This is a genomic window from Aeromonas sp. 601027 (genome assembly GCF_049174455.1).
Lineage (GTDB): Bacteria > Pseudomonadota > Gammaproteobacteria > Enterobacterales > Aeromonadaceae > Aeromonas > Aeromonas veronii_A.
Window position 1 is genome coordinate 53,893 of the sequence record NZ_JAAKTN010000011.1, and the last position, 112,837, is coordinate 166,729.

Genomic DNA, 112,837 nt, shown 5'->3' on the forward strand with positions numbered 1-112,837 from the left:
GCCAACACCAGACAGGAACAGAGCAGCCCGAATACGGCCACCAGCAACTTTGCCATCGAATCCTTCCGAATCATCATAGTGGCGGCGATTATATGAGCGAATTACCCCAATAACAGCCATTACGATCAAATCATTGCCACTCTGGTGCAAAAACCTCACAAGGATGCCAGTCCGCTCACTAAACCCGATATTTTGCCACCGCCTTGTTGAGCAGCTGGGCCTGCTCGTTGAGGCCCTCGCTGGATCTCGCATTTTCCTCCGCCATGATGCTCGACTCCTGGGCGATGTCGCGGATGTTGTTGACGTTGCGGTTCACCTCGTTGGCCACCAGACTCTGCTGTTCGATGGCGGCGGCAATCTGGGTGCTCATATCCATGATGTGGGTAACATCCTGAGTGATCTGCCCCAGCAACTCCCCTGCGGTACTGGCCTGATCCGAGCTGCGGTTGCCCTGCTCGCGGCAGGTCGCCATCACCTCGACGATGCTGCCGGTCTGTTTCTGTAGGGAGCTGATGATGCCGGCGATCTCCTGGGTCGATTTCTGGGTACGGATGGCCAGATTGCGCACCTCATCGGCCACCACCGCAAAACCACGTCCCTGATCCCCTGCCCTGGCTGCTTCGATGGCTGCGTTGAGGGCCAGCAGGTTGGTCTGCTCGGCAATGCCGCGGATCACGTCGAGCACGGAGCCGATGGTCTCGCTCTCTTTTTGCAGCTGGCTCACCTCGCGAGATGAGCTCTCCAGATTGCCCGCCAGCGAGCGGATCTGCTCGACAGTATTCTCGACCGCAGCCCGCCCCTCCATCGCCTTGTTGTTGGTCGCCTGTGCATTGTTGGCCGCCTGCTCGGTGTTGCGGGCGATCTCTTCGATGGTGGAGCCCATCTCGGTGGACGCGGTCGCCACCATATCGGTCTCCTGCAGCTGGCGCGCCGCCCCTTCACTGGTGCGTTTGACGTTGGCCGAAAGGTGATCCGCCGCTTCGGTCAGGGTGTGCACGCTATGCTTCACATCGCCAATCAGGTTACGAAACCCGCCCAGCATCACGTCGAGATTGCCTGCCAGCTGGGCCATTTCATCTGCCCCGCGCAGATCTATCTTCAGGCGCAGGTCATTATCCTTACGAATGCGGTTGACGGTATCATTCACCTGAGTAATGGGACGGTCGATGCTGCGCCCCAGCAACACGCTCATGATGCCGATCAGCACCACAATCACCCCGCCACAGACCAGCATCAGGCTGTTGAGGCGAGCGCTCTGCCGCTCCAGTTCAGCGACAATGTGCTGATCTACAGCAGCAAATCCCTGTTCGGTCTGATGCACCAGATCCCGCATCTGGTTGCGCAGCCCCTCATCCTCTTTCAGCCCCAGTACCTGCATCCCCTGCACCAGCGCCACAAAGTCCTGCCGGTACTGCTTGCTGGCCTGCTCCAACTTGCCGCGATCCGCCTCCGGCAAAGTGGCAAGACTATCCTGAAAACTCTTGTGCAAGGTTTCGAAACGCTCCAGATACTGGATATCGGAGCGCAGCATGAAGTCTTTCTCCGCCCGTCTCAGCTGCAACATGGTGATGAGCAGCCCCTGCTGATCCAGCTGCTTGAGCCCATTCTCCACCTCATGCACCGCCGCCCGCAGCTTGCCATAGAGCCCCTCCTCCGGCCCCAGACCAATCTTCTGCTGCTGAGCCACCAGATCGTTGAAGGCTTTGCCATAACCGCTGATCTGCTGATCCAGTCTGGTCAGCTCCCCCTCGACGGCAGCCAGATTGTCATCGGTCACCAGCTCCCGATTGTGCTGGTGAAAGTCTGACAACCCCTGATTGAAGCGCTCGACGAAGGTCATATCCTTACGGATCAGAAAATCCTTCTCGGCCCGCCGCAGGTTGAGCATGGCGATCTCCAGCTGGTCGATATTGCGCTGGGCTTCGGTCAGGTGACGGTGCACCTGGCTGGAGTAGATAAACAGGCCGCTCAGTACCAGCATGGCAACGGCAACCAGCACGGTATTCAGGATCAACTTATGACGGATAAGCACGATGGACCTCTCGCAAACTGGCAGTGAACTGCATTGAGCTTATGCAGAAAAGCGGCGACAGGTGATCTGTGCAAGGAATATTCATTGAAATGCCACACCCACTCCTTATACTGGTTGCACCTGTTTCCAGCCGTGGATTTGACACTATGGAATACAATACTTCTGAACTGTGCGACATCTATCAGGACATGGTGGATGTGCTTGAACCCATGCTCTGCTCCTTCGGCGGCCGCGCCTCTTTCGGCGGCGTCATCACCACCGTCAAATGCTTCGAATCGAATGGTCTTATCCGTGAACTCGTAAAAGAGAACGGACTGGGACGTGTCTTGCTGATCGATGGCGGTGGCTCCATGCGCCGTGCCCTGATTGACAGCGACATCGCCACCACGGCGGCCGAGAATGATTGGGAAGGGATTGTCTGCTACGGCTGCGTCCGCGAAGTCGATATTCTGGAAGATCTGGATATCGGTATTCAGGCACTGGCTGCCATTCCGGTCGGTGCCGACAGCAAGGATGTAGGGGAGACCGATCTGCCGGTCAACTTCGGTGGGGTGACCTTCCTGCCCGACGACCACCTCTACGCCGATACCACAGGGGTGATCCTCTCCCCCGAGGCACTCGATATCGAGTAAGCCACAGGCAGAGTGACGACGGGAGCCTTGGCTCCCGTTTTTTATGCCTGCAACTTGCTGAAAAATGACAAAAAAAGAGGGCCAGATAAACTGGCCCTTAACTGGAAGCAATGTGAGCAATGTCGTGCCTTCACAAGAAGTCCATCACGTTGGAACGAATGAAGTCTTTCCCGGAAAACAAGTTAACAATAATCATTCTCATTTAACTAGGCAAGCGCTATTTGCAGAAAGTGCAAAAAAATTGACCACCGCGAAGGGTGGTCAATCTGGTCAGGCTTGCCGGGTGGCTGTTTGCAGGCTGGATAATCCGGCCTCGCCCACCAGCTTGCGGCTGAGGTAGCGCAACAAGACACCGTAGAGCGGCACGAACAAACCAAGGCTTATCAGCAACTTGAATACGTAATCGACGGTTGCGATCTCGACCCAGTGCTCTGCCATGAAAGGATCTGTGGTGCGCCAGAAGGCCACACTGAAGAAAGCGATGGTATCAACCAGATTACCGAACAGGGTGGAGGCCGCAGGTGCAATCCACCACTGCTTGAGCAGACGCAGGCGGTTGAACACCACCACATCCATGAACTGCCCCACCAGATAGGCCATAAAGCTGGCCAGCGCGATACGCGCCACGAACAGGTTGAACTCGGCCAGATGACCAACGCCCTGGAAGCTCCCTTCAAAGAAGAGTACGGAGAGCGCATAGGAGACCGCCAGTGCTGGCAACATCACGGTCTGGATAATCTTGCGCGCCAGACCGGCACCGAAGATCCGCACTGTCAGGTCGGTCGCCAGGAAGATAAACGGGAAGCTGAACGCCCCCCAGGTGGTATGGAAGCCAAACACGGTGATCGGCAGCTGCACCAGATAGTTGCTGCTGGCAATGATCAGAATGTGGAACAACGACAGGCGAACGAGCGCCGTTTGGTACTGCGCAGGGGTCAGATTCATCTTGTGACCTTTTTGGTTAATGGGGTTAGGGAACCCATATCGCCACCATTGGCGATAATCGAGGGGCGAGATTATACGCCCCCAAACCGATAGTTCAATCTTTATGCGATTACGCTTGTCCAGGTTGGCCAGCGGCAGAGCAAGCCTTGTGGGCGATAGTCACAGCTTGTGCTGTCTGGCGAGCCAGAGCAGCGCCTCCCGATCCGCCGGGCACACCGCCTCCAGCCAGCAGCCGCTGTAGTGTTCGTACTCCAGCCGAAACTGGCTCCCTTCAAACTCCAGCAACCAGCTATGGCGGTCAGCCCCCGCATCCTGCTCGAGCGGCTGCAGCTCCCACTCTCGCAGCAAGACCTGCGCCAACAGCGGAAACGTGTCCCAGTCGAGTGCTGGGCAATCCAGCGTCACCACGCCAGCTTCGCTATCTACCTGTTTGATTTGCCAACTCATTCCGTGTCTCTCAGCTACTGCAGGAGAGCTCACCACCGCAATACCATGCCGGAGTCGGGGTGGCGAGATCCTCATATTCGGGTTGTTCATCAAAGGGACGGTGCAAGGCGGCGAACAGCCGCTCGAACGGCCGCATATCCCCTGTGTCGGCGGCGTCGATCACCTGCTGGGCCAGCGTATTGCGCAGCACATACTTGGGGTTGATGGCATCCATCTGCACCTTGCGCACGGCATCCTCGCTGCCTTCGCGCATTAGCCGCGCCCGATAGCGCTCCAGCCACGCCTGCCAACCCAGTGGTTCAGGCAACAGGGCCAGCAGAGATGCAGGCCACGACCCCTCTTGCGTCACCTCACCGAGACGGCGAAGGAACAGGTGGTAATCCACCTCGTGGGCCGCCAGCAACCGGAACAGCTCGCGGAACAGCGCCGGGTCATCCTCCTCCCACACCGCCAGTCCGAGCTTGGCCCGCATCAACTCGGAGTAGTGCAACATCAGCTGCTGCTCGTACTGGGCCAACGCTGCAGCCAGCGCATCACCGTTTACATGGCCAGCCAGCGCCTGCGCCAGTTTTTGCAGATTCCAATAACCGACCGCGGGCTGCTGATCCAGTGCGTAACGACCCGCCGGATCCGAGTGATTGCAGACAAAATCGGGCACGTAGGCATCGATAAAGCCGTAGGGGCCATAATCCAGCGTCAGGCCGAGCAGCGACATGTTGTCGGTATTCATTACCCCGTGACAGAAGCCCGCAGCCTGCCATTTGGCAATCAACCGCGCGGTGCGGCGCACTACCTCGGCAAACAGTTCGGCACCACTCTCCAGTTCGGGGAAGTGGTGGCGCAGCAGATAGTTGATGAGTGGCGGGATCTTCTCCCCCTGCCCGCTCCAGGCGAAATACTCGATATGGCCGAAGCGCAGATGGCTGGGGGCGGTGCGCAGCACGGTCGCCCCGGTCTCAACCTGCTCGCGATAAACGGGCTCCTGACTCCCCACCAATACCAGCGCCCGGGTGGTCGGGATGCCGAGGGCATGGAGCGCCTCGGAGGCGAGATATTCTCGGATGCTGGAGCGCAGCACGGCGCGACCGTCACCAAAACGGGAAAACGGCGTCTTTCCTGCCCCCTTCAGGTGCAGATCCCAGCGCTGGCCATCCGGCGCCTGCTGCTCACCCAATAGCAGCGCGCGGCCATCCCCAAGCCGGGGGCTATAACCCCCGAACTGATGGCCGGCATAGACCTGCGCTACCGGCTGCATACCGGGCAGCACTTTTCCCTCGCCACAACAGGCGATCCAGTCAGCCTCACTGACGCCTCCCAGCCCCAACTCATCCAGTAAAGCCCGGTTGAGATGAAGCAACCGGGGTTGCTGCAGCGGCTGGGGGACCACGGGTTCACAGGCCCAAGGCAACTCGGTCGCAAAAGTGTTGATCAACTTCATGGTTGTGCCATTCGTCCCTGCGTATGCTCGTGTCACTCTTTATACTGCCGTCAGCCATGCTTGCGCTCACTGGCAACCATCATTTTTCAATTCAAGGAGAAGAAGATGCAAAAATGGGTATATGCCATGCCCTTGCTGGCACTGGCGTGGGGTCATCAGGCCAAGGCTGCCGATATTGAAGCCGGCAAAGCCAAAGCGGCGGTCTGTGCCGCCTGTCACGGCGTGGAAGGCAAGGCGATGATCCCCAACTATCCCCATCTGGCGGGTCAGAATGCCGCCTATCTGGTGAAACAGTTGAAAGCGTTCAAGGATGGCACTCGCAAAGAGCCCTTGATGGACCCCTTCATGGCGCCGCTGACCGATGCGGATATCGACAATCTGGCGGCCTTCTACGCCAGCCTGAAATAACCTCGCGTCTAACCCTTGGTTCTTCCGAGCCGCGCTTACCGTGGTCGATTAGGCTGCCTAATCGACCCTACCGCCGGCAGTAGTCGATGATCAGATCCATAAAGGCTTCGCCGAAGCGCTCCAACTTACGGTGACCGACGCCGTTGATGGCCAGCATCTCGTCTTCGGTCATCGGCATCAGCTGAGCCATCTCCACCAGGGTCGCATCGTTGAACACCACGTAGGGCGGCACCTCCTCATCCTCGGCAATCTGCTTGCGCAGGCCGCGCAGCTCCTTGAACAACCGCTTGTCATAGTTGGCATTGTCGAGCAGACCGTTGCGCTTCTCCTTGCGGCTGGAGATAGGCTGCAGGCGGGGTACCGCCAGTTCCAGCTTCACCTCGCCACGCAGCACGGGGCGAGCCGCTTCGGTCAGCTGCAGCACCAGATTGCGGGTGATGTTCTGGGTCAGCAGCCCCTTGTGGATCAGCTGGCGGATCACGCTCATCCAGTATTCGTGGCTCTGATCCTTGCCGATACCGTAGGTCGAGAGCTTGTCGTGGCCATGATCCTTTATGCGCTGGTTCAGCGACCCGCGCAGCACCTCCACCACATAACCCACCCCGAAATTCTGCCCCACCCGCCAGACGCAGGAGAGCGCCTTCTGGGCATCTTCGGTGCCGTCATAACTTTTGGGCGGATCGAGGCAGATATCGCAGTTGCCGCACGGCTTGTCGTTGTACTCGCCGAAGTAGTTGAGCAGCACCTGACGGCGGCAGGTCTGCGCCTCGGCAAAAGCGGCCATCACGTTGAGCTTGTACTGCTCCACCTGCAGCTGCTGCGGGTTCTCGATGTTGTCGAGCAGGCGGCGCACCCGACCGATGTCGGCAGGATCGTAGAGCAGCAGCGCCTCGGCGGGAGTGCCATCGCGCCCGGCGCGACCGGTCTCCTGATAGTAGGATTCGATGTTCTTCGGAATGTCGTAGTGCACCACGAAGCGTACGTTGGGCTTGTCGATACCCATACCGAACGCCACCGTCGCCACCACTATCTCGATGTCATCCTTGAGGAAGGCATCCTGGGTCTGCTGGCGCAGCTCGAGCGGCAGCCCCGCATGATAGGGCGCCGCCTTGCAGCCGTGGCGGGATAACCGCTCGGCCACCTCCTCCACCCGGTTGCGACTGGAGCAGTAGACGATGCCGCAGTTGCCCTTCTGGCTCTGCACGTAGCGCAGCAGCTGCTCAGCCGCCTTGAACTTCTCCACCAGGCTGTAGCGGATATTGGGACGATCGAAGCTGGCGGTGTGGATGAAGGGATCGTTCAGCTCTAGGCGGTGCAGCATGTCGCTGCGGGTCGCCTCGTCGGCGGTGGCGGTAAGCGCTACCACCGGCACCTGCGGGAACCACTGCTTGAGTCGCCCCAGTGCCGCATACTCAGGCCGGAAATCGTGGCCCCACTGGGAGACACAGTGCGCCTCGTCGATGGCGAACAGCCCGAGCGGCAGCTCGGCCAGCCGATCCATAAACTCGTGCTGCAGCAAGCGCTCGGGGGAGACATAGACCAACTTGATCTCGCCGCGGCGCATGGCGGCGAAGTTCTGGATCATCTCCTCCCGACTGAGGGCCGAGTTGATGTAGACCGCCGCTACGCCGTTGGCGCGCAGGCTGTCGACCTGATCCTTCATCAGCGAAATAAGGGGAGAGACCACCACACCGAGCCCGGGCCGCAGCAGTGCCGGGATCTGGTAGCAGAGCGACTTGCCGCCACCGGTGGGCTTGAGCACCAGCGCATCGCGCCCCGCGACGATCTGCTCGATGATCTCGAGCTGACCCGGCCGAAACTGCTGATAGCCGAAGACTGCCTGCAGCAGGGCAAGCGGACTCTCTGGCTGAGGATCTGGCAGGGTTTCGGCAATCGCGGTCATGGGCTCTCCTTTGGGGTCGCCATTCTAAAGCAGCCGCCGCCCACAATAAACCTGCCATTGCGACTGTTAATGAACTGTTGCAGACTGGCTGGAGTTTTTACTCGGCTTTGATGACAAGGATTGGGATCAGAGAATGAAACAGATGCTCAAGAAGATGGCGCTCAGTGGCATTGCCAACCTGTTTGCCGAGAAGATGCCCTTCAACAAGCTGATTGGCATGCAGGTGACCCACTACGACTTCGACAAGGTGGAGCTGCGCATCAAGATGGATGAGAAGCTGATCGGCAACCCTTTCCACAACATCCTGCATGGCGGCGTCACCGCCACGCTGCTGGATGTGGCAGGCGGTATGATAGTCGCCGCCTCCTGCATCGACGAGCTGGAGGAGTTCTCCCCCAGCTATCTCAAGGAGCGCTTCGCCCGCCTCGGCACCATAGATCTGCGGGTGGATTACCTGCGCCCAGGGCGCGGCAACGAGTTTATCGCCACCGCCCACATCATCCGGGCTGGCAGCAAGGTGGCCGTCGCCCGGATGGAGCTGCACAACGAAGAGGGCACCCACATCGCCTTCGGCACCGGTACCTATCTGGTGGGTTGAACCAAGTTAGTGCATAAAAACCACGCGGCTAATCCACTTTTAATCATTAGATTCCTTACCCCCTCTAGCCGAACAAGGTCCATACTGAGAGTCGGGATTGTGTGCAGAGGGAGGATTGCAGGCGATGAGTGCGAAACTGGCCATCAAACCATCCAGAGCCTTGTTGACACAGCTCGAGTCCATGCTCGACGAGGTGCAGACACCCGAGTGTCGCCACTGGTTGGAACAGGAGCTTGAGGGGTATTCTCTCTCCTCACCCCTGCCTTGGTATCGCATCGTTCCCTGTCGGCAACGCGGTCACTTTCTGGATCTGAAAACGGGAAAATATTTGACCTGTCATATCAACAGTCAAACGCTATGCCAACGCGATCTGGCCCAAATTCAGTTCATTTATGCCCGTGAACCCGCCGCCCACTATTTGCTGCAACGCAATTCCGGTATTGAACCCTGGCCAGAACAGCTGCTGGAAGATTATCAGGAGCAGTTGATCCCCGGCCATTTATGCCTGCAAGCCTGGCATGAGCCCGTGATGTCACTACGTGAACAACTGATGGAGGGAATCGAACATTTCATTTGTGAGTACCCCAAGCACGCGGCCTTGCAACCTCAACACAGCTTGAAGGCTTTGCGGCATCAGCACTGGCATATCTGAAAACGCCTAGCGCGCAAGGAGGGCACCATAGACAAGACCCATAGCGAGATTGCCACAATCTAGAGTGCCGGAGTCAGGATCAGACTCCACCGATGGGCCACCGAGCGGTGGCCCTTTTAATGCCCACGGCTACTGCTTTATTGCCAAGCAGATAGCCATAATGTGGCGCCCCACACCTCATGAATCCCGCAAACCTACTTGTCACGTTCTACAGCACATCACGCCAGACCCCATCGGACTCGATCAACCTAACAAGAGCTTGTGCACTGAATCCGTCGGCATACAGTGTCTCTTCCTCATTCCCAACCTCAGCATCGCCCATCTGTTCAAACGCGCGCAGATAATGCGGTTCATCGCGCAAAGCGATCTCCATGATCTCGCGGGAGACGACGTGAAAACCATCGATGACCTCACCATCAAATTCAATCGAAGTATCTACAACCCAAGCATGCAAAGCTGGCAGAGGATTGAAATCACTCAGCAATAGAGCTGAACGCAACCCTTGGTCATTTTGCAGGGCTTGAAGCACAACCGGTTGCTTGCGCTTTAACTGCCTTGCCGCCTTGCGCAGGGTATTGGTTCGATGCAGCCAGACTTCATGACGAGTTGAACGGATGAAGCCCGACTTGACCTCCAGCAGCAACACTACCCCATCCAAGTGACAGATCAGGTCCACTTCACCAGCATCACGCTCATCACTCAATGGTGGTTGGTAGCCCACGACAACGCGAAACCCCCTCTGCCTTAGTGCTTCGGCAAGGGTATGTTCAATACGTTCCGTTTCGCTGCGCAAAGCAGGCCTGCGTTGCTCAACACGTCGCAGGTTATTCACCGCAGCGGTCAGATTGTTCTGTTGACCGGCAACCCAGGGGAACTGAAAGCTGTAGCAGCCAATCTTGTAGAACGGCCGCTCGTACAGACGTGGAAATGGCATGTTAGGTGTCAGCCTCATCTGCACGGACAGTGCCTGCAGGTCACTGGTCCAGAACTTCAGGATGGCCTCGGCCGCTTCGGGGTCGCCCTTGGGATGTTCGGGGCTGACGGTCCAACCACAGATACGACGGATCTTATCTTTCGGTTCCGACCAAGTGATGGGAAAGCGATTCTCGCCTTGTACAAGCCCTTCCAAAGCTAATTGACCAAGTGCTTTTGCTGCTACACCGGAGTCGCCCATATAGCGAAGAAAAGGCTGAAGAAACGCCTGCTCAAAAAACACTGTCGTCAGCTCACTGGCTAATATCGCGTGGTGCAGGATTACCTCCGCTCCGTCGTTCAGTCTGACGCGCTCACCCAGGCCGAATATCGTCTGCAGGTAAAGCTGACTGCGGATGGTTTTTATGTAAGCTAGCTGATTCGATTCGTGGTTTTCCGGTCTCCCGATGATTTTGCCAGCCATATCCGAAGCTGCGAATTGGTCAATTGCACGGTACATCCAGTAGTGCCAAAGCAACTTGCTTTTGCGCCCGGTACGCTGCCAGCGCTGTGAGCCCGTATCTGTTTTGTTGAATATGACCGGTTGTCCCGGTTTGAGCTGGTAACCACAATCATGGTCAAAACAGAACCAATTGATGGAATTCTCGTAGTCGATTCGCTCACGCATGGCGACAGTAAGCAAGGCGACCGATCCGAGGTTGGCAACATTCTCTCGCCCCAAACCTGACTGTGGAAACAGGATTGGCGACAAATGACGCTTAATAGAGCGGCCAATAGCTTCCTCTGTCAGCTGAAAATCACACTCAGAGCAATTCGACAGCTTGCGCGCTATTAACCGATCATAGACATCCCAATCTTCCGCAGAACTGTCCTTACCCTGAGAGGCGCCAAGTTGCCCATATGCGATCACGCTCAAATAGGAAAGCAGCTCTAGTAACGAAAGCGACTTCAGGTGGGTCTCAGCCAGTGCAATTGCTTCGTCGAATGGTTCAAGTTGCTCAAGTAGACGATCACAGACGCCGAAAAATTCGTACCAATCTCCGCTACCGAGATTGTCTCGGAGATGCCGCCAGAGCGGTGAATCGCTGCGTGTAAACAGCTTCGAGTAACGAATCGCCCAACGCAATACATCTGGATGACGAGCGGCCAGATGATCCAGCAGCGCAGTGCTAATAGCATCCTCAGAATGCAAAATACGTCCCAGTGCCAAGCTTGCCAGTTGAGCACCGTCCAAGTTGGCGGGCTCCCACCAGAAGGTCGCGGCAGCCAGTCCAGCAGCACGATTGCGCGCGGTATATTTGCCGCTCGGGCGTTGATCTAGAAAGTCGTGAAGGCACTCATCAAGTGCGGCGAATGGGGCAAGCTGCTGAGCATATCCAGCAAAGAGAGTCTGGTAAAATTCCTGGCATTGCCGTTCCTGGCCTTGCATATCTGGTCATCCTTTTCCTGCAGTCGAACCTTGATATTCAAAGAGATTAAAATCAGCTGTTCATTTAAGGCCCACAACGAGTCTGGCAATCTGTATGGAAGGAAATAGTTAACACGTTTCCAAGAAGGGGGAAACAACTGATGAGGAGTCAATAGCTAGCAATTGCAGATATAGTAAACAGGGCAGGAAATCAAAATGCCCCACAGAACTGGAAGGCCAGAAATGCACAAGGGCCTAGCCGAAGCTAAGCCCTTTTTGAATTTGGTCGGTGTGAGAGGATTCGAACCTCCGACCCCTTCGTCCCGAACGAAGTGCGCTACCAAGCTGCGCTACACACCGATGTCTGCGGGACGGGAATTTACCGAAAGCCCAGACCCGACACAAGCCTTTTTTGCATTTGGCAGGAAAAAAAGTGCCGTTCGCTCAACTATTCAGCACTCTTTTCATCCGTTTACCGGGCTGCAGCCAGCTGGTGACATTCCGGCAACCGGCCGTCAGGCCAGGCGCAGGGATGCGGGCCCCAGCAGACGGCGCTGCCAGTCAGCCACAGTGCCATGCTCCAGCCAGTCGGCTGCATGCTGGCGCCAGTTGGGGGAAAGGGCCGGATTCTCCAGCAACATCAGCAGATCAGCTTCATTGCGCACCTGATTGAACAGGATATCCACCGTGCGCTTCACCGTCAGTTCGGGATAGGGTCTGTCTAGCAGCTCCATGGCCGACTCCGGCGACACAATCCCCTCCTCCAGCACCCGCAGCAGCCAGCCACAACGGCCATTCAGTTGCATCACCTGCGACATCTGGCCATAGCCAAAGCGCTGGTTGAGCTTGAAACAGGGGGATCTCGGCTGGCTGATCTGGATCAGCGCCTCACCGAGCCGATAGACATCGCCGATGCAGGCTTGCGCCTCGGTCAGCCCGAGACCGGAGAGGTTCTCGCCAAAGGCGGCAGGTTGCCAGGGTGTACGTGGCGCAGGCAAGCCCAGCGCGGTTTGCCAGGTCTGCCACCAGAGATAGTGATCGGCCGGATAGTAGTGGAGCGCCCGATCCGGACCACCGTGGTGGCGCGTGTCACACTGCTCATCCCCTTCCAGACCGGCAAAGGTACAGCGAACTGGTGCAGAGATCGGTTGCTTGTGAATGGCGCTGGTGAGGCCGGGCACCAGCTCGGTGCCACGACCACTGAAAAAGGAGATCCGCATACTCATCCTCCGGATTGACGAGAGTAGGCGGATCTTATCATCTGACGAGTCAGGCGACTGCCTGCATCTGGTTGCTCATGGCGATCTCGGCGCGACGGCGCTTCTCCGCCTTGGCCATCAGATACCAGCTGCCGAAGGTAAAGAGCGATACCGACAGCAGGATCAGGCTGGCTACCGCGTTGATCTCGGGTTTCACCCCGAGCCGTACCGCCGAGAAGACCTCCATCGGCAAGGTAGTGGAGCCCGGGCCGGAGACGAAGCTCGCCAGCACCAGATCATCCAGCGACAGGGCGAACGACATCATGCCGCCTGCTGCCAGCGAGGGGGCGATCATCGGGATGGTGATCAGGAAGAACACCTTCCACGGCTTGGCGCCAAGATCCATGGCCGCCTCCTCTATGGAGAGATCCAGCTCCCGCAACCGCGCCGACACAACGATGGCTACGTAGGCGGTACAGAAGGTAGTGTGGGCGATCCAGATGGTCAACATGCCCCGCTCGGCGGGCCATCCCACCAGCTGGGCCATCGCCACGAACAGCAGCAGCAGCGACAGACCGGTGATCACCTCGGGCATCACCAGCGGTGCCGTCACCATGCCACCGAACAGGGTGCGACCACGGAAGTGGGGAATTCGGGTCAGCACGAATGCCGCCACCGTCCCCAGCGCCACCGCGGCGATCGCGGTGTAAAAAGCGATCTCCAGCGAGCGGAACACGGATCCAATCAGCTGCGTGTTGTCGAGCAGGCCGAAGTACCACTTGAGCGACCAACCGCCCCACACCGTCACCAGCTTGGAGGCGTTGAAGGAGTAGATCACCATGATGATCATGGGCAGGTAGATAAACAGCAGCCCCAGCCAGAGCATCAGCTTGGCAAAACCGAAACGTCTCATCATGCCTTGCCCTCCAGCTCTTTGGCCTGGTTACGGTTGAAGAGGATGATCGGAATGATCAGCACCGCCAGCATCACCACCGCCAGTGCAGAGGCGACCGGCCAGTCGCGGTTGTTGAAGAACTCCTGCCACAGCACCTTGCCGATCATCAGGGTCTCCGGGCCGCCCAGCATTTCCGGGATAACGAACTCCCCCACCACCGGAATGAACACCAGCATGCAGCCGGCGATGATGCCGTTCTTGGAGAGCGGTACCGTGATCTGCCAGAACCGGGTCAGGTTGCGGGCCCCCAGGTCGGAAGCAGCCTCCAGCAGGCTCTGATCGTGTTTGACCAGATTGGCGTAAAGCGGCAGCACCATGAAAGGCAGGTAGGAGTAAACGATGCCGATATAGACCGCCAGGTTGGTGTTGAGGATCTGCAGCGGCTCGTCGATCACCCCGATCCCCAGCAAGACGCTGTTGAGCAGGCCGTTGTTGCTGAGGATCCCCATCCATGCATAGACCCGGATCAGAATGGCGGTCCAGGTCGGCATCATGATAAGCAGCAGCAGAACGGTCTGGGTCTCCTTGTTGGCCCGGGCGATGGAGTAGGCCATCGGATAGCCAATCAGCAGGCAGAGCAAAGTGCTGACGAAGGCCATCTTGAGGGAGCCCAGATAGGCTGCGATATAGAGCTCATCCTCCTGCAGCAGCAGGTAGTTCCCCATATTGAGCAGGATGGTGAGCTGATTGTCGGCCCAGCTCACCACGTCGGTGTAGGGCGGGATCGCCACATCCGCTTCCGCAAAACTGATCTTTACCACTATGACAAAGGGCAGCAGGAAGAAGAGGAACAGCCAGAAGAAGGGGATGCCGATCACCAGCCGGCGCCCTCCGCCCCGCTTCAGTCGTTGCAAGATCTTCATGATTGCAGCACCACGCCGCTGTCATCTTCCCAGTAGAGGAACACCTGGTCATCCCAGGTTGGCCGCTTGCCGTGGCGTTCGGCATTGGCGATGAAAGCCTGAACGATTTTGCCCGAGGGCAGCTGGATGTGGTACACCGAGTGTCCGCCCAGATAAGCGATGTCATAGACCTCGCCCTTGGTCCAGTTGAAGTCCGGATGCTCGATTTCGGCCGGCTTTTGCAGGCTCATCAGCAGCTTCTCCGGCCGCAGGGCGTAGGTCACCTTCTTGTTCTCGGCACGGGAGCTGATCCCGTGGCCCACATAGATGGGCTGCTCCAGATCGGCACAGGCGATGATGGCGTGGTCCTGCTCATCCTCCACCAGCAGGCCGTCGAACAGGTTGACGTTGCCGATGAACTCGCACACCAGCCGACTGGCCGGGGTTTCGTAGATATCCATCGGGCTACCGATCTGCTCGATACAACCGTGATGCATGATGGCGATCCGCTCCGCCATGGTCATGGCCTCTTCTTGATCGTGGGTCACCATGACACAGGTAACCCCGACCCGCTCGATGATCTCCACCAGCTCCAGCTGCATCTTGGAGCGCAGCTTCTTGTCGAGCGCCCCCATCGGCTCATCAAGCAGCAGCAACTTGGGACGTTTCGCCAGCGAACGGGCCAGCGCTACCCGCTGGCGCTGGCCACCGGAGAGCTGGTGCGGCTTGCGACGGGCATACTGGGTCATCTGTACCAGCTTGAGCATCTCTTCGACACGGGCGTCGATCTCGGCCTTGGGCAGGCCATCCTGCTTGAGACCGAAAGCAATATTCTGTGCCACCGTCATATGGGGAAACAGGGCGTAGGACTGGAACATCATGTTGATGGGGCGTTCATAGGGGGGCATGTCGGTGATATCCACCCCGTCGAGGAACAGACGCCCTTCGGTCGGGCGCTCGAACCCGGCCAGCATCCGCAGCAAGGTCGATTTACCGGAACCGGATCCTCCCAGCAGGGCGAAGATCTCCCCCTTGTGAATATTCAGGGAAACATTATCGACCGCCAGGGTTTCATCGAACTGCTTGCTAACCCTGTCTATTTTTACCAGCACTTCTTTGCGTTGCTGGCTGCCCTCAAGGGCTTTCTTGTAGGCACTGGAGGCTATCGCCATTACCAAACTCCCTAACGTGATACTGGCCTCACGGCCAATCCATAAAAGCGATTTGGCGCCCCAGAGCGGGCACCAAGGTCAGGTACCGGACTTGATCTTGCTCCAACTCCGGGTGATTTGACGCTGTACCGCGCGGGAATGTGCCTCCTGCACATAGAGCCGCTCCAACACAGCCTGAGGCGGATAAACCCCCTCATCATTGCGCACCGTCTCATCCATGAACTCGCCAGCCTTGGCATTGGGGTTCGCATAGCCCACATAATTACTGACCTTGGCGATCACCTCGGGCTGCAGAACATAGTTGATGAGAGCATGTGCCTCTTTGACATTGGTGGCATCAGACGGGATCGCCATCATGTCGAACCAGAGATTGCCCCCCTCTTTAGGAATGCTGTAGGCAATCTTCACCCCCTTGCCGGCCTCGTCGGCACGGGCTGCCGCCTGCAAGATGTCGCCGGAAAAGCCCGCTGCCACACAGATATCGCCGTTGGCGAGATCACCTATGTATTTGGAGGAGTGGAAGTAGGCCACATAGGGGCGCACCTTGAGCAACTGCGCCTCGGCGCGCTTGATATCGGCCGCGTCCTGGCTGTTGGGGTTCAGTCCAAGGTAGTTGAGGGCAGCCGGGATCATCTCGTCTGCCGAGTCGAGGAAGGCGACGCCGCAACGGGAGAGCTTCTCCATGTTTTCCGGCTCGAAGATGGCCGCCCAGGAGTCGATCTTGTCGACCCCCAGCACCGCCTTGATTTTGTCGACGTTATAGCCGATGCCGTTGGTTCCCCACAGATAGGGCACCGCGTACTGATGGCCCGGATCCACCTTCTCGAGCTGCTTGAGCAGCACGGGATCCAGGTTGGCCAGATTGGGCAGCAAGCTCTTGTCCAGCTTCTGGAAAGCCCCCGCCTTGATCTGCTTGGAGAGGAAATTATTTGAGGGCACCACCAGATCGTAACCGGTCCGTCCGGTCAGCAACTTGCCTTCCAGGGTTTCGTTGGAGTCAAATACGTCATAGACGGTCTTGATCCCGGTCTCCTGCTGGAAATCGCTGAGGGTGGTCTCGCCGATATAGTCAGACCAGTTGTAGAAATGGAGCACAGGGGCTGCCTGGACTGCATTCGCCAATCCCATGGTCAGCGCTATGGTTAGCAATCTGGTTGTATTCACGGTGTCAGTTCTCCTGTTCAGTGGTTGACCGTCTGCGCATCCATTCGCGCGGCCCATCCGGATGGATGGCATCACTACCCTCCCGGCCGAACTGCGGACCGGGAGGGGTATTCGTTACTTACCGGACTTGATCTTGGTCCAGCTGCGGGTCATCAGACGCTGCACCTTGGCCGGCAGATCCGGGAAGGTGTAGATCTTCTGCAAGGTTGCAGAGTCCGGATAAACCCCCGGATCGGTACGGATCGCCTCGTCAACCAGCGGGGTCGCAGCCTTGTTGCCGTTAGGCGCCTGCACCTGATTGGTGATGTTGGCGATCACGTCGGGCTTCATCAGATAGTTGATGAAGGTGTGGGCCGCCTCGACGTTCTTGGCATCCGCCGGGATGGCGATCATGTCAAAGAAGCTGCCTGCCCCCTCTTTCGGAATGGTGTAGGTAAGTGCCACGCCATTTTTGGCTTCCGCCGCCCGCGCCTTGGACTGCTGCAAATCCATGGAGTAACCGACAGCAACACACAAGTTGCCGTTGGCCAGATCCGAGATGTACTTGGAGGAGTGGAAATAGGCGGTATAGGGACGAATGGAGAGGAACAGCTCCTCGGCCTTCTTCAGCTCGTCCGGCTTCTGGCTATCCGGTTTGAAGCCCAGATATTGCAGGGCGGCCGGTAACATTTCGGTCGGCGAGTCGAGGAAGGAGACGCCGCACTCCTTCAGCTTGGCCATGTTCTCCGGCTTGAACACCAGATCCCAGGAGTTGAGCGGCGCATCGGCCCCCAGTACGGCCTTCACCTTCTCGGCATTGTAGGCATAACCGATGGTGCCCCACAGATAGGGGATGGAGTACTGGTTGCCCGGATCGCTCGGGTCGAGCGCCTTGAGCAGGTCGGTATCCATATTTTGCCAGTTGGAGAGCTTGGACTTGTCCAGCTTCTGGAACACGCCAGCCCTGATCTGTTTGGCCAGGAAGGGGTTGGACGGCACCACGATGTCGTAGCCGGATTTACCAGCCAGCAACTTGGCTTCCAGTACCTCGTTGCTGTCAAACACGTCATAAACCACCTTGATGCCCGTCTCCTTCTGGAAGTTTTCCAGGGTATCCGGGGCGATATAGTCGCTCCAGTTGTAGACGTGCAACACCTTCTCTTCAGCCATTGCTCCGGCACTTGCCATGACCAGAGCCACAGAGGCAGCGATCACTCCCGTTTTGAAAGACATCATCCTTGTCTCCTAAGCAAATTGTATGCGCATGCCAACCTGCCTGGCGGCAGCTATCCCTTCAGCTTTGCAGCCGTCAGATCCAGACTGAGCCTGGCTAGCTTGACCAATTCATCAACCTGTTCCTCGGTGATCACCAAGGGGGGCGATATGATCATGGTATCGCCTACCGCCCTCATCACCAAGCCATTGTTAAAACAGAATTCCCGGCAAGTCATCCCGGCATTGGCATGGGCCGGGAAACGCCGGTTGGTCTGCTTGTCCTGGACGATTTCCAGAGCTGCGACCAGCCCGCGGCCACGAGTTTCACCCACCAGCGGGTGGTCAGCCAGCTCTGCCCAGCGGCGCTGCAAATAGGGGCCGATGGTATCATGCACTCGCTTAACTATGCTCTCCTTTTGCATAAGCTGGATATTGGCCACCGCCACCGCGCAAGAGACCGGATGGCCTGAGTAGGTGAAGCCGTGGTTGAACTCGCCCCCCTCTTCCACCAGCCCCTTGGCAACCCGGTCACTCACCATCACAGCGCCGAGCGGCAGATAACCGGAGGTAATCCCCTTGGCCAGACACATCAGATCCGGCTTGATGCCAAACCCTTCGCTGGCAAACCAGTGGCCGGTACGGCCAAAGCCGCAGATCACCTCGTCGGCTATCAGCAAAATGCCGTAGTGATCGCAGATGCGCTGGATCTCCGGCCAGTAGCTGTCAGGCGGAATGATGACACCGCCCGCCCCCTGGATCGGCTCGCCGATAAAGGCGGCCACCTTGTCCACCCCCAGCTCCAGAATCTTCTGCTCCAGCTGACGGGCCCTCTCCAGCCCAAACTCGTGGGCACTCATCCCCTGCCCCTCACCGAAGTGGTAGGGCTGGTCGATGTGCACTATGCCGGGAATGGGCAGACCACCCTGGGCATGCATCCCTTTCATGCCACCCAGACTCGCCCCCGCCACGGTGGAGCCGTGATAGGCGTTGTGGCGGCTGATGATCACCTGTTTTTCCGGTTGCCCCTTGCTGGCCCAGTAGTGGCGCACCATCCGCAGCACGGTGTCGTTGCACTCGGAGCCGGAGCCGGTAAAGAAGACATGGTTGAGATGGGATGGCGTCACTTCGGCCAGCAGGGTGGCCAGCTCGATCACCGGCGGGTGAGCGGTCTGGAAAAAGAGGTTGTAGTAGGGGAGCTGCTCCATCTGTCTGGCCGCGGCATCCACCAGCTCCTGCCGGCCATAACCCATGTTGACGCACCAGAGCCCCGCCATGCCGTCCAGAATGCGCTTGCCTTCGGAGTCTTCCAGATAGACGCCACTGGCTTTGGTGATGATACGGCTGCCCTTCTTGTTCAGAGCCTGAAAGTCGGTAAAGGGGTGCAGGTGGTGGCTGGCATCCTGCTGCTGCCACTCACGGGTAGTCTGTTGCATTGTTAGCTCCTCGGTTCCTTCGATTTAGCTGGTTCTGTTCGTCAATCATCAGGAAGGCTGCCACTCCCGCAATCACCGCCACTTTCGCGTGGACTGCGGCATGGCCTGCTCCTCACATCCTTCAATTCGAGCCAAAAACTGTTATCAACCATGCAACCAGAGCGGTGGCGAGCCAACTTCCGCTCACAACCATCCGCAGGCGGAGGCACTCCTCCATCCCGTATTACCGGTTACAGGCAGGGGAGGCAGCCTGCCTCCCCGATTCGGACGATGCGTGGCCGGCACGCATCCGGGTCAGACGTTCAGCAGCAGGAACTCTCGCTCCCAGCGGCTGATCACCCCGAAGTAGGTCTCGTACTCTTTGCGTTTGACCGCGACAAAGGCGCGTGTAAAGCGCTCCCCCAACATCTCCTTGATGGGATCGCACTGTTCGAGATGGCTGAGCGCCTCCTCCAGCGAGCGGGGCAGACTGTAGGGCAGGTCGTAGGCGCTGGATTTCATCTCCTGCATGGGCTCCAGCTTCTCCATCATGCCGAGATAGCCGCACGCCAGGGTGGCGGCCAGCGCCAGATAGGGGTTGGCATCGGCACCGGCGAAGCGGTTCTCCACCCGGCGGGCACTCGGGTCGGAGAAGGGTACCCGCAGACCACAGGTGCGGTTCTCGACACCCCACTGGACGTTGCGTGGCGCGCTCTCACCGAAGGTGAGGCGGCGGTAGGAGTTGACATTGGGAGCCAGCAGGGCTGTCACCGCCGGGGTGTACTTCTGCAGACCTGCGATGAAATGCATGAAGAGTTCGGAGTTGCCGCCATCCGGGGTACCGAACAGATTTCGACCGTTCATATCCTCCAGACTCTGGTGGATGTGCATGGCGGAGCCCGGCTCGTTGCTCATCGGCTTGGCCATAAAGGTGGCGTAGATGCCGTGGCGATGGGCCGCCTCACGCATGGTGCGCTTGAAAAGGAACACCTGATCCGCCAGATCGATGGCATCCCCGTGCAGGAAGTTGATCTCCATCTGGGCAGCACCGGACTCGTGGATCAGGGTATCCACCTCCAGCTCCTGCGCTTCGCAGTAGTCATACATGTCTTCGAAGATGGGATCGAACTCGTTGACCGCATCGATACTGAAGGACTGGCGAGCTGTCTCGGGACGGCCGTTGCGCCCTACCGGCGGCATCAGCGGATAGTCGGGGTCTTCGTTGCGGGTGACCAGATAGAACTCCAGCTCGGGCGCCACCACCGGCTTCCAGCCCTGAGCCTCGTAAAATGACAGAACCCGACGCAGTACGGAGCGAGGTGCAATGTCGATCAGCTTGCCGTTGACGTCGTAACAGTCATGGATAACCTGAGCGGTAGGTTCCAGCGCCCAAGGGACGAAACGGATGGTGTTGGGGTCAGGATAGAGCTGCATGTCCCGCTCCAGCGGATCGATCATGCTGTCGTCATCCGGATATTCGCCGGTCACTGTCTGGGTGAAGATCACCTCGGGCAGACGCATGCCCCCTTCTCGCAAAAACTTGTTGGCTGGGATGATCTTGCCCCGGGCGTTGCCGGTGAAATCAGGGAAGAGACACTCCACTTCCGTGATGCGATTGCTCTCCATCCAGCCCTTGATACTGTCCATGTTAAACCCCGACTCTACGGTTGCCATTGGCAAGGGTGTCTAATATATGGAACACCCTTGTTATCAAATTGTAATCAACACCACCATAAAAGCCCGCTATCAGGGGTAATGTCAAGCAGTGGTGTTTAAAAAACTATAAATAACGGCGCATATAATGACCAAGTCGGCACCAAATACTAAACACTCGTGGCCTCGCCTCTCCCCAGTGCAAAGCCGGTGCCAACCGGCCAAAACCAGATGTCAGATCCCGTCAGATCAGCCGCTAAAGGGGCCATTTTTTTGCAAAGGCGCACAATCCCTGTCCTATTTGCTTTGCTTGGCTGCTTTTTTTTGGTACAAGGCCCGCCCTGATTTGCACTCTCTTGCATGAAAACGGTGCAAATCAGACGAGAAGGGCTTGGTCTGCAGGCAGACAGCCCCCATAAACAGGGATAATTGGGTTAGTAAACTGACTGGTAGTAAATCGTATGTGTGATTTCATGACTGAAGACCAACTGGCCTTTTACAAGGGGCAGATCGAGCGGCAGATCGCCGAGCTCGAAGAGCGCCTGAACTCCCAGGCCAGCCAGGCCATCGCCACCGACACCAACGAGATGGCCGATGAAATTGACCGTGCCAGTATCGAGGAAGCCCGCCGTCTGGAGCTGAACCGCATCGAGCACGACAAGCTGCACCTGCGCAAGCTGAGGGGCGCATTGAAGCGAATGAACGATGGAGATTTCGGTTACTGTGAATCTTGTGGTGACGAGATCTCTCTCAAGCGGCTGCAAGCTCGTCCAGAGTCCCGTTTCTGCGTCGAATGCCAGAGCACCAAGGAATTTAACGATACCCACGTGTTCCGCCGCGTCGCCTGATTCTTCGAAGAACCGTCACCATTCAGGTGCAACAGACGCCAGCAAGGCAGGGCCCTGCGCTCAAACCTTGCACAACGCCTCGCAGCAAGATGGTGACAAGTTCTGTTAGACTCCGGACACCTTCCGGAATCTACAGGAGAACAGAGAGTGAAATGGCTCATCAAGCTGTGTTTGTGCCTGCCACTGCTGGCACAAGCACAGGTTCTGACGGTCAAGGTCCCCAGCCGTCCCGTCAACAATCTTGACCAGGAGTACCAGTACAAGCTGCTGGAACTGGCCCTGACCCGCTCCGGGCAACCCTTTCGCATCCAGCCTGTCGAACTCGACCTCAACCAGTTCACCCTCCAGCAGCAGCTGAGCAAGGGCAAGACCATCAACGTCTTCTGGATGGGCACCTCCAGCGCACTCGAATCCTCCCTGATTGCCGTCCCCATTCCGCTGTTTCGCGGGCTGGAAGGATTGCGGTTGTCGTTCATCCACGCGGACGCTCAGGAGAAGTTCAACCAGATCAATACCCTGGCCGATCTCAAACAGCTGAAGGCGGCGCAAGGGGTCGGTTGGGCCGATAACAAAATTCTGGAAAATGCGGGCATCCCGACCTTCTCCGGCCGATACAGCAGCCTGTTTCGCCTTATCAACGACGGCGACAAGATCGACTTCTTCCCGCGCGCCTTGGTGGAGATCTTCGCCGAGCGCAGCGAGCTGGTGGCGCAGTATCCCAACCTCGCCATCGAGCAGCATCTGCTGATCCGCTACCCCTTCGCCCAATTCTTCTTCGTCAGCCCCGAATACCCCAAGCTGGCCAAGGCGATTCAGACCGGGCTGGAGCGGGCCTATGCCGATGGTAGCTTCATGAAGTTCTTCAATGACAACCCCAAGATCCGCGAAGCGCTCGCCAGCGCCAACCTCGATCAGCGGGTCACCATCGCCCTGCCCAATCCGGATATGACCCCGTTGCTAAAATCCATTCCGGCCCAATATTGGGAGTATCCACCGCAAGGATAAGCATCACGAACGCCTGACCACGAAGGTCAGGCTGCGAGAACACAGTGCGCCAGGGAGGTGCCATGAAGGGAATCCAGGAGTGGTTTGAGGAGTACGGCCAGAGCCATCGCCATCCGGTCAACGTCGCCATCCATAAGCTGGCGGTGCCGGGCATCTATTTCTGCTCGCTGGCGCTGCTCTGGTGTCTGCCACACGGGCCCTTGCCAGAGATCCTCAACTGGGCGGCAGTGGCGGCTATTCCGGTGCTGCTGTTCTATCTGCAGCTGTCGTTTTCGCTGTTCGCGGGGATGGCCGGGCTAACCGCACTGGGACTGTGGATCTGCCACCAATGGCAGGGGCCGCTGCTGTGGCCCGCGGTGGCGGCGTTCGTGATTCTCTGGATAGCCCAGTTTGTCGGCCACAAGATCGAGGGCAAACGCCCCTCCTTCCTCGCCGACCTGCAATTTCTGCTGATAGGCCCCGCCTGGGTGCTCGCCAGCCTCTATCGTCGCCTGGGCATTCCCTATTGAGGAGTGCCGGGCCAACAGGAGAGACCATGACACATAACCACACGCGACATAATGCCCTGCGCCGCGCCCTGCCCCTGCTGCTGGGGGCCCTGTTTGCCGGCCCGGCGCTGGCCGACAAGGCCGACCCGGTCGGTGAAGTGAGCACAGCCTTCAAGCTGTTTGGCCCCAACCACAAGATCCTGGTGGAGGCATTCGACGACCCGCGCATCGACGGTGTCGCCTGCTATCTGGCGCGCCCCAAGACAGGTGGCGTCAAAGGTGGGCTGGGACTGGCGGAAGATCCCTCCCACGCCTCCCTGTCGTGCCACCAGATCGGCCCCATCACCCTGCCCGAAAAGCTGAAAGCGGGGGAAGAGGTGTTCGATGTCAGCACTTCGCTGGTGTTCAAGGAGCAGAAAGTGGTGCGTTTTTACGACAAGAAACGCAATGCACTGGTTTACCTGACCTACAGCACCAAACTGGTGGATGGTTCGTACAAAAGTGCAGTCAGCGCCGTTCCCATCATGCCGTGGGGACAATAACCAGCCGGTTTGTCCGGTGATAGCTGACCCATTTTGTTGTAATTTGACGACACACACGCTGCGGAGCACATACCATGAAAGTCGCCGTATTCAGTACCAAGAGCTATGACAAAGAGCATTTCAACCAGGCCAACAGCCAGTACGGCTTCGACCTAGAGTTTTTCGATGTGCGGCTGGAGGCCAAAACGGCCCGACTGGCTCACGGCTTCCCAGTGGTGTGTCTGTTCGTCAATGACGATGCCGACCGCGAGGTATTGACCGAACTGGCTGCCAACGGCACCCAGGTGATCGCCCTGCGCTGCGCCGGTTACAACAACGTGGACCTGGCCGCGGCCAAAGAGCTGGGGCTGAAAGTGGTGCGGGTGCCCGCCTACTCCCCCGAGGCGACCGCAGAACACGCGGTCGGCATGATGATGTGCCTCAACCGCCGCATCCACAAAGCCTATCAGCGCACCCGCGACGCCAACTTCTCGCTGGAGGGGCTGGTCGGCTTCAACATGCATGGCAAGACCGTTGGCGTCATCGGCACCGGCAAGATCGGTCTGGCCGCCCTGCGCATCCTTAAGGGCTTCGGGGTTCGCCTGCTGGTCAACGATCCTTACCAGAATCCGGCAGCCATCGAGCTGGGTGCCGAGTACGTGGATCTCGATACCCTGTTCCGCCAATCCGACATCATCAGCCTGCACTGCCCGCTGTTCAAAGAGAACTACCACCTGTTGAACAAGGAGGCGTTCGCCAAGATGAAGGACGGGGTGATGATCATCAACACCAGCCGTGGCGGTCTGCTCGACTCCAACGCCGCCATCGAGGCGCTCAAGACCTCCCGTATCGGCGCACTGGGGCTGGACGTCTACGAGGAGGAAGAGGATCTCTTCTTCTCCGACAAGTCCAACGAGGTGATCACCGATGACGTGTTCCGCCGCCTGTCTGCCTGCCACAACGTGCTGTTCACCGGCCATCAGGCGTTCCTGACCCGCGAGGCGCTGCACGCCATCGCCGATACCACCCTCGGCAATATCCGCGCCATCGAGATCCAGGGCCGCTGCGACAACGAAGTGGAATAAGGGCTCGCCCTCTCTTCGTCACGCGCCGGGTTGTGAGACCCGGCGCCTTCGGGTAGGCTAGCCCCCCTTTTTTATTCAGGAGTCTGGCGCCCATGTTTATCGGATTTGATTACGGCACCTCCAACTGTGCCGTGGCCGTGATGGAACAAGGTAGCCCCAGGCTGCTGAATCTTGGCGCATCCCGCTATCTCCCTTCCACCCTGCATGCGCCCCACCGGGATGCTATCGCCGGTCTGTTGGCCGAAGGGCTGGCACCCGCCCAGCAGGCGGAGTACCTCAAGCTACGTGGCCCCGTGGTCACCCGCGCCCAGACGGTTCGCCGCCAGATGCGGGAAGAGGGGCTGATCGACGAGCTGAGCTTTGGCGGTGCCGCGCTGGAGCGCTATCTGGAAGAGCCGGACGACGGCTACTACATCAAATCGCCGAAATCCTTTCTCGGCGCCTATGGCCTCAAGGCCCCCCAGATCGCCCTGTTTGAAGACATCGTCTGCGCCATGATGCTCCATGTCCGCCAGCAGGCGGAGCAGCAGCTCGGCGCCCCGATCCGCCAGGCGGTGATCGGCCGTCCGGTCAACTTCCAGGGTCTGGCGGGGGAAGAGAGCAACCAGCAAGCTATCGCCATCCTGACCGAGGCGGCCCGTCTGGCCGGTTTCGAGCAGGTAGAGTTCCTCTATGAACCGGTGGCCGCCGGGTTTGAATTCGAGGCGCGCCTCACCGAAGACGCCGTGGTGCTGGTGGTGGATATCGGCGGCGGTACCACCGACTGCTCCATGCTGCGGATGGGCCCGAGCTACCGCGATCAGCTGGATCGCAGCGGCGATCTGCTCGGCCACAGCGGCCAGCGGATCGGCGGCAACGACTTCGATATCCGCCTGACGGTGGAAGGGATGATGCCGCTGCTCGGCATGCACGAGACCCTCAAGACCGGCAAGCCGCTGCCCCACCCGCTGTTCTGGGATGCGGCCGCCATCAACGACGTCAGCGCCCAGAGCCGCTTCTACAGCCTCGACACCGCCCGCCAACTGCAGGAGCTGCAGCTCGACAGCCAGCCTGGCAGCAAGCTGGGTCGTCTGGCCAGCCTGCGGGCCCACAAGCTGAGCCACCAGCTGGTGTGGCGTGCCGAGCAGGGCAAGATCGCCCTCTCGGAGCAGGAACTCAATCGCCAGTCGCTGGCCGAGCTGGAAAAAGGGCTGGAAGCGGAACTGACCCGCGAACAGCTGGCCAACGCCTCGGCCCTGCTGCTGGAGAAGATTGGCGAGCTGATGGACGAAGCGATTGCCGCCGCCGGTGTGCAGCCGGATCGCATCTTCGTCACCGGCGGTAGCGCCCGCTCGCCGCTGATCGCCAGCTTTATCCGCCAGAAGCTCCCCTCCATCCCGCTTGAGGGTGGCGATGACTTCGGCTCGGTGGCTGCCGGTCTTGCCCGTTATGCCGAGCGGCTGTTCGCCAACTGAGCCCTGAGATAGCGTAAATCGATGGCAACATAACCAAGGTGTTGCTATTAAGCGACAGTCTCGCGGGACAAGGGGCGACAGAAGCGGTCGGTCGTCCCCTCTCCCGCCCTGCTCCCGACTGCCCAAAAAGGGTATTCTTGACGCTCCCCCAACCGGAGCCCCCTCATGCCCAGATTGCCCTTTTTGCTGATCCCCCTGTTACTGCTCGCTGGCTGCAGCTCGACCGCCTTTGTTCAGCAAGATCTGCAACACCACCACTGGGTACTGAGCAAACTGGATGGCGAACCGATCAAGGCCCCCCGCGACAATCCTCCCGATTTCGAGATCGGCGAGCACTTCACCGTCAACGGCATCGCCGGTTGCAACCGCTACTTCGGTCAGGGCCATCTGGAAGATGACAAACTGTGGATCACCAGTCTGGGCAGCACCGAAATGGCCTGCATGCCGCCGCTCGACACTATCGAACAGGCAGTACTGACCACCCTTACCGAGGGGGCGACCTTGAGCGGCACCAGTCAGAACCTGATCCTGCAGGGCAAACGGCACCGTTTGGAATACACCTTGCGCGACTGGGTGTTCTAGCGCTCACAAAGCCGCATCACAAACAGGAACATGTTGTCCGGCTGTGGCACAATATGAGGCAGAGTTCGCAACGGAGGCTGCCTCAGCCATGTCGATGGATCGCCTGTTTGACAAGATCAAACAACTCCCCACTATTCCCAAGCTGCTGCACGAGTTGATGCAGAGCTTCAACGACGAGAATGCCCGCATCGACCAGATTGCGGCCAAGATCGCCATGGACCAGGTGATCAGCGTCAAGGTGCTAAAGATGGCCAACTCGGCCGCCCTGCGCCGTGGCAACGAAGTGACCTCCATCGAACAGGCGGTGATCCGCCTCGGCTTCAACCGACTGCGCTCTGTGGTGGTCGCTTCCGGCATCATCGGCACCTTCAAGGCCCCGCCCAGCTTCGACAAGAACAAGTTCTGGACCGAGACCTTCCAGGTCGCCACCATAGCCCGGACCCTGGCGCAGGAGGCCAAGGTGCTCGACCCCGAGACCGCCTTCACCTGTGCTCTTATCCACAACATCGGCGAACTACTGATCCAGAGTACCTTGCCGGAAGAGGCGGAGCTCATCAATCTGGCGATCCAGAAGGGGAGCAGCCGGGTCGAGGCCCAGCGGGAGATGCTGGGTTACGACTACGCCCAGCTCGGTGCCGAGCTGGCGCGGCGCTGGAACCTCTCCGAGGCCTTCGTCGATGCCATCTCCCAACAGCTGGATCCCCTCTCCCACGATCCGGTCAGCAAGGAGGCGGTGCTGATCCGCCTCGCCGTGTTTATCTCCTTCGCCTGGAACGCGGGCGTGCCTGCCCAGGCCATCATCGCCCGCTTCCCCAAACCGCTCGCCGACCAGTTGGGACTGGATCCCAAGTCGCTGGCAGGCCAGCTCGAAACACTGCATGAACAGGGTAATGCCCTTGCCGATCTTCTGACTCAATAAGCATCATGACCCATCCGTTTCTGTTTCATCCCCAGGTGGCGCCCTGGTTCAAAGAGAGCGCCGACGCACTGCAATTGACCCTCTTTAGCGATCTGGATGCACCGATCCGCGAGGTGTGGCTACGCCACGAGCCGGATAACGAGGAGTACCTGATCCCGATGACGGCGGTCTCCACCCGCGATCGGCTGCAGGTGTGGCAGGCGACCCTGCCGCTCATCAAGGGACAGGATATCCACCTCTACAGCTTCAAGTGCCTCACCGACGAGGAGCAGTGGTGGCTGCACGGGGCGGGCGTCAGCGCGTCCATGCCGCCACGGGAGCAACATTTTCGCTTCAACAGCCTGCACCAGCCACCGGCCTGGGTGCAGGATCAGGTGTTCTACCAGATCTTCCCCGACCGCTTCTGCAACGGCGACCCGTCGCTGAGCGTCAAGCATCACGAGTACGAATATCGCGGCAAAGCGGTCATCAGCAAGGCGTGGGGCGAACCGGTCAGTCGCCATGAAGAGGGCCACGGCGCCTGCGAGTTTTACGGTGGCGATCTGGCGGGGATCGATGCCAAGCTGCACTATCTGCAATCTCTCGGGGTGACGGCGCTCTACCTCAACCCCATCTTCGATTCGCCGAGCAACCACAAGTACGACACCCAGGACTACTTCAAGGTCGATGCCCACCTCGGCAGCAACGCGCAGTTCGCCGAGCTGACCCGCAACCTGCACCAGCGCGGCATGAAGATCATCCTCGATGCGGTGGTCAACCACACCTCTACCGAGCACCCCTGGTTCTGCCCGCCACTGGGAGCCCAGAGCAACCCGGACTCCCCGTGGCGCAGCTTCTACACCTTTGATAAAGAAGGGGATTACGTCAGCTGGAAGGGCATTCGCAGCCTGCCCAAGCTCGACTTCTCCTGCGAGAAGGTACAGGACGCCGTCTATCGGGCCGATGACGCCATCCTCCGTTACTGGATGCGCGCCCCCTACCAGATCGATGGCTGGCGCTTTGACGTCATCCACATGTTGGGCGAGCGCGGCACCGCCGAGGGCAACAGTGGTCACGTGCGCGCCATTCGCGGGGCAGTGAAGCAGGAGAACCCGGACGCCTATGTGCTCGGCGAACACTTCTTCGAGGCGAGCCAGTGGCTGCAAGGGGATCAGGAGGACGGCGCCATGAACTACTACGGCTTCGCCCACCCGATCCGTGCCTTCCTGGCTGGCAAGGATATCGCCTACCACCCCATCAAGATCAGCGCCGAAGAGCTGGATCGCTGGCTCAAACTGGCGCGGGCCCATATCCCGTTCAAGAACCAGCTGGCCCAGTTCAACCTGCTGGACAGCCACGATACCGCCCGCTTCCTCCATCTGCTGGGAGAGGACAAACAGCGGATGCAGCTGGCCGCCACACTGCTGCTCACCTATATCGGTGTGCCGTCCATCTACTACGGCGATGAAGTGGGGCTCTCCGGCGGCAACGACCCGGACTGCCGCCGCTGCTTCCCGTGGGATACCACAGACTGGGATCATGTGCTGCACGACCACTATCGTCGGCTGATCCAGATCCGCCGCCAGCGCCCCTCCCTGCGCCGCGGTGATATCCAGACCCTCTACGCCGGGCCCCACAGCTATGTGTTCGCCCGAACCCTGCAAAGCGATCAGGTGGTAGTGGCTTGCAACCGCCACCCGAGCGAGCCGCGCACCATCAGCCTGCCCCTGTGGCAGACCGCCAGCCCCGCCAGCCGCTTCACCGACGCCTTCAACGGCGAGAAGTTTGAAGTGGTGCAGGGCGAGGTGCAGCTGACCATTCCGGCCAACTCGGCCCGGGTGCTGATCTCCAGCTGAGCGGGCAACTGACGCGCTGAAAAACAAAACCGGAGCCCAAGGCTCCGGTTTTTTTTATTCCGTTCAATCCACCATGACGTCTGGCCCCTAACCAGCCGCCATCAGTAGTTGATGCTGACGTAGGGCACTTCCGGCACCTGCCAGCGCTGCTTGAGGTAGACGGTGAGCACGAAGAAGAAGTTGGCCAGCAGGTTGGCGAAGCGATAGAGAATGGGATCGAAGGCCACCCCGCTCTCTTCCAGCCTGACCAGCAGCCGCACCACCTTCTTGCTGCCGCAGCGGCACAGATGGAGGGTGGGAATGGGCTGTGGCCCCTGTGGCAGCACAAAACCGGTGACGCTGCCGCGACTCGCCTCGTTGTAGTGGTCGTAACGGGCCTTGAGCCACTCAAGATCTGCGTCGAAGATCCCCAGCTTGCCGCGTACCGAGCCGTTTAGGTTGTAGATAAGTCGCTGCAACGCCGCGAGATCCGCCAGCATGGGCTCGGTATCCGCATCCGGCGCAAGGCGTGACAGCACGGCCCCAACCTGACAACAGAGCTCGTCAGTAGCGATCTCAAAATCACATTTGAGCGAGGTTTCGAAGATAAAGGGGTAGCAGAGCTCGCGCTTGTCTCTTGGCTTCTTGGGGTTCATGGGGCAACCGGATTGGAAAAAAGGCCAGTTTGCCAGCCCCCACAGGAGCTGGCAAACGGCAGGTTATGGCTTGGGCTGCGCGCTGGCGGCTCAGACGCTCCTGCCGGCGGGCTCGGTGGAGGGCTGGAACTGGCCGATCATCCGCAGCGCCTCCAGCATGCGCTGGTTGAAGCTGGTGAAGCGATCGACCTGTGCCGGTTCCCCTTCCCCTCTCGCCGCCAACACGGCCGGGGTCAGCGCCTGTTGCTGGGATGGTGGCAGCAGGGTATCTGCCTGTTTCTGCACCTGCTCCAGCTTGGGCAGGTAGTCGGCAAACGGCTTGAGCAGATCCTGCAGGGAGTGCGCTCCCTGATAGGTCTGACTCAGCTTGACGCTCTGCTTGAGCTTGAGGGAGTAGGAGGCCAGCTGACTGTCGTCCAGTTTCAGTTCGTTCGCCTTATCCAGCAGATCCTCGAAGTTGCCGGAGAAGAAGTTCCCCGCCAGCTCGTCGATCCCCTTGACCAGCTTGCCGATGGACTCCATCTCCTCACTGCTGAGATCCCCCTCCAGCGAGAAACTGAAGCTCTGGCTCGACTTGAGGCTGAACTGACTACCGCTATCATCCTTCTGGGACTTGGTCTGCCAGCTGTCGTTGAATCGCAGCACCACCTTGTCGCCATCCTTGGTCTGGATCTCCAGATACCCCTGCTGGCGACTGGCCATCTCGGCCTGTCCCATGTCGGTCGGGGAGACCTTGCCGAAGAACTCCTTCTCGAACTCCTCGAGCCCTTTCTGGATCAGCTTGTAGCTCTGATCGATACCGGTTTTGATATCGTCGTTGTCAGTCGCCCACTTGCCGAGCTGCTTCTTCGCCTCCTCAAAGCCCTTGTCGACCCCCTTGCGGGCCTGCTCCATCATCCCGGTCAGGTCGTCGTCAGATTTGCCATCGGCCCGTGCGGCACCAAGCCGCCCGGTCACGAACTGCAGCACGTTGTCCGCCACCGACTGGAAGTCAAACAGGGTTTCCGGGGTGATCTCTTCGGGCTCTTTCACCTTCGGCGCCTGATAACCCTGGCCGTTGATCTCCAGCGAGAACTGCAACGCCTGCTGGATCAGCACCTGCGCCCACTTGGGCGGCTTGTGCAAGGAGACCTCCTCCTCGCTCTTGACCTGTTTCTGCTCCGCCTGTTGGGGCGATTTGGGAGAAACACCCACTCCCTTGGGTTGGGCTGCGCCCACGCCTTCGATCTGCATAATGTGTCCTCCCACCATGCCTGTAGATCAGCTATCGGCCTGACTGAACACTTCTTGACCACAAAATGCTGGACAATCTGCGGCTGGCTTTTAAAATCGGGCCCCTTTGGGTGGCCTGTTGCCTTCCCCCGATTTCGACCCGGCCCGGCCGGTGTGCATGTGAGGTATTTATGACCCAATCCCAACAGCCTTCCGCGAACGCTCCGGCGCCTAGAACCGCGGCCGACTATCAGGCCCAACTCGACGAAAAGCGCGCTCGCCTCACCGAGCTGTTTGCCGGCTTCACCCTCCCGGCGCTGGAAGTGCACAGCTCACCGGCGGAGTACTACCGGATGCGCGCCGAATTTCGCATCTGGCACGAAGGGGATGACCTCTTCCACTGCATGTATGCCCCGGCGACCAAAGAGATCATCAAGATAGACCACTTCCCTACCGCCAGCCGCCTCATCAACCAGTTGATGCCGCTGCTGCTGGAGGGGCTGCGCCCACACCCGGTGCTGCGCCGCAAGCTGTTCCAGATCGACTACCTCTCCACCCAGTCCGGCCAGATCATTGTCAGCCTGCTCTATCACCGCAAGCTGGAGGCCGAATGGCAACAAGCCGCCGAAGCGCTGCAGGCCGACCTGCGCGCCAAAGGGTTCGAGCTGCAGCTGATTGGCCGCGCCCACAAGCAGAAGATCTGTCTGGGGGATGACTTCGTCATCGAACAGCTCAACGTGGCGGGTCGCCAGCTCACCTACAAACAGGTGGAGAACAGCTTCACCCAGCCCAACGCCGCCATCAACGAGCAGATGCTGGCCTGGGCGCTGGATGTGACCAAAGAGAGCGAAGGGGACCTGCTGGAGCTCTATTGCGGCAATGGCAACTTCTCCATCGCGCTGGCGCAGAACTTCCGCAAGGTGCTGGCCACCGAAATCGCCAAGCCGAGCGTCGACTCCGCCCAGTTCAACATCGCCGCCAACGGCGTCGAAAACCTGATCATCCTGCGTATGTCGGCCGAGGAGTTCACCATGGCGATGCGTGGTGAACGGGAGTTCAACCGCCTCAAGGGGATCGATCTCAAGAGCTACCAGTGCAACACCATCTTCGTCGACCCGCCCCGCGCCGGTCTCGACGATGCCACCGTCAAGCTGGTGCAGGAGTACGACAACATCCTCTACATCTCCTGCAATCCCGAGACACTGCAGGCCAACATGGCCGTGCTGGGCGAAACCCACGAAATCGCCCGTTTCGCCCTGTTCGACCAGTTCCCCTGGACCCATCATATGGAAGCCGGGGTCTATCTGCGCCGCAAGGCCGGTTGATTCAGGCAGACGGGAAAACAACAACAGGGCCGGATGGCCCTGTTTTGTTATTGGCTGAACACCGGCCTCACTCCAGCCGGAAGTGACCCACGATCTCCCGCAGCCGGTCGTAGGTCTGCTGCATCGCCGCGGAGCTGGCGACCGTCGCTTCGCCATTGTGGGTCAGCTGGCGGATCACCTCGGCGATGGCGCTCATGTTGCGATTGATCTCTTCGGCCACCGCGCTCTGCTGCTCCGCCGCCGTGGCGATATGGCTGATGAGACCGTTGATCTCCACCACTTCCCCTGCCATCAGATCCAGCGACTCGTTGACCCTGGTGGTGTTCTCGGCCGCCCCCTGACAGCTCTGCTTGGTATTGCCCATGGCATCCACCACAGTTCGGGTGCCCCGCTGCAGACTAGCCAGCATGGTCTGGATCTCGGCTGTGCTCTGCTGGGTGCGGGCAGCGAGGGAGCGCACCTCGTCTGCCACCACCGCAAAACCGCGCCCCTGTTCACCGGCGCGGGCTGCCTCGATGGCGGCGTTGAGGGCCAGCAGGTTGGTCTGTTCGGCAATGCTGCCGATCACCCCCAGCACTGAGCCAATCTGCTGCACATCCTGCTGCATCGCCTCGATGGAGCGGGCAGTGGCTTCCACTTCATCCACAAGCGCCATCACGCTGGCCATCGCCTGATCCACCACCTGACGAGACTGGCTCGCCAGCTGCTGGCTCTGGCCGGTGAGTTGGGCGGTGCTGGCCGCACTCTCGGAGACGGAGACCGCGGTGCGGCTCATCTCGTTGATGGCGGTCACCACCTGCTCGGTCTCGCGTACATGGTCCGCCAGCAGAGACTGGACGGCGCCGGTCTGGTTGGCCAGCCCCTCGATGCCGCTGTTGAGCTGGCCGCTCGCCTGCCGCACCTCCCCCATCATCTCCTGCAGCCGCTCGATAAAGCGGTTGATACCGGCCGAGATCTGGCCAAGGTCATCCTTGCTGGTCACCGCCAGCCGGCGGGTGAGATCGCCACTGCCGCGAGAGAGCTCCAGCACCAGATCCCGCAGCGAGAGGATAGGGCGATAAGCCACGTTGAGTACCAGTATGGCAAGCACCATCACCACCACGGCGACACCGAGCAGCGCCATGATGATCTGGCCGTTGAGTGCACGGGTCATCGCCTGGATGTAGTCGAGGTCGATGTAGCCAGTCAGCGTCCAGCTGCTGCCGCGAATATCCAGCTGGTTGGGGCGCGCTTCGCTCTCCCCCTGCGGCTTGCTGTTATAGAGGCTGTTGCCCTGACTGTCGGCCAGCGAGAAGTAGCGGCCATCACCACTCATCTTCTCCAGCAGGCTTTTGAACTCGCTCATGTCGAGGTAGTAGAGATATGCGGAATCGGCACCGCGCGGCACCAGAATGGTGATGACCGGCTTGCCATCCACCTGTTGCAGCGGGCTGACGGTGATCTGGTTATTGGCGGCGGGGATCAGCTTGCGCAGCGCATCGACTTTGGCGCTGTCGTTGATGACCCCGCTCACGTCGAAGGCCATGTCGCCGATCACCTTGACGATGTTGTGAAAACCGGTCTCTTGCAGGGTCTTCTTGACGTTGGTCACCCCGAAGTTGAGGTTGGCGGCCAACAGGATCTTCTGATTGATGTCGCTGGCCAGCTTCTCTTTGACCAGGGTGATCTGTTCGTTGATGTTGTGGGTGGCCTGAGTGCGAATGTAGCCACTGATGAAGTGGTTGACGCTGAGCCCGGCGGTGCCGATGGTGACCAGAATGGCCAGTAGCAGCAAGAGGTAAATCTTGACCTTGAATGGCATGGGTTCCCTCCAGAAGAGAGGGCTGGCAGCGCCAACCCTCCCTGCCAATCGTTATTTCTTCTTGGCGTACTTCATGGAATCCAATGCCACCGCCAGAATGATGATGCCGCCCTTGATGATGAACTGCCAGTAAGGGCTGACCCCGATATAGGTCAAACCATAGTTGATCAGGGTGAAGATAAGTACGCCGGTGATCACACCCGCGACCGTTCCCACCCCGCCGGCAAACGACACGCCGCCCACCACGCACGCCGCGATGGCATCCAGCTCGTACATGAAGCCGAGGTTGTTGGTGGCGCTACCGATACGGCCTGCTTCCAGCATGCCGCCGAAGGCGTAGAAGACCCCCGCCAGCGCATAGATCATTACCAGATTGACCGCCACATTGACGCCGGAGACCTTGGCTGCCTCGGGGTTGCCGCCGATGGCGAAGATGTTTTTGCCAAAGCGGGTCTTGTTCCACAGCACCCAGACAAAGACGCTGGCGATGGCCGCATAGAAGGTGAGATAGGAGAGTTTGAATCCTCCTATCCGGATAAACCCTTGGGCGAAGCTGGAGAAGCGGGGGTCAAACCCGGCCACCGGCGAAGCCCCTACCGAGTCAAAGTAGAGGGAGTTGATACCGTAGACGATGATCATGGTGCCCAGGGTGGTAATGAACGGGGTAACGTTCAGGTAGGCCACGATCAGACCGTTGACCAGACCAATCAGCGCCCCCACCACACAGACCAGCAGGATCACCGCAGGAATGGGCACCTCCCCCAACGTCGGGAACACCTTGTTGACGTTGGTCAGCGCCTGCAACATGGTTGCCGCGATGAGTGCCGCCAGACCGACCTGACGACCGGCCGAGAGATCCGTCCCCTGAGTGATGATGATGCCCGCCACCCCCAGCGCTATGATGACCCGCACCGAGGACTGGGTCAGGATGTTGCTGAAGTTGGTGAGGCTCAGGAAGGAAGGCTCCTGGATCACGATGACCATGAGCAGCACCAGCAGCACCAGATAGATGGCGTTTTCCTTGAGCGCCTGCATCAGATTGAAATTTTTAGCCGACTCCATAAATGTCTTCCTGTCTCTAGAGGTACAGAGATGCCAGGCGCAGTATCTCGCTCTGGTCAGTTTCTTTGGTATTGACGATCCCGGCGACCCGGCCATTGCTCATCACCATGATGCGGTCGGTGATCCCCAGCAATTCCGGCATCTCTGACGAGATGATGATGATCCCCTTGTCCTTCTTCGCCAGCTCCAGGATGAGCTGGTAGATCTCGAACTTGGCCCCGACGTCTATGCCGCGGGTGGGCTCGTCGAGCATCAGGATCTCCGGCTGGGTCAGCAGCCAGCGACCGATGATCACCTTCTGCTGGTTGCCCCCGGAGAGGGAACCTATCTGGGTCTGCTGGGTCGGCGTCTTGACCCGCATGGAGTCGATCACCCACTGGGTATCGCTCTTCATCTTGTTGTCGCTGAGCAGCCCCATGGAGCCCTTGTAGCTGTCCATGTTGGCGATCAGGGAGTTGAAGGCGATATCGAGCCGGGAGTAGATACCGGTGGAGCGGCGCTCTTCCGTCACCAGCGCAAAGCCGTTGCGGATCGCTTCGTGGGCGTTGTGGTTGGCCACCTCTTTGCCGTGCAGCTTGATGCTGCCCTGACTGCGATCGCGAATACCGAACAGGGTCTCGACGATATCGGTGCGCTTGGCCCCCACCAGTCCGGCGATGCCGAGGATCTCCCCCTTGTGCAGGTTGAAGGTCACATCCTGAATGGAGGGCTGGTTTTTCGCCGTCAGGTGTTCGATCTCGAGGATCACCTCTTTCGGCTGGTTGGTCTTTTCCGGGAAACGCTGGGTCAGTTCACGGCCGACCATCATCCCGATGATCTGATCCATGGTCATGCCCTTGAGCGGCTGGGTTGCCACCCACTGGCCATCCCGCAATATGGTGATCTCGTCACAGAGCTGGAAGATCTCCTCCATCTTGTGAGAGATGTAGACGATGCCGCACCCCTTCTCCTTCAACTTGTTGATGATCTTGAAGAGGTGGTTCACCTCTTTCTCGGTCAGGGAGGAGGTGGGTTCATCCATGATGACGATCTTGGCGTCGTAGGAGAACGCCTTGGCGATCTCGATCATCTGCATCTGGGAGACCGACAGGGTCGCGACCTTCACCTTGGGGTCGATGTCGATATCCAGCTCATCGAAGATGCGCTTGGTGTCGTCATACATCTTGCCGTGGTCGATAAACCACCCCTTGGTGGGGTAGCGGCCGAGCCACATGTTGTCCATCACGGTACGCTGCAGCACCAGGTTGAGCTCCTGATGCACCATGGAGACGCCATTTTCCAGCGCCTCTTTCGAGGAGGTGAAGTTGATCTCCTGCCCCTTGAAGAAGATCTTGCCCTGATCCTTCTCGTAAATGCCGAACAGGCACTTGAGCAGTGTGGATTTTCCCGCTCCGTTCTCGCCCATCAACGCATGCACAGAATGAGGACGGACCCGTAAATTGACATTATCGAGTGCCTTGACGCCGGGAAAGCTCTTACTGACGTCAATCATCTCCAACAGCCATTCTGATTGTTGCTGTGTTGTCATATCAGCCATCACATCTGGTTGAAAAAAGGGCAAGGGGATCTCCCTTGCCCTGGAGGAGGGAATTACTCGAATTGGGACAGGTTGTCTTTATCCACACCGACGTAGGCAACACGTACTACCTTGTCGACGATATTCCACTTGGTGCCTTCACCGGCCGGTTTGCCTTCAGCCAGGTTCTTGGTCAGCTCGAAGGTAGCTTTGGCCTGGTTGGCCGCATCGTTCAGCACGGTACCCGCCATGGCACCGCTCTTGACCATGGCCAGCGCTTCCGGCAGCGCATCGACGCCGAATACCGGAATGGCAGTCTTGCCCTGGGCTTTCAGTGACTCGACTGCACCCATTGCCATGCCGTCGTTGTTGGCGATGACCACTTCGATCTTGTTGGCGTTGGGGCCGGAGATCCAGGCGTCCATCTTGTCTTTCGCCATCGCGGTATCCCACATACCGGTATCCATGTGCAGTTGTTCAGTCTTGACGCCGCCATCGTTCAGGGTCTTGACCACGTAGGAGGTGCGCGCTTCAGCATCCGGGTGGCCCGGCTCCCCTTTCAGCAGCACGAACTGGATCACGCCATCCTTGTTCAGATCCCACTCCGGATGGGCTTTCCAGTGTTTGGCAATCAGCTGACCCTGGATGATCCCTGACTCCTTGGAGTCGGTGCCCACGTAGTAGGCCTTGTCGTAGCTGGCCAGATCGGTAGCGCTCGGCTCCTTGTTGTAGAAGACCACCGGGATATCTTCGCCACGGGCTTTCTCAATCACCACCGGTGCCGCAGCCGGGTCAACCAGGTTGATGGCCAGCGCCTTCACCCCTTTGGCCAGCAGCACGTCGATCTGGTCGTTCTGCTTGGACTGGTCGTTCTGGGAGTCGTTCATCAGCAGTTCCACCCCCGGAGTGGCTGCCGCCTCCTTCTCGATGGCCTTGCGCACGACCGCCATGAAGTTGTCGTCGTATTTGTAGACGGTTACCCCGATACGGGTGTCAGCCTGGGCGTTGGCTCCAGCCATCATGCCCATCAGCAGGGCGGCAACTGTGGTCAGTTTTTTCATTATGTGTGCTCCGATGTGTCTATCTGTGTTGTAGGGTGGCGAGCAATTGAGCAAGCGCCAATCAATGTAATCAGTTTGTTGTCATTTCTTCTGTGATCATGACGACAAAATGAAAACGATTACACTCTGTTACATTGAAACTTTGTTTTTATTTTTCAAATACATATAAATTAAAATCAGATTTGAGACTCAATCTTTCCCACAGCATTGAGGCTAGTCGTTACTGGTCTGTTGTCAAAATGGCGCACTGGCTCGACAGTCGCTTCAATAGCTGGATTAACGGAGAGTGCAGCCCCAACGGTAACGACGCTCGAGCAGTTGATATTCGGGACGCACGCTCTGACTCCAGGAGTCATCCCCGCCCACCCCCATATGGGCGCCATCGAGGCAGACCCACAGCCCCTCTTCGGCCACCAGATCGCTCTGGTGACGGGCGGCGGCCAGCTGCTGCTGACTGAAGCGGCTGGCACTGAAATGGAAGCTGCCGTTCACCGTCGTGCTGCCCAGCTGCAGCTGACGAGTATCGCAGCGCAAGCCGTTGTCGCTCGGGAAGATGTAAGGGGTGTGCATGGCCTCCAGCGGCAAACTCCAGCGCCCCAGATCGGCACCCAGCAGGCGATCCGGATAGTTCTCGTGAGGGCCACGCCCCAGCCATTCGGCTCGCGCCGGTACCTCGGCCAGATGAAGCAACAGGCCAATCCGCGGCAGTGAAGGCAGCGCCTGCGCCAGCTCGGTCTCTATCTCCAGGCTCATGGCGCCATCGTCGGTAAAGCGGTGATGCCAGTAACTCACCAGCAGCAGCTCATCGTGATGGAAGTAGCCATGGCTGACCCGGATATCCCCTCCGGCGACCGCGATCCCCAGACAGCGGTGCTGCCACTGGCCGAGGCCACACACCTGCCAGCGAGCAATCCAGGAGTTGGGGTCGGCGTGATCCGCTTCGCTGGTGCCAATGTCGTTGTCGAGCGGCGCCCGGTAGAAGTGATCCATGATCGGCGCCAGCAACTGCTCCTGCCCCGATTTTTGCCAACTGGTGATGCGGCCGCTCTGCTTGTCGAGCCACCACTGGCTGTTTGCGGCGGTGATCCGCCAGCCATCCGGCTGCTCGCTCAGGGTGGCGGCAGCGACCGGCGCAGGCAGGGCAAGGGGGGTCGGCAGGGTGAACTGCTGACGGGCGACCTTGTGATCCGCCTGCGACCATAGGGTGGCCTGGGGCTGAACGATGGCCAGATCGAGCCAAGCCAGTGAGCCTGCCGCAAAAGGGGGCAGCGCCTCGCTCAGAGTCAACTCGATCACCCCCTGTGGCGCCAGCTCAAGGGAGATCTCCCCCTGCAGCTGCACATGGCCGTTCTCGCACAGCTGCCAGCAAAGCCGCTCGTTGTCGGTTTCCCGAAACAGGTATTCGCTCTCGATCCGCACCCGCAGCGGGGTGTGCTCGAGCAGGGTGAAGCGGAACGGCTGCTGGGCACGTTTTGCTTCGAACAGGGCGGGATGGGGGGTGCGATCCGGGAACAGCAGGCCGTTGCAGCAGAACTGGCGATCATTTTGCACATCACCAAAGTCGCCGCCATAGCCCCAGTAGTGGCGACCATCGGCGGTGTATTTGTCGAGCCCCTGATCGACCCAATCCCAGACAAACCCGCCTTGCAGACGTGGATGATCGCGAAACGCCTGCCAGTAGTGGGCGTAGCCCCCGAGACTGTTGCCCATGGCGTGGGCATATTCGCAGAGGATCAGCGGCCGGTGCTCGCCGGGCAGGCCGATCCACTTGGCCAGCGCCCACTTGGGCACCGCCGGGAAGGGCTGATCCTGATGGGTTCTGGCATACATGGGGCAGATGATGTCGGTGGCCGGGGTATCGGCCCCGCCCCCCTCGTACTGCACCGGACGGCTCGGATCGCTGCGCTTGATCCAGCCATACATGGCATCGTGGGCCGGGCCGTAACCCGACTCGTTGCCCAGCGACCAGATGATGATGGAGGGGTGGTTGAAATCCCGCGCCACCATGCGGGTCGCCCGCTCCAGAAAGGCATTGCTCCAGGCGGGATCCCGCGCCAGCCGCCCCATGGGGGTCATGCCGTGGGTCTCCAGATTCGCCTCGTCCACCACATAGAGACCGAGCCGATCGCAGAGGCGATAGAAGTCGGGGTGGTTGGGATAGTGGGAGCAGCGCACCGCATTGAAGTTGTGGCGCTTCATCAGCAGCAGATCCCGCTCCATGGTGGCGCGATCGATGGCATAGCCTTTGGCGGGGTGATGCTCGTGACGGTTGGCACCGCGAACAAGCAGCGGCTGACCGTTGACCCGCAGCAGGCCGCCACGGATCTCCACCACCCGAAAGCCCACATCACATGCCTCGCTCTCGATAACCTGGCCCTGTTCGTCCAGCAGGGTCAGGGTCAGGCGATAGAGATGGGGCGTCTCGGCGCTCCACTTGCGCGGCGCAACCACGTCGAGCCAGCACTCGGCGCGATCGTCATACGCCCCTTTTTCATCAATGGTTTGGGTGCCGATCGGCTGGTGCAGGGCCGCGACCCGCTCGCTGCCGTCATAAAGATTGGCCTCCACCGACAGACCGGCCCCATTGGCCACCTGCAGTGCAATCTTGAGACGACCATCCCGATAGCAGGCGTCCAGCTCGGGGGCCACCCGCATATCCATCAGATGGCGGGACGGTTTGTGCAGCAGGCTGACGGAGCGGAAGATCCCCGACAGCCACCACATATCCTGATCTTCCAGATAGGAGCCGTCGGACCAGCGCAGTACCAGCACCGCCAACCGGTTGCGACCGGTGTGCAGATAAGGAGTCAGATCGAACTCGGCGGGCAGGCGGCTGTCCTGGGAGTAACCGACCCAGCGGCCGTTGCAAAAGAGGTGGAAGGCGCTGCTCACCCCGTCGAAGATGATCCGGCTCTGGCCGCTTGCCAGCCAGTCGGCGGGCAGTTCGAACTCGCGGGAGTAGCAGCCAGTAGGATTCTCTGCTGGCACTCGCGGTGGATCGCAAGGAAAGGGGTACTTGATATTGGTGTAGATGGGGCCATCGGTGAGCGGCCGCGTAGCCGGATAGGCGGCATCCAGCTGCCAGTTACCCGGCACTGTAATGGGGCAGGCATCCGCCAGATCCTGCGCCAGCCAGCTCTCGGGCACCCGCTCGGGGGCGGCAAAGAAGGAGAAGCGCCACTCGCCATCGAGCAAGAGACGGGAGGAAGAGGCCAGATCACCCCTGGCATCCGCTTCGCTGCGCCAGCTGAACATGGGGGTATGGGCTGCCAGCCGGTTTACCGACGTAATGGCCTGAGTCTGCCAATCCTGACGCGCCACTATCTCCCTGAGCATTCACTCTCTCCCTGCTGATTGGAACACGTATTCAGTCTAGAGAAGTATGACGCAGGGAACGGCGATCTCGCTCACACAGATGTAAACGATTACACTTGTTTTGTTAAGTAAAGCGGAGTAAAAATGATTAAAAATAGGTAAAACAATAACCGTGCAAGAAACGGCCCCGAACAGGGCCGCAAAAGGGAGCTATCCGGCCCGAACCGGTGCCACCGAGTGGCGATTGATCAGGGTGGGTGTATAGATCCGGCTCTGGGTCGCGTCACTCTCCCCCGCCGCCAGCTGAATGGCCAGCTTGGCCGCCTGGGCCGCCATCAGCTCGATGGGATAGCGCATGGTGGAGAGCTTGGGGCGCAAATATCTGGCATAGATGATGTCATCGAAGCCCACTACCGAGACCTCCTCCGGCACTCGCAGGCCGTTATCCGCCAGCACTGAGATGGCGCCCGCCGCCATGGCATCGTTATAGGCTACCACGGCGGTCACCTTGAGCCCCTTGGCCAGCAGGTTGAGCATGGCGCGCTCGCCCCCCTCCTCGTTCGGCGTGCCGCTCTCGATAAGCTCGGGATCGGCTGCCAGACCCGCTTCCATCAGTCCATCCTGATAACCCTGCAGGCGCAAGGTGGCATCCTCAATGGCGTGATCCGAGCTGATAAAGGCAATATGGCGGTGACCCAGTTCGATCAGGTGGCGAGTTGCCGTGGCCGCACCAAGCCGGTTGTTGAGGGCGATGCAGCGCCCCTTGAGGGCAGGAATATCGCGGTTGATCAACACCATGCCGGGCACCCGCATGGCGTAATCGCACAGTTCCTCGTCGCTCAGCGCCTTGCTGTGCACCACCAGCGCCTCGCAACGCTTGCCGATCAGCAGCTCGATCGCTTCACGCTCCTGACGCGCCTTGTGAAAACCGTTACCCATCAGCAGGTGAAGGTTCTGCTCGACGGCGATGCCGGAGACCCCCTTCACCAGTGCGCCGAAGAAGGGATCCGCCACGTCACCGACCACTACCCCCATGGTGTCGCAGGTCTGGCTGACCAGTGCCCGCGCGTTGGCGTTGGGGGTGTAGCCCAGTTCGGCCATGGCCTTCTGCACCACTTCGCGAGATGCGGCGCTGGCCTTGGGGGAGTTGTTCATCACCCGTGAAACCGTTGCCACCGACACATTGGCCAAACGGGCGACATCCTTGATGGTGCTCATGCTGTTTTCACTTCTTTCACTGTGCGATAGAGCGCCATTATACCCAGCAAACCCATTGAAAACAGGGGTGAAATAAATATCTGCCGTCAGGATAATCACAAAACAGTGTAATCGTTTACAATGTTTTGCAAGCAAGCTCACAGTTTGGTCGCCACACCCTCGGCTAGACTCCTTCCAGACACTTTTTCAGTGGAGAGCAAGATGAACGTTCTGGTCACCGGCGGCTGCGGATATATCGGCAGCCACACCTCTCTGGCCCTGCAAGCCGCAGGCATGACCCCGGTCGTGGTGGACAACCTCTGCAACAGCAAGCGCAGCGTGTTGACTCGAGTCGCCGCTATCAGCGGCCAGCAACCCGTGTTCTATCAAGGGGATATTCGCGATGCCACCCTGCTGGACCGGATCTTCGCCGAGCAGCAGATCGACGCAGTAATCCACTTTGCCGCCCTCAAGGCGGTCGGCGAGTCGACCCGCATTCCACTGGATTACTACGAGAACAACCTCGGCGGCACCCTCACCCTGCTGCAGGCGATGAAACGGGCCGGGGTGCACAATCTGGTGTTCAGCTCCTCGGCGACCGTCTACGGCGATCCCGCCACTCTGCCGATCCGTGAGGATTTCCCCCGCAGCGCTACCAACCCCTACGGTCGCTCCAAGCTGATCATCGAGGAGATCCTCGAGGATCTGCAGCTGGCCGAGCCGCACTGGAGCATGATCCTGCTGCGCTACTTCAACCCGGTCGGCGCCCACGAGTCGGGCACTATGGGGGAAGATCCACAAGGCATTCCCAACAATCTGATGCCCTATATCACTCAGGTCGCCATCGGCCGTCGCGACTGCCTGTCGGTCTTTGGAAACGATTACCCAACTGTTGATGGCACCGGCGTGCGCGACTACATCCACGTGATGGATCTCGCCGAGGGGCACGTCAAGGCACTGCAACACTGCGCCGGCAAGGGTGGCGTGCACAGCTACAACCTGGGCACAGGCCAGGGCCAGAGCGTATTGCAGCTGGTCGCCGCCTTCTCCAATGCCTGCGGCAAGCCGCTGCCGTTTCGCATCGAACCGCGCCGCCCGGGCGACATCGCCGCCTGCTGGGCCGATCCGGCCAAGGCCGAGCGCGAGCTGGGCTGGCAGGCAACCCGGGACATAGACGCCATGTGCGCCGACAGCTGGCGCTGGCAATCCGCCAACCCGAACGGTTACGAGGAGTAGGCCTGCCTGCTCCCTGTTAATAGACAACCTTATTTTTCAATACCTTATTCAGGAGAGATGATGTTCAACCCCGTCGATCATCCCCATCGCCGCTTCAACCCGCTGACCGGCCAGTATGTGCTGGTCTCCCCCCACCGGGCCAAGCGCCCCTGGCAGGGGCAAGTGGAGAAGGTAAGCCAGGCCCCCAAACAGGCCCACGATCCCGACTGCTTCCTCTGCGCCGGTAACACCCGGGTCACCGGCGACATCAACCCCGACTATCAGGGCACCTTCGTCTTTACCAACGACTTCGCTGCTCTGATGCAGGATACCCCGGCCGCCGATAGCGCCAGCGATCCCCTGCTGAAGCTGGAAGCTGCCCGTGGCACCAGCCGGGTCATCTGCTTCTCGCCAGATCACGGCAAGACCCTGCCCGAGCTGCCGCTGCCCGCCATCGAGGGGGTGATCACCACCTGGATGGATCAGGTCGCCGAGTTGTCGGCCCAGTGGGAGTGGGTGCAGGTATTTGAAAACAAAGGCGCCGTCATGGGCTGCTCCAACCCACACCCCCACGGCCAGATCTGGGGCAGCGACTTCCTGCCCAACGAGATCGCCCGCGAAGAGCAGCACCAGCGTCACTGGCTGGCCGAGCATGGCCGTCCCATGCTGCTGGAGTATGTGGAGCGGGAGCTGGCGGATCGCTCGCGCATCGTGGTGGAGACCGAGCACTGGCTCGCCGTAGTTCCCTTCTGGGCCGCCTGGCCGTTCGAAACCCTGCTGCTGCCCAAGGCGCACGTCCCCTCCATGCTCAACCTGACCAAGGCCCAGCAACAGGATCTGGCGGTGGCGCTCAAGGAGCTCACCAGCCGCTACGACAACCTGTTCGAGTGCAGCTTCCCCTACTCCATGGGCTGGCACTTTGCGCCGCCCAAATCGGATTGCCCCGAGGCGTGGCAGCTGCATGCCCACTTCTATCCGCCCCTGCTGCGCTCCGCCACCGTACGCAAATTCATGGTGGGCTTCGAGATGCTGGCCGAAACCCAGCGCGACCTGACTCCGGAGCAGGCCGCCGAGCGGCTGCGCGCGCTGAGCCCCATTCACTACAACCAGACCAATCAAACCAATGAGGAGGCCCTATGACCCCGAGCCAACGCGTCAGCACCGTTTTTGCCGAGCAATTTGCCAAAGCGCCCGATCTGCTGGTGCGCGCCCCCGGCCGCGTCAACCTCATCGGTGAACATACCGACTACAACGACGGCTTCGTGCTGCCCTGCGCCATCGACTACGAGACATGCGTCGCCATCGGCCTGCGCGATGACCGGCAAGTACAGGTGATCGCCGCCGACTACGACAACCAGCGCGACCAGTTCGACCTCGACCAGCCCATCGAGCACCACCCCAGCCAGCGCTGGAGCGACTACATCCGCGGCGTGGTGAAATATCTGCAGGAGCGCGGCTATGCCCTGCGCGGCCTCGATCTGGTGGTCTCCGGCAACGTGCCGCAGGGGGCGGGGCTCTCCTCCTCCGCCTCACTGGAAGTGGCCATCGGTCAGGCCTTCAAGGAGGCACTGGGGCTCGCCATCACTCAGGCCGAGATCGCCCTCAACGGCCAGCAGGCGGAGAACAAGTTCGTCGGCTGCAACTGCGGCATCATGGATCAGATGATCTCCGCCAGCGGCAAAACTGACCACGCCCTGCTGCTCGACTGCCGCTCGCTGGAGACCCGTCTCATCCCAATGCCCAGCGATCTGGCGGTGCTGATCGTCAACTCCAACGTGCGCCGCGGTCTGGTAGACAGCGAATACAACACCCGTCGCCAGCAGTGCGAGGCCGCCGCCCGTCACTACGGGGTCAAGGCGCTGCGCGACCTCGATCTGGCCGGACTGGAAGCGGGCAAGGCCGGGCTGGATGATGCTTGCTATCGCCGTGCCCGCCATATCGTCGGTGAAAATGCCCGCACCCTGGCGGCCGCCGATGCACTGGCGAGCCACGATCTGACCCGCCTCGGCGAGCTGATGGCCCAGTCGCACGCCGCCATGCGCGATGACTTCGAGATCACAGTGCCCGCCATCGACGGTCTGGTGGAGATCATCAAGGCCAGGATCGGCACAAATGGAGGCGTGCGGATGACCGGCGGCGGCTTCGGCGGCTGCGTGGTCGCCCTGCTGCGCCCGGAGAAAGTGGCCGAGGTGATCGCCGCGGTCGAGGCGGAGTATCCGGCCCTCTCGGGCCTCAAGGCCGACTGCTACGTCTGCCGCGCCAGTGCGGGGGCAGGGGGCATCACATGAAAGAGTTCCATCTGCAGAATGCAGCCGGCCTGCGGTTGAGCGTACTCGATTTCGGGGCTACGCTCACCGCCCTCGAGATCCCGGTCAATGGCATCTATCGCAATGTGCTGCTGGCTTGTGATCCGCTGGATTACCCCAATCAACGCTCTTATTTGGGGGCGATAGTAGGACGTTTTGCCAATCGTATCGGCAGCGCCCGCCTAGAGCGAGCAGGGCAAGAGTGGCAACTAGACGCCAACGAGGGCACCACCTGCCTGCACGGGGGCAGTGACTCTCTGCACAACCGGGAGTGGCAACTGGACGGGCTGGCGGAAGATCGCATCCGTCTGCAAACTCGGCTGGCCGATGGCGAACAGGGTTTCCCTGGTAATCTGGACGTCACCGTAGAATACCGGCTGGAGCAGACCGATCTGGTGATCGAGCTGAGCGCCACCACAGATGCTCCGACCCCGGTCAATCTCACCAGCCATGCCTATTTCAACCTGGATGGTGGTGATGTGCGTGATCACCACATCATCATTAATGCAGACCGCTATCTGCCAACCGATGAACACTCGTTGCCGCTTGGTATTGCGCCGGTCGAAGGAGTATTCGATCTACGCCATGGCAAGCGGGTCGGAGAACAGTGGATGGCCCATGCGCAGCAAAAAAAATGTCTGGGATTCGACCACTGTTTCTTGTTTGTTGATGCCTCGCCCTCACCACAAGCCACCCTGATGGCAGGGGATGGCAGCCTGTGTATGGAGATGTACACCAATCAGCCAGGCGTCCAGCTCTACACCGGCAACTGGTTGGCTGGCACCCCAAAACGCGGGGGGGGACATTGGGGCAACTATCAGGGGCTCTGCCTGGAAGCACAGCAAGTGCCAGATAGTCCGAACCGTCCAGAATTAGGTAACCCATGGTTGGAGCCAGGAGAACGCTATCAGCACATAACCCGTTATCGGCTTATTCCGGTTATGGCTTGACCCACTGAAGGGGCGCGTCAAGGCGCCCCTTTGTCGCATCTCTCCCGCCCGGCTTATTCAACACAACCAAGAAAGAAGCATGCTACGGCTTGGCATCATTACGATATCAGCCACCGCGTGCAGTGCTGATGGGTGTATGGCTTTCAGAGTGACGTTAACCTGCTCGTGTCGGGTAAAGTCATTGAGTACCCATTATGTGCTTTACATTCTTACCGCCAACCACACAACTTGGCAGGCATGACGGGAACATATCGGCACGCCCTGTGGCATAAGGAACCACTACGCAACAGGTTTTCGAGAGAGGATCAAATTTTGTTAACTGGCTGACCCTTGGTCGAGGCACGGATCAGCAACTCCCCTTCCAGCTTCATCAGTAAAGCGATGGGCTTCTCTCCTTGGGCCAGTTGCAACAAGGTGTCCACCGCCAGTTTACCCATCTCGTCGTAAGGTAGTTCGATAGAACTCAAAGGGGGCTCCATTTCGCAGGCCAGCATCTGGTTATCATGGCCCGCCACCAGAATGTCTTCCGGGATGCGCAATCCCGCCTCGGCTATCGCCTGGTAACAACCCTGAGCCATGTAATCACTGCAACAGAAGATACCATCAGGCGGCTGAGGCAGCGCCAGCAGTTGCCGAGTCTGTTCATAAGCCTCATGTAGCGACCAGTTGCCCACGCGCACCCATTGTGGATCCGGTATCAAATCGTGGTTGATCAACGCCTGACGATACCCCTCCAGCCGCAGACTATTTGCCTCCATCCATGGCTCCCCCTGAATAAGAGCCACTCGTTTGCAGCCTTGCTCCAACAGGTGCGCCGTCACCTTGTAACCCGCCAGCTTATCGGCAGGCAGGATGGAATAACTTTCGGACGAGCCACTGCCCTCCAGGTAGCAGTTGAGCAAAACGGTAGGCACCTGTGGGGAGAGCTCCATCTCGGCAAGTTGTCGTGTCATGGAAGAGGCAAAAATCATCCCCAGATAATCCCCCTGATTGATCTCCTGCTCGATCAACTTGGTGAGCTCCGCGCTGTTGCGATAATCGAATGTAACCAGCATGCGATCTGCCTCCCAAGCGCGTTCATTGCAGGCATTGATCGCATCTAGAAAAGGGTCATATGGAGTCAGGCCATTGAAAACAAAAGCTATTTTTCTAGCAGATGGTCCCTTGGATAGATATTCAGCTCGCTTATGCTGGTAACCCAGTTCGGCCGCTTTTTCAAGCACTCTACGCCGCGTTTCCTCCGCCAGTTTGATGGTGGTTGAACCATTGAGCACCAGTGAAACCGTTGATTGGGAAACACCTGCAGCTGCAGCGATGGCGCTCATGGTGATGCGTTTACTATTCATTGATATGGCCATAGTTTGAGCAGTACCGCCCAGATAATAATATTAATTATTTATCTTTTATCATGACTCATGATTACGGACATGAGCAAGCAGCACAACAGCCCACAAGGACGATAGAGGGTTTTCGGTTATCGTCCCGAGTACAGATGGCTCGCCAGCCATGCCTGTTAACCCCCTAAATTTGTTCATTTTGTGACTAATACCTGAATTCTATCCTTCATGATTTGCAACTAAAGATATTAGCTAATATTAATTGCTGTAGGTTTAAATAATTAGTTGCAAGGATATCCGATGGCGATACAACAGTGGTCAACAGAACGAGCTTGGCAATGGTGGAACAAACAACCTTGGCTATTGGGCTTCAACTATCTCCCCCGCACAGCGGTCAACTGGACCGAAATGTGGCAGGGAGAAACCTTCGACCCAGTCATCATTGACCAGGAACTGGGTTGGGCCAACAAACTGGGCTACAACACCCTGCGAACCAATCTGCCCTTTATCGTCTGGCAGCATGATCGGGATGGCCTGCTCGCGCGCATTGAGCAGTTCCTTGGCCTGTGTAGCAAGCACAATATCCGCGTGATGATGACCTTGATGGATGACTGTGGCTTCTCCGGCGATCACCCCTATCTGGGCCGCCAGCAACCACCTCGGGAAGATGTACACAATAGCCAGGCGGCGGCCAGTCCCGGTCGGAATGTCGTCATTGACCCGACCCAATGGCGCGAAGTGGAACACTATATTCGCGACCTGATACGTACATTTGCACAGGATGAGCGGATCTTTATCTGGGATCTGTACAATGAGCCGACCAACAGGGGCATCTTTTCGGAAGGCGATGTCGAGGTGCGTTTCGATGAGTCGCTGGAGACATATGCCCACTATCTGATGGAGTTGGCTTTTGTCTGGGCCCGAGAAGAGAACCCCTCCCAGCCACTCACCGTCGGCGCGTGGCATGCACCCTACAGCATCGGTCAGGGGGATTCGGAATTTACTCCGGAAAACACCTTTACTCATCCGACCGACCTGCGCGCTATGGAGCTATCGGATGTCATCACTTTCCACTCCTATCAGCGTATGGAGGGGCTGAAAATCTCTCTGGATGTGGTCAGCAAATATCGCCGTCCGCTCCTCTGCACAGAGTGGCTGGCCAGGCATGTCGGCAGCGTGATGGAACAACAACTGCCACTCTTCAAAGAGTTAAAAATAGGTGCCTATCAATGGGGTCTGGTAAAAGGGAAGACGCAAACTCACCTGCCATGGCCTTTCGTTCGCAATATCGACCCCGATTTCCGCAGGGTCTGGTTTCACGACCTGCTGGAGGAGGATGGTACCCCCTACTCTGCCAGTGAAATAGAACTGCTCCGCACATTGACCCGTTCATAACGCAAAAGAGGACGCCACCCTAGTGGCGCCCCTCACAACACATTCATGTTGGGAAAGGTTGGCAGATGACAGATCAAAAGATACACAATAGAGAGCTGGTGGGATATTTCAGCTATGCCGTCGGGCAATGCCTCAGTTTCGGCCTGGTGGGATCATTTATCCTCTATTTTTACACCGATATCCTTGGAATATCGCCCGCTGCAGCTGGGGCTATTTTCCTCATTGCCAGAGTATGGGATGCCATCAACGATCCTATTATCGCTGGTTATATGGACACTCTTAATTTCAAACGTGGCAAATTCACGCCATATATGCTTTTCGTTCCCTTCTTGATTGCCGGGATCACCTCTCTCAGCTTCATTGGCATGGATTTACCCATGACCACCAAGGTAGCTTATGCAGCAGTCACCTATATCGCGTGGGGGATGATATACACCTTGTCTGATGTACCTTTCTGGACCATGTCATCGGTCATGAGCCAAGAGCCACAGGAGCGAGCCAAGGCCGTAACCGTCGCCATGTTGGGCGTCAATATCGGCATTGGCAGTGCTTCCATCATATTCCCGAAGCTCACCGAACTGTTTGCTGCAACCAGCAGCACCAAGGGCTACATGGAAGGTGCCATCTGCCTGATGCTGATCGCCCTGCCGCTGATGGTGCTCGGAGCAAGCCAGATGAAAGAGCGCATCAAGCCCAATCCGAATGACAAGATCACCATTAGGGACTCTTTCCGCGTCCTGCGTTCCAACAAACCGTTGGCGTATGTACTTGGCGCCTTCTTCTGTAACGTGTTCTTTAATCTGGCCACCGGGCTCTACATTTTCTTCTTCACCTACAACATGGGTGATGTCGGGCTGCTCTCGGTGATGGGCTCTATCGGTGTGGCAACCTCTATGGCCTGTATGCTGATGCCGATATTGACCAGCAAGCTCAGGAAACGTGATCTCTTCCTGCTACTCACTCTGCTGGAGATTGCATTACGCATCGGTTTCTATACGACAGGCTACGACAATCTGATAATGGTGTTCGGCTTCCTCGCCTTGATCCATGCGGCCAACGTCATCACCAATCCGCTTATCTCCGCCATGTTGAGTGAGACCATCGAATATGCAGAACTAAAGTCTGGCCGCCGTTGCGCTGCCATCGCATTCTCGGGGCAGACCTTTACCGGCAAACTGGCTTGGGCCATCGCAGGTGGTATTTCCGGTACCCTGCTGATCTGGCTTGGCTATCAACCGAATGCGGCACAGACTCAGGCTACGATGGACGGACTATTTATCTGTATATCACTTGTGCCGATATTGGGTAGCATATTACGGGTGATGATCATGACCCGCTACAATTTCACCGAAGATAAGCACGCCAAAGTACGTCATGCTCTAAATAAATGGCGTTCCATTTCGTCTCTTTAACATAAAAACAATGAATGCTTTACCATAAAATATACGCCAGTCGAATTGAGCGCCTCTATCCATTCAACTTGACTGGCAAATTCCATTCAAGAACATGAAAACTACAATGATTGATAAATTATTTTTTCGTTGCATTGCGCATAGGAAAAGCAATCAACATAAGTTACATGAATCATCGAAAGCCACTGGGTAAACTTTTGCTGAAGTATATTACACGATAATAAATATCCATTGCCTCCATTGGTCTTTGAGGAGTTCAAATTTGTCGGTTTATTTCTGGCACAATATCGTTATTGTGCCAATCGCTCTCTGCGTTCTGGTTTTCTGGCTCGACACCGCCAACCTCGGTCTCTGTGCAGCCTTTCTGACCACAGGATCTTTTGCCTTGCAAGTTATACACATAATAAAGACCCAAGAAACCAGGGCCATCTCAACCAATATGTATCTGGTCTTCAGCTGTGGCGTACTTCTATGGTTGATCTACGGCCTGCGCACTAACGACATGCCCATCACCATAGCAAACAGCATCACTCTCGCTCTGGCCTGCGCCGTCCTGATGCTCAAGCTGCGTAACGAAAGGAACTGATGAGCATTCATACAACCTGGGGCTGGCACTCGGGGATCACGACGGCTTCTGTCTTGAGACGCAACAGCTGCCGGACAGCCCCAATCGGCCCGAGCTGGGCAACCCCTGGCTGCTGCCGGGCGGGCGTTATCACCACCAGACCCGCTACCGTTTTATCCGCGACTGACTTAAAGGTTTCATGATTTTTACATAGCCTCAGCAGTCACTATCGAGCAAGATAAGCCGCCCCGAGCTCCTTCCGGGGCGTTTTTGCATCAACGTAGCAAGGATTCTGTTCGATGACTGACACCTATAGCCTGCTGGTCGCCTTTATTCTGGGCGTCGTCGAGGGGCTGACCGAGTTCCTCCCCGTCTCCTCCACCGGCCACATGATTATCGTCGGCCATCTGCTGGGCTTTGAAGGGCCCAAGGCTGCCACTTTCGAAGTGGTGATCCAGCTTGGCTCCATACTCGCCGTAGTCGCCGTCTTCTGGCGCCGCCTGTTTGGCCTGATTGGCATCCACTTTGGCCAGAAGCCGTCCCGGGATCATGCCACCCTGTCGCTGATCCACGTCATCCTCGGCATGCTGCCCGCCATCGTGGTCGGTCTGGCCATCCACAGCTGGATCAAGGCCAACCTGTTTGGTCCACAGACCGTAATGTACGCGCTGGTCGCGGGGGGCATCCTGCTCATCATCGCCGAGAAGTTCCGCCCGGCCGTCACAGCTGAAACTCTGGATGACATCAGCTACAAACAGGCGTTCGGCATCGGTCTGTTCCAGTGTCTGGCGCTGTGGCCAGGCTTCTCACGCTCCGGCGCCACCATCAGTGGTGGCATGCTGATGGGGATCAGCCGTCACGCCGCCGCCGAGTTCTCCTTCATCATGGCGGTGCCCATGATGGTGGCGGCCAGCGGGCTTGATCTCTACAAGAGCCGCGATTTTCTCTCGATGGCCGACTTCCCGATGTTTGCCGTGGGCTTTATCACCGCTTTCGTGGTAGCGATGTTTGCGATCAAGACCTTCCTGACATTGATCCGCCGCATCGACTTTATCCCGTTCGCTATCTACCGCTTTATCGTGGCATTCGCCGTCTATCTGGTGTTTGTCGCCTGACCGGCAACCAGCAATCAAATGAAAAAAGGGACCAACTTGGTCCCTTTTTCTATGGCGTCATGGTGCTCAATAGAGGTGCTGGCTGATGCCGTTCAGCAGCCGCGACAGCCCTTTGGTGAACTGCACCGGCGCATTCTGCACCGTGTAGCAGAGGCAGCCATCGGGCGTATGCGGACTGTGTGAGTGGCTGGCATCACGCCAGATGAAATCCCCCGCCTTGTAAAGGGTATCGCCATCCTGAATATTGCCCGCCAGCAGCAGGGTCAGCTCATAACCCTGATGGGTGTGCTCGGGGATGCGGCCGCCCGCTTCGATATGGAGCAGGCTGGCGCGCGCGCCCATCTCGTCCAGCGGCAGACTCTGCTGACGAATGACCCCGATATGGCGCCACTTGGGCGAGCGGTAGCGGGCCAGCACCCGTGGCAAACGGTAGGCCTGACCGGCCACCTCCAGCTCGCCGTGCTGCGTTCGGGGCTGGTCATATGTTGGCTCGGAGAGGGGCTCTGCCAGCGGCTGGGCCAGAATATCCGCCAGCATGGCGTCGAATCCGGCGTCCAGTCCCACTTCATCCCGGGAGTCCGCCTCGGGCTCTGCTGGCGAGGCAAGATATTGCTGCGCCAACTCCTCTTCGAATGTCTTCAGTCGGGCAGCACAATCGGGGCAGAGTTCACAGTGGGCGGAGAGCCCCACCGCCAGCGGCAGAGGGAGCTCGTCGGCGGCGAAGGCACGCAGCATAAGGTCGGTCGGATGGGCTTTAATCATGGCCTTGCTCCACTTGCTCTTTCAATTTCTGTAACGCCAGTCTAAGGCGGGACTTGATGGTACCGAGCGGCACGCCGAGTCGCTCCGCCAGCTCCTGCTGGGAGAACTCCTGCAGATAGATGCCGCGCACCACCTGCTGTTGCGGCTCCGGCAGGGTGCCCAGATAGTGGGCCATCTGACGGGTCAGCACCGCATCCTCACCGCCGCTCAGGTGCTCCTCTTCGGCCTGAAACTCCAGCACCGGCCACAGCTCCTCGGCACAGAGATCCTCCTTGCTGGCGCGACGACGGCGCAGCATGTCGAAGCACTGGTTGCGCATCACGGTGTAGATCCAGGTGGTCGGCGCCCCCTTCTCGGGGTGGTAGAGGCGTGCCTTCTGCCACACCAGCAGCATGGTCTCCTGCACCAGCTCCATGGCGTTGGCTTCGCTGCCGAGGTGACGCAGCCCATAGCTGCGAATGCGCGGCGCAAAGTGTTGGAACAGGCGGGCAAAAGCAGCCTTGTCGGCCTGCTCTGCCACCCTGATCAGCAGAGATTTGAGGTCGCCATCCGGGTTATCCATCACGGGCGAGGTCCTGCGTATGGTCGAGTGTGGTTGGCCAGTATATGCCATTGCGCCATCCCTTTGGTGTGCTGTCGAACATGCTGTGGTAATGACTGATACGGCGCTGCGGCGCTGGCGGATCAGCGGGTCAGAAAAAATCAGTGGCTGGCCACCAGTACCCCCTTGAGCAGGGCGATGGCGGGCTGATTGTCGGCAGCGGCCAGCAACAACTGCTTCTGTTCAGGGGGGATCGGCAACACCTCCAGCCAGCGCTGGGCCACCCAGTTGCCATCGTCCCAGCGGGGGGCGGGATAGAGGGCGGCATAGTCGGGATAGTCGGCAAACACCTCCCGCAATGCCTCGACCAGCGGCTGCTGATCGGGATGGAGCCGGCGGGGCGGCCAGGCCGTCATCGGCGTCACCTCGCCGATACGCAGGCCATCCTGCTCCTGCCACAGATCCTCTATCTGCACCCGCTCCATCCCCTGCACTGTGATCCCCAGCATGCCGTCCGGCAGCCGGTCGAAATCGATGATGGTAACCCGGGTGGCGATGGGCAGCATGTTGCGCAGGGCGTCGGGCTGGCGAGGGTCCACCATGCAGAGGGCAAAGCCGGACTCCCCCGCCTCGGCAATCATCCGCTGGTATCTCGGTTCGAAGATCCGCAGCGGCATGACGCCGCCGGGCAGCAGGTGGGCAGATAGGGGAAACAGCGCCAGTCGCATCGCAAACTCCTCGGTTGGGAACCTCTGTTGATACGCCGGGCCAGAGGGAGGAGATCATTCCCGTCAGCGGAAAGGAAAAACCCTTAACAATCAGGGGAAAATAGCCTGGACAAGCCGCTTCGATATGCAGTAGAAATGGATAAGCACCGTAATTTCCGCCCAATATTCTGGAATATGGCGCCAAACGCAGTGAAATATCCGCCCGACAGCGAGCGGCGGGTCATCCCTATAGTTTTCTCGGGCCGATGCGGGTAAAATTCACGCCCTTATATATCAGTCATTTTTCGACGCGCAACCTTGGTGGTCAGTTATGAAAGAGCATATTCATCATCTACTTGAACAAACGGTAGCCAATCTCAAGTCAGCAGGCGTCCTGCCGGCGGACCTGGAAGCCCGCGTGCAAGTAGACCGATGCAAGGAAAAAGCTCACGGCGACCTGGCTACCAACCTGGCCATGCTGCTGGCCAAACCGGCCCGCAAGAATCCCCGTGAGCTGGCGGCTGCCATCATCGAGCACCTGCCTGCCTCCGACCTGATCGCCAAGGTCGAGATCGCCGGTCCCGGCTTCATCAACTTCTTCTTTGACCAGCGCTGGCTGGCCGGTCAGGTCGAGGCCATGGTGACCTCTGCCAACGCCAATGTACGGTTGCCCGCGCCACAAACCGTGGTGGTGGACTACTCCGCCCCCAACGTAGCCAAAGAGATGGCAGTGCACCACATCCGCTCCACCGTACTCGGTGACGTGGCCGCTCGCGCACTGGAATTCCTCGGCCACAAAGTGATCCGCGCCAACCACATCGGTGACTGGGGCACCCAGTTCGGCATGCTGATCGCCTATCTGGAAAAGATGTCCAACGAGCACGCCAGCGACATGGCGCTCAAGGATCTGGAAGCCTTCTACACCCAGGCCAAGCGTTGCTACGACGAAGACGAAGCCTTCGCCGAGCGCGCCCGTAACTACGTGGTCAAGCTGCAGGGTGGCGACGAGTACTGCCGTACCATGTGGAAGAAGCTGGTCGACATGACCATGGAACAGAACCAGATCAACTACGACCGCCTGAATGTCTCCCTGACCAACAAGGACATCATGGGCGAGTCCATGTACAACGACATGCTGCCGGAGATCGTTGCCGACCTGAAAGCCAAGGGGCTGGCGGTCGAGAGCGAAGGCGCCACCGTTGTCTTCCTGGACGAGTTCAAGAACAAGGATGGCGAGGCCATGGGCGTCATCATCCAGAAGAGCGATGGCGGTTTCCTCTACACCACCACCGACATCGCCTGTGCCAAATACCGTTATGAAACCCTGGGCGCCGACCGTGTCATGTACTTCATCGACTCCCGTCAGCACCAGCACCTGATGCAGGCCTGGACCATCACCCGCAAGGCGGGTTATGTGCCGGAATCCGTCCCCCTCGAGCACCACGCCTTCGGCATGATGCTGGGCAAGGATGGTCGTCCCTACAAGACCCGCTCCGGTGGTACCGTCAAGCTGGTTGACCTGCTCAACGAAGCGGAAGAGCGCGCCGCTGCGCTGCTGGAGAGCCGCAACAGCGACCTCTCTGCCGAAGAGAAAGCCCAGGTGGTCAACGCCATCGCCATGGGCGCGGTCAAGTATGCGGATCTCTCCAAGAACCGCACTACCGACTACATCTTCGACTGGGATCTGATGCTGTCGTTTGAAGGCAACACCGCCCCTTACCTGCAGTATGCCTACACCCGTATCCAGTCCATCTTCCGCAAGGCTGGCGTCGATGCCGCTACCCTGACCGGCAATGTGACCCTGAACGAGGAAGCAGAAGAGGTGCTGGCCCAGAAGCTGATCCAGTTCTCCGACGCTGTCAACGGCGTGGCCGACAAAGGCATGCCGCACCTGCTCTGTACCTACCTGTACGAGTTGTCCGGCAACTTCATGACCTTCTATGAAGCCTGCCCGATCAACAAGGATGGCGTGGACGAAGCAACCCGTCAGAGCCGTCTGCTGCTGTGCGCCGCCACCGCCAAGGTGCTGAAACTGGGCCTCGGCGTACTGGGCATCCATACCCTGGAGCGCATGTAATAGATGGCAACCCGGGATTATGTCGGCAGCCGCCCGCGACGTCGGGCGGGTGGCCGCAATACCAAGAAAGCGGCCCCTCGCCGCTTTCCTGTTATTCCAGTGCTGCTGGTCGTGGCACTGCTGGCAGGCTTTGGTGGCTTCCTTTACATGATCAATGGCAAGGGCAACGACGCCCCCACCATCGAGGAGCAGGTAAAGGCCAACAAGCCAAAAGCGCAGAATAACGGGCTGCCTCAGGAGAAGTGGAGCTACATCGAACGGCTTGAGAACAAGCAGGTCGATATCATAGAGCCGCCGACCCAGCCGGGTGTGCTGCCGCCACCACCGGCAGATACCGTGACCCTGCAACCGGAAAAACTGCCGCAGCCGGTGCCGACCGACATTCCCCAACCGGGAACGCCCATCGGCCAGCCCAAGCCCTATCAGCCCAATCCGGCGACCACCCCTTCCACCTCAGGTGCACCGGTTGCCAGCGCGCAAGAGCAGGTGATCGACCGCAAGGCAGAACGGGAACGGATGGAGCGGGAGATCCGCGCCGAGCTGGAACGGGAGCGCGCCGAAGCGGCCAAGGCCAAAGCGGCCACTCCGCCAGCCCAGACCGCAGCCGCCGACAGCGGTCGCTACATGATGCAGTGCGCCGCCCTGCGCTCGCAGGATTCCGCAGAGTCGCTCAAGGCGCGTATCGCCTTCACCGCCGGCCTCTCTTCCAGCCTGCAGGTGATCAATGGCGCCAACGGCACCGTCTACAAGGTGATGGTGGGCCCCTTCAACGGCAAGGCGGCCGCCGACGCGGCCAACAGCAAGCTGCAGAGCTCCGGCATCAGCGGCTGCATTCCCAAGAAAGGGTAATACGCTTACCGATGACGCAGGGCCGGGTGGCAACACCCGGCCCTGTTCTTTTGGTGTCACTCGCACCCACGCTCTTTACTACCCCGTTTATCCCGACCAAAGGCAGGGTTGAAAAGCCCGTTTGCCATCCCCATCTTTCTTGCCATGCACAGTCAGGCCGTCATTCGGCTCAAGCGAGGTAAGTAAAGTGACTACCATAGTTTCAGTTCGCCGCAACGGTCAGGTCGTCATCGGTGGCGATGGCCAAGTCTCTCTTGGCAACACCGTCATGAAGGGCAACGCCCGCAAGGTTCATCGTCTCTATAACGGCAAGGTGCTGGCCGGTTTCGCTGGCGGTACCGCCGACGCCTTCACCCTGCTCGAACGTTTCGAAGCAAAACTGCAGGCCCATCAGGGTAATCTGGAGCGCGCCGCCGTGGCGCTGGCCAAAGATTGGCGCACCGATCGCGCCCTGCGCCGCCTCGAAGCGCTGCTGGCCGTGGCCGACGAACACAAATCCTTCATCATCACCGGCAACGGTGACGTGGTGCAGCCGGAGCACGATCTCATCGCCATCGGCAGCGGCGGCAACTTCGCCCAGTCTGCCGCCATCGCGCTGCTGGAAAACACCGAGCTGGATGCCAGGACCATTGTCGAGAAGTCCCTCAAGATTGCGGGCGACATCTGCGTCTTCACCAACGGCAACCACACCATCGAAGTGCTGGACTACGCCGCCAAATAAGGCCACCAGCCAAACCCAATTTCCCAAGGGGTGGGCACTGCCCGCCCCGGATACAGGAACACCATCATGTCCGAGATGACCCCGAGAGAAATCGTCCACGAGCTGGATCGTCACATCATTGGTCAGGCCGATGCCAAGCGCGCCGTTGCCGTTGCCCTGCGCAACCGCTGGCGCCGGATGCAGCTCAACGAAGAGATGCGCCATGAAGTGACCCCGAAAAACATCCTGATGATCGGCCCGACCGGTGTCGGCAAGACCGAGATCGCCCGTCGTCTGGCCAAGCTGGCCAACGCCCCCTTCATCAAGGTGGAAGCGACCAAGTTCACCGAAGTGGGCTATGTCGGCAAGGAAGTGGACAGCATCATCCGCGATCTGACCGATGCCGCCATCAAGCTGGTGCGCGAAACCGAGATGGAGAAGATGAAATACCGCGCCGAAGAAGCCGCCGAAGAGCGCATCCTCGACGCCCTGCTGCCCAACCCGCGCAACACCTGGGGTGAGGAAGAGAAAGCCGACAACTCCAACACCCGCCAGATCTTCCGCAAGAAACTGCGGGAAGGTCAGCTGGATGACAAGGAGATCGAGCTGGAGCTCTCCGCCTCCCCGATGGGCGTCGAAATCATGACCCCGCCGGGCATGGAAGAGATGGCCAACCAGCTGCAGGGGCTGTTCCAGAACCTGGGCCAGAACCAGAAGAAGAAGCGCAAGATCAAGGTCAAAGAGGCCATGAAGGCGCTGATCGAAGAGGAAGCGGCCCGTCTGGTCAATCCTGAAGAGCTGAAGCAGAAAGCCATCGCCGCTGTCGAGAACAACGGCATCGTCTTCCTCGACGAGATCGACAAGATCTGCAAGCGCGGCGAGAGCTCCGGCCCCGATGTCTCCCGTGAAGGGGTTCAGCGCGACCTGCTGCCGCTGGTCGAGGGCTGCACCGTCAACACCAAGCACGGCATGGTCAAGACCGACCACATCCTGTTTGTCGCCTCCGGTGCCTTCCAGATCGCCAAGCCGTCCGACCTCATCCCCGAGCTGCAGGGCCGTCTGCCGATCCGGGTCGAGCTGACCGCGCTGACCACCGATGACTTCGAGCGCATCCTGACCGAACCGAATGCCTCCCTGACCGATCAGTACAAGGCGCTGATGGCCACCGAAGGGGTCAACATCGAGTTCACCAAGGATGGCATCCGCCGTCTGGCCGAAGCGGCCTGGCAGGTCAACGAGCGTACCGAGAACATCGGTGCCCGTCGTCTGCACACCGTGATGGAACGCCTGATGGAAGACATCTCCTACGACGCCTCCGAGAAGTCCGGCGAGACCTTTGTCATCGACACCGACTACGTCAACGCCCATCTCGGTGCGCTTGTCGAGGATGAGGATCTGAGCCGCTTTATTCTGTAAGCGCGATCGATGGATCTGAAAACGCCTCCCTTTTGGAGGCGTTTTTATTTCTCCACCGCCTCCGTCATCTACACGGATTCTGGCCCTTATCTGCGGCAACCCATTAAATCAAAAGACGTTTTCAAACCATCTCTTTCGAATGCCCGCCGTTTTTCATCCCTGCTGATATCTGCTCAAAAAAAGATCTATCAACTTCTGTGTGATTGATTTATACATATGTATAAATCTGTGCAGCAGGAACCAGAAAGATGAATCCAACCCGGCAGAAACTGCTCGATACCGGCCTCGCCATCGCCACCGAGAAGGGGCTGCGCGGCCTGACGGTGCGCGAGCTGGCGGCGGCGGCCGAGGTGAACCTCGGCTCCTTTGTCTACCACTTCGGCAACCGCGACGCCTTTATCGACGAGCTGGTCGAACTCTGGTACGCCCCCCTCTATGACGAACTCAAGGCGGTGGCAGCCAAGGGCTCCTACCCCTCCGCCATCGCCATGTTCGAGGCCACCATGGAGGCGCTGATCGGGCTGGTGGCGCGCCAGCGCGGCTTTATCAACCACCTGTTTGGTGATGCGCTGGCGGGCGAAGGGGCAGCCCAGCGTTTTCTGCTCAGCCTGCCGCGCCGCCATCCCCTGCTGCTGATCGAACAGGTACGGATGGCACAGGCGGAAGGTTCGCTGGTCGCGGGTCACCCGCTCCAGCTGATGATCTTCATCATGGGGTCGGTCGGCCTGCCGCTGGTGATCGCCGGCAGCGGTCGTCAGCTCGGCTGGCTGCCCGAACAGGCCGGCCCCTTTCTCAGCCAGATAGACAGCCCCGAGGCCGCCAGACAGCGGCTGGTATGGGCCCTACGCGGCCTGCGCCCCACCGACATGAAGGAAGGAGAAGCGGCATGAAACAACGCATCGCGATGGTAGCTCTGCTGCTGGCGGTTCCCAGTGGTTACCTCTGGTTACAGCGCCATCCTCAAGGAGAAGCGTTATGAAGCAACGCATTGCCATCGCAGCCCTGCTGCTAACCGTTATCGGTGGCTACCTCTGGTGGCAGGGGCGCCCGGCTGACGGCTCCATCCTCTACGGCAACGTCGATATTCGCGACGTCAATCTGGCCTTTCGGGTCGGCGGCCGCGTCGATCAGATACTGGTCGATGAGGGGGATAGGGTAAAAGCCGGTCAACTGCTGGCCCGCCTCGATCCGGTTCCCCTCACCCACAGCCGCGACAGCGCCCGCGCCAATCTGGCCGCGCTCACTGCCGCCAACACCTTGATCCACAAAGGCTATCGCAGCGAAGAGACCGACCGTGCCCGGGCCGCACTGGCCGCCGCCGAAGCCGCTGCGCTGGAGGCCGACCAGCAGTGGCGCCGCCAGAGTGCATTGGCCGCCACCGGCGCCATCTCACGCGGTCAGCTCGATACCGCCCGCTCCCAGCGGGATCAGACCCAGGCGCAGGTGCGCTCCGCACGCGAACAGCTCGCCCAGCTCGAAACCGGCTACCGCCCGGAGGAAATTGCCCAGTCCGATGCCCAGCTGGAAGGGGCCAAAGCGGCGCTCGCCAGTGCCGAACTGGCGCTGGCAGATGCCAGCCTGACCGCCCCCAGCGACGGCATCATCATCAGCCGCGCCGTCGAGAACGGCAGCATGGTGCAGAGCGGAGCGACCGCCTTCAACCTCTCCCTGACCGCGCCAGTCTGGGTGCGCGCCTATGTGGAGGAGCCCTGGCTCGGCCACTTCCCGAGCGGCGCCAAAGTGACCCTCACCACCGACTCGCGGCCGGATCAGCCCTATCACGGGGTGGTGGGATTTGTCTCGCCCACCGCCGAGTTCACCCCGAAATCGGTGGAGACGCCGGACCTGCGCACTCACCTCGTCTACCGGCTGCGCATCGTGGTGCAGGACCCCGACCCGGCCCTGCGCCAGGGGATGCCGGTCACCGTCAGGCTGGTGCCATGAGCTGCGCCATCTCCCTTGAGGAGCTCACCAAACGCTTTGGCGAGCGGGTCGCCCTCAATGCCATCTCGGCCACCATTCCGGCTGGCGGCATCACCGGGCTGGTCGGCCCCGACGGCGCGGGCAAGAGCACTTTGCTGCGCCTGCTGGCCGGTCTGCTGATCCCGGAAGCAGGCACCATCCGGGTGCTGGGGCTGGACCCGGTGAGCGAGGGAGATCTGCTGCGTCAGCGCCTCGGCTACATGCCCCAGCAGTTCGGCCTCTACGAGGATCTCAGCGTGCTGGAGAACCTCACCCTCTACGCTGACTTGCGCGGCGTACTGGAGCCCGAACGCACGCCCACCTTCGCGCGGCTGCTCGCCTTCACCGATCTTGCCCGCTTCACCGCAAGGCCGGCAGGCAAGCTCTCTGGCGGGATGAAGCAGAAGCTCGGGCTGGCCTGCGCCCTGCTCGGCACCCCGGATGTGCTGCTGCTGGACGAACCCGGGGTCGGGGTCGATCCCATCTCCCGCCGCGCCCTCTGGCAAATGGTGCGCGAGCTGGCCAAAGGGGGGATGACGGTGCTCTGGAGCACCGCCTATCTCGACGAGGCGGAGCTGTGCGACCACGTGCTGCTGATGGCAGATGGCGAGGTGCGCACCAGTGGCACGCCGGCCGATCTGATGGGGGCCATGGCCAGCCGCTGCTGGCTGCTGGAAGCGGGGCAACTGGATGGCCGCGAGCGGCGCGCCCTGCTGCGTCGGGCACTGGCTCACCCGGCGGTGATGGATGGCGCGGTGGCAGGGGAGCGGGTTCGCCTGCTGCTGCACCCGGGCATGACGCCCCCACCGCTGGCGGAGTTGCATCTCGCCAACGGCGCCTTTCAACCGGCCCAGCCCCGGCTGGAGGATGCCTTTATCGACCTGCTCGGCGGCGGCCCCGGCGGAGAGTCGAGTCTGGCAGCCGGGATGCGGGAAGCCGAACTGCCGCAGGGGGTCTCCCCCGAGGCGGTGATCGAGGCGCGCCACCTCACCAAACGCTTCGGCGATTTCGCCGCCACCGATGATGTCAGCTTTGCGGTGCGCCGCGGCGAGATCTTCGGCCTGCTCGGCCCCAACGGGGCGGGCAAGTCCACCACCTTCAAGATGGAGTGCGGCCTGCTGCGCCCGAGCGAGGGACAGGCGCTGGTAACCGGCATCGATCTGGCTCACAGCCCCTCGGCGGCACGCCAGCGCCTCGGCTACATGGCGCAGAAGTTCTCCCTCTACAAGCAGCTTACCGTGGCCCAGAACCTCTCCTTCTTCGCCGGTATCTACGGCCTGTTCGGCCGCCACCAGCAGACGCGGATCGACGCCATGGTGACTGCCTTTGCCCTCGCCCCCTGGCTCGATCAGAAGGCGGAATCCCTGCCGCTCGGCCTGCGCCAGCGCTTATCGCTGGCCTGCGCCTTGCTGCACGAGCCGCCGCTGCTGTTCCTCGACGAGCCCACCTCCGGGGTCGATCCGGTGACCCGGCGCGAGTTCTGGTCGCACATCAACGCGCTGGCCGACCACGGCGTCACCGTGCTGGTCACCACCCACTTTATGGATGAGGCGGAGTATTGCGACCGCATCGCCCTCATCTATCGCGGCAAGCTGCTGGCGCTCGGCACCCCGGACGATCTCAAGGGGTTGGCCGCCAAAGAGGCGGCGACCTCTTTGCCAACCGGCTCCTTGCCGACCTGTTCTTTGCCAACAATGGAAGAGGCCTTTATCACCCTGGTCGAGCGGGCCAGTGAGGAGGAAGCATGAGCATCAACCGTCGGCGACTGCTGGCCCTCTGCCGCAAGGAGACGCTGCAAATCGTCCGCGATCCGAGCAGCATCCTCATCGCCTTCATCATGCCGGTGGTGCTGCTGGTGGTGATGGGTTACGCCATCAATCTGGATGTGGACCACCTGCGCCTCGGCATCTGGCGTACCGACAGCGGCGCCCCGGCGGTGCGGCTGGAGCAGGCCCTGCGCGGCTCTACCGCGCTGGAGATCCACAGCGGGCCGAGCAAGGAGTCCCTGCTCGCCAGTCTGGCCCGTGGCGAGATCCGCGGCCTGCTGGTGATCGACGACGGCTTCTCCCGCGCGCTGGCCGGTCAGGGCAATGGCACGCCGCAGGCGCTGCTGCTCACCGACGGCTCCGAGCCCAACACCGCCAACTTCGTCACCAACTATGTGCAGGGGATCTGGCAGGGGTGGCTCGCTGGCGAGGGGGTCGCCATGCCGGTGTCGATAGAGAGCCGCGCCTGGTTCAACCCGGCGCTGGTGAGCCGCAACTTTCTGGTGCCGGGCTCCATTGCGGTGGTGATGACCATCATTGGCGCCCTGCTCACCTCGCTGGTGGTGGCGCGGGAGTGGGAGCGCGGCACCATGGAGGCGCTGCTCGCCACCCCGGTCACCAAGGGGGAGCTGCTGCTCTCCAAACTGCTGCCCTACTATGGCCTTGGCATCATCGCCATGCTGCTCTGCCTGCTCTTCTCGGTGGCGGTAATGGGCGTGCCGTGGCGCGGCTCCCTGCTGCTGCTCTTTCTGGTCACCAGCGTCTTTCTCGGCAGCGCCCTCGGGCTCGGCCTGTTCCTCTCCACCGTGATGCGCAGCCAGTTCAATGCCGCACAGGCGGCGCTGATCGCTGCGTTTCTGCCCGCGGTGATGCTGTCGGGCTTCGTGTTCGAGATCGCCAGCATGCCACCGCTGCTGCGGGCCATCACCCACCTCATTCCGGCCCGCTACTTCGCCAGCTCGCTGCAGACTCTCTATCAGGCGGGTAGCGTCTTCTCGATCCTGCTGGTCAACGGTTTCTGTCTGCTGCTGCTGGCCGGTTTCTGGCTGGCCCTGACCGCCCGCAAGACGCGGCGCACTCTGGAGTAACTCATGCTGATCCGACTCTGGTGGCTGATCCGAAAAGAGCTGCAGGCCCTGATGGGCAATACTCAGGGGCGCTTTCTGCTCATCATGCCGGTGCTGCTGCAGACCGCCCTCTTCCCGTTCGCCGCCACTCTGGAGGTGACCGGCAACACGCTGGCCATCTACAACCAGGATGGCGGAGCCCAGAGCCGCGAGCTGCTGGAGCGCCTCACCCATATGCCCGCCTTTACCACCATCATCCCGGTGCAGGGCGAGGCGGGCATGACCGAGGCCATCACCGGGCAACAGGCACTGCTCGGGCTGATTATTCCGGGGGATTTTTCGCGCCGGCTGGCGCGCGGCGAACCGGCCAAGGTGCAGCTGATTATCGATGGGCGCCGCTCCAACGGCGGTCAGGTGGCGGCGGGCTACATCAGTCAGGTGATCGCCCGCTGGCAAAGTGAGGGCAAGGGGCAACCCGAGCTGGCGGTACGCAACCTCTACAACCCCAACGTCGAGTTCCACTGGCATATCCTGCCGGCGCTGGTGGCCATCATCACCACCACCGGTTGCCTGATCGTTACCGCCCTCTCGGTCGCGCGGGAGCGGGAGGAGGGCACCTTCGATCAGCTGCTGGTCTCGCCCCTCACCGCAGGCTGGATCATGGCGGGCAAGGCGGTGCCCGGCATCATGGTGGCGGTGGGGCAAGGGTGCATAGTCGCGCTGGCCGCCCGTTTTGTCTTTCACCTCCCCTTTGCCGGCAGCCTCAGCCTGCTGATGGCGGGCATGGTCTGCTACGGGCTGGCACTGGCCGGGATCGGGCTCTTCATCTCGTCGTTCTGCTCGACCCAGCAGCAGGCCTTTCTCGGGGTCTTCTCCTTCACCGTCCCGGCGGTGATCCTCTCGGGCTACATCTCGCCGGTGGAGAACATGCCGCAGGTGTTCCAGTGGCTGGCGGCCATCGACCCCCTCACCCACTTCATCGTGCTGCTCAAGGGGGTCTTTTTGAAGGGGGTCGACTGGTCGGCCGCCTGGCCCCTGCTCTGGCCGCTGCTCGCCATCGCCGGCGTCACCCTGTCGCTGGCGCTCGCCATGTTCCGCCGCCATATCGCCTGACGTGCAGCCTTGCTCGGCTGATGCCGGTCTCGCCCAGTGCGAGATCGGCTTTATCCGACAGAAGTTTTCACTCCCCGGCTTTTGCTAAAGCGCTCTTGCTCTCCACCATCCCTCACTCCAAGCCAGCGCAGAAATCATCAACTGGTATACCTATTTTTGTATATATTTGAATTTTATCGAATTACCCCTGACGAGATATATAAATAGACACTTGATTTGCATCAATTGCCTGCCCCGACTGACTGGGTAGCCTAGCCCCAGAATGATGTTTTATTACTCCAAACTAGAGGCAATCATGAGCAAAGTCAGACTGGTCGTTGTGGGCAACGGCATGGTGGGGCACCGCTTCATCGAAGAGTTGATCGAGCGGGCCGACCCGGGCCGCTACGAGATCACCGTCTTCGGTGCAGAACCCCGTCCCGCCTACGATCGCGTCCATCTCTCCTCCTACTTCTCCCATCACACCAGCGAAGATCTCTCCCTCGTCAAACCCGGTTTCTACGACAAGCACGGCATCCACCTGCTGCTCGGCGAAGCGGTGAAAAAAATCGACAGGACCAACCGCGAAGTGCACTCCAACAAGGGCACTGTGGTCGGGTACGACAAGCTGGTGCTGGCCACCGGCTCCTACCCCTGGGTACCGCCCATTGCGGGCAGTCAGCACCACGAGTGCTTCGTCTATCGCACCATCGAGGATCTGAAAGCCATCCGCAGCGCCGCCAGGAGTGGCAAGAGCGGGGTGGTGATCGGGGGCGGCCTGCTTGGCCTCGAAGCCGCCGGTGCCCTCAAGGCGCTGGGTCTCGAGACCCACGTGGTTGAGTTTGCTCCGGTGCTGATGGCCGAGCAGCTCGACGGTCAGGGTGGCCAGCTGCTGCGCCGCAAGATTGAATCCATGGGGGTGCAGGTACACACCAGCAAGAGCACCAGCGAGATCCTGATGCATGGCGGCGAACAGGCGAAGCACCGCCTCGCCTTTGCCGACGGCAGCCAGCTGGAAGTGGACGTGGTGGTCTTCTCCACCGGCATTCGCCCGCAAGATACTCTGGGCCGTTATGGTGATCTCGCCATCGCCGAGCGCGGCGGCATCGTCATCGACGATCACTGCCTCACCTCCGACCCCGACATCTACGCCATCGGCGAGTGCGCCGCCTGGCAAGGCCGCTTCTTCGGGCTGGTGGCACCGGGCTACAAGATGGCCCAGATCACCGTCGACCATCTGCAGGGCGGCGACAGCCGTTTCGAAGGGGCAGACATGAGCGCCAAGCTCAAGCTGCTCGGCGTCTCCGTCGGCTCCATCGGCGATGCCCACGGCCGCACCCCGGGCAGCCACAGCTATGTATTTCAGGATGACCAAGCTGGCGTCTACAAGAAGATCGTGGTGAGCGAGGACAACAGCCGCCTGCTCGGCGCCGTGCTGGTGGGTGACGTGGAAGATTACGGCAACCTGCTGCAGATGATGCTCAACGCCCTGCCGCTGCCGAGCCACCCGGATACCCTGATCCTGCCCGCCTACGCCGGAGCCAAACCGACGCTGGGGGTGGATGCCCTGCCGGAAAGCGCCCAGATCTGCTCCTGCTTCGACGTCTCCAAGGGCGACATCGCCAAGGCGGTGGCCGAGGGTCACACCACCCTGGCCGCCATCAAACAGCACACCAAGGCCGGCACCGGCTGCGGCGGCTGCGTGCCGCTCATCAGTCAGGTACTCAACGCCGAGCTGGTGAAGCAGGGCATCGAGGTCAACAACCACCTCTGCGCCCACTTCCCCCACTCCCGTCAGGAGCTGTTCCATCTGGTCAAGGTGGAGGGGATCAAGAGCTTCGACGAACTGCTGGCCAAGCACGGTCAGGGCTATGGCTGCGAGGTGTGCAAACCGACCGTCGGTTCCATCCTCGCCTCCTGCTGGAACGAGCATGTGCTGAGCCCGCGCAATATCCCGCTGCAGGACACCAACGACATCTTCCTCGGCAACATGCAAAAAGACGGCAGCTACTCCGTCATCCCGCGCATGGCCGGTGGTGAAGTGACCCCGGAAGGGCTGCTGGCGGTGGCCGAAGTGGCTCGCGACTACAAGCTCTACACCAAGATCACCGGCGCCCAGCGCATCGGCCTGTTCGGGGCCCAGAAGGATGATCTGCCCGCCATCTGGCGCAAGCTGCTGGCAGCCGGATTCGAGACCGGTCAGGCCTACGCCAAGGCGCTGCGTATGGCCAAGACCTGTGTCGGCAGCACCTGGTGCCGCTTCGGCGTGCAGGACAGCGTTGGCCTCGGGGTCTTCCTCGAGAACCGCTACAAGGGGATTCGCACCCCGCACAAGATGAAGTTCGGCGTCTCCGGCTGTACCCGCGAGTGTGCGGAAGCGCAGGGCAAGGACGTTGGCATCATCGCCACCGACGCGGGCTGGAACCTCTATGTGGGCGGCAACGGCGGCATGAAGCCGCGCCATGCCGATCTGCTGGCTTCCGACCTCGACCGCGAGACCCTCATCAAGCTGATCGACCGCTTTATGATGTTCTACGTCACCAGCGCCGACAAACTGCAGCGCACCTCGGTCTGGCTCGGCAATCTGGAAGGGGGCGTCGACTACCTGCGCGAGGTGATTGTCGACGACAAGCTGGGGCTGGCCGAGACGCTCGAGCGCGATATCCAGACCCTCATCGACAGCTACGAGTGCGAATGGTCGCGCACCCTCAACGAAGAGGAGGCGCTCAAGCGCTTCAGCCACTTCATCAACAGCGACAAGCGCGATCCGGACGTTCAGTTCGTCAGCGAACGCGACCAGCATCGACCGGCGACCCCGGCCGAGCGCATCCCCGTCTACCAGATCGAGGTGGAAACCAAATGATGAAACTTGCCTGCCAACTCAACGACATCCTGCCGGGCACCGGCGTCTGTGCACTCATTGAAGGTCGCCAGATCGCTCTGTTCCGCCCGAGCGCGGCGGCCGAGGTGTTCGCCATCGACAACCGGGATCCCTTCTTCGCCGCCAACGTGCTGTCGCGGGGCCTGATCTGCGAACACGACGGCGAGCTCTGGGTCGCCAGCCCGCTCAAGAAGCAGCGCTTTCGCCTGAGCGATGGCCACTGTTTCGACAACCCTGCGATGTCGGTTCAAAGCTACCCCGTTGAAGTGCGCGACCAGCAGGTCTGGGTCGCCGTCTAAAACCAAATTCACTCTCTTTCGGGCTGCCAGAGGGCAGCCCTTTCAAGGACTCACAAGATGTACACGGAAACCATCAACAAGTGCGGCGCCAACGCGGCCCGCATCAACCGCTTCGAGCGCAGCGACAAGCTCGGCTTCTGGCTCAGCTCCGCCATGGCGGGGGCCTATGTGGGCCTCGGCATCATCCTCATCTTCACCCTCGGCAATCTGGTGGATCCCGCCATCCGGCCGCTGGTGATGGGGGCCACCTTCGGCATCGCCCTGACGCTGGTGATCATCGCCGGCTCCGAGCTGTTTACCGGCCACACCATGTTCCTCACCTTCGGGGTGAAGACGGGCAAGATCACCATGGCCGACCTGCTGCGCATCCTGCCGCAGACCTGGGCCGGCAACCTGATTGGCTCCGTTGTGGTGGCGCTCATCTACTCCTACGGCGGCAGCCTGCTGCCGGATGCGGGCAGTCTGGCCCACAAGGTGGCGCTGGCCAAAACCCAGGCTCCGGCCCTGACCCTGTTTATGAAGGGGATCCTCTGCAACTGGCTGGTCTGCCTCGCCATCTGGATGGCGCTGCGCACCGACGGGGCCGCCCGCTTCATCGCCATCTGGTGGTGCCTGCTGGCCTTTATCGCCTCCGGCTACGAGCACTCCATCGCCAACATGACCCTGTTCGCCCTCTCCTGGTTTGGTGCCCACTCAGATGCCTACACCCTGGGCGGCATCGGCCACAACCTGCTGTGGGTGACGCTGGGCAACACCGTCTCCGGCGTCCTCTTTATGGGCCTCGGCTACTGGTATGCCACCCCCAAGGCGGAGCGCCCGGTCGCAATGAGCGAGACCACCAGCACCGCCAACCAGACCCGAACCGCCTGATCCGGAGGCCCCATGGACTACTTGCCCATCTTTTGCCGACTCGACAACAAACCCGTACTGCTGGTCGGCGGCGGCGAGGTAGCGGAGCGCAAGGCGCGCCTGCTGCTGGATGCCGGTGCTCGCCTCACTGTGGTCGCGCCCGAGCTCGACCCCGAGCTGGCGGAACTGGCAGCCAACGGCAGCATCGAGTGGCTGGCCGGTGAATTTGTGCCGGAACAACTGGCGGGCAAGTGGCTGGTGGTGGCCGCAACCGATCGGCGCGAGGTGAATGCACTGGTTTACCAGAGCGCCAACCGGGCGCGGATCTTCGCCAACGTGGTGGATGATCCGAAACGCTCCAGCTTCATCATGCCGTCGATCATCGATCGCTCGCCGCTGATGGTGGCCATCTCCTCCGGTGGCAAGGCGCCGGTGCTGGCCCGGCTGCTGCGGGAAAAACTCGAAGCCCTGCTGCCGCAACATCTGGGTGCCGTGGCGGCCTTTGCCGGCAACCTGCGGGAGCGAGTCAAGGCCCGCTTCGCCAGCATGGGTGCGCGGCGCCGCTTCTGGGAGCGGCTGCTCGGGGCGGATCGGCTCGGTCAGGCGCTGGCGCGGGGCGATTGCGCCTCTGCCCACCAGCTGGCCGACAGCCTGCTTGCCGACGAAAGCCAGACCGGAGGCGAAGTGGTGCTGGTGGGGGCTGGCCCCGGCGATCCGGGTCTGCTCACCCTGCACGCCCTACGCCAGATGCAGCAGGCCGACGTGGTGGTCTATGACCGGCTGGTCTCTGACGAAGTGATGGCGCTGGTGCGCCGCGATGCCAAGCGCATCTTCGTCGGCAAGCAGGCGGGCAACCACTGCGTGCCGCAGGAGGGGATCAACCTGCTCTTGCTGGAGGAGGCGAAGAAGGGGCAACGGGTGGTGCGGCTGAAGGGGGGCGACCCCTTTATTTTCGGCCGTGGCGGCGAGGAGCTGGAGACGCTGATCGGCAGCGGCATCGGCTTTCAGGTGGTGCCGGGGATCACGGCGGCCAGCGGCTGCGCCGCCTACGCCGGCATTCCGCTGACCCACCGCGATCACGCCCAGAGCGTGCGCTTCGTCACTGCTCACGGCAAGGGGGGCGTCCGGGATCTCGACTGGCCGCTGCTGGCCAAAGATCGGCAGACGCTGGTGTTCTACATGGGGCTCTCATCCTGCGCCACCATCCGCGAGCAGCTGCTGGCCCACGGCAAGGCGGGCAACACCCCGGTGGCGCTGATCGAGCGCGGCACCCAGCCCTGCCAGCGGGTCATTCGCGGCACCCTCGATGAGCTGCCCGCGCTGGCGGTGGGGGTCGAGAGTCCTGCGCTGATCATGGTGGGATCCGTGGTGACGCTGGCCGACCGGCTCGCCTGGTTTGGCGAGGCACCACAGCGCCAGCGAGCCCTCGCCTGAGGGATCATCGGCAACTCACCATGAGGCCACCAGCAGGTGGCCTCACTTTTACCCCCCTCTTCTCCCATCACGGTCATAACCTGTTGTTTTAAGTCTGGTATCCTATGGGCATTGAGCCCTTGGCTACCATCTCAGGAATTCATCCCATGTCTCTTCCCATCAAGAACAGCGCCCGGCAGCGCGCGGATGACAGATCCCGCATTCTCACCCTGCTGCTGCGCGATGATGCCCTCACCGACAGCCTGCTCGATCCGCAGGTGGTGCAGGATGCCGAGCAACGCGATCAGACCAGCGAACTCACCACACTGGTCAACGGGCTGCCTGCCGCCGACGTCGCCGATGCGCTGGAGTCGCTGCCGCCTGATGAACGTCATGCCCTGTGGGCACTGGTGGAGGAGGATAAGCGCGGCCAGATCCTGGTCGAGGCCTCAGAGACGGTGTGGGACAGCCTTATCAGCGGGATGAGCGACAAGGAGCTGCTGCACGCCCTGCGCACCCTAGATATCGACGACCAGATCTATCTGGGCCAGTACCTGCCCCGCAACCTGATGGGGCGGCTGCTCACCTATATGGCCCCCGCCGACCGGGATCGGGTGCGGGAGGTGATCCGCTACGGCAAGCACACCGTCGGCGCCATGATGGACTTCGAGATCATCACCATCCGCCCCGAGGTGAGTCTGGCCACGGTGCAGCGCTATCTGCGGCTGCGCGGCAAGATCCCCGCCAACACCGACAAGCTGTTCGTCATCGATCGGCGCAACCACCTGCTGGGGGAGCTGGCCCTCACCACTGTCCTGCTGCACAAGCCCGCTACCTTGGTGAGCGACGTGATGGAGCGTGATCCGGTCACCTTCGATCCGGAGGATAACGACGAAGCGGCCGCCCGCACCTTCGAACGGGATGACCTGCTCTCCGCCGCCGTGGTGGATGGCAAGGGCAAGCTGATGGGCCGCCTCACCGTCGAAGAGGTGGTGGATCTGGTCTATGAGGAGAGTGACACCGACCTGCGCCGGATGGGGGGTATCAGCGAGGATGAAGACGTGTTCGCCCCGGTCTCCAAGGCGGTCAAGACCCGCTGGGCCTGGCTTGCCATCAACCTCTGTACCGCCTTTGTCGCCTCGCGGGTGATCGGCCTGTTCGAGCACACCATCTCCCAGCTGGTGGCACTGGCGGCGCTGATGCCCATCGTCGCCGGTATCGGCGGCAACACCGGCAACCAGACCATCACCATGATAGTGCGGGCGCTGGCGCTGCAGCACATTCAGGCGGGCAACCTCTCCTTCCTGCTGCTGCGGGAACTCGGGGTCGCCTTTATCAACGGGCTGGTGTGGGGCGGCACCATGGGCATTGCCACCTACCTGCTCTATCAGGATGCGGCGCTCGGCGCCGTGATGACCCTGGCCATGATGCTCAACCTGCTGGTGGCCGCCCTGATGGGGGTGATTATCCCCATGACCATGACCCGCCTCGGCCGCGACCCGGCGGTGGGAGCCAGCGTGATGATCACCGCCATCACCGACACCGGCGGCTTCTTTATCTTCCTCGGGCTGGCGACACTCTTCCTGCTGTAAACCGTGCGTTGAAAACAACAAGGGAGCCACTGGCTCCCTTGTTGTTTCAGGCGCGTTTGCCCACCCCTGCCGTTAGCTGCTTATCGCTTGTCAGCGGTGATCAGCAAGCCATTGGTGTCGGGGAAGCCGATGACCAACGCCTCTTTTTTGGCATCCGTGTTATAGGTGGTGACATAGGCAACGCTGTTATCCATCGCCCGGGCCAGAGCGGCATTCCAGAGGTTTTCGATCGGCGTGGCGGCAGCGGATTGCTTGAAGTTGCACTTGCCAAACCCGGTCATGGTCAGCTTGCTCAACCCGGCAGTGGCACTCCCCTCGCCCACCAGCGTACAACCTGCCGCCGGAAACTCGATCGCCACCGTCAGCTTGCCGCCGTTGTTGGTGGTATCCACCTTGCCCACCATGTCGCTGCTGAAGCCATCGCTGTCCGTGGCACTCCAGCTGGCCGTGGTCACCGCTTTGGTGGCCAGGGCCGTCACCGCCACATGACCGCTGAAACCGGAATAGATGGGGGAATTGTCGGAGAACTTGGTGCCGGTTCGGGTGAAATCAAAAACCCAGCGCTTGATCTCCTTGCCCTGCAGATCGATGACCGGCTGCTCCTGGAAGGTGATGAGGTTGTGGTCGTTGGTCACCGAGCTGAGCGCCGTGCTGGTGCCGAGCCGCTCGCTGGTGCGGATCAACTGCACCGGGTAGATCCCGTCTTTGTCGGCTTTCTGGTCAGCCTGACCCAGCCACTGGCTGTTGGTCTCGACCTTGCCCACCTGATGATCCACCCAGACACCCCAGTACTGCACGGTTTCACCCTTCGGGTAGACCAGCGCCAGACCATCCAGATCCTTGATCATGCGCGGCGTCGCCTTGTCGCCGTCGCGGCTCATCAGATTCGCTTGGTAAAGACCCGCCTCCGGCAGGGCCAGTGGCACCCGCTTGGCGATGCTGTTGGCAGCTTTTTCGCTGTCACAGGCAGACAGGGCCGCAGCGCAGGCGATGGCCAGCAGCGCTTTGTTGTGCATTTTCATGAGGTTTTATTCCTTGCTGTCGCTTTGTAATTTTTAGATGCAATCAATCGCCGCTGAATTTAAGGGAAAGGTCATCTATCAGTCGAATGGAGATCTGTAACCAACCATTACAGCCTCGCAGGAACGGCAGGCCGCGCAGCTTGCCCCGACCGCACTGCGGTAACGACAGGGTGACTAACGGCGGAAAAGCAGCGAGGGTAGCGACCCGAAAAAACAGATGAAAATCAGAGCCATAACTCTATTAACAGGAAGGCAATTAACCCGAATTGCCAGCCGGCTCACAATAGGATTCTTTTGCTATCGATAGAATGCACCACGCTGGCATACCCATAACAAGAGAATTCAACAATGAAAACCACCCTCAAACTGAGCGCGGTGGCAGTTATCTTTTTGCTGTCCGGCTGTGACGACAACAACTCTCAGGCCCCCGGTGATCTCACCCTGCGGCTGATCGAAACCTCTGATATCCACTCCAACCTGCTGAGCTACGACTACTACCAGAACAAGCCGGATGCCTCGCTGGGCTTTGCCCGCACCGCTGTGCTGATCCGCAAGGCCCGCGAAGAGAACGCCAACAACTTGCTGATCGACAACGGCGACCTGATCCAGGGCACCCCGCTGGCCGACTATATCCACGACCAGCAGGTCAAACAGCAGTGGCTGAGCAAGCAGACCCACCCCGCCATCAAGGCGCTCAACACCATGAGCTATGATGTCGGCAACCTGGGCAACCACGAATTCAACTTCGGTCTCGACTTCCTCTCAGAGACCCTGAAAGGGGCCAACTACCCCTACATCAACGCCAACGTCTTCCAGGCCGATGCCTTCAGCCGTGATGGCAAGGGCACCATCGACTGGAGCAAGCAGAAGTTCAAACCCTATGTGGTGCTGGATCGTCAGGTGAAGGATGCCAACGGCAATACCCAGACCATCAAGGTCGGTGTGCTGGGCCTGACCCCGCCCCAGATCACCCAGTGGGACAAGCGCAATCTGGAAGGCAAGGTGGTGGTGGCCGATATGGTCGAGACCGCCGAGCACTATGTACCCGAAATCCGCGCCAAGGGCGCAGACATCGTCGTGGTCGTGGCCCATACCGGCATCATAGGTGACCCGCGCGAACCCATGATGGAGAACGCCGCACTGCCGCTGGCCAAGGTGAAGGGGGTCGATGCCCTGCTGCTGGGCCACGCCCACCGCACCTTCCCGGGTGACTACCCCAACATGACCGACGTGGACAACGAGAAAGGCACCCTGGCGGGGGTACCGACCGTGATGCCGGGTGTCTGGGGTAACCACCTCGGCATCATCGACCTGCACATGACCTGGAAAGAGGGTCGCTGGGAAGTGGCCTCCAGCCAGTCCCAGCTGCGCAAGATCGACAGTAGCGCCACCAGCACCGAAGATCAGGCGGTAGTCGATCAGGTCATTGCCGAGCACGAGCAGGCCAACCAGTGGCTGGACGAGCCCCTCAGCAAGATCACCAAGCCAATCCACAGCTTCTTCGCGCTGGTACAGGATGACCCCTCCATCCAGATCGTCAGCGACGCCCAGCTGTGGCATGCCAAGAAACTGCAACAGGATGGTCAGCTCAAGGAGAAATGGCCCATCCTCTCCGCCGCCGCGCCATTCCGTGGCGGTCGCAACGGTCCGACCGACTTCACCTATGTACCGACTGGCGATATCTCCCTGCGCAACGTGGCCGACCTCTATGTCTACCCCAACACCCTGCAGGTGGTCGCCATCAATGGCGCGACCGTACAGGAGTGGCTGGAGAAGAGCGCCGTCCAGTTCAACAAGATCGATGCCGCCAGCACCGCTACCCAGTGGTTGGTGAACGAGAAGTACCGCACCTACAACTTCGACGTGATCGACGGGGTGAACTATCAGGTCGATGTGACCAAACCCGCCCGTTACGATGTGGATGGCAACAAGGTGAGTGACAGCTATCGCATCACCAACCTCACCTATCAGGGCAAGGCGATCGACCCGACCCAGATGTTCTACGTGGTGACCAACAACTACCGCGCCAGCGGTGGTGGCAACTTCCCGGGCATCAACGCCAAGGTGATCGTCCATGAAGATCAGTTCGAAACCCGCGAAGTGCTCTCCGAATACCTCAAGGATCTGGCAGAGAAGAATCCGGCCGGTTTCGAGCCCCCGGCAGACAACAACTGGCAGCTGGCACCCCTGCCCGCCAATCTGGATCTGCGCATCTACAGCTCGCCACGCAGCGAGGCGCAAGCCCTGACCGGTGGCAAGCTGAACTATGTGGAGACCCTGCCACCCACCGATGCCAAACACCCCGGCTTTGGCGTCTACAAGCTGGTGCTGGCACCCTGAACCTCAGGGTTCATCCGGCAATAACCTCTGCAACCCCCTCCTGATACGAGGGGGTTTTTAATGGTACTGGCAGCGGGATATGCACCTGTAAGCCAGCCGCTCCCCGCAGCAACTCACGCAGCCCCTTTATCCCTTCACGCCATCGCCTCCCTCTATCACACCATCCAGATCCCGACTGATCTGTCCCATCCCGCCCATAAAAAAACAGGCCCACCGAAGTGGGCCTGCTGTTATCTGTGTAGTCGGGACTATCGCGATAGAGGGCGCTACTCCCGTTCCTTCACATAGGGGGTGCCGAGCGCCTTCGGCGCCACCGCACGGCCGATAAAGCCGGCCAGCAGGAACACGGTCAGGATGTAGGGCAGTGCCTCGATGGCCTGCACCGGAATGGCGAAGCCGCCGATGCTGACCCCTTGCAGCCGGATGGCGACCGCATCGAGGAAGCCGAACAGCAGGCAGGCTGCCATGGCATTCCAGGGACGCCACTTGCCGAACACCAGCGCCGCCAGTGCCATAAAGCCCTTGCCCGCACTCATGTTGGGGATGAACTGGGCCGTCTGGGCGACCGCCAGATAGGTGCCACCGATACCGGCCAGCAGGCCGCCGATAAGGAGCGCGGTGTAGCGCATCCGCACCACAGAGATACCGGCGGTATCGACCGCTGCGGGCGCCTCACCCACCGCCCGCAGACGCAGACCGAAGCGGGTACGGAACATCACCCACCATGCCAGCGGCACGCAGGCGAACGCCACGTACTCCAGCAGGGAGTGGCCGCTCAGCAGCTCGCTGTAGAGCTGGCCGATCACCGGCACATCCCACAGCTCCTTGGCATAGGGCAGATCGATGGGGGCGAAACGGGCATCACCGGAGAGCGCCGGGGTCTGGCCACCCTGATCGAACCAGTAACGGCCCAGGGTCACGGTCAGACCGGCCGCCAGAATGTTGATGGCCATCCCGCTCACCACCTGATCACCGCGGTGGGTGATGGTGGCAAAGCCGTGCATCAGGGCAAACAGGATGGAGACACCCACCCCGGCCCCCAGACCTACCCAGGCAGAACCGGAGACCGCAGCCGCCGCACCACTGGCGAACGCCGCCGCCAGCAGTTTGCCTTCCAGCGCGATGTTGACCACCCCGGAGCGCTCGCAAAACATGCCCGCCATGGCGGCGAGAATGAGCGGCGGCGCAGTACGAATGGTCGCATCCAGCATCAGGATCAGAATTTCAAACATGATCAGACTCCTTTAGCTTGTGCGGCTGAGCGGTTGGCAAACGCCAGATAGAGCTGCTCGATGCGCGGACGCATCATGTGCTCAAGGGCGCCACAGAACAGGATCACCAGACCCTGCAACACCACCACGATGTTGCGGTCGACACCGAACTCGAAGCTGAGCTCGGCGCCCCCCTGATAGAGGAAACCAAACAGCAGACTAGCGATGATGACGCCCACCGGATGGTTGCGCCCCATCAGCGCCACCGCGATACCGGTGAAACCGAACCCTTCCACGAAGTTGAGCTTGATCTGGTGCAGCTCACCCTGCAGCACGTTGAGGGCAAAGAAGCCCGACAGCATGCCGGAGATGACCATCGCCAGGATCACCACCTTGGGATAGGAGATACCGGCGTAAGCGGAGGCGCTTTGGCTGGCGCCGACCGAGCGGATCTCGTAACCCCAGCGGGTGTGCCAGATAAAGACCCACACCAGCGCCGCACAGATCAGCGCCCAGAAGAAGCTGATATTGAGCGGGCTGTTGGGGATCTCCATCCCGAACAGGTTCGCCAGCCCGCTCATCTTGGGCAGCCAGCTTGCTTCGGCAAACACCTTGCTCTCGGTCGCCATCGAGCCGGGCGGCTTGAACACCTCCACCAGCAGATAGGCCATCAGCGAGGCGGCGATGAAGTTGAACATGATGGTGGTGATCACGATGTGGCTGCCGCGCTTGGCTTGCAGCCAGGCCGGAATAAAGGCCCAGGCCGCACCGAACAGACCACCGGCAATGATGGAGAGCGGCAACAGCAGGGCAAACGGCAGCACATCGCCGAGCATCAGGCAGACCAGACCGACACCGAGACCGCCGATATAGGCCTGACCTTCGCCACCGATATTGAACAGGCCGGCGTGGAAGGCGACCGCCACCGACAGACCGGTAAAGATAAAGCCGGTTGCGTAGTAGAGGGTGAAGCCGACCCCTTCACCTGTGCCGAACGCGCCGTACCACATGATCTTGGCGGCATCGACCGGGTTGATGTCGAGGTAGTAGAACAGAATGGCCGACACCAGGAAGGCCAGCAGGATGTTGACCGCAGACAAGACGCCTACGGAGACCCAGGCAGGAATACGTACTTGGCTCATCAGTGGGCCTCCTTGGCTACTTCATCGGGAACGATATTCGCCATCATCAGACCAATGGTGCGCTCATCCGCCTTGGCACCATCCAGCTCACCGACGATGCGACCATCGGCAATGACCAGAATCCTGTCAGCGAGGCTCATGATCTCGTCCAGCTCCACCGAGACCAGCAACACCGCCTTGCCCTTGTCGCGCATGGCGATGATCTGCTGGTGGATATACTCGATGGCGCCGATGTCGACCCCGCGGGTCGGCTGGCCAATCAGCAGCACATCCGGGTCCTGCTCCACTTCACGGGCAATCACCAGCTTCTGCTGGTTGCCACCGGAGAAGTTGGCGGTCTTGTGATCGGGATGGGGCGGGCGCACGTCCCACTTCTCCATCTTGGCCTGACAATCCTGCTGGATCGCCTCCTTGTTCTGCAGCCACCCCTTGTTGTATTGCGGGCGACGGTGATAACCGAGAATAAAGGCCTCTTTCGCCTCGAAGCGGTTGATCAGCCCCATCTTGTGGCGATCTTCCGGCACATGACCGAGGCCGTAGTTGCGCACCAGCTCGGGATCGGCCGGGTGCTCCGCGCTCACCTTGTGCACGCCGCTGCGGCTGCTGATGGTGAAGCCACCCTTGCTCGGCTTGAGAATGCCGCCAAGCAGGCTGAGCAGTTCGGACTGGCCGTTGCCGGAGACCCCGGCGATGCCGACCACTTCACCGGCCCGCACCTCGAAGCTGACCGATTTGACCCGCTCCACCTTGCTGGCGTCGAAGTAGCTGAGCCCTTCGATCTTAAGCTTGGCTTCACCGGGCTGGGTTGGCCCCTTGTCGACCTTGAGGCGCACCTTGCGGCCCACCATCAGCTCGGCCAGCTGCTCCTTGTCGGTATCCTTGGTGGCGACGTGGGCCACCATCTCGCCACGGCGCATGATGGAGACCTGATCGGTAATGGCCAGGATCTCCCGCAGCTTGTGGGTGATAAGGATGATGGTCGCCCCCTGATCCCGCAGCTTTTTCAGCACCTCGAACAGGTGATCCGCCTCTTGCGGGGTCAGTACCCCGGTCGGCTCGTCGAGGATCAGGATGCGAGCGCCGCGATAGAGCGCCTTGAGAATTTCGACCCGCTGTTGCAAGCCAACCGGCAGATCTTCGACCTTCTCGTGCAGCGGCACGTCGAGGCCATAATCCCGCGCCAGTTCGCCAAGCAGCTTTTCGGCTGACGCCACGCTCTGCTGAAGGTGCCAGCCGTTCTCAGCGCCGAGGATGACGTTTTCCAATACGGTGAAGTTATTGACCAGCATGAAGTGCTGGTGAACCATGCCCACGCCTGCGGCAATCGCATCTTGTGAGCCATGGGGTTTGAAAGGATTCCCGTCGATCAGCATCTCGCCTTTGTCGGCATGGTAGAAACCATAAATGATGCTCATCAGGGTGGACTTACCGGCGCCATTTTCGCCGACAATGCCGTGGATACTGCCTTTGCGAACCTTAAGGTCGATCAGCTTGTTGGCGTACACGTCGCCGAACCGCTTATCGATACCTCTTAATTCGATGGCATAGCGATCTGTCTGGTCCATGATGCAGCCCTGCGTTTCATGAAATAAGACTAAAAACCGGCCCGTGCGGGCCGGTGGTGCGTTGAGAGTCGTAGCAACTATCTAATTAGTATTTGCAGGTGTTATCGCTCATGTAGTCATGAACCTTGACCTTGCCAGCGATGATTTCAGCCTTGATGGCATCCACCTTGGCTTTCATTTCCGGGGTGATCAGCTTCTCGTTGTCCTTGTCGAGTGCCCAATCCACACCGCCTTCCGCCAGACCCAGGTTCTTGATACCCGGCTTCCACTCGCCTTTGGCAGCGTCATCCCAGGTCTGGTAAGCGGCCAGACCCACAGACTTGACCATGGAGGTCAGCATGGTGCCCGGTTGCAGGTGGTTCTGGTTGGAGTCCACACCGATGGCGAACTTGCCGCTGTCCTTGGCTGCCTGATAGACACCGATACCGGTACCGCCAGCTGCGGCGTAAACCACGTCAGCGCCCTTGGCGAACTGGGACTTGGCCAGCTCGGCACCTTTGGCCGGGTCAGCAAACGCGGCCGGGGTAGAGCCCGCCATGTTCTGGAACACTTCGATCTTCGGATTGACGAACTTGGCCCCCTGCTCGTAACCGCACTGGAATTTGCGGATCAGCGGGATATCCATACCACCCACGAAGCCGACCTTGCCGCTCTTGGAAGCGATGGCAGCCAGCGCGCCCACCAGGAAGGAACCTTCATGCTCCTTGAAGATGACGGACTGGACGTTCGGCTTGTCGACCACCATGTCGATGATGGTGAACTGGGTTTTCGGGAATTCGGTCGCTACTTTCTCAACGGCAGAACCCATGTTGAAACCGACCGCCACGATCGGGCCGTTGCCACGGCTGGCCAGACGACGCAGACCCTGCTCGCGCTGGGCTTCGTTCTGGGGTTCAAACTCTTTGACCTTGACGCCCTTGTCCTTGTTGTAGAGCTCGACGCCGTTACGGAACACGGCTTCGTTGAATGATTTGTCATACTTGCCCGCGGTGTCATAAATGACGGCTGGCTCGGAAGCAGCCTGAGCAGAGAGAGCAGCGAGAGTGAGGGAGGCCACGGTGGCCAGCTTGAGCACTTTAGTCACGATCGTATCCTTGATTGTTATTAAGTGAGGGAACTTGCTTGCCTGTCAGAGCAGGCTATCTAGCACGCAGGCTTACTCTAAGTCAGCCCCGATGCGGGTCAAGCAAATGATAAGGGAAAAACGTTTGCGTTAACGGTTTGAATTCTAAGCAAATAACCTTATAAGCAGTTGTTTTTTAGCTACTTTTCAGTTTTTTATGCTAACAACCAAAAGACCCAAACGACATTTCTCTTATTGTTCAGCAAGTTACTGTAAACCGTTTTCCCCTCTTATTCATCCAGCCCCCCGGCAAGCCCGTGATCCGGCTCGCAAAATCCCCACAAACCGCGCGAGCAAGGATTGGCTACAGCTGGAAACCTCCCCGTCCTCCTCTCTCTGCGCCAGCCAAAATTGGCCGCACCGGTGCCCCTGCAACCGCCCATCTCGCCCCTCCCCCCGAGTTTGGATTTGGTCTGGCAGGGGGATGGCCGTATAATCCCCGCCTGTATAAATAAACAGGAGTGGTGATGGACGTTTCAACCCTGCTCGACGGGCTCAACGACAAGCAAAGAGATGCCGTTGCGGCGCCCCGCAGCAACCTGCTGGTGCTGGCCGGTGCCGGTTCGGGCAAGACCCGGGTGCTGGTGCACCGTATCGCCTGGCTGATGCAGGTGGAACGCTGTTCACCCTTCTCCATCATCGCGGTCACCTTTACCAACAAGGCGGCGGCCGAGATGCGCGGCCGGGTCGAGAAAGTGATCGGCGACGGCGTGCGCGGCATGTGGATCGGCACCTTCCACGGCATCGCTCACCGCTTGCTGCGGGCCCACCATCTGGATGCGGGCCTGCCGCAGGATTTCCAGATCCTCGACTCCGACGACCAGTACCGTCTCATTCGCCGAGTGCTCAAGGCGCTCAACCTCGACGAGAAGCACTGGGCCCCGCGCGCCGTGATGGGCTACATCAACGGCAAGAAGGACGAGGGGCTGCGCCCCGGCGACATCGACCTCTACGGCGACCCCGTCACCCGCACCTATCAGCAGATCTACAAGACCTATCAGGAGACCTGCGATCGCTCCGGTCTGGTGGACTTTGCCGAGCTGCTGCTGCGCGCCCACGAACTGTGGCTCAACAAGCCGCACATCCTCGAGCACTACCGCGACCGCTTTCAGAACATCCTGGTGGACGAGTTTCAGGATACCAACGGCATCCAGTACGCCTGGTTGCGGATGCTGGCGGGCAACAGCGGCAAGGTGATGATCGTCGGCGACGATGACCAGTCCATCTACGGCTGGCGCGGCGCCAAGATCGAGAACATCCAGCGCTTCCTGACCGACTATCAGGGGGCCGAGACCATCCGCCTCGAGCAGAACTACCGCTCCACCGCCAATATCCTCAAGGCCGCCAACAGCGTCATCGCCAACAACGCCGAGCGCCTTGGCAAGGAGCTGTGGACCGAAGGGGCCGAGGGCGAACCGATCTCGCTCTACGCCGCCTTCAACGAGGTGGACGAAGCGCGCTTCGTGGTCGGCCGCCTCAAGGATTGGAAGGAAAAGGGCGGCCTGTTGGCCGACTGCGCCATCCTCTATCGCTCCAACGCCCAGTCACGGGTGCTGGAAGAGGCGCTGATGCAGGACGCCATGCCCTATCGCATCTACGGCGGCTTGCGCTTCTTCGAGCGGCAAGAGATCAAGGACGCCATGGCTTACCTGCGTCTTATCAACAACCGCGGCGACGACGCCAGCTTCGAGCGGGTGGTCAACACCCCGACCCGCGGCATCGGCGATCGCACCCTCGAGATCCTGCGCGGCAACGCCCGCGATCAGGGGCTCAACCTGTGGCAATCGGCCAAGGCGCTGCTCAACGACAAGGTACTGACCGGTCGCGCCGGCAACGCGGTGCGCGGCTTTGTCGAGCTGATCGACGCGCTGGAGGAGCAGGTGTCCCTGCTGCCGCTGCACCAGCAGGCGGATATCGCCATCCAGAACTCCGGCCTCAAGGCGATGTATCTGGCGGAAAAAGGCGAGAAATCCCAGGCGCGGGTAGAGAACCTGGACGAACTGGTCACCGCCTGCCGCCAGTACCAGCGCCCGGACGAGCTGGAGGATATGAGCGATCTCTCCGCCTTCCTCGCCCACGCGGCGCTGGAGTCCGGCGAAAATCAGGCGGACGAATATGCCGACGCGGTGCAGCTGATGACCCTGCACAGCGCCAAGGGCTTGGAGTTCCCGCTGGTGCTGCTGGTCGGCGTCGAAGAAGGGATGTTCCCCAGCCAGCAATCCACCGAGGAGTCGGGCCGGCTGGAAGAGGAGCGCCGCCTCTGTTACGTCGGCATGACCCGCGCCATGGAAAAGCTCTACATCTGTTATGCCGAGAGCCGCCGCATCTACGGCCGCGAGATGTTCCACAAGCCGAGCCGCTTTATCCGCGAGATGCCCGCTGAGTGTCTGGAAGAGATCCGGCTGCGCACTCAGGTCAGCCGCCCCACCCAGTACGGCCGCTTTAGCCAGAACGAGGTGCAGCAGAGCTTTGACGCCAGCGGCATCAAGCTCGGCCAGCGGGTGCTCCATCCAAAATTCGGCGAAGGGGTGGTACTCAACTTCGAAGGGGTCGGCCAGCAGAGCCGGGTTCAGATCCAGTTCGACGACGTCGGCGCCAAGTGGCTGGTGACAGCCTATGCCAGATTGGAAGCGCTCTGATTTTTCCTACCTTTTGATGCAATCAACCCGGCCTAAGCCGGGTTGATTTTTATATTCGTTATCGCGACAACGTTAAATACGCGATCGTCCGAATACGCTTCGCTATTCGAACCTACAGCTGTGTTTAAACTGTGGAAGAACAATATTTGCCCCATATTGGACAAGGTATATTCAACTTAATTTTGCTATTAAAAAAGCACCCTTATCGCAAGCAAAAAAAGTTATTTAAATTTTCCATCCTCGATCGGGAGACTTGTATTTAGCGGAGCGGACGAATGAAAACCCGCTCAGTGTGAGTGGATACTAACAGATAGCAAGGGACTCACAATTTATCCACAGCGCGTCAGTTATCCACACATTGCAACTCTGTCTCTGCACCATTATCTTGTGTTACGAAGCGACAGGAGCACCACATATAGTGGTTTTACATCAACTAAGGAGCAACTCATGTTGAGAAGCGAAGTATCAAAACCTATCCCGGGCGAAACTGTGCCCATCCCATGGCAAATAATGGAGGTCATCCATGCCAAAAAGGCCACGACGTTCACGTCGTTCAACACCAAAGACTACAAATGATAAAGCCACCCTTCCAAAATGGATCAGGTGGCTCATATCAGGGTTCCTAGACGCTTTAAGACAAAAGCTTGTAGGATTTGTGTTTTTACTTCTGCTTAGTGTAGTCCCGCACGATTTCAACGATTACTTTTGGTCTCGCACACCAGAAGCAACCAAAGTGCAGTATTACCAGATCTAACCAAGGGCCTTCGGGCCCTTTTTTACACCCTTAACTTACAATTTGTGAGTCAAATGTGTAACCGGAATCATGGACAATCGTGACCTAGCCGTCAATGAAAATATATCACTATTTGTGATACCCCAACGTTCAGAGAAGCACAAAAACACAATATATTCATATGGTTAAATGACGCAGGGTCGTAGGTTCGATTAGCGAAGCGTAATCGGACGATCGAGTAATCGGACGTTCGCGTTATCGGACGCTTACAACGGAACAACCCTTTAGGGGTTTACTCCAATCCCCCCACCCCATCCACCGACCCACACCAATCCGGCGGATAGACGCCGCTCGCCACATAACGATGGAAGGTGGAATACGGCCAATCGGCCACCCGCGTGACATGACCATGCTTGAGCGGGTTGATATGGACGTAATCCATATGGCGGCGGTAATCCTGCTCATCCCGGATCAGCGTAATCGGACATTCACATTGACATAACCCTTGAGAGGTTTACTCCAATCCCTTCAACGCCCCATCCACCGACCCGCACCAATCCGGCGGATAGACGCCATTCGCCACGTAACGATGGAAGGTGGAATACGGCCAATCGGCTACCCGCGTAACATGACCATGCTTGAGCGGGTTGATATGGACGTAATCCATATGGCGGCGGTAATCCTGCTCATCCCGGATCAGGTGCTCCCAATAATGGCGTTGCCAGATGCCCCGCTCCCCGTGGCGTAAGCGGGTCTGGCTGCGCCGCTCGTTTACCGGCAAGGCGCGGGAAAAGTGGCTTTTGATCAACCGCCAACGCAGGGGGAAATCGGTGTCCCCCTCCGGCAAAGAGAGAATGCAGTGGAGATGGTCGGGCAACACCACCCATGCGTGAATGGCGAAGGGGTGAGCCTGTTGCACCTTGGCAACGCTTTGACGCAGCAGCTCGATCTGCTCCACCAGCAGCCGGTTGTTGCGCCGCTCCAGCAGGTTGACGGTAAAGAACCAGGTTCCTCCGGGCCACCATGCCCGCCGCCAATTGGCCATCCTGTCCTCCTCGTTGAGGCCGAAAAGCCAAGCATAGCCTTGCCTCACTTCGATCTGCTTGCGGGTCGTGATGATGCGGATGTTCGATTACGCGATCGTCCGATTACGCTTCGCTAATCGAACCTACATGGACAGGAAATCTGGAACACCCACTTTCGGGCAAAGGCGTAACTGGTGGAGCTACGCCTTGTTCTTGGTGGAAGCCTCTGGTCACTTAACCAACTTGCTCTCCATCACCCCTTGCTTGCCCTCCTCCTCACTGACCTGACTCAGCTTGGAGCGGGCCATCAGCAGGCCCATCTTGACCTCCTGCCAGACGTAGTAGTTTTTACCCGCCTCGGTGCTGAGGGTCAGGGTGGCATCGTTCTCCGACTTTGAGGTGATGGTGTGGCTGCCCGGCGTCACCTGCTTGAGGATATAGCTGTGGGCCACGGTATCGCCGACCGCCACACCATCCACCAGCACCGGCATTTTCACCGCCGTGCCGAAGGTCTCGTTGCGATAGATATAGAGGTTGGCCGCATCCTTGGGCGCCACAAACTGCTTGGCCTGCGCGTCTGCGGTGGCATCGGCCATGGGTACGGAAGCACAACCGGAAAGCAGCGCCGCCGACAGCAGGGCGGCACTCATCATTATTTGCCTGAACATAGTCGTTATTTTTTAGTGAGTTAACGGGATTTAAAGGTTCGCATGAGCCTGCTCTGGCTGACAATCGCTCAAATCGAGCGGGATGTGACCCGGTTCAATTTTTCGGCATTTGGTGGGATGAAGAGGGGAACTCAGAAACCCGGCCGCCAGATGGGACGCGGCGGTCGGGTGAATTGTAAAGAGTAGGGTGACAGGGAAAGGGATCAGCCTAGTCTAATCAACTCGATGGGGGCGTAGCGCTCCCCGGAGTTTGCCAGCAGCACACACTTCTCATGCTCCGCCTGATAGGGGGTCATATTGTCGGTATGGGCCTCTTTCAGAAAATCGACTGCGCCAGTGGCGGCAATCATCACGCGCTGACCTAGGTTCAGCACATTGCGGTTACGGTCATAGATCTTCATCTTATTCTCCTTTTCTTGTGTCCTGGCGGATGCGCAGGCGTGTGTCCAGGACAACGGCATTCAGCCTACGCCCCTGAAAAAAGGTGATTTATGTCACAGATCAAAAAAGGGGCGATAAGGGACTCACAGGTTCAAAAAGCGAGCAGGGCTGCTTGGCCAGCTGCTGTCGCGCGAAGTCGCGCTGCCCTGCCCTTTCGTCGTGGCGGGCTCGAACCCGGCAGCGGTTGGGGTATATTAGTGGTCGATTAGCCAGTCTCATTCACCGTGGCCGCGCACGCAGGCCGCTGTTTCAACAAGATGGAGAGTGCTCATGAATCGCGACATTACCGCCCAGTTCATCAAGATGTTGACCAACCTCGACCACTGTCTGGCCAAGGCCGAAGCCCACGCCGCGGCGAAGCAGTTCAACGTGGAGAACTTCTTCGGCGAGCGGCTGATCGTCGATATGCTGCCGCTGTCCAAGCAGGTGCTGATCTGCTGCGATTCGGCCCGCGCCGTGGTCGCCACCGCCAGCCACAGCGAACTGCCGGTGCTGGGTGATGACCCTAAAACGATCGCGGATCTGCGCGCCCATATCGGCAAGACCATCACCTATCTGCAAGGCAAGCTGGACGCGGACTACAGCCAGTACGCCAGCGGCCGTTACGTGCCCCACTGGGCGGGCGGCAAGGGGATGGATGGCCATACCTGCGTCCATGAATACGGCATTCCCAACTTCTACTTCCACCTCACCATGGCCTACGCCCTGCTGCGCCGCGCCGGGGTCGATCTCGGCAAGCGCGACTATCTGGGCGGGCTCAACCTGCAATAAGCGCTGCCCACTCGGTGCGAACAGATAGCAAAAGCCTGCCACGCGGCAGGCTTTTTTATATCGGGTGGTGCATAGCTGGTGCGCAGAAGAGCTGCGCCCTAGAAGGGGCCGTTGCTCTCGCGCAGCTTGTCGGGCAGGCCGTCGTGATCCCCCAGCTCGCGCTCGGGCACGTCATCCCAGTGCAGCTTGCCGAGGGTGATATTGCGCTCGGGATGAACGGCGTAGTGGATGCGGTTGTCCTCCCGGTCGGTATCGCCGATGCAGAGCAGCCGGACGATCTCCTCGGTGTTGTTGATAAAGGCGTGGGCTAGTCCGTCACCGGCCTTGAAGCCCACCGAATCCCCCGGTTGCAGCCGATAGAGCACGCCATCAAGCCAGACATCCGGCGTCCCCTCCAGCACGTGAACGAACTCATCCTCGGTCTTCTCGGCGTGGGGCCAGCTGGTGCGATGGCCGGGCTCGACGATCTCGTGGTGAATGCCGATGCGGCTAAAGCCGAAGTGTTTGCCGAGGGCGCAGCCGCGGGAAAGGGGCTCCTGACTGCCGGAGTAGTAGCGCGGCGTCTGCTCTTGCAGCTCGCGCCAGTGTTTGATGCAGGGGTGGCGATTCATAGCGGTTCCTTTTCTATGAGGATGCAGTCACGGGAGGGGTCATCCTGACTGTCAGAATGCGGGGAGAAAAGCAGAAATTTTCTGGTCAGATGAGCCCCTCTGACGAGGGGCTCAACAAGCAGGAATTACTTGGCCTTGACGCAAGGCAAGGGAGGAAGCTCGCCCTGTGCAGCCGGGCGGGTCATCTGGTAGTTGCCGGCAAGATCCCGATAGACACGGGTGTTCCACACCTCTCCGTTGTCGAGCTGGAACTCGATGTCGTAGTTGACCCCGGAGACCACCTGGCTGCGCACCTCGCGGATACTCTGCAGTTTGGTGGCCGTGTTCATGCGAGCCAGCACGCTGGCCAGCGCAGCCTCTCCTTCCGCATTGGGCAACGGCTGACTCTGCCAGCCACCCGCCATCGGAGCACACTCAGGCGTGGGTGACGAGGTGCTGCAGGCACTCAACAGGCCAGCAACAAGGATGGGTAACAACACACGTTTCATATCATTTTCTCCTGCCTGCAAAATGACCACCTTATCAACATCTTGCCATTATTGCAGCCCAAAAGGCTCCCGCTGCGCCCCGCTTGGACGCACCAATCGATCAGCGCCCCAGATTGTCCGCCAGCTGTTTGGCGCGGCTGGCCGCCCACTGGTCGATCATCTTCTCCATCTCCTCGGCGGTGATGGGCTCATCCTTGTGGGTAGTATCCGTACTCTCGCGGGCATCCATCACCCGCACCAGCAGCTTGCCGCTCTGGGAGTCGAGCAGCTGGGCCATGCTGCCCACCTTGAGCAGATAGGGCTCCTTGCCGATCACTTCGCGGGTGACGTTGATGGCGATCTTGGCCGGCAGCAGGTCACGCAGCTTGGGGTCGGGGCGGGTCAGGTCGAAGTTGGTGACAGCTGCCTGGATCCGCATCACTTTCGGGCCGGGTGCGGTGGCGATCTTGACGCCCTGCTTGATCAGCTCGCTCTGGAACTTGTCGTGGTAATAGCGGCCCATCTGGTTCTGTTCGTTGGCGGTCAGCAGATACCACTGACCGTTCTCCTGCCGGATAAACTGCAGCGGATCGAGCAGCACTTCATTGTATTGGCGCAGGTCAACGCCCGGCTCCTTGTAGACGCGCTGATTGGGGTTGCTCTCGCTCTGCTGGAAGGCTGTCAGCGGGATCGCCTGCAAGCTGTGGGATACCTGATTCTTGACGGCGCAGCCACCCAGCAGGGCCGCAGCCACGGCAACCATCACGACCTTTTTCATATTTGCTCCTGCATTTTACTGTTTGTTTTTGCTGTGGATTTCGCACCACATGGCTGGAGAACCCGTGCCGGATGCCACCAATGTCACAGAGAAATAACCTATTCATCACCTTCCCACAAGGGACAGATCAGGATTGTTCAGCTCACATCCAAGTTGTCACAATTGAGGCACTTTTGTACAGGGTCAGCCAGGGTATGAACGGCAATCTGGCGAGGGTTCGGTTGTTTAATCCGGCTAAATGGGACTGCGGTAAGCGCACAGTTTTTTCAAACGATGGGGGCCCGCGAGCGGCGTGAGTTGAACGGGGAAATGCCATGGAACGGGCGATGACCGATCATCAGCCATCTTGCGCAAACTTGCCTGCCGCCGGAGAAGCGGCAGGCTCATTCATCAGTTATCGAGATCCCAGGGGCACAGCTTGACCAGCCCCTCTTTGCCGCTGGCGACGATCGCCTGCTGCACCATCCGTTTGTAGCGATTCTTGATATGGGCGGGCAACGCGGGCACCAGCAGCCGCTCGTCAAACTCCGGCAGCGGGCGATCCGGCAGCACCGCCTGCTCCTGCGGGCTGAGGGGCGGCCGGGAGGCAATATTGCTGGCCGAGATGGTGGGCGTGCCCACCAGCATCTGGCGTTGCAGCGGCGCGCTCAGCAGAAAATCCACAAGCAGGTAGGCGGCCTTGAGCCGAGCGGGATCATCGCCGACATGACGGGCGATAGAGATCGCATCGAGGGCATAGATGGCCCCCTCCTGCACCATGGCGATCCGCCACAGCTGCTCGTTCTGCTTGTTGCACTCCACCAGCTCCAACCCCCAGGTGGTGGCAAAGGTCTGCTGGCGCAGATCCTCGCAGCGGTTGGCCTGATTGAACCAGAAGCCGCGACTGGCTCGCAGCCGCTGCGAGAGCTGCTGCTCCACCTCTTGCTGCAAGGTCTTGTCGGCCAGCATCTCGCCGCTGGCAAACAGGGCGGGCGACTTGCCCAGCGAGAGCAGCACCGAAAAGAGCAGCGGCTCGAACTGGTCGCAGAACTCGGCAAACTGGCCCGGCGGCGAGCTGTTGGCGAGCACCTGCCAACTGGTGGGCGCTTGCGGCACCTGCTTGCTGTCATAAGCGAGGCTGAACATGGCGTAGGAGAAGGGCACCGAGTAGTTGCGCTCTCCCTGCTTGTCATACTCGGTGTTCTTGAGGGCGGGCTTCACCTCGGGGTAGTGCTGCAGGCGGCTGAAATCGATGGGGAGCAGCAGTTTGAACAGCGGCTGGTGATGGGCCTTGTAGAAGTAGCTGGTCGGCAGCACCACATCGGCGCTGCGGGTGCGCAGGGCGCGGTAGACGCTGTCGAAATCGGTCAGCAGTGGCTCGATCCGGCTGACCGTCGCCTCCACCCCATGGGCTTTGGCGTAGTCGGCAAACTGTTGTTCATAACCCGCAGGCAGATAGCCCCACTCCAGCAATTTGAGCTGAACCGGGGCCGCCAGCGCCGGGGTCATCCCCAACAACCAGCAAAGAGGCAGTAGACGCATGGCCGGGCACTCCTGACAGGTAAACCTTGTTGGAGTATAGGCCCATGCGCCGACTCGTCAGGCCACCAGCTCGGCCCCCATGCTCGCCAGAATGGAGAGGCTGACCACCGCAAACAGCACGCCGGTCACCAGATTGAGCGGCCGCTGCACCCGCAGCAGCAAGCGCTGGGCACGATCGGTGGAGAGGCTCCACGCCAGCAGCCCGAACCAGCAGAGGGAGATGATGAAGAGCTCGCCCACCAGCAGGCTGCGGGTCATTCCGTCCACCTCTGGCGTCACCATGGCGGCCAGCAGACCGATAAAGAACACCAGCGCCTTGGGGTTAAGCAGGTTGGTGGCAAGGCCAGTGCGCACGCCCCTGCCCCAGCCGCGCAGCTCGTTGGCGGCGCTGGCCATCAGGGTACTGCTCTGCTGGCGAGCCGCCATCAGGGCACCCCACCCCAACCAGCCCAGATAGAGGGCACCGCAGCACTTAATCACCATAAACAGCAGCGGATGGCTGGCAATCAGCATGCTGATCCCGGTCAGACTCAGGGTGGCGTGCACCATGATCGTCAGCGAGATGCCCAGCGCCGCACCAAGAGCGGTCGGCCGGTGCAGGCTGGTGCGCAGGATCAGGGCGAAATCGGGGCCGGGGCTGGCCAGTGCAATCAGGTGCATCAGGCCGAGGGTAACGAACAGACTGGTCAGCATAACAACTCTCGCTTTAACGACGGAGAGCCAGCATGGCGGATCAGCGGGGGGCGCGGCTTGTAAAAGATTGCATCTGGGCACGAAATTCGGCGGGTGTCAGACCGAATGCCTGGCGAAAGCCGTGGTGGAAGTGACTCTGATCGAAGAAGCCGACCGCCAGCGCCACCTCGCTCACCGCCATGCCGCTCGCCAGCAGCCGCTTGCCCTGCTCCAGCCGCAGCCGTTTCAGCCAGGCGTAGGGAGTCATGCCGCTGCGCTTCTTGAACTGGCGCAGGAAGGCGAAACGATCGAGCCCGAGCAGCCCCGCCAGCTCTTCCAGCGAGTGGGGCTCGTCGAGGGCGGCCATCAGGTAGTCGCGCAGGAATCGCAATTGGGGATCCGCCAACTGGTGTACCTCGGGGGCCAGATGCAGCAGCTCCCCCAGCAGGGCAAGCAGCTGGCTCTCGATCAGCAGGCCATCGGCCTTGGGGTTGTCGAGATAGCCGTGCAGCTGGGCAAAGCCCTGATAGAGGTCGGGGCGGCTCTGCAATCCCTTGTCGAAGAAGGGTTCCGGCTGCTCCGGCAGCCAGAGCGCCAGCTGCTGCGGATCGATGGCGAAGACCCGCACCTCGTACCCTTCCGGCAGCAGGCTGAGGCCGTCGTGCACCTCATCCGGGTTGACGGTAGAGAGCACACCGCGCACCAGATGGTGGCTGTTCCCCTTGTGGATAAACTTCTGGCCACCCCGCTGCACCAGCCCGATATGGTAGTCGAGATGGACATGGCGGCCGTAGCTGAACGCCCTGTGGTGGGAGTGTGACAGCTCGACCCCCGGCAGGTGCGGGGATTGCCAGTAGCGGATGAGGGAATCGGTGGTATTCATGGGTTATAGATACACCGCAAACAAGCTGAAAGCTTGTAGATTATTGCATTCCGGCTATGCCTTTGCAGCTGGTGCAATGGCAACCAAAGCAGGTCGGCTACGCCACCAGCGATAACCGGCAACCACAACCCGCTTATTGAGCTACGGAAAAAGCAAAGGGAGGCATTACGCCTCCCTTCGACTGATCACACAACCCAGTTACTTGGGTTGCAGCTTCATCTCCTGCAAATACTCCTGCACCTGCTGCTTGTAGTCCGCCTGATAGGAGAACTTGGTGCTGTCGCTCGCCGCAATCAGGTTCACCGCTGTACAAAACAGGGTGGCAGCCAGCAACCCCTTGCCAACCCACTGAGGATGGTTGCGGCTCCAGCTAACCAGCAACAGCAGGATCGGGAACAGGGCATAGGGGAATATCAGCATCAGGTGCCAATAGTTAAAGATGATGGGCGAGAGCGCCGCACTCACCAGCACAGCCAATACGGCCGCCAGCGCATAGAGGCCGAGCCAGCTCGTGCCGTCCACTGATGCACGGTCGCTGCGCAGCAGACGCGGCTTGAGATCCCGCCACAGTTGCCAGTTGGCCTTGGCCGCCAGCAACACGGTGGCAGAGCCCACCCCGTAGATCACCACCCGCCACAGCCAGACTGCTGTCATCTGCAAATATTCATGACCCGCCAGCCAGATGAACTGGGTGTCGTTGACCAGCTTGCTGGCAAACAGCCAGGAGCCGTAACGCAGCCAGTAGATCACCGATTTCAGCACCGGATAGACATGCACCAGCCCCCATCCGATATAGCGCTGACGCGCTTCGGGATCGACGTTCTGGGTGATATGGCTGTTGCTCATCACTTCCATGGCGTAAGGGATCAGAGATGCACCGATCAGCAGGGCTGCGACCACCGCCCCGCTCCAGCTCACCTTGAGGATTCGGCGCCAGAAGAGGTAGGTGGAGATCACAGCCAGCAACGGCCAGGAGTAGTGCAACTGCATCGCCATACCGATAGCCAGCAGATGAACAATCATGTGCCAGAAGGAGGCCCGCTCGCGCATATGCCAAGCCGACCAGCAGTGCATGGCCGAGAAGAGGAAGAGATAGGAGGGGTTGTAGAGCAAACTCTCATACTGGAACCAGGGGTTGAGCCAGCAGAGCACCAGAAACAGCAACCGCGCATTGCCCTTCGATACGGGGTCAACAAACACCTGGCGGATAACCGCATCAAATAGCAGAAAACCGACCAACCGCATCACCAGCAGCAACACCATGGGGGCATAGGGAGAATCCCACAGTAGCAGCGGCCCACCAATCAGCCAGGACGACAAGCTCCCCGGCACATTGCCCACCGCACTCGCCGCATTGCCATAGCTGAGCCAGACCCCCTCATAGGCTCCAAGGTAACCCTTGTAGAGCATCTGGGTCTGGTCGCCGGTGAGGAGCTGATTAACAGTAAACAACCAGGAGAGCAGCAGCCCAGCAAATATACAGACCGCGAATAATGCGTTATGGTAGCGCCCACTAAGACCAATCATTGATCTACACCTATTGAAAAAATTGCTAACGACTTTAACAGTTGCCACCTGATTTTGCTCGTTTACGATTCACATTTTTAGTAGATTTACCAGTCAGTTATGAGACCCGCGGAGCAGTTATGACCCCACCAGTTAAAAAGTTTTTATTCATTGTTGAAGACTTGTATGGTGGTGGTGCGGAAAAGGTTCTGCTCAATACCGCATCCTTGCTAAAAGATGCAGGTGTCGATGTTACCTTGTTTACCTTGCGGGAAAAAATAGACCATACGCTACCTGACAACATTCACCCGATTAATCTTGGCATTGTCACAAAGCTGACTAAAGCCATATCCAATGTTGCGGTTGAAAAAATACAAGCATCTCTGATCTTGAAAAAAGTCCAAGAGATCTCGCCTGACGTAATTATCTCATGCTCATGTGACAAAATTACCAGACACCTGCCTGATACACTGAATATTTATTACTGGATCCACGGAAATGTCACCGGCTTTGCCAAAGACAATGCCAAAGGATATGAAAAATTCAAGCGTTTCTATAATGGCAAGAAACTGATCTGCGTATCTCGAGGCATCGCGGACGACATTTTGCACAATGTAAGAGCCACACCAAAATCGTGTCAGGTTATCTACAATCCGTTTGATATCGAGAAAATTCAGGCGTTGGCCGATGAGCCTTTCAACAAGCCATTCGACAAGTATTTCATCCATGTCGGCACTTTCGAAGAACGAAAACGCCACGATCGTCTCTTGCAGGCATATCAGCTAAGCGGCGTTGCTACGCCACTCGTTCTGATGGGCAAAGGGGAGCGACGCCCTCACATTGAAGCCATGATCGAGGAGATGAACCTTGCCAACAAGGTGAAGATCATCGACTTTCAGAAGAACCCCTACCCCTATATCAAAACCGCTCAGGCGCTCATCCTGACATCCGATGCTGAAGGGCTGCCAACAGTGCTTATTGAAGCACTCATCTGCCATACCCCGGTAATCAGCGTGGATTGCCCGTCTGGACCGGCAGAAATTCTTACTGGGCCACTGCAAGATAACCTTTGCTCCCTTTTTGACATTCCCAAAATAGCGCAAAAAATATCTCGTATGGATATTGATAAAATGCATATACCAGATCATTTTTACAGCCCATTCTCTAGTACAGAGACCATAAAATCATTTATGTCACTTTAGTTTATTAAATTTAATGAAATAACATTGAAATGTCATTTTGAGAGCTAATCCAATGAATATCCTATTAATAGGTATTGATAACGCAGGGCTCATTACCCCGATAGTTGAAGAGATGCGACAACAAGGACACGTGGTTACATTTATTGAGAATGGAGAAATATCTAGATATGATTACCTGCACCCAGTAGAGAGAATATCAAACTTAATTTCAAAGGCTCTGTTTAAAAGAAATTTAAAACAAGAAAGAAGCTGGCTGTCGACCACCCAGTTTTTGAATGGTTTTACAAAAAACCGCCACTTTGATATCACTATCCTCACTAATCCTGATATTTACACGGCAGAACATCTGACACAGCTCAAAAAATGCACCAACAGGATGATTTGCCACCTGTGGGACAGTACTCTCAGAATGCCAAATAATATCAAAAACATTTCACTTTTTGATAAAGTTTTGAGCTTTGATCCGCAAGATGTTAAAAAATATGGCTTTACACCAGTAACTAACTACTATAAAAAGAATTTAACCCCACTCCAACCAAACAGAAACTATGATGGTGATGTGTTTGGTATTTTTAGCTTTGATCGTGAACGCTACGCCTTTATGACTGCATTTCTGGATGCCAACCCAGACTTAAAAATTAAAATCATGATTTATGTTGATCACCACCGAAAGATCAAAAAAATAAGAGACAAGAGAATCGAAATAATTACCAAGCCAATTACTGGTGATGAACTATTGGCAATCTCATCGGCTTATCACTGTATTCTTGATATAGGATACCAGTCACAAAAAGGCTTGTCTTTTAGATTCTTTGAGTCTCTTGCCTATGAACAAAAAATAATATCAAATAACAATACCGCAGAGACATTTCCGTTCTTTCATCCCAACAATATATTTTGCATAACAGATACAGATCTAAAAGTCTCACCTGACTTTTTAACGATCCCTTATCATCACATATCTGACGAGATAAAAAATCAATACAGACTAGATATATGGGTAAATAAATACATAAAGGCGATGCTTTAATTTTTATTCTGCACCAGGCTATGGTGCAGAAATCTAAATTATTGTGCTATGTACTGAACATACCAATCATTAAATTGATTCTCAAACTCCTCCATATTAATGTAGTTTACATTTTGTTCTTTTTTGGCATCAACATACATTACCATGGCTTTCTCAAAATTTGGTAACCACTCCCGGTTTTCACCTTTACCAAAATTATCATTATATATTCCAAATATAGGTTTTTTCAGCCCTGCGGCAATGTGTACTGTCGCCGTATCTACAGACACGATACCGATACTATTTCTTATTTGAGCGAATAGAACACCTAAAGAATGGGATGAGTCATGTGTGATAACTCTTTCCCTTAAGATATCAGGCATTCTCCTGATATTGTGTTCTGTTTCAATTTTCTTTATCGGTGGATAGAGCAAACATACATTATATCCAGGCTTGCTCAACATAACCTTCAGGATCTCGATAATTTTTTCATCATTAAATGTTCGTGAGCTGCCACTACCGTAAGGATTAAAACAGATTGCGGGATTATCAGGCCAGCTAGATTTAACGCTTGACTCATCTTCAAGATATTCTGGAACAATATAATCTGTATCGGGGTTATCAACCCCCATTTTATTAACGGCCAAGGCAAACTTCTGTGAGAAGTGAATATTCTTGGTTAAATGACCAATTTTAATATTCACACATTTTATTTTGTCATCTATACCAATAACATTTTTTACAGATAATTTTGAGATAAAGAAAATATCTTTCATCTTCATTTCATTAGTAAGATGAACAAGATATTCAATATCTCCTATATCTCTAGCCAATGAGGCGAGTGCTGCATAACTTGGTCTTTTCGGAATAGAATAAACTTCATCAAAAAGAAATTGGTTTTTAAATAAAGACCTCATCTCAGGGGTTGTAATTGCAACTACTTTTTTGCCTGGAAACTTCTTTTTTATTTCACGAGCGACCCAAGATGATACTATGGCATCCCCCAATTTGGCATCCCAACGAACAAAGACTATAGCACCATCTTTACTTGAAGCTGATTTCAAAGATCGGTCAAAAAGCACAACCCCTATTTTACGACGAATGATATCGCGCCATGATTGCAATTTCTTAATCATTTTCTTCCCTCCAAAGGCGATACCTTTATTGTGGTAATTAAAGCCGAAAATAAAAACATGAAGAATATCATCCCGGAGTTATGACTTATAAATGCTTGACTCAAGCTATAATCAACAAGAGTTAATGATGAAACCGCCAACATACTACTGACCAATAAGTTATCTCTATTTTTACTCGCAACCCAAAGTGGATAAAAGTACAGCAGAGCTAACATCAAGAAGCCTATAATGCCGCGTTTAGCCAATTCATCTAAAAATTGATTATGTGCATGTGAGTTAAAATTATAAATGAACTCGGATATAGAACCATTATTATATTGGTTTAATTGTGATAAGCGAATGCCGTTATTTCCCCAACCAAAAATTGGTTTTTCCAAAAAAGAGTTATATGCACTTTCCCACAACTGCAATCGAATGCCTAGAGATGTATCCGGATTCACACCATCAAAATAATGAACAACATCCGCTTTTGCATTATATATCCTATCCATTACGCCACTTTGCGGAAGCATAGCCAAGAAAAGCAACAAGGCACATACAGTGCTTGCATAGAGACCATCTTTGAGGGATAGCTGTTTTCTAAAATAAAAAACTATTGTAAACAAGACGATTGGAAGTAAAACCCAGCCACCTCTGGTCCCGGAGAGAAAACTGCCTATCCCCCCCATTAAAAATGAAAGAAGCATAAAGGCAGCAATGTTTTTCTTCCCTAAATGGCGGAACCAGAAAAAAGCACACAGACATAACAATGCCAATGTCATGCTGATGTTTCCTGACTGAATTGGCATGCTTTCATCAAAAGCTCGAGGCATTCCAAGATAAAACTTTTCATATATTGCGATTAGACCTGAACTCACTGCTCCTATAGAGAGGCCAGCAATAAGAACGTTTATGTTAATGGGGAACACACTTAATAAAGGTAAGGTCATTGCAGCCATTAACAAGCGACTTGGTCGGTCTAACTCTTTGAGAGCGCCACCATCAATCCCGATTGATACTGCTTGGATGACAAAAAAAGAGATGAATATATATGATAATATTTTCACCTCTGAACTCATTGCCAAATAATATTTTTTACGCCAAAAGACAAAAACACTTGCCAAAACTAAAATGCTGGGCCCATATCCATAGCCACTGGGGACCGTTAAAACTATTGCGCCAAATAAAAAAGCTGCAAATTGCACAATAATATTTAGTCGTAGGCAATTATTATCTAAATTCACAAGTTATTTCCTGAACACATAATTCCCACGAATTTTTCGCCACAGCCCGAATACATCGGTACGGGGGAAGATGGCAATCCGGCGGATCTGGAAAGGGTCCTGGTGCATTGCTTTGGGGCCGCTATTGGTAGCGACAGCAAAACGATACCCGGCGGTGATAGCCTGTTCCTTGGCACTCTCATCCATATCTCCGTAAGGGTAGGCAAACGAGAGCAGCGGATGGCCAAGCAGGGCCTCCAGTTGGCGTTTATTCTCCTGAATTTCATGGGCTTGTTGTTCGGGTGTGAGCTTGCTCAAGCGGGGATGGGTCAGGGTATGACCACCAATTTCCACATGACCGCTGGCGGCCAGCGCTTTGACCTGCTCACCACTCATTAGCGAAACCTTGGTATCCGGATTGGTCGGATGCTCCACATCCCAACGGTTATAACCTTCACCTGTGACTACGTACACCACAGCTTTGTAACCATATTTTTCCAGCAGTGGCAGCATGCGGGTCAGGTTGTCCTGATAGCCGTCATCGGCGGTGATCATCAGGTACTTCTTGCCGTATTGCAGACGGTGGATAAAGCCTTTGTCCGCCAAATCGCGGAAAGTCAGGGTCTCGTAGCCGAGCCACTTCATCAGGCGCAGATGCTTCTCGAACATGGTGATCGGCATCCAGGTGCCGTGCACCCCTTTCTCGCTATCCTGTTCGATAAAGCGGTGGTACATGATGACCGGCATCTCGCGGCGCAGGGTTTCAACCACCGCATCCTGATAGATGGTTTCGAGGCCGGATACTACCCCCTGCAAGCCATACTCATCCTGAATGCGCTGCCGAATGACTTCCGGCACCACCTTGCTTGCGAGGGCGGATTCGATTTCTCCCTTCAGGGCAGCAAAATCGATAGCCAGATCCTTGGGACCGATATCGCCAAAATTACTCGCCAGCGCCTCGTCCAGATTTCGTTCCGTCACCAGACCAATGGCCCTGGCTTCACCAATGGCAAAGGCGGGCCGACCACAGAGCAGTGCTTCCATCGCTACCCGACCGGCACCAATCACCAGATCGCAACTCGCCAGCAGAGCGGGCACATCATCGACATAGCCAACAAACTCGGTGCGTCCTTCGAAACGGGCAAAGCGCTCCGGTACCTTGGTACCGCTGACAATCCGCACCTTGCAGGCATCCAGGTCGAGCACTTCATCGAGCAGACGGTAACAGAGCTCTCCTTTGGGGCCACTCAGGCGCCCGATGATGGCAATCACCGGCTTTGGGTTGTCCGGCACAAGCACAGGCTGGAATTTGTCGGTCTCGATACCGTTGCGCAGCACCTGCACGATCGCGGGATCTACCCCCAGATTGTCGACAATCTGATGGGCAATATCCTCACAAACGGCAACCGCCCGATAGCCGAGTGCATGGAAGGCCTTGCGCGAAGCGTGCACTGGCTGGCGACCATGCACCGTGGTGATCATCGGGGTGCCAGTCAGCTTGCAAGCCACATAGCTGCTCCAGCCGGAGGCGCGGGAGTGAGCATGCACCAACTGGATATGGTGCTTCTTGATGAGATAGATAAGGTAGAAGACGTGCCAGAAGCGGCGCAGAATACTGCGCTTGTTGAATCTCAGTTTGAAGACGGGGCCAAGCGTCGGCTTGGTCAGGGTATCTGACACATAAAAGACGTTGTGACCACGCCGGGTCAGTTCGTTACCGACCGTGGTGGCATAGACCTCAGCTCCCGTTACCTCGAGTTGGGAGAGAGCCATCAATATATTCATCGCGTGGTTACCCGGTAGAGAAGAGAGGAACGGCAAGCAGCCACAGAGACCAGAAACCGGAAGCAGGCGAGTGCCCACTTCCGGTTTTGCGCTCAAACTGCCGCGTTGTGCTCACCCGTTAGCGGTTGAGCCAGGCCATGTAATCCGCTACCCCTTCGGCAACGGTTTTGAACTCGGCGTCATAACCCACGCTGCGCAGCTTGGTCATGTCGGCCTGGGTAAAGCTCTGGTAGCGACCCTTGAGGTGATCCGGGAAGGGGATGTATTCGATAGAACCCTTCTGATGATGCTTGATCACCGCTTCGGCCACGTTCTGGAACGGCTCGGCACGGCCGGTACCACAGTTGAAGATGCCGGAGTGCTGCGGGTTCTGCCAGAACCAGAGGTTTACCTTGCAGACGTCGTCGATATAGATGAAGTCACGCATCTGACCACCGTTCGGGAAGCCATCGCAACCTTCGAACAGCTTGGGATTCTCGCCCTTCTTCACCTGGGTATTGAGGTGGAAGGCGACGGAAGCCATAGAGCCTTTGTGCTGCTCGCGCGGGCCGTAGACGTTGAAGTACTTCAGGCCAACGACCTGAGAGTTGATCTCCGGCATCCAGCGGCGCACGTACTGGTCAAACAGCTGCTTGGAGTAGCCATAGACGTTGAGCGGCTGCTCGAACTTGGGATCTTCGATGAAGTTGTCGTTGCGGCCACCGTAGGTCGCGGCAGAAGAGGCGTAGATGAACGGAATTTCACGCTCGATGCAGTAGTGGAACAGATCCTTGGAGTACTCGTAGTTGACCTCCATGATGAACTTGCCGTTCCACTCGGTGGTGGCAGAGCAGGCACCTTCGTGGAAGATCACCTCGATGCCGTTGTCCCACTCTTCAAACTCGTCACCGGAGACGATGCGCGCCTGAAACTCATCTTTGTCCATGTAGTCAGCGATGGTCAGATCGACCAGGTTGACGAACTTGGTGCCGTCGGTCAGGTCATCAATGACCACGATATCGGTCCGTCCTTGAGCGTTCAGCTGCTTGACCAGATTGCTGCCGATAAAGCCAGCACCGCCAGTTACTACGATCATGGAGTTTGCCTCTCGTACGTTGATGGCTACATGTGACTGCTTGTTAAAGCTGTGTATAGTGAGCCAATTTGAAATTGCCGAAAAGTTTATCACGGGCCGTCCGGGGATTCGACCTTGTTCAAAACTGCCCCGAGCGGAACCTGTTGGAGGAATGAGTGATGAAAACCAGAGACAGGATCATTCACAGCGCGACCGAGCTGTTCAACGATCAGGGTGAACGCAACATCACCACCAACCACATTGCGGCGCACATGGGTATCAGCCCGGGCAACCTCTACTACCACTTCCGCAATAAAGAAGACATCATCCACTCCATCTTCGACCAGTATGCCCGTCACCTGAGCGAGAGCTTCGTGCCGACCCGCAACCATGAAATCACCCTGCAGGATCTGATGGGCTATCTCGATGCCATCTTCTATCTGATGTGGCAGTTCCGCTTCTTCTACGCCAACCTGCCGGACATCCTGAGCCGTGACGAACCGCTGCAACAGAAGTACCTCAAGGCCCAGGAGCAGATGCGTTCTTCCGTGGTCGCGCTGCTCAGAAGCCTGCGCGAAGGGGGCATTATCGATGTCAGCGATGAAGACCTGCCGGATCTGGGACAGACCATCAAGATGGTGGTGACCTGCTGGATCCCCTTCCAGATTGCCCAGGCCCCCAACACCCGCATCACCAAACCTCTGCTCTATCAGGGCGTGTTGAAGGTGCTGTTCCTGCTGCGCCCCTATGTGCAACCCCAGGTAGCCGGACAGATCCAGCAGCTGGAACAACACTACCGTCAGCTGGCCCAACCAGCTGGGTGAGATCTGTTTCACATTTGTTGAATATCAGCACAATCATTTGAATTTACCGCAACAGATTGCAGTAAAATGTCGCCCTCTGTTGATACGCAGCTGAAATAGCCACTAAGGATCGAGGATGTCTAACGGATTCTATCGTCACCTGACCGAGCAACTGAACCAGGTGCAAGCTGAAGGGTTGTACAAGCAGGAGCGCATCATCACCTCCGCCCAACAGGCCAGCATCGCCGTCGGCGGTGAGCAGGTACTGAACTTCTGTGCCAACAACTATCTGGGATTGGCCAACCACCCGGATCTGATCGCCGCCGCCCATCAGGGACTCGACAGCCACGGCTTCGGCATGGCCTCGGTACGCTTCATCTGCGGCACCCAGGATCAGCACAAAGCGCTGGAGCAGAAGATGTCTGCCTTCCTCGGCACTGAAGACACCATCCTCTACTCCTCCTGCTTCGACGCCAATGGCGGCCTGTTCGAGACCCTGTTCGGCGCCGAAGATGCCATCATCTCCGATGCCCTCAACCACGCCTCCATCATCGACGGCGTGCGGCTGTGCAAGGCCAAGCGTTATCGCTACGCCAACAACGACATGGCCGAACTGGAAGCTCAGCTCAAGCAGGCTGATGCCGACGGCGCCCGCTTCAAGCTGATCGCCACCGACGGCGTCTTTTCCATGGATGGGGTCATCGCCGACCTCAAAGCCATCTGCGATCTGGCAGACAAATACGATGCGCTGGTGATGGTGGATGACTCCCACGCCGTCGGCTTTATCGGCGAAAATGGTCGTGGCACCCACGAATATTGCGGCGTGATGGAGCGGGTCGACATCATCACCGGCACCCTGGGCAAGGCGCTCGGCGGCGCGTCCGGTGGCTATACCTCCGGCAAGAAAGAGGTGATCGACTGGCTGCGTCAGCGCTCCCGCCCCTACCTCTTCTCCAACTCGCTGGCCCCCTCTATTGTCGCCGCCACCATCAAGGTGATCGACATGCTGGCGGAAGGTCACGACCTGCGTGCCCGCCTGAAAGAGAACAGCCGTTACTTCCGCGAGCGGATGAGCGCTGCCGGTTTCACCTTGGCAGGCGCCGACCACGCCATCATTCCGGTGATGCTGGGGGATGCCAAACTGGCCTCCGAAATGGCAAGCCGCATGCTGGCAGCTGGCATCTATGTGGTGGGTTTCTCCTTCCCGGTCGTACCTAAGGGTCAGGCACGCATTCGCACCCAGATGTCTGCCGCCCATACCCGCGAACAACTGGACAAGGCGATCGACGCCTTTATCCGCATCGGCCGTGAACTCGGCGTTATCTGATTTGAATCAAGGGGCTGCAGCCCCTTTTTTCTGCATTCATATTGAAGGAACAGCCATGAAAGCACTCTCCAAACTGCACAAAGAGGTCGGCATCTGGATGACGGATGTGCCGGCCCCCGAGCTCGGCCACAACGACCTGCTGATCAAGATCCGCAAAACCGCCATCTGCGGCACCGATATCCATATCTACAACTGGGACGAGTGGTCCCAGAAGACCATTCCGGTACCCATGGTGGTCGGCCACGAATATGTCGGCGAAGTGGTCGCCATCGGTCAGGAGGTGCGCGGCTTCGCCATCGGCGATCGCGTCTCCGGTGAAGGCCACATCACCTGTGGCCACTGCCGCAACTGCCGCGCTGGCCGCACCCACCTCTGTCGCAACACCACAGGTGTGGGCGTCAACCGGCCGGGGGCCTTCGCCGAATATCTGGTGATCCCCGCATTCAACGCCTTCAAGCTGCCGGACAACATCCCGGACGAGCTGGCCGCCATCTTCGACCCGTTTGGCAATGCGGTGCACACCGCCCTCTCCTTCGATCTGGTGGGTGAAGATGTGCTCATCACCGGGGCTGGCCCCATCGGCATCATGGCCGCCGCCGTCTGCCGCCATGTGGGTGCGCGCCACGTGGTGATCACCGACGTCAACGAATACCGGCTGGAGCTGGCCCGCAAGATGGGCGCCACCCGCGCGGTCAACGTGGCCAAGGAGAAGCTGGCCGACGTGATGAGCGAGCTGGGCATGACCGAAGGGTTCGACGTGGGGCTGGAGATGTCCGGCGTCCCGAGCGCCTTCCAGGAGATGCTCGACAAGATGAACCACGGCGGCAAGATCGCCATGCTTGGCATCCCCCCCTCCACCATGGCCATCGACTGGAACAAGGTGATCTTCAAGGGGCTGTTTATCAAAGGGATCTATGGCCGCGAGATGTTCGAGACCTGGTACAAAATGGCCAGCCTGATCCAGTCCGGGCTGGATCTCTCCCCCATCATCACCCACAGATTCCACATCGACGAATTCCAGCAGGGGTTCGATGCGATGCGCTCCGGCCACTCCGGCAAGGTGATCCTGAGCTGGGATAAATAACCCTTTTCACCCTTTGGTTACTCGAAACCCGGCGAATGCCGGGTTTCTTTTTATCTCCACCACCAGAATTGCCGTGATATCGCCCAAAACTTTGTACGCAGAGTGTTTAACACTTCACACACAAGCGTTTAAATGGCTGTAACTATTCGGTTATAATCCCGTCGTTTACATGGATAATAAAAGACTGCTGGGAGTATATGAGCGTGTTGAAAAAACTGAGCTATTTGCTGGCTGTCGGGATGACGGCCGCCAGCTTGTCTGGGGCAGTGCTTGCTGCCGATGAGATGTCACCGGAGGCTATTGCCGAGCGGATCAAACCGATCGGTCAGGTCTATACCGCCAAGGATCTGGAAGGTATTGCCGGCGCGGGTGCTGCACCTGCTGCGACCGCCTCTTCCGGTCCCCGCGATGGCGAAACGGTATACAAGGGCGCCTGCTTTGCCTGTCACGACACCGGCGCCGCCGGTGCCCCCAAACGGGGTGACAAGGCAGCCTGGGATCCTCGCATCGCCCAAGGCATTGATACTCTCAAGAAACATGCCATTGAAGGCTTTACCGGCAAGTCCGGCATGATGCCTCCGCGCGGCACCTGTGCGAACTGTAGTGATGAAGAGATTGAAAACGCCATCCACTACATGATCGACAAGCTGTAAGTATTTGAAAGGGCCGCAATTGCGGCCCTTTCAATCTATCGGCTTCCGACTACTCTTGTAGGGTAGGCATAGTCGGGAGTTGCTCATGTCGCCCCATTCCACCGAATCCCACTACTCAACTCCTCTGCTGGCGTTGGTCTCTGCCATTATGGATTTTCCGGCTCCCCCTACAGCGCAGAGCAGCGATTATGATGATCTGATAAAGCAGATAAACCAGCTCTGCCCGTTGCAGCATTTCGGCATGCTGGGCCTCTCCGACAGTGGTCTGAACTGGCTCTACGCCTACAAAATCAGCGATACCTTCAAGCAACAACTGGGGCGGGAGCAGTCCCGCATCACCGATCAGCTCACCCAGCTCGATGAGGCCGAAGGGTGGTGCGTCTTTCCTATCGAACATGGTCAGGTGCAGTGGCTGCTGGCTCGCGGCGAACCATCCGACCTGCCCACATTACGCCTGCTGCTGGAGTGTCTATCCAAACGGCTGACCGAAACCCAAGCGGGCTCCCATCTCACCGAGCTGCCTTCTCCGCTGATCCGCAAAGACCCGAACTGGAAAAAGAAAATCGAGAGCATCAGCCGCATCATGCGACTGGCCAACACCCTGCCCGGTCAGGCGCTCTTCTCCCAGCTGGAGGCGGTGCTGCGCCAGATGCTCGCCATTGAGGATATGCTGCTGGTCAGGCTCCACAGCCATACGCTTGAGAAAATTTATCCCGCACATCCTCGTCAAAGCGACGAATTCATCAGCGGTTTGTGCCACAGCACCAGCAATATCGAGGTCAACAGGGAGGCAACCTACTGGCACAGCATGCCGCTACGGCTGCAACAACAGTACTTCGCCCACTTCATCATCAGCACCGCGCAACCGCTGGAGACAGACGACAAGCTGTTTCTCGACTTCCTGCGTGGTCAGCTCACCCTGCTGTTGGAGCTGAAGCGGATCCGCCAGCAGCTTAACGACATCAATAGTGAAGACTCCATCAACCAGCGGCTGCAACAGCTGCGTCAGACCAACCTCAGGCTGCAAAAGCAGCTCAAGCAGCATCAGGAGCTGGAACGGCGGCTGCAATTCGATGCGCTTCACGACCCGCTGACCCAGCTACCGAACCGGGCACTGTTGATGAACCACCTCAATCAAGCCATGACCCACTACAACCGCTACAAGTCACCGGGGTTTGCGGTGATCTTCATCGATGTGGATCACTTCAAGCAGATCAATGACACCCTGGGCCACAGTGCTGGTGATCAGCTGCTCAAGGAGGTAAGCCGCCGCCTCCAGACCTGCATCCGGCAAAACGATATGGTGGCCAGATTGGGGGGCGACGAGTTCGTCATCTATCTCGATAGCAGCAAACATGAAGATGACATCAGCCCGGTGCTCAACCGTATCATCAGCCGCCTCTCCTATCCGTTCCGGCTGCTTGGCAATGAGCTGAGTATTACCGTCAGCCTGGGGGTATCGAGTGTGTCCGAACAGACATCGGATATCAGCCAGTTACTCCACCAGGCCGATCTGGCCATGTACCAGGCCAAACGCAATGGCCGCAGCCGCATCGTCAGCTACTCGGATGATTGCATCAACCAGAACTGGAATTCGCCGGAAGAGATGCTGGCTCGGGCCCTGCGGGAAGGGCGTATCGTCCCCTACTACCAGCCGGTGATCCGGCTACAGGATAGCCGCCTGACCGGTCTGGAGGTGATGGCGCGCTGGCTGACCGAAGAGGGAATTCTGAAGGATGCATTCGACTTTATTCCGCTGGCGGAGCAATGTGGCCTGATTCTGGAGCTGGATTATCAGATCCTGCGCCACACCTGCCAGCAACTGAAAGTGTGGCTTCCGATCTCGGGCCAGAGCAAGTTCAAGGTCGCCATCAACCTCTCCGGCAAACATCTGGTCAACCATGATCACATCATGCGGTTGGTGGACATTATCGATGAGGAGGGGATAGCACCAGGCTATCTGATCTTTGAATTCAACGAGCGGGAGCTGTCGCGGCAGGATTCCGATGCGCTGGCCTCCCTGCATGAACTGCGTGCCAAGGGCATTCAGATCAGCCTGGACGACTTTGGTACCGGCTTCTCCTCCCTCAACGCCCTGTTCCATTTCCCGGTAGATTACATCAAGGTGGATGACAGCTTTACCCAGCGGATGCTGCAGTCCCCCAAAGATCTGGCGCTGATCCGCGCCATGCGGGATATCTGTCAGGATCTCGATTACACCCTGGTGGTTGAAGGCATTGAGAACCAGCAGCAGTTACAGAAGCTGATAGATATCGGCTGCCGGATGGGGCAAGGACGCTATATATCTCCCCCCATGCCGGGAGCAGACATCATTCCACTGCTATCCCCCGGCAACGCAACCTCCTAATCTTTCTTGAACATGGCGCGCAGATTGGCCACCGCCATCTGCCCCTTCTGCTGGCGCTCCTCGGCAGTCACCTTCTTCTGGTTTTCCCATTCAAGGTCATCCTGCGGCAGCTCCAGCAGGAAGCGGCTCGGCTCTGGCCGTACCGACTCGCCAAACTGGCGCCGCTCCTTGCAGAGGGTAAAGGTCAGCTCGGTCTGGGCCCGGGTGATGCCCACGTAGGCGAGACGCCGCTCCTCCTCGACGTTGTCTTCATCGATGCTGGTCTGGTGGGGGAGCAAGCCCTCCTCCATCCCCACCATGTAGACATAGGGGAACTCCAGCCCCTTGGAGGCATGCAAGGTCATCAACTGCACCTGATCGGCATCATCTTCCCCCTCATTGCGCTCCATCATATCGCGCAGGGTGAGTCGAGTGACCACCTGAGCCAGCGTCATCGACTCCTCCAGCTCATCCCCTTCCAGCATCTCGGTAATCCAGCGATAGAGGGTGGAGACGTTCTGCATCCGCATTTCGGCCGCTTTCGGGCTGGGGGAGGTCTCGTAGAGCCACTCTTCATAGTGGATCTCCTTGATCATGTCCCGCACCGCCTCCACCGGATTGCCGCGCAGCGCCTGATCACCAAGGCGAACCAGCCAGTTGGTAAATGCCTGCAAAGCCGTCAGGCCACGGCCGGAGAGGTGCTGTTCCAGCCCCAGCTCGAAGCTGGCGGCAAACAGGCTCTTTCCGCGTTGATTGGCATACTGCCCCAGTTTTTCGAGGGTAGTGGGGCCAATCTCGCGGCGCGGCAGGTTGACCACCCGCAGGAAGGCGGTGTCCTCATCCGGATTCACCAGCAGCTTGAGGTAGGCCATGATGTCCTTGATCTCGGTGCGGGAGAAAAACGAGGTGCCGCCGGAGATACGGTAAGGGATCCGGTTGGTCATCAGCGCCTTCTCGAAGATGCGCGACTGATGGTTGCCCCGATAGAGGATGGCGTAATCCTTGAACCGGGTGCGGTTCATAAACTTGTGGCCCATCATCTCGGCAGCGATCCGCTCCGCTTCGTGCTCCTCGTTCTTGGCGAACAGCACCTTGAGCTTCACCCCCTCATCCAATTCGGAGAAGAGCGCCTTGTCATAGACGTGGGGGTTGTTGGCGATCAGGATGTTGGCGCACTTGAGGATACGCCGCTTGGAGCGGTAGTTCTGCTCCAGCTTGATCAGCTTGAGGCTGGGGAAATCCTCGCTCAGCAGCACCAGATTCTGCGGCTTGGCACCGCGCCAGGAGTAGATGGACTGGTCGTCGTCCCCTACCACGGTAAAACGGGCACGCTCGCCGACGATCTGCTTCACCAGCTCGTACTGGCTGGTGTTGGTGTCTTGGTACTCATCGACCAGCAGATAGCGGATCTTGTTCTGCCAGCGCTCACGTACCTCCTGATTGTTCTTGAGCAGCAGGGTCGGCATCACGATGAGGTCGTCAAAATCCAGCGCGTTATAGGCCACCATCTGGCGGTGATAACGCTCGTAGAGCTGGGCCATCAACACCTCTTCCGGCCCGCGGGCAATGCGCATGGCGCGGGCTGGCAGGATGAGATCGTTCTTCCAGTTGGAGATTTGGCTGATAAGGGCCGAGAGCTTGTCCTTGTCGTTGTCGAGCTCGTCTTCAGTCAATTCTTTCAGCAGCGCCAGCTGGTCGGTGTCATCGAACAGGGAGAAGTTGGCCTTGAGATTCAGGCTCTTGTGCTCACGACGAATGATATCGAGCCCCAGGGTATGGAAGGTGGAGACCATCAGCCCCCGCGCCTCCTTGCGCCCCAAAGTCTGGCCAACCCGCTCCTTCATCTCCCGTGCCGCCTTGTTGGTAAAGGTGACCGCAGCTATGTTGCGCGCGTTGTAGCCGCACTGCTGCACCAGATAGGCAATCTTGTTGGTGATGACGCGGGTCTTGCCCGATCCGGCACCCGCCAGCACCAGGCAAGGGCCGGAAACATACTTGACCGCTTCGTTCTGATTGGGGTTGAGCTTCATGGGCCGGATCTCTTGGCTTATGATGAGGGGCGGCATTGTACCAGAAATCACCCGACGAGCCGTACCTGCTGCACGGCAGGCAACCGCCAATCGGGCTTATCGCGCCTTGTGTTCGAGCGCTATTTTCAGGATCATGGCCGACCTTTCGAGATGATGACTTTTTCCAGATGATGAGGGGAGCATGAATCAGCAACAGCACACCCAACTGCGCAGCCAGTTTCCAGCCTTGGCGCAGGCGGTAAACGGCCACCCTCTGGTCTATCTGGACAATGCCGCCACCACCCAGAAGCCACACGCGGTACTGGATGCCATCGCTCACTACTATCGGGCCGACAACGCCAACGTGCACCGTGCCGCCCACGCCCTGAGTGGCCGCGCTACCCGAGCCTTTGAGGCTGCCCGCGAGACGGTCGCCCGCTTTATCAATGCACCCCGCAGCCACGAAGTTATCTGGACCCGTGGTACCACAGAAGCGATCAATCTGGTGGCCCAGAGCTGGGGGATGAACGAGCTCAAGGCGGGGGAGGAAATCATCCTCAGCACGCTGGAGCACCACGCCAATATCGTCCCGTGGCAACTGGTCGCCCAACGCACCGGCGCGGTGATCCGGGTCATCCCGCTCGATGAGCGGGGCGATCTCGATCTGGCCGCCTATCACGCCATGCTGGGGCCACGGACCCGTCTGGTAAGCGTGGCCCACGTATCCAATGCCCTTGGCACCGTCAATCCAGTCAAAGAGATGGTGGCAGCGGCCAAGGCAGTCAGCGCTCTGACCCTGCTCGATGGCGCTCAGGCGGTGGCTCATCTCGAGGTGGATGTGCAGGCCATAGGTTGCGACTTCTACGCCTTCTCCGGTCACAAGCTCTATGGCCCGACCGGCATCGGTGTGTTGTGGGGCCGCACCGAACTACTGGAGCGGATGCCGCCCTGGCAAGCCGGTGGCGAGATGATCGATCGGGTCAATTTCAGCGGCACAACCTTCAATACCCTGCCCTTCAAGTTCGAGGCGGGCACCCCCCATATTGCTGGCGCTATCGGCCTCGCCGCCGCCATCGACTTTGTGATGGGGCAAGATCGGCATTGGCTCGCCAGCCATGAGCAGGCGCTAACCGACTATCTGGTCGCAGGCCTGCAACAGGTGCCGGGGCTGCGCCTGATCGGCGAACCCGACCAGCGCGCCGGTGTGGTCTCGTTCCTGCTGGAGGATATCCACCCGCAAGATGCCGCTACCCTGCTCGACATGCAGGGGATCGCCTTGCGAGTCGGCCATCACTGCGCTATGCCGCTGATGGAATCCCTCGGGATCGGCGGCACCATGCGCGCCTCGCTGGGCTGCTACAACAATCGGGATGATGTCGATGCCCTGCTGGCCGCCCTGCACAAACTCAGTGACTTCTTCTAAGGCAGACAACCGAATGAGTAACCTCGCAAGCTATACCCAGATTGGCCTTGAGCCCAACGCCGACATCATCCGCCAGCAGTTTGCCGCCGCTCACGGCTGGGAGAACCAGTACCGGCTCATCATCCAGCTCGGCAAGCAGTTACCGGTGCTACCCGGCGAATGGCAGCAGGAGGCATTCCGCCTCAAGGGTTGTGAAAGCCAGGCGTGGCTGAAGGGAGAGAAAAGCGAGGATGGCTGCTGGCATTTTGCCTGTGATTCCGATGCCCGCATCGTGCGTGGCTTGATCGTCATCGTGCTGGCCGCGCTCAACCACCAATCGTCTGCGGCGATCCAGGATTTTGATATGGAAGGCTATTTCAGCGAACTTGGGCTTGAGAAACACTTGAGCCCGTCACGAGGTAACGGGCTCAGAGCGATCGTGCTGGCGATCCGGGAACAAGCGGTCTAACCCGCCTTGTTCAGTGGTCGATTAGGCTTCGCCAATCGCCCCTACTTCTTCATTCCCGACCTCTTTCTCGGCGCGGGCCCCCCGCTCGGCAATCTTCTTCAATACCCGGGACGCGGCAACCAGCCCAAAGGTTGCCGTCACTGGCGTCACGGCGCCAAAACCGGAGGCGCAATCCATCTTCATGGTGCCATCGCTGGCCGCCTTGGCCTGACAGGTACCGCCATTGCCATCCGGATAACTCAACTGCTCGGTTGAGAAGACACACTCCACTCCGAATTTGCGCGCCGGATTCTTGCTGAAGTTGTGCAATCGGCGCAAATCGGAGCGCACCTTGGCTGCCAACGGGTCTTGAATAGTCTTGGCCAGATCGGCCACAGTGATCTGGGTCGGATCCATCTGACCGCCGGCACCACCCGCGACGATCACCGGGATCTTGTTGCGCTTGCAGAAGGCAATCAGCGCCACCTTGGCCTTGACCGAGTCGATGGCATCCACCACATAGTCAAACTCCCGCTTGATATGCTCGGCCAGATTATCGGCGGTGACGAAATCATCCACCTCGATCACTTCGCAATCCGGATTGATGGCGCGAATACGCTCGGCCATCACCTCGGTCTTGAGGCGACCAACCGTACTCTGCATGGCGTGGATCTGGCGATTGGTGTTGGTGATGCAGATATCATCCATGTCGATCAGGGTGATCTGGTTGATACCGGCACGGGCCAGCGCCTCCGCCGCCCAGGAGCCAACGCCGCCGATCCCCACCACACAGACCTTGGCCTGGCTAAAGGAACGCAGGGCGTTCTGACCATAAAGACGGGCAATGCCCCCGAATCGCTGTAGATATTCTGCTTTCATACCACCACCTTGCTTGAGGGCGGCCATTATAACGGCAACCACCGCCAGCCGCGATGGCAAAACCGGAGAAAATCGAGGAGGAAAAATGGAGAAAACGGCAGAGAAGAGGGAATAAAAGGTCAGTTATCTGACGATTTTCTGAATTGCAGGCAACAAAAAACCCCGCTCATCGAGCGGGGTTCTTAAATTGGGTGCCTGGCAGTGTCCTACTCTCGCATGGCGAATGCCACACTACCATCGGCGCTACCGCGTTTCACTTCTGA

97 protein-coding genes, 1 tRNA gene and 1 pseudogene (1 of these 99 cut by a window edge) are annotated in these 112,837 nt (G+C 58.8%); 49 read left to right on the forward strand and 50 right to left on the reverse strand.

Annotated elements, in window-relative coordinates; translation table 11 throughout:
• Nucleotides 1–56 carry the beginning of a chromophore lyase CpcT/CpeT gene (locus G5193_RS14715; protein ID WP_270905942.1) on the reverse strand. It extends 595 nt beyond the left edge of the window, so the window shows 56 of its 651 coding nt (coding positions 1–56); its start codon is at nt 54–56; its stop codon lies beyond the left edge, outside the window.
• 122 nt (nt 57–178) lie between these two features.
• Nucleotides 179–2,032: a methyl-accepting chemotaxis protein gene (locus G5193_RS14720; RefSeq protein WP_270905941.1), complete on the reverse strand. Its 1,854-nt coding sequence runs from the start codon at nt 2,030–2,032 to the stop codon at nt 179–181.
• Nucleotides 2,033–2,178: 146 nt separating this feature from the next.
• Between G5193_RS14720 and rraA the strand changes: the two genes are divergently transcribed.
• A complete protein-coding gene (gene rraA, locus G5193_RS14725) occupies nt 2,179–2,664 on the forward strand; it encodes a ribonuclease E activity regulator RraA (protein WP_005340678.1) in 486 nt (161 codons plus the stop codon).
• A gap of 270 nt (nt 2,665–2,934) precedes the next feature.
• Here rraA and G5193_RS14730 read toward each other — a convergent pair whose 3' ends face one another.
• The 3 genes from G5193_RS14730 to G5193_RS14740 form a co-directional block, all read right to left on the reverse strand.
• Nucleotides 2,935–3,609, reverse strand: coding sequence for a 7-cyano-7-deazaguanine/7-aminomethyl-7-deazaguanine transporter (locus G5193_RS14730; RefSeq protein ID WP_005340680.1), 675 nt, complete (start codon nt 3,607–3,609; stop codon nt 2,935–2,937).
• 159 nt (nt 3,610–3,768) lie between these two features.
• Nucleotides 3,769–4,056, reverse strand: coding sequence for a DUF3630 family protein (locus G5193_RS14735; RefSeq protein WP_139399965.1), 288 nt, complete (start codon nt 4,054–4,056; stop codon nt 3,769–3,771).
• A gap of 10 nt (nt 4,057–4,066) precedes the next feature.
• Nucleotides 4,067–5,494, reverse strand: coding sequence for a protein adenylyltransferase SelO (locus G5193_RS14740; RefSeq protein ID WP_421206251.1), 1,428 nt, complete (start codon nt 5,492–5,494; stop codon nt 4,067–4,069).
• Between the two features lie 105 nt (nt 5,495–5,599).
• On the opposite strand from G5193_RS14740, the gene G5193_RS14745 reads away from it, so the two are divergent.
• Nucleotides 5,600–5,902, forward strand: a complete 303-nt coding sequence (locus G5193_RS14745) for a c-type cytochrome (protein WP_236342032.1) — start codon at nt 5,600–5,602, stop codon at nt 5,900–5,902.
• A 67-nt stretch (nt 5,903–5,969) separates the two neighbouring features.
• Here G5193_RS14745 and recQ read toward each other — a convergent pair whose 3' ends face one another.
• Nucleotides 5,970–7,805 (reverse strand): ATP-dependent DNA helicase RecQ, encoded by a 1,836-nt coding sequence (gene recQ, locus G5193_RS14750; RefSeq protein ID WP_216949968.1) that lies wholly within the window; start codon nt 7,803–7,805, stop codon nt 5,970–5,972.
• A gap of 133 nt (nt 7,806–7,938) precedes the next feature.
• Here recQ and G5193_RS14755 point away from each other — a divergent pair, with 133 nt between their 5' ends.
• Both G5193_RS14755 and G5193_RS14760 read left to right on the forward strand, forming a co-directional pair.
• Entirely contained in the window at nt 7,939–8,403 is a 465-nt protein-coding gene (locus tag G5193_RS14755) for a thioesterase family protein (RefSeq protein ID WP_005355465.1), read from the forward strand.
• 124 nt (nt 8,404–8,527) lie between these two features.
• Nucleotides 8,528–9,055, forward strand: coding sequence for a hypothetical protein (locus G5193_RS14760; protein ID WP_005342628.1), 528 nt, complete (start codon nt 8,528–8,530; stop codon nt 9,053–9,055).
• 208 nt (nt 9,056–9,263) lie between these two features.
• On the opposite strand, the gene G5193_RS14765 is transcribed toward G5193_RS14760, so the two are convergent.
• From G5193_RS14765 to G5193_RS14810, 10 genes are all read right to left on the reverse strand, one after another.
• A complete protein-coding gene (locus tag G5193_RS14765; RefSeq protein ID WP_421206252.1) occupies nt 9,264–11,417 on the reverse strand; it encodes a nuclease-related domain-containing protein in 2,154 nt (717 codons plus the stop codon).
• Between the two features lie 262 nt (nt 11,418–11,679).
• A tRNA-Pro gene (locus G5193_RS14770) sits at nt 11,680–11,756 on the reverse strand.
• A gap of 155 nt (nt 11,757–11,911) precedes the next feature.
• Nucleotides 11,912–12,616 (reverse strand): MOSC domain-containing protein, encoded by a 705-nt coding sequence (locus G5193_RS14775; protein WP_421206253.1) that lies wholly within the window; start codon nt 12,614–12,616, stop codon nt 11,912–11,914.
• Between the two features lie 49 nt (nt 12,617–12,665).
• Nucleotides 12,666–13,511: an ABC transporter permease subunit gene (locus tag G5193_RS14780; RefSeq protein WP_421206254.1), complete on the reverse strand. Its 846-nt coding sequence runs from the start codon at nt 13,509–13,511 to the stop codon at nt 12,666–12,668.
• Entirely contained in the window at nt 13,508–14,413 is a 906-nt protein-coding gene (locus G5193_RS14785; RefSeq protein ID WP_219296768.1) for an ABC transporter permease subunit, read from the reverse strand. The genes G5193_RS14780 and G5193_RS14785 overlap by 4 nt, the downstream gene beginning before the upstream one ends.
• A complete protein-coding gene (gene potA, locus G5193_RS14790) occupies nt 14,410–15,564 on the reverse strand; it encodes a polyamine ABC transporter ATP-binding protein (RefSeq protein WP_216952652.1) in 1,155 nt (384 codons plus the stop codon). The genes G5193_RS14785 and potA overlap by 4 nt, the downstream gene beginning before the upstream one ends.
• A gap of 78 nt (nt 15,565–15,642) precedes the next feature.
• On the reverse strand, nt 15,643–16,728 hold the full coding sequence (locus G5193_RS14795; RefSeq protein ID WP_201937656.1) for a polyamine ABC transporter substrate-binding protein: 1,086 nt from the start codon (nt 16,726–16,728) through the stop codon (nt 15,643–15,645).
• Nucleotides 16,729–16,842: 114 nt separating this feature from the next.
• Nucleotides 16,843–17,940, reverse strand: a complete 1,098-nt coding sequence (locus G5193_RS14800) for an extracellular solute-binding protein (RefSeq protein WP_201937706.1) — start codon at nt 17,938–17,940, stop codon at nt 16,843–16,845.
• A 53-nt stretch (nt 17,941–17,993) separates the two neighbouring features.
• Nucleotides 17,994–19,355 carry an aspartate aminotransferase family protein gene (locus G5193_RS14805; protein WP_216952651.1) on the reverse strand — a complete coding sequence of 454 codons (1,362 nt, stop codon included), beginning with the start codon at nt 19,353–19,355 and terminating at the stop codon, nt 17,994–17,996.
• Between the two features lie 294 nt (nt 19,356–19,649).
• Nucleotides 19,650–20,981: a glutamine synthetase family protein gene (locus tag G5193_RS14810; protein ID WP_337073699.1), complete on the reverse strand. Its 1,332-nt coding sequence runs from the start codon at nt 20,979–20,981 to the stop codon at nt 19,650–19,652.
• A gap of 467 nt (nt 20,982–21,448) precedes the next feature.
• Here G5193_RS14810 and G5193_RS14815 point away from each other — a divergent pair, with 467 nt between their 5' ends.
• From G5193_RS14815 to malZ, 9 genes are all read left to right on the forward strand, one after another.
• Nucleotides 21,449–21,835 carry a TraR/DksA family transcriptional regulator gene (locus tag G5193_RS14815; RefSeq protein ID WP_216952650.1) on the forward strand — a complete coding sequence of 129 codons (387 nt, stop codon included), beginning with the start codon at nt 21,449–21,451 and terminating at the stop codon, nt 21,833–21,835.
• A 147-nt stretch (nt 21,836–21,982) separates the two neighbouring features.
• A complete protein-coding gene (locus tag G5193_RS14820) occupies nt 21,983–22,840 on the forward strand; it encodes a hypothetical protein (RefSeq protein WP_042081792.1) in 858 nt (285 codons plus the stop codon).
• Nucleotides 22,841–22,902: 62 nt separating this feature from the next.
• On the forward strand, nt 22,903–23,349 hold the full coding sequence (locus G5193_RS14825; protein ID WP_219296766.1) for a DUF962 domain-containing protein: 447 nt from the start codon (nt 22,903–22,905) through the stop codon (nt 23,347–23,349).
• A gap of 26 nt (nt 23,350–23,375) precedes the next feature.
• Complete coding sequence (locus G5193_RS14830) at nt 23,376–23,870, forward strand: CreA family protein (RefSeq protein WP_005355485.1); 495 nt, start codon at nt 23,376–23,378, stop codon at nt 23,868–23,870.
• 74 nt (nt 23,871–23,944) lie between these two features.
• On the forward strand, nt 23,945–24,934 hold the full coding sequence (locus G5193_RS14835) for a 2-hydroxyacid dehydrogenase (protein WP_064341035.1): 990 nt from the start codon (nt 23,945–23,947) through the stop codon (nt 24,932–24,934).
• 92 nt (nt 24,935–25,026) lie between these two features.
• Complete coding sequence (gene yegD, locus G5193_RS14840; RefSeq protein ID WP_227341603.1) at nt 25,027–26,388, forward strand: molecular chaperone; 1,362 nt, start codon at nt 25,027–25,029, stop codon at nt 26,386–26,388.
• A gap of 165 nt (nt 26,389–26,553) precedes the next feature.
• The gene (locus G5193_RS14845) at nt 26,554–26,970 is read left to right on the forward strand and encodes an META domain-containing protein (protein WP_227341604.1); all 417 of its coding nucleotides are present in this window, start codon (nt 26,554–26,556) and stop codon (nt 26,968–26,970) included.
• Nucleotides 26,971–27,058: 88 nt separating this feature from the next.
• Complete coding sequence (locus G5193_RS14850) at nt 27,059–27,889, forward strand: HDOD domain-containing protein (RefSeq protein WP_216952646.1); 831 nt, start codon at nt 27,059–27,061, stop codon at nt 27,887–27,889.
• Between the two features lie 5 nt (nt 27,890–27,894).
• Entirely contained in the window at nt 27,895–29,724 is a 1,830-nt protein-coding gene (gene malZ / locus G5193_RS14855) for a maltodextrin glucosidase (protein ID WP_421206255.1), read from the forward strand.
• Between the two features lie 101 nt (nt 29,725–29,825).
• Here the strand turns inward: malZ and G5193_RS14860 are convergent, their stop codons facing one another.
• The gene (locus G5193_RS14860) at nt 29,826–30,359 is read right to left on the reverse strand and encodes an ATP--cob(I)alamin adenosyltransferase (RefSeq protein WP_075116198.1); all 534 of its coding nucleotides are present in this window, start codon (nt 30,357–30,359) and stop codon (nt 29,826–29,828) included.
• Nucleotides 30,360–30,449: 90 nt separating this feature from the next.
• Nucleotides 30,450–31,592 (reverse strand): DUF5610 domain-containing protein, encoded by a 1,143-nt coding sequence (locus tag G5193_RS14865; RefSeq protein WP_421206256.1) that lies wholly within the window; start codon nt 31,590–31,592, stop codon nt 30,450–30,452.
• 170 nt (nt 31,593–31,762) lie between these two features.
• On the opposite strand from G5193_RS14865, the gene trmA reads away from it, so the two are divergent.
• Nucleotides 31,763–32,896: a tRNA (uridine(54)-C5)-methyltransferase TrmA gene (trmA, locus tag G5193_RS14870; protein WP_421206257.1), complete on the forward strand. Its 1,134-nt coding sequence runs from the start codon at nt 31,763–31,765 to the stop codon at nt 32,894–32,896.
• Nucleotides 32,897–32,963: 67 nt separating this feature from the next.
• On the opposite strand, the gene G5193_RS14875 is transcribed toward trmA, so the two are convergent.
• The 6 genes from G5193_RS14875 to G5193_RS14900 all read right to left on the reverse strand — a co-directional run bounded on the left by G5193_RS14875 (nt 32,964) and on the right by G5193_RS14900 (nt 42,869).
• Entirely contained in the window at nt 32,964–34,697 is a 1,734-nt protein-coding gene (locus tag G5193_RS14875; RefSeq protein ID WP_421206258.1) for a methyl-accepting chemotaxis protein, read from the reverse strand.
• Nucleotides 34,698–34,748: 51 nt separating this feature from the next.
• The gene (mglC, locus tag G5193_RS14880; protein WP_005342585.1) at nt 34,749–35,759 is read right to left on the reverse strand and encodes a galactose/methyl galactoside ABC transporter permease MglC; all 1,011 of its coding nucleotides are present in this window, start codon (nt 35,757–35,759) and stop codon (nt 34,749–34,751) included.
• A 16-nt stretch (nt 35,760–35,775) separates the two neighbouring features.
• Nucleotides 35,776–37,296, reverse strand: coding sequence for a galactose/methyl galactoside ABC transporter ATP-binding protein MglA (gene mglA, locus G5193_RS14885; protein ID WP_041234376.1), 1,521 nt, complete (start codon nt 37,294–37,296; stop codon nt 35,776–35,778).
• A gap of 53 nt (nt 37,297–37,349) precedes the next feature.
• Nucleotides 37,350–38,336 carry a galactose/glucose ABC transporter substrate-binding protein MglB gene (gene mglB / locus G5193_RS14890; RefSeq protein ID WP_005340747.1) on the reverse strand — a complete coding sequence of 329 codons (987 nt, stop codon included), beginning with the start codon at nt 38,334–38,336 and terminating at the stop codon, nt 37,350–37,352.
• 276 nt (nt 38,337–38,612) lie between these two features.
• A complete protein-coding gene (locus G5193_RS14895; protein ID WP_421206259.1) occupies nt 38,613–41,672 on the reverse strand; it encodes a beta-galactosidase in 3,060 nt (1,019 codons plus the stop codon).
• Nucleotides 41,673–41,861: 189 nt separating this feature from the next.
• Nucleotides 41,862–42,869: a substrate-binding domain-containing protein gene (locus G5193_RS14900; RefSeq protein WP_088868202.1), complete on the reverse strand. Its 1,008-nt coding sequence runs from the start codon at nt 42,867–42,869 to the stop codon at nt 41,862–41,864.
• Between the two features lie 201 nt (nt 42,870–43,070).
• On the opposite strand from G5193_RS14900, the gene galE reads away from it, so the two are divergent.
• The 4 genes from galE to G5193_RS14920 are packed head-to-tail and all read left to right on the forward strand — an operon-like array spanning nt 43,071 to nt 47,319.
• Complete coding sequence (gene galE / locus G5193_RS14905) at nt 43,071–44,084, forward strand: UDP-glucose 4-epimerase GalE (RefSeq protein ID WP_421206260.1); 1,014 nt, start codon at nt 43,071–43,073, stop codon at nt 44,082–44,084.
• A gap of 60 nt (nt 44,085–44,144) precedes the next feature.
• The gene (locus G5193_RS14910; protein ID WP_421206261.1) at nt 44,145–45,203 is read left to right on the forward strand and encodes a UDP-glucose--hexose-1-phosphate uridylyltransferase; all 1,059 of its coding nucleotides are present in this window, start codon (nt 44,145–44,147) and stop codon (nt 45,201–45,203) included.
• Complete coding sequence (gene galK / locus G5193_RS14915) at nt 45,200–46,351, forward strand: galactokinase (protein ID WP_421206262.1); 1,152 nt, start codon at nt 45,200–45,202, stop codon at nt 46,349–46,351. The genes G5193_RS14910 and galK overlap by 4 nt, the downstream gene beginning before the upstream one ends.
• Nucleotides 46,348–47,319 carry a galactose-1-epimerase gene (locus tag G5193_RS14920; protein WP_421206263.1) on the forward strand — a complete coding sequence of 324 codons (972 nt, stop codon included), beginning with the start codon at nt 46,348–46,350 and terminating at the stop codon, nt 47,317–47,319. The genes galK and G5193_RS14920 overlap by 4 nt, the downstream gene beginning before the upstream one ends.
• Before the next feature lie 305 nt (nt 47,320–47,624).
• On the opposite strand, the gene G5193_RS14925 is transcribed toward G5193_RS14920, so the two are convergent.
• Nucleotides 47,625–48,665 (reverse strand): LacI family DNA-binding transcriptional regulator, encoded by a 1,041-nt coding sequence (locus G5193_RS14925; protein ID WP_421206264.1) that lies wholly within the window; start codon nt 48,663–48,665, stop codon nt 47,625–47,627.
• Nucleotides 48,666–48,956: 291 nt separating this feature from the next.
• On the opposite strand from G5193_RS14925, the gene G5193_RS14930 reads away from it, so the two are divergent.
• From G5193_RS14930 to bacA, 5 genes and pseudogenes are all read left to right on the forward strand, one after another.
• Entirely contained in the window at nt 48,957–50,051 is a 1,095-nt protein-coding gene (locus G5193_RS14930; RefSeq protein ID WP_421206265.1) for a 1,4-beta-xylanase, read from the forward strand.
• A gap of 65 nt (nt 50,052–50,116) precedes the next feature.
• Nucleotides 50,117–51,463: an MFS transporter gene (locus G5193_RS14935; RefSeq protein WP_421206266.1), complete on the forward strand. Its 1,347-nt coding sequence runs from the start codon at nt 50,117–50,119 to the stop codon at nt 51,461–51,463.
• A 262-nt stretch (nt 51,464–51,725) separates the two neighbouring features.
• Nucleotides 51,726–52,049, forward strand: a complete 324-nt coding sequence (locus tag G5193_RS14940) for a SemiSWEET transporter (protein WP_421172454.1) — start codon at nt 51,726–51,728, stop codon at nt 52,047–52,049.
• A 34-nt stretch (nt 52,050–52,083) separates the two neighbouring features.
• Nucleotides 52,084–52,215: pseudogene (locus G5193_RS14945) on the forward strand (galactose-1-epimerase); the annotation flags it as partial.
• A gap of 112 nt (nt 52,216–52,327) precedes the next feature.
• Nucleotides 52,328–53,143 carry an undecaprenyl-diphosphate phosphatase gene (bacA, locus tag G5193_RS14950; RefSeq protein WP_069527669.1) on the forward strand — a complete coding sequence of 272 codons (816 nt, stop codon included), beginning with the start codon at nt 52,328–52,330 and terminating at the stop codon, nt 53,141–53,143.
• Nucleotides 53,144–53,209: 66 nt separating this feature from the next.
• On the opposite strand, the gene G5193_RS14955 is transcribed toward bacA, so the two are convergent.
• From G5193_RS14955 to G5193_RS14965, 3 genes are all read right to left on the reverse strand, one after another.
• Nucleotides 53,210–53,905, reverse strand: a complete 696-nt coding sequence (locus G5193_RS14955; protein WP_421206267.1) for a ChrR family anti-sigma-E factor — start codon at nt 53,903–53,905, stop codon at nt 53,210–53,212.
• Nucleotides 53,898–54,467 (reverse strand): sigma-70 family RNA polymerase sigma factor, encoded by a 570-nt coding sequence (locus G5193_RS14960; RefSeq protein WP_005355542.1) that lies wholly within the window; start codon nt 54,465–54,467, stop codon nt 53,898–53,900. Before G5193_RS14960 ends, G5193_RS14955 begins: the two co-directional genes overlap by 8 nt.
• A 140-nt stretch (nt 54,468–54,607) precedes the next feature.
• Entirely contained in the window at nt 54,608–55,174 is a 567-nt protein-coding gene (locus G5193_RS14965) for an LON peptidase substrate-binding domain-containing protein (RefSeq protein WP_236281221.1), read from the reverse strand.
• Between the two features lie 310 nt (nt 55,175–55,484).
• Between G5193_RS14965 and argS the strand changes: the two genes are divergently transcribed.
• The 14 genes from argS (at nt 55,485) to mgtE (ending at nt 73,116) form a co-directional block, all read left to right on the forward strand.
• Complete coding sequence (gene argS / locus G5193_RS14970) at nt 55,485–57,230, forward strand: arginine--tRNA ligase (protein WP_005342559.1); 1,746 nt, start codon at nt 55,485–55,487, stop codon at nt 57,228–57,230.
• Between the two features lie 3 nt (nt 57,231–57,233).
• On the forward strand, nt 57,234–58,079 hold the full coding sequence (locus G5193_RS14975; RefSeq protein WP_322862996.1) for an SPOR domain-containing protein: 846 nt from the start codon (nt 57,234–57,236) through the stop codon (nt 58,077–58,079).
• A 187-nt stretch (nt 58,080–58,266) separates the two neighbouring features.
• Nucleotides 58,267–58,800 (forward strand): ATP-dependent protease subunit HslV, encoded by a 534-nt coding sequence (gene hslV / locus G5193_RS14980; protein WP_005342555.1) that lies wholly within the window; start codon nt 58,267–58,269, stop codon nt 58,798–58,800.
• Nucleotides 58,801–58,866: 66 nt separating this feature from the next.
• Nucleotides 58,867–60,195, forward strand: coding sequence for an HslU--HslV peptidase ATPase subunit (gene hslU, locus G5193_RS14985; RefSeq protein ID WP_005340773.1), 1,329 nt, complete (start codon nt 58,867–58,869; stop codon nt 60,193–60,195).
• A gap of 248 nt (nt 60,196–60,443) precedes the next feature.
• Nucleotides 60,444–61,085, forward strand: coding sequence for a TetR/AcrR family transcriptional regulator (locus G5193_RS14990; protein ID WP_421204075.1), 642 nt, complete (start codon nt 60,444–60,446; stop codon nt 61,083–61,085).
• A gap of 85 nt (nt 61,086–61,170) precedes the next feature.
• The gene (hlyD, locus tag G5193_RS14995; protein ID WP_421206268.1) at nt 61,171–62,139 is read left to right on the forward strand and encodes a secretion protein HlyD; all 969 of its coding nucleotides are present in this window, start codon (nt 61,171–61,173) and stop codon (nt 62,137–62,139) included.
• Complete coding sequence (locus tag G5193_RS15000) at nt 62,136–63,905, forward strand: ATP-binding cassette domain-containing protein (RefSeq protein ID WP_421206269.1); 1,770 nt, start codon at nt 62,136–62,138, stop codon at nt 63,903–63,905. The genes hlyD and G5193_RS15000 overlap by 4 nt, the downstream gene beginning before the upstream one ends.
• Nucleotides 63,902–65,011 carry an ABC transporter permease gene (locus G5193_RS15005; protein ID WP_139459629.1) on the forward strand — a complete coding sequence of 370 codons (1,110 nt, stop codon included), beginning with the start codon at nt 63,902–63,904 and terminating at the stop codon, nt 65,009–65,011. Before G5193_RS15000 ends, G5193_RS15005 begins: the two co-directional genes overlap by 4 nt.
• Before the next feature lie 3 nt (nt 65,012–65,014).
• Nucleotides 65,015–66,103, forward strand: a complete 1,089-nt coding sequence (locus tag G5193_RS15010) for an ABC transporter permease (protein ID WP_421206270.1) — start codon at nt 65,015–65,017, stop codon at nt 66,101–66,103.
• Between the two features lie 295 nt (nt 66,104–66,398).
• Nucleotides 66,399–68,945 carry a nitrite reductase large subunit NirB gene (gene nirB / locus G5193_RS15015; RefSeq protein WP_421206271.1) on the forward strand — a complete coding sequence of 849 codons (2,547 nt, stop codon included), beginning with the start codon at nt 66,399–66,401 and terminating at the stop codon, nt 68,943–68,945.
• A complete protein-coding gene (nirD, locus tag G5193_RS15020) occupies nt 68,945–69,262 on the forward strand; it encodes a nitrite reductase small subunit NirD (protein ID WP_041202829.1) in 318 nt (105 codons plus the stop codon). Before nirB ends, nirD begins: the two co-directional genes overlap by 1 nt.
• 57 nt (nt 69,263–69,319) lie before the next feature.
• The gene (gene nirC / locus G5193_RS15025) at nt 69,320–70,132 is read left to right on the forward strand and encodes a nitrite transporter NirC (protein ID WP_421206272.1); all 813 of its coding nucleotides are present in this window, start codon (nt 69,320–69,322) and stop codon (nt 70,130–70,132) included.
• A gap of 12 nt (nt 70,133–70,144) precedes the next feature.
• A complete protein-coding gene (cysG, locus tag G5193_RS15030; protein WP_164535791.1) occupies nt 70,145–71,545 on the forward strand; it encodes a siroheme synthase CysG in 1,401 nt (466 codons plus the stop codon).
• Nucleotides 71,546–71,691: 146 nt separating this feature from the next.
• Nucleotides 71,692–73,116, forward strand: a complete 1,425-nt coding sequence (gene mgtE, locus G5193_RS15035) for a magnesium transporter (protein WP_040069731.1) — start codon at nt 71,692–71,694, stop codon at nt 73,114–73,116.
• An 80-nt stretch (nt 73,117–73,196) separates the two neighbouring features.
• Here mgtE and G5193_RS15040 read toward each other — a convergent pair whose 3' ends face one another.
• Nucleotides 73,197–74,138 (reverse strand): hypothetical protein, encoded by a 942-nt coding sequence (locus tag G5193_RS15040; protein ID WP_421206273.1) that lies wholly within the window; start codon nt 74,136–74,138, stop codon nt 73,197–73,199.
• A gap of 348 nt (nt 74,139–74,486) precedes the next feature.
• Here G5193_RS15040 and G5193_RS15045 point away from each other — a divergent pair, with 348 nt between their 5' ends.
• Nucleotides 74,487–76,478 (forward strand): bifunctional 2',3'-cyclic-nucleotide 2'-phosphodiesterase/3'-nucleotidase, encoded by a 1,992-nt coding sequence (locus tag G5193_RS15045; protein ID WP_219296752.1) that lies wholly within the window; start codon nt 74,487–74,489, stop codon nt 76,476–76,478.
• Nucleotides 76,479–76,744: 266 nt separating this feature from the next.
• On the opposite strand, the gene G5193_RS15050 is transcribed toward G5193_RS15045, so the two are convergent.
• From G5193_RS15050 to G5193_RS15065, 4 genes are all read right to left on the reverse strand, one after another.
• Complete coding sequence (locus tag G5193_RS15050; RefSeq protein WP_005340795.1) at nt 76,745–77,710, reverse strand: ABC transporter permease; 966 nt, start codon at nt 77,708–77,710, stop codon at nt 76,745–76,747.
• Between the two features lie 2 nt (nt 77,711–77,712).
• A complete protein-coding gene (locus G5193_RS15055) occupies nt 77,713–78,831 on the reverse strand; it encodes an ABC transporter permease (protein WP_005357011.1) in 1,119 nt (372 codons plus the stop codon).
• Nucleotides 78,831–80,396 carry an ABC transporter ATP-binding protein gene (locus tag G5193_RS15060; RefSeq protein ID WP_368176443.1) on the reverse strand — a complete coding sequence of 522 codons (1,566 nt, stop codon included), beginning with the start codon at nt 80,394–80,396 and terminating at the stop codon, nt 78,831–78,833. Before G5193_RS15060 ends, G5193_RS15055 begins: the two co-directional genes overlap by 1 nt.
• Before the next feature lie 85 nt (nt 80,397–80,481).
• Entirely contained in the window at nt 80,482–81,480 is a 999-nt protein-coding gene (locus G5193_RS15065; protein WP_005340803.1) for a BMP family lipoprotein, read from the reverse strand.
• Between the two features lie 506 nt (nt 81,481–81,986).
• Here G5193_RS15065 and uvrD point away from each other — a divergent pair.
• The gene (gene uvrD, locus G5193_RS15070) at nt 81,987–84,158 is read left to right on the forward strand and encodes a DNA helicase II (protein WP_005340805.1); all 2,172 of its coding nucleotides are present in this window, start codon (nt 81,987–81,989) and stop codon (nt 84,156–84,158) included.
• Between the two features lie 1,025 nt (nt 84,159–85,183).
• On the opposite strand, the gene G5193_RS15075 is transcribed toward uvrD, so the two are convergent.
• The 4 genes from G5193_RS15075 to ydfZ form a co-directional block, all read right to left on the reverse strand.
• Nucleotides 85,184–85,333, reverse strand: a complete 150-nt coding sequence (locus G5193_RS15075) for a hypothetical protein (protein ID WP_279499374.1) — start codon at nt 85,331–85,333, stop codon at nt 85,184–85,186.
• Between the two features lie 72 nt (nt 85,334–85,405).
• Nucleotides 85,406–85,936: an REP-associated tyrosine transposase gene (locus G5193_RS15080; protein WP_421206274.1), complete on the reverse strand. Its 531-nt coding sequence runs from the start codon at nt 85,934–85,936 to the stop codon at nt 85,406–85,408.
• Between the two features lie 210 nt (nt 85,937–86,146).
• Nucleotides 86,147–86,584 (reverse strand): DUF2846 domain-containing protein, encoded by a 438-nt coding sequence (locus G5193_RS15085; protein WP_139390179.1) that lies wholly within the window; start codon nt 86,582–86,584, stop codon nt 86,147–86,149.
• Nucleotides 86,585–86,787: 203 nt separating this feature from the next.
• Complete coding sequence (gene ydfZ / locus G5193_RS15090) at nt 86,788–86,985, reverse strand: putative selenium delivery protein YdfZ (protein WP_005342516.1); 198 nt, start codon at nt 86,983–86,985, stop codon at nt 86,788–86,790.
• A gap of 310 nt (nt 86,986–87,295) precedes the next feature.
• On the opposite strand from ydfZ, the gene G5193_RS15095 reads away from it, so the two are divergent.
• Complete coding sequence (locus G5193_RS15095; protein WP_005340817.1) at nt 87,296–87,796, forward strand: DUF1993 domain-containing protein; 501 nt, start codon at nt 87,296–87,298, stop codon at nt 87,794–87,796.
• 98 nt (nt 87,797–87,894) lie between these two features.
• Here the strand turns inward: G5193_RS15095 and G5193_RS15100 are convergent, their stop codons facing one another.
• The 7 genes from G5193_RS15100 to G5193_RS15130 form a co-directional block, all read right to left on the reverse strand.
• Nucleotides 87,895–88,407: a cupin domain-containing protein gene (locus G5193_RS15100; protein ID WP_335843716.1), complete on the reverse strand. Its 513-nt coding sequence runs from the start codon at nt 88,405–88,407 to the stop codon at nt 87,895–87,897.
• A gap of 125 nt (nt 88,408–88,532) precedes the next feature.
• On the reverse strand, nt 88,533–88,895 hold the full coding sequence (locus G5193_RS15105; RefSeq protein WP_421206275.1) for a cystatin domain-containing protein: 363 nt from the start codon (nt 88,893–88,895) through the stop codon (nt 88,533–88,535).
• 100 nt (nt 88,896–88,995) lie between these two features.
• Nucleotides 88,996–89,652 (reverse strand): DUF3313 domain-containing protein, encoded by a 657-nt coding sequence (locus tag G5193_RS15110; RefSeq protein WP_368150088.1) that lies wholly within the window; start codon nt 89,650–89,652, stop codon nt 88,996–88,998.
• 390 nt (nt 89,653–90,042) lie between these two features.
• Nucleotides 90,043–91,173 (reverse strand): ABC transporter substrate-binding protein, encoded by a 1,131-nt coding sequence (locus G5193_RS15115; protein ID WP_421206276.1) that lies wholly within the window; start codon nt 91,171–91,173, stop codon nt 90,043–90,045.
• A 57-nt stretch (nt 91,174–91,230) separates the two neighbouring features.
• On the reverse strand, nt 91,231–91,866 hold the full coding sequence (locus G5193_RS15120) for a LysE family translocator (protein ID WP_421206277.1): 636 nt from the start codon (nt 91,864–91,866) through the stop codon (nt 91,231–91,233).
• Nucleotides 91,867–91,906: 40 nt separating this feature from the next.
• Nucleotides 91,907–92,728, reverse strand: coding sequence for a helix-turn-helix transcriptional regulator (locus G5193_RS15125; RefSeq protein WP_005357044.1), 822 nt, complete (start codon nt 92,726–92,728; stop codon nt 91,907–91,909).
• Between the two features lie 198 nt (nt 92,729–92,926).
• Complete coding sequence (locus tag G5193_RS15130) at nt 92,927–94,138, reverse strand: 3-deoxy-D-manno-octulosonic acid transferase (RefSeq protein WP_321537298.1); 1,212 nt, start codon at nt 94,136–94,138, stop codon at nt 92,927–92,929.
• A gap of 236 nt (nt 94,139–94,374) precedes the next feature.
• On the opposite strand from G5193_RS15130, the gene G5193_RS15135 reads away from it, so the two are divergent.
• Both G5193_RS15135 and G5193_RS15140 read left to right on the forward strand, forming a co-directional pair.
• Entirely contained in the window at nt 94,375–95,436 is a 1,062-nt protein-coding gene (locus G5193_RS15135) for a glycosyltransferase (protein ID WP_216952611.1), read from the forward strand.
• A 52-nt stretch (nt 95,437–95,488) separates the two neighbouring features.
• Nucleotides 95,489–96,466 carry a hypothetical protein gene (locus G5193_RS15140; protein WP_216952610.1) on the forward strand — a complete coding sequence of 326 codons (978 nt, stop codon included), beginning with the start codon at nt 95,489–95,491 and terminating at the stop codon, nt 96,464–96,466.
• A gap of 38 nt (nt 96,467–96,504) precedes the next feature.
• Here G5193_RS15140 and G5193_RS15145 read toward each other — a convergent pair whose 3' ends face one another.
• The 4 genes from G5193_RS15145 to rfaD all read right to left on the reverse strand — a co-directional run bounded on the left by G5193_RS15145 (nt 96,505) and on the right by rfaD (nt 101,643).
• Entirely contained in the window at nt 96,505–97,581 is a 1,077-nt protein-coding gene (locus G5193_RS15145) for a glycosyltransferase family 9 protein (protein WP_421206278.1), read from the reverse strand.
• Nucleotides 97,578–98,804, reverse strand: coding sequence for an O-antigen ligase family protein (locus G5193_RS15150; protein ID WP_227341634.1), 1,227 nt, complete (start codon nt 98,802–98,804; stop codon nt 97,578–97,580). Before G5193_RS15150 ends, G5193_RS15145 begins: the two co-directional genes overlap by 4 nt.
• A gap of 3 nt (nt 98,805–98,807) precedes the next feature.
• The gene (locus tag G5193_RS15155; protein ID WP_227341635.1) at nt 98,808–100,568 is read right to left on the reverse strand and encodes a polysaccharide deacetylase family protein; all 1,761 of its coding nucleotides are present in this window, start codon (nt 100,566–100,568) and stop codon (nt 98,808–98,810) included.
• 118 nt (nt 100,569–100,686) lie between these two features.
• Nucleotides 100,687–101,643: an ADP-glyceromanno-heptose 6-epimerase gene (rfaD, locus tag G5193_RS15160; RefSeq protein ID WP_040069912.1), complete on the reverse strand. Its 957-nt coding sequence runs from the start codon at nt 101,641–101,643 to the stop codon at nt 100,687–100,689.
• 158 nt (nt 101,644–101,801) lie between these two features.
• On the opposite strand from rfaD, the gene G5193_RS15165 reads away from it, so the two are divergent.
• The 5 genes from G5193_RS15165 to G5193_RS15185 all read left to right on the forward strand — a co-directional run bounded on the left by G5193_RS15165 (nt 101,802) and on the right by G5193_RS15185 (nt 107,857).
• Complete coding sequence (locus tag G5193_RS15165) at nt 101,802–102,446, forward strand: TetR/AcrR family transcriptional regulator (RefSeq protein WP_227341636.1); 645 nt, start codon at nt 101,802–101,804, stop codon at nt 102,444–102,446.
• A 115-nt stretch (nt 102,447–102,561) separates the two neighbouring features.
• Nucleotides 102,562–103,752 (forward strand): glycine C-acetyltransferase, encoded by a 1,191-nt coding sequence (locus G5193_RS15170; protein WP_421206279.1) that lies wholly within the window; start codon nt 102,562–102,564, stop codon nt 103,750–103,752.
• Nucleotides 103,753–103,807: 55 nt separating this feature from the next.
• Nucleotides 103,808–104,836: an L-threonine 3-dehydrogenase gene (gene tdh, locus G5193_RS15175; protein WP_201902637.1), complete on the forward strand. Its 1,029-nt coding sequence runs from the start codon at nt 103,808–103,810 to the stop codon at nt 104,834–104,836.
• 197 nt (nt 104,837–105,033) lie between these two features.
• The gene (locus tag G5193_RS15180; protein ID WP_201902638.1) at nt 105,034–105,489 is read left to right on the forward strand and encodes a c-type cytochrome; all 456 of its coding nucleotides are present in this window, start codon (nt 105,034–105,036) and stop codon (nt 105,487–105,489) included.
• Nucleotides 105,490–105,574: 85 nt separating this feature from the next.
• The gene (locus G5193_RS15185) at nt 105,575–107,857 is read left to right on the forward strand and encodes a putative bifunctional diguanylate cyclase/phosphodiesterase (protein ID WP_216979758.1); all 2,283 of its coding nucleotides are present in this window, start codon (nt 105,575–105,577) and stop codon (nt 107,855–107,857) included.
• Here the strand turns inward: G5193_RS15185 and rep are convergent.
• A complete protein-coding gene (rep, locus tag G5193_RS15190; protein ID WP_421206280.1) occupies nt 107,854–109,866 on the reverse strand; it encodes a DNA helicase Rep in 2,013 nt (670 codons plus the stop codon). The genes G5193_RS15185 and rep overlap by 4 nt on opposite strands.
• A 181-nt stretch (nt 109,867–110,047) precedes the next feature.
• Here rep and G5193_RS15195 point away from each other — a divergent pair, with 181 nt between their 5' ends.
• Together G5193_RS15195 and G5193_RS15200 are read left to right on the forward strand one after the other, a co-directional pair.
• A complete protein-coding gene (locus tag G5193_RS15195) occupies nt 110,048–111,268 on the forward strand; it encodes an aminotransferase class V-fold PLP-dependent enzyme (RefSeq protein WP_421206281.1) in 1,221 nt (406 codons plus the stop codon).
• Nucleotides 111,269–111,281: 13 nt separating this feature from the next.
• Complete coding sequence (locus G5193_RS15200) at nt 111,282–111,716, forward strand: SufE family protein (protein ID WP_421206282.1); 435 nt, start codon at nt 111,282–111,284, stop codon at nt 111,714–111,716.
• Nucleotides 111,717–111,737: 21 nt separating this feature from the next.
• On the opposite strand, the gene tcdA is transcribed toward G5193_RS15200, so the two are convergent.
• Nucleotides 111,738–112,574, reverse strand: coding sequence for a tRNA cyclic N6-threonylcarbamoyladenosine(37) synthase TcdA (tcdA, locus tag G5193_RS15205; RefSeq protein WP_421206283.1), 837 nt, complete (start codon nt 112,572–112,574; stop codon nt 111,738–111,740).
• Between the last annotated feature and the right edge of the window lie 263 nt (nt 112,575–112,837).

What these genes read in the sequence shown, in the direction of transcription:
- G5193_RS14825 (WP_219296766.1), top strand. Translation starts at nt 22,903, where the DNA reads ATGAAGGGAATCCAGGAGTGGTTTGAGGAGTACGGCCAGAGCCATCGC.
- G5193_RS14810 (WP_337073699.1), bottom strand. Translation starts at nt 20,981, where the DNA reads ATGGACAGTATCAAGGGCTGGATGGAGAGCAATCGCATCACGGAAGTG.
- G5193_RS14835 (WP_064341035.1), top strand. Translation starts at nt 23,945, where the DNA reads ATGAAAGTCGCCGTATTCAGTACCAAGAGCTATGACAAAGAGCATTTC.
- G5193_RS15060 (WP_368176443.1), bottom strand. Translation starts at nt 80,396, where the DNA reads ATGGACCAGACAGATCGCTATGCCATCGAATTAAGAGGTATCGATAAG.
- nirC (WP_421206272.1), top strand. Translation starts at nt 69,320, where the DNA reads ATGTACACGGAAACCATCAACAAGTGCGGCGCCAACGCGGCCCGCATC.
- tcdA (WP_421206283.1), bottom strand. Translation starts at nt 112,574, where the DNA reads ATGAAAGCAGAATATCTACAGCGATTCGGGGGCATTGCCCGTCTTTAT.
- G5193_RS15095 (WP_005340817.1), top strand. Translation starts at nt 87,296, where the DNA reads ATGAATCGCGACATTACCGCCCAGTTCATCAAGATGTTGACCAACCTC.
- G5193_RS14960 (WP_005355542.1), bottom strand. Translation starts at nt 54,467, where the DNA reads ATGGATAACCCGGATGGCGACCTCAAATCTCTGCTGATCAGGGTGGCA.
- G5193_RS15080 (WP_421206274.1), bottom strand. Translation starts at nt 85,936, where the DNA reads ATGGCCAATTGGCGGCGGGCATGGTGGCCCGGAGGAACCTGGTTCTTT.
- G5193_RS15170 (WP_421206279.1), top strand. Translation starts at nt 102,562, where the DNA reads ATGTCTAACGGATTCTATCGTCACCTGACCGAGCAACTGAACCAGGTG.
- nirB (WP_421206271.1), top strand. Translation starts at nt 66,399, where the DNA reads ATGAGCAAAGTCAGACTGGTCGTTGTGGGCAACGGCATGGTGGGGCAC.
- G5193_RS14765 (WP_421206252.1), bottom strand. Translation starts at nt 11,417, where the DNA reads ATGCAAGGCCAGGAACGGCAATGCCAGGAATTTTACCAGACTCTCTTT.
- G5193_RS15045 (WP_219296752.1), top strand. Translation starts at nt 74,487, where the DNA reads ATGAAAACCACCCTCAAACTGAGCGCGGTGGCAGTTATCTTTTTGCTG.
- G5193_RS14850 (WP_216952646.1), top strand. Translation starts at nt 27,059, where the DNA reads ATGTCGATGGATCGCCTGTTTGACAAGATCAAACAACTCCCCACTATT.
- G5193_RS14845 (WP_227341604.1), top strand. Translation starts at nt 26,554, where the DNA reads ATGCCCAGATTGCCCTTTTTGCTGATCCCCCTGTTACTGCTCGCTGGC.
- G5193_RS15010 (WP_421206270.1), top strand. Translation starts at nt 65,015, where the DNA reads ATGCTGATCCGACTCTGGTGGCTGATCCGAAAAGAGCTGCAGGCCCTG.
- G5193_RS15155 (WP_227341635.1), bottom strand. Translation starts at nt 100,568, where the DNA reads ATGAATATATTGATGGCTCTCTCCCAACTCGAGGTAACGGGAGCTGAG.
- rfaD (WP_040069912.1), bottom strand. Translation starts at nt 101,643, where the DNA reads ATGATCGTAGTAACTGGCGGTGCTGGCTTTATCGGCAGCAATCTGGTC.
- G5193_RS14735 (WP_139399965.1), bottom strand. Translation starts at nt 4,056, where the DNA reads ATGAGTTGGCAAATCAAACAGGTAGATAGCGAAGCTGGCGTGGTGACG.
- mglB (WP_005340747.1), bottom strand. Translation starts at nt 38,336, where the DNA reads ATGAAAAAACTGACCACAGTTGCCGCCCTGCTGATGGGCATGATGGCT.
- G5193_RS14785 (WP_219296768.1), bottom strand. Translation starts at nt 14,413, where the DNA reads ATGAAGATCTTGCAACGACTGAAGCGGGGCGGAGGGCGCCGGCTGGTG.
- G5193_RS15050 (WP_005340795.1), bottom strand. Translation starts at nt 77,710, where the DNA reads ATGTTTGAAATTCTGATCCTGATGCTGGATGCGACCATTCGTACTGCG.
- hslU (WP_005340773.1), top strand. Translation starts at nt 58,867, where the DNA reads ATGTCCGAGATGACCCCGAGAGAAATCGTCCACGAGCTGGATCGTCAC.
- G5193_RS14920 (WP_421206263.1), top strand. Translation starts at nt 46,348, where the DNA reads ATGAAAGAGTTCCATCTGCAGAATGCAGCCGGCCTGCGGTTGAGCGTA.
- G5193_RS14955 (WP_421206267.1), bottom strand. Translation starts at nt 53,905, where the DNA reads ATGATTAAAGCCCATCCGACCGACCTTATGCTGCGTGCCTTCGCCGCC.
- hlyD (WP_421206268.1), top strand. Translation starts at nt 61,171, where the DNA reads ATGAAGCAACGCATTGCCATCGCAGCCCTGCTGCTAACCGTTATCGGT.
- rep (WP_421206280.1), bottom strand. Translation starts at nt 109,866, where the DNA reads ATGAAGCTCAACCCCAATCAGAACGAAGCGGTCAAGTATGTTTCCGGC.
- G5193_RS14975 (WP_322862996.1), top strand. Translation starts at nt 57,234, where the DNA reads ATGGCAACCCGGGATTATGTCGGCAGCCGCCCGCGACGTCGGGCGGGT.
- tdh (WP_201902637.1), top strand. Translation starts at nt 103,808, where the DNA reads ATGAAAGCACTCTCCAAACTGCACAAAGAGGTCGGCATCTGGATGACG.
- G5193_RS14730 (WP_005340680.1), bottom strand. Translation starts at nt 3,609, where the DNA reads ATGAATCTGACCCCTGCGCAGTACCAAACGGCGCTCGTTCGCCTGTCG.
- G5193_RS14910 (WP_421206261.1), top strand. Translation starts at nt 44,145, where the DNA reads ATGTTCAACCCCGTCGATCATCCCCATCGCCGCTTCAACCCGCTGACC.
- galK (WP_421206262.1), top strand. Translation starts at nt 45,200, where the DNA reads ATGACCCCGAGCCAACGCGTCAGCACCGTTTTTGCCGAGCAATTTGCC.
- mglA (WP_041234376.1), bottom strand. Translation starts at nt 37,296, where the DNA reads ATGGCTGATATGACAACACAGCAACAATCAGAATGGCTGTTGGAGATG.
- G5193_RS15165 (WP_227341636.1), top strand. Translation starts at nt 101,802, where the DNA reads ATGAAAACCAGAGACAGGATCATTCACAGCGCGACCGAGCTGTTCAAC.
- G5193_RS14865 (WP_421206256.1), bottom strand. Translation starts at nt 31,592, where the DNA reads ATGCAGATCGAAGGCGTGGGCGCAGCCCAACCCAAGGGAGTGGGTGTT.
- G5193_RS15195 (WP_421206281.1), top strand. Translation starts at nt 110,048, where the DNA reads ATGAATCAGCAACAGCACACCCAACTGCGCAGCCAGTTTCCAGCCTTG.
- G5193_RS14925 (WP_421206264.1), bottom strand. Translation starts at nt 48,665, where the DNA reads ATGAATAGTAAACGCATCACCATGAGCGCCATCGCTGCAGCTGCAGGT.
- G5193_RS15075 (WP_279499374.1), bottom strand. Translation starts at nt 85,333, where the DNA reads ATGGATTACGTCCATATCAACCCGCTCAAGCATGGTCATGTCACGCGG.
- argS (WP_005342559.1), top strand. Translation starts at nt 55,485, where the DNA reads ATGAAAGAGCATATTCATCATCTACTTGAACAAACGGTAGCCAATCTC.
- G5193_RS14875 (WP_421206258.1), bottom strand. Translation starts at nt 34,697, where the DNA reads ATGCCATTCAAGGTCAAGATTTACCTCTTGCTGCTACTGGCCATTCTG.
- G5193_RS14760 (WP_005342628.1), top strand. Translation starts at nt 8,528, where the DNA reads ATGAGTGCGAAACTGGCCATCAAACCATCCAGAGCCTTGTTGACACAG.
- galE (WP_421206260.1), top strand. Translation starts at nt 43,071, where the DNA reads ATGAACGTTCTGGTCACCGGCGGCTGCGGATATATCGGCAGCCACACC.
- mglC (WP_005342585.1), bottom strand. Translation starts at nt 35,759, where the DNA reads ATGGAGTCGGCTAAAAATTTCAATCTGATGCAGGCGCTCAAGGAAAAC.
- nirD (WP_041202829.1), top strand. Translation starts at nt 68,945, where the DNA reads ATGAAACTTGCCTGCCAACTCAACGACATCCTGCCGGGCACCGGCGTC.
- G5193_RS14775 (WP_421206253.1), bottom strand. Translation starts at nt 12,616, where the DNA reads ATGCGGATCTCCTTTTTCAGTGGTCGTGGCACCGAGCTGGTGCCCGGC.
- G5193_RS15125 (WP_005357044.1), bottom strand. Translation starts at nt 92,728, where the DNA reads ATGAATACCACCGATTCCCTCATCCGCTACTGGCAATCCCCGCACCTG.
- G5193_RS15145 (WP_421206278.1), bottom strand. Translation starts at nt 97,581, where the DNA reads ATGATTAAGAAATTGCAATCATGGCGCGATATCATTCGTCGTAAAATA.
- G5193_RS14990 (WP_421204075.1), top strand. Translation starts at nt 60,444, where the DNA reads ATGAATCCAACCCGGCAGAAACTGCTCGATACCGGCCTCGCCATCGCC.
- G5193_RS14860 (WP_075116198.1), bottom strand. Translation starts at nt 30,359, where the DNA reads ATGAACCCCAAGAAGCCAAGAGACAAGCGCGAGCTCTGCTACCCCTTT.
- G5193_RS15105 (WP_421206275.1), bottom strand. Translation starts at nt 88,895, where the DNA reads ATGAAACGTGTGTTGTTACCCATCCTTGTTGCTGGCCTGTTGAGTGCC.
- G5193_RS15140 (WP_216952610.1), top strand. Translation starts at nt 95,489, where the DNA reads ATGAATATCCTATTAATAGGTATTGATAACGCAGGGCTCATTACCCCG.
- cysG (WP_164535791.1), top strand. Translation starts at nt 70,145, where the DNA reads ATGGACTACTTGCCCATCTTTTGCCGACTCGACAACAAACCCGTACTG.
- bacA (WP_069527669.1), top strand. Translation starts at nt 52,328, where the DNA reads ATGACTGACACCTATAGCCTGCTGGTCGCCTTTATTCTGGGCGTCGTC.
- G5193_RS15085 (WP_139390179.1), bottom strand. Translation starts at nt 86,584, where the DNA reads ATGTTCAGGCAAATAATGATGAGTGCCGCCCTGCTGTCGGCGGCGCTG.
- rraA (WP_005340678.1), top strand. Translation starts at nt 2,179, where the DNA reads ATGGAATACAATACTTCTGAACTGTGCGACATCTATCAGGACATGGTG.
- trmA (WP_421206257.1), top strand. Translation starts at nt 31,763, where the DNA reads ATGACCCAATCCCAACAGCCTTCCGCGAACGCTCCGGCGCCTAGAACC.
- G5193_RS14815 (WP_216952650.1), top strand. Translation starts at nt 21,449, where the DNA reads ATGTGTGATTTCATGACTGAAGACCAACTGGCCTTTTACAAGGGGCAG.
- G5193_RS15200 (WP_421206282.1), top strand. Translation starts at nt 111,282, where the DNA reads ATGAGTAACCTCGCAAGCTATACCCAGATTGGCCTTGAGCCCAACGCC.
- ydfZ (WP_005342516.1), bottom strand. Translation starts at nt 86,985, where the DNA reads ATGAAGATCTATGACCGTAACCGCAATGTGCTGAACCTAGGTCAGCGC.
- G5193_RS14930 (WP_421206265.1), top strand. Translation starts at nt 48,957, where the DNA reads ATGGCGATACAACAGTGGTCAACAGAACGAGCTTGGCAATGGTGGAAC.
- G5193_RS15180 (WP_201902638.1), top strand. Translation starts at nt 105,034, where the DNA reads ATGAGCGTGTTGAAAAAACTGAGCTATTTGCTGGCTGTCGGGATGACG.
- G5193_RS14830 (WP_005355485.1), top strand. Translation starts at nt 23,376, where the DNA reads ATGACACATAACCACACGCGACATAATGCCCTGCGCCGCGCCCTGCCC.
- G5193_RS14965 (WP_236281221.1), bottom strand. Translation starts at nt 55,174, where the DNA reads ATGCGACTGGCGCTGTTTCCCCTATCTGCCCACCTGCTGCCCGGCGGC.
- G5193_RS14895 (WP_421206259.1), bottom strand. Translation starts at nt 41,672, where the DNA reads ATGCTCAGGGAGATAGTGGCGCGTCAGGATTGGCAGACTCAGGCCATT.
- uvrD (WP_005340805.1), top strand. Translation starts at nt 81,987, where the DNA reads ATGGACGTTTCAACCCTGCTCGACGGGCTCAACGACAAGCAAAGAGAT.
- G5193_RS15130 (WP_321537298.1), bottom strand. Translation starts at nt 94,138, where the DNA reads ATGCTCTACAAGGGTTACCTTGGAGCCTATGAGGGGGTCTGGCTCAGC.
- G5193_RS15100 (WP_335843716.1), bottom strand. Translation starts at nt 88,407, where the DNA reads ATGAATCGCCACCCCTGCATCAAACACTGGCGCGAGCTGCAAGAGCAG.
- G5193_RS15110 (WP_368150088.1), bottom strand. Translation starts at nt 89,652, where the DNA reads ATGAAAAAGGTCGTGATGGTTGCCGTGGCTGCGGCCCTGCTGGGTGGC.
- G5193_RS15115 (WP_421206276.1), bottom strand. Translation starts at nt 91,173, where the DNA reads ATGCGTCTACTGCCTCTTTGCTGGTTGTTGGGGATGACCCCGGCGCTG.
- G5193_RS15040 (WP_421206273.1), bottom strand. Translation starts at nt 74,138, where the DNA reads ATGAAAATGCACAACAAAGCGCTGCTGGCCATCGCCTGCGCTGCGGCC.
- G5193_RS15120 (WP_421206277.1), bottom strand. Translation starts at nt 91,866, where the DNA reads ATGCTGACCAGTCTGTTCGTTACCCTCGGCCTGATGCACCTGATTGCA.
- G5193_RS14805 (WP_216952651.1), bottom strand. Translation starts at nt 19,355, where the DNA reads ATGCAACAGACTACCCGTGAGTGGCAGCAGCAGGATGCCAGCCACCAC.
- G5193_RS15005 (WP_139459629.1), top strand. Translation starts at nt 63,902, where the DNA reads ATGAGCATCAACCGTCGGCGACTGCTGGCCCTCTGCCGCAAGGAGACG.
- potA (WP_216952652.1), bottom strand. Translation starts at nt 15,564, where the DNA reads ATGGCGATAGCCTCCAGTGCCTACAAGAAAGCCCTTGAGGGCAGCCAG.
- malZ (WP_421206255.1), top strand. Translation starts at nt 27,895, where the DNA reads ATGACCCATCCGTTTCTGTTTCATCCCCAGGTGGCGCCCTGGTTCAAA.
- G5193_RS15000 (WP_421206269.1), top strand. Translation starts at nt 62,136, where the DNA reads ATGAGCTGCGCCATCTCCCTTGAGGAGCTCACCAAACGCTTTGGCGAG.
- G5193_RS15135 (WP_216952611.1), top strand. Translation starts at nt 94,375, where the DNA reads ATGACCCCACCAGTTAAAAAGTTTTTATTCATTGTTGAAGACTTGTAT.
- G5193_RS14755 (WP_005355465.1), top strand. Translation starts at nt 7,939, where the DNA reads ATGAAACAGATGCTCAAGAAGATGGCGCTCAGTGGCATTGCCAACCTG.
- G5193_RS14745 (WP_236342032.1), top strand. Translation starts at nt 5,600, where the DNA reads ATGCAAAAATGGGTATATGCCATGCCCTTGCTGGCACTGGCGTGGGGT.
- yegD (WP_227341603.1), top strand. Translation starts at nt 25,027, where the DNA reads ATGTTTATCGGATTTGATTACGGCACCTCCAACTGTGCCGTGGCCGTG.
- G5193_RS15055 (WP_005357011.1), bottom strand. Translation starts at nt 78,831, where the DNA reads ATGAGCCAAGTACGTATTCCTGCCTGGGTCTCCGTAGGCGTCTTGTCT.
- G5193_RS14900 (WP_088868202.1), bottom strand. Translation starts at nt 42,869, where the DNA reads ATGAGCACCATCAAGGATGTCGCCCGTTTGGCCAATGTGTCGGTGGCA.
- G5193_RS14800 (WP_201937706.1), bottom strand. Translation starts at nt 17,940, where the DNA reads ATGTCTTTCAAAACGGGAGTGATCGCTGCCTCTGTGGCTCTGGTCATG.
- G5193_RS15185 (WP_216979758.1), top strand. Translation starts at nt 105,575, where the DNA reads ATGTCGCCCCATTCCACCGAATCCCACTACTCAACTCCTCTGCTGGCG.
- recQ (WP_216949968.1), bottom strand. Translation starts at nt 7,805, where the DNA reads ATGACCGCGATTGCCGAAACCCTGCCAGATCCTCAGCCAGAGAGTCCG.
- G5193_RS14740 (WP_421206251.1), bottom strand. Translation starts at nt 5,494, where the DNA reads ATGAAGTTGATCAACACTTTTGCGACCGAGTTGCCTTGGGCCTGTGAA.
- mgtE (WP_040069731.1), top strand. Translation starts at nt 71,692, where the DNA reads ATGTCTCTTCCCATCAAGAACAGCGCCCGGCAGCGCGCGGATGACAGA.
- G5193_RS14780 (WP_421206254.1), bottom strand. Translation starts at nt 13,511, where the DNA reads ATGATGAGACGTTTCGGTTTTGCCAAGCTGATGCTCTGGCTGGGGCTG.
- G5193_RS14935 (WP_421206266.1), top strand. Translation starts at nt 50,117, where the DNA reads ATGACAGATCAAAAGATACACAATAGAGAGCTGGTGGGATATTTCAGC.